We start from the raw sequence: 115,343 nt of genomic DNA on the forward strand, positions 1-115,343 counted from the left end.
CTCTCCGTTATCGTGTAAATGATTAATTCATCTTATATAATAAAAAGCCTGCACTCAGGTCAATTCTTCGCCCGGAAATTTTCCCCTTGTCTCTCTCCCAATCCGTAATAATGTCTGAAATTATATATCAGCGGATGCCATTCCTCCGGATTAATCTTGTTTGGTCCAGATATTAGTCTTGTGTGCGCGTGCACCTTCAACGCTTTCACTTCCACAATCGCCATGAACGGTGTATGTTCGGGAATACGTATGTGTTGTACAGCCGCTTCAATCTGGAGCGGACATTCAACTATTTTATCGGGAGCCACCTGAAACGAGCATTCAGATGTCAGTCCAGCTACAGTGAATTTATCATGACAATATTCATAGCCCATCTGCCTTTTCTCCTCAGGAACCGGGGTGACTCCCGTATAATGTCCTAATGCCTCAACCTGTCTCCACATGGTCGCATCTGGTAAATTAATCACACACTCCGGATGTCGACTCAGATTTTCATAGGCTTTGCCCTGTGTACCTGTACCCAGCACCAGACAGTCCCCCAGCGCCCAAGATGATGACAGTGGAGACAGATTGGTTGACCCATCCTCATTTAATGTACTTAGCAGCACTACAGGCGTACCATAATATAGAATACTCGGGTTAATCGTTTCATGTTGAATCACTGCTGGACTCGCGGACAACTGCTCTGTAGCAAAGTCCTGTTTCGTTATCTTTTTCATCCTGTACCTCTCCTGTTCCAACTCCAATGATTTATAAGCTCAATCTGACCCATATGGGACGATACAACTCGATTGTAATACAGTAATAGTTCAGATATGATCGAAGTATGAATGTATATCCGAATATTACTGTTATTGCGTCGTTAATCGCTGATCCAAGCCGCGCTATTTTTCTGTCATCCTTACTGGATGGCCGTGCGTTGCCCGCAGGTGAGCTCGCTCATATGGCAAGTGTCACTCCCCAGACGGCAAGCAGCCATCTAGCTAAACTCGTAGAGGGAGGATTACTTGAAGTTGAACAACAAGGACGCCATCGATACTACCGTCTTGCAAACAAAGAAATTGCTAATCTTATTGAAAGCATGGCCAGTATTGCCCCGCCTGTACAGATCCGCTACCTCAAACAATCCGATCAGCTTCAACAACTGAGTTATGCACGGACCTGTTATGGTCATCTGGCCGGGAAATTGGGAATCTCGCTCTGTGAAGCCTTAGTACAGAAGGGGTATCTTTCAGAGCCCGAAGAGGCACACAGCAAGGATTATCAAGTTACAGAGAAAGGAACGCAGTGGTTCAACACGTTCGGAATTGAACTTCAAGTGAAACCGGGGTCACGCCGGGCCATCGCTCGCAAATGTCTGGATTGGAGCGAACGCCGCCATCATCTCTCAGGTATGCTTGGGGAACAACTCAGACATCGATTGTCGGAACTGGACTGGATTCGTCAAAAAACAGGAAGTCGCTCTGTCGAAGTAACGGAAGCAGGCAAGAAAGGTTTATACGAGGTGTTGAGCATTTCGCTTTAGACAGAAGCGTATACCAGGGATAACCAAAGATCAGTAAACGCAAAAAATCCCCTTCACACTGACCGTTAACCGGTCTAATGTGAAGAGGATTTTTTGTGCAATCAGAACGGAGAGAGAGGGATACTCTCACTTCGTTCGAGACTGCGGAGTATTGCTAACGAAGCTTATGCTCCGACGAACCTTTAGGGTTCTCATCCCTTTGCAGAGAAGTTTAATTCAGAACGGAGAGAGAGGGATTCGAACCCTCGCACCGCTTACGCAGTCTAACCCCTTAGCAGAGGGTCCCCTTATAGCCACTTGGGTATCTCTCCAAGAAATGGCTCCCCGAACAGGGCTCGAACCTGTGACAACTCGATTAACAGTCGAGTGCTCTACCAACTGAGCTATCAGGGAAAATTAACTTGAATAAGATTAATCTATCATGATTAATAATCCAAGTCAACAGACCTGTCAAGATTTCCTAATTGTATTGCTTTCTGCCTCTCAGAAGGAAGAGGTCATCGCCAGTTGGGTAGTATTTTGGATCATGTCCCTGTCTGCTCGTGGAAGGCAAACACTTACTTTGAATACGTCTCCGTCCACTTGTATTCCCATAGAACCTACATGCAATTCAACAATGCTTCTGGCGATAGACAAGCCTAGACCTGAACCCTCCGTTGAACGGGAACGGTCCCCACGCTTAAAACGTTCAAAAATCTCATCCGATGAGAACTCCATCTCGTATGCGGATACATTTTTGATCGTAAACTCCATTTGATTTCCTTGTTCGATCAGTTCAATATAGACTCTGGATTGGGGCAGACCATATTTCAAAACGTTTCCCAACATATTCTCCATTACGCGCCACATCCGGCTGCCGTCCACCATTGCGTATACAGGCTCAGTCTCCTCTCGAATCCTTATCTGTAACTCTGCCTGCTCGAACGAATCACTATATTCTGCTACAGCCTGTCGAAGTAACTCCCCCATGTCTATCTGTTTTAAATGAAGTTCCACATCTCCGCTCGCCATTTTCGCTGCTTCAAATAAGTCCTCCACCAACAAACACAGACGCTGCGTTTTCCGTTCCAGAACTTGAATGTATCCAGCCTTCTCCTCCTCTGTGCCCTCATCGCGCTTAAGCAGATCGATATAACTAACCAAAGAGGTTACAGGTGTTTTCAGATCATGAGAAACGTTAGCGATCAACTCGGATTTCATACGCTGGCTCGTAACCTGTTCTTTCATTGCATTCTGGAGCCCTTGTCTCATTCCGTTCATCTGTGTCACCAATGATTGCATTATGCCTGTTACATGCTCTGGGAACTGCACATTGAACCTGCCTTCTCCCATTTCCTTAGCCGCTTGCGTAAGTTGCTGCGCCACATGAATCAGTTGAAACATACTATATACCAAGAAAACACTAATCAGAACTGTCAAAAACACAAATGGAGTGACCATTGAAGACTTAATGGACGCGAGAGAAATAACCGCTAATTGCATAAGACATTGCACCATACATAATAAGATTAAACGCTGAATTCTTTTTTTGTCAGCGGCCTCGCCTTGCTCCAAAATCTTTTTCACCAAACTGTACCATTTCCATACCCATATCTCGTTTCGTATTGGCCTATGGCTGGACATATTCCCGATATACCGGACAGCCCCCCTTACATGCACACCAACAAACCACACTCCGAGACCAGCGATGAACATGCCTATAAAATAAACAAAAATATCATTTATCCATCGACGAGTGAAAAAGTAAGGAGTTATCCCATAATCTGAAGTCACCCCGTTTAGTACTTTTAACAGTAGAAAGGACCCTATACATAAGGTAATAAAATGTGCATCCAAGGAAAGTTTTTCACTCCACCAGATTGTCACCTTCCGATATTTGCTATTCTCAGGCAAAGGAATACGATTCGCAGTCACAAGTAACGCCGTACCAATGACTAAGAGCAGGATCAAAGGTATAACACCAGATACATTCCAATCTTTATAAATGAATCGCATCTCATACCTCAATGATGCAAGCTTCATAAACACCAGTGTAAAACAAATCATCGCTGCTATCCGAACTCCGTAAGCCAGCATATTATTCTTCCAGTTTGTAACCAATACCCCACACCACCTTTATATATTTGGGTTCTCTGGGATTAAATTCAATCTTCTCACGGATTCTGCGGATGTGAACAGCGACTGTATTCTCCGGCTGAAAGGCAGGCTCTTTCCATACACGTTCATAAATTTCATCGATAGCAAAGATCCGGCCCTTATTCTCCATAAAAAGCCTAAGAATATGAAATTCGGTAGGCGTCAGCCTAACATCTTCTCCTTCCAAGGTCATTGTTTTCTTCTGTTTGTTATATACTAGGCCACGAACCTGAATCTCGTGTTCTGCGTCTTCGGAACTTTGATTTATCTGCGCACCCAGGCCGGTGAAGCGTCGTAACTGGGACTTTACCCTTGCCATAAGTTCCAATGGGTTGAATGGCTTGGCTATGTAATCATCCGCACCGATGTTCAAACCCACAATTTTATCATAATCCTCTGTTCTGGCAGATAACATAATGATCGGAACATTACAGGTTTCACGAATTTCAAGTGTCGTCTGCAGTCCATCCAATCCAGGTATCATAATATCCATAATAATGAGCTGAACAGAATGGGCTTGGAGCTTTTGCAATGCCTCTTCCCCATCCGACGCCTTGTAAACCCCGATTCCTTCACTACGCAAATATATTTCAATCGCATTGCTGATATCGGGATCATCATCAACAACCAATACACTGTGGGCCTTCAAAGGGGCACTCCTCCTTTTCTTTTAAACTGGATTATGTGGACTGATGAACAGTTTACATCAGATAAATGACAGGAAATCCAACAAAAGATTTACAAATTTCTTAAGATCCATCCGCACTATACTCCAAAACAAAATTACTATATGTCGTGAAGCCCCAGTTTTCCCGCACAACGGCCACAACGATAACGCTTCGGATCTATTTTACGCTTGCGCAAATATTCCGTACCACAGCTCTTGCACACCAGCTTATAACGATAGGGTAGCGGCTTTCTGCCTTTGCCGTCAGGAAGTGATTGGCAGTAACGCGAGCCACCTACCTTCTGCAATAAAGCCTTGAATTCCGGGTCACGATGCTGATAGCCGCGCCCACGAATATGCAGATGATAGTGACACAGCTCATGCTTGATGATTTTCTCAACCTCATCCCGCCCGTAGGCTTCGAGTTGATGCGGATTGATCTCAATCCGGTGACTTTTGAGCATATAACGCCCACCCGTCGTGGTCAGGCGACTGTTAAACAATGCTTCATGGGTGAACGGTACTCCGAAATGATCCAGTGATACCTGTTCAATCCATTGTTGCAATTCCTCATTTTCCATCGGTATCCTCTCCTTGCACCCCCTCGGAGCATTTGTTTTTCCGGTATAATACTTGAATTTTAACCGTTTCGTAGGCTACACTGTCAAGTAGAATGTATGAGGGGAGATTATTACTCGTTATGCCTACAATGCGCTATGTCATCCTGCAGCAGGAACAACAATTGCAGTTCGTGGAAATGCCGGCAGATTACGCCTATCAACTCAGTGCGCTCAACCTGCGCCTGCACAAGGAAATTGATAAACTCACTGCAGCAGATGTGCCTGTCCTGCCTTGGGCGATCGCCGAATGTGACAGCCTCGATCTCCTGAACGAAAATCTTACTATCATCGGTGGCCTTGATTATATCAATGCGCTTGAAGAATCTTTTGCAGCACTACGTGAAAGCCACTATCCTTTGATTTCTCTACTTACTGAAATCCGGGCTCTTCAGGCCCAATTGGAACAATGGTATGAAGAAGAGATGGAAGCTCTCTAATTCACCGCAGGGATCATTTTATAATGATGAGAACGAAAAGCACATCTTCCTGAATTGGGATTTGTGCTTTTTTTGTGTGATTGAGATATTGATTTGCCGGAGGCCTCCACTTATCCCGCACAGTCCAGGCTATTGCCACATATGCTAACGTACAGATGAATTATGCAAGAGGAGGAGATACCCTTGCCTCAATGGCTTTGCAATCAACTGATGCGTGCATTTCACAAAAAGGACAGCCGGCAAATCAAGTTGCTGAACGAATGCTGGTTCTTTTATCGTAACAAACCAGCAAATGGCACACCACGCAGCGCGGAGAACGAACTTTAAGAGGTTGTTCATAAAAGTCTGCTTTGGATTACGAAAGATGGCCTTTTGAACACGCACTTTAAGAAAATGCACATATTGCCCACCGTACTTACTAGAGGAATTAGAACGGACAACGGGACTATTACTGTCGACAACAAACAGCCTTCCTGGTTAGGGAAGGCTGTTCTCCAATCCTACTATTTAAGAAGACTGTTGCGCAGAAGCAGGCTTCTTCATCGTAAGGCCGACACGGCCTTTTTTGGTATCCACACTCATCACCCAGACCGTTACATTATCCCCGACAGACACAACGTCCATCGGATGTTTAACATACCCATTGCTGAGCTGTGAAATATGGACAAGCCCATCACTCTTGATCCCAATATCAACAAAAGCACCGAAATCAATAACGTTCCGAACCGTACCTTGCAGCTCCATGCCTTCCACCAGATCCTCAATTTTCAATACATCTGTACGGAAGATTGGCAACGGCATTTCTTCACGCGGGTCACGCCCCGGACGCTGCAAGCTGTCCAGAATGTCACGCAATGTAGGCACACCTACGTCCAGTTTCACGGCCAATTGTTCTGGCTGTTGCTCTGACAGTAATACCGACAGTTCCTTGCTACCCAGCTTGTCCAGTGCAACCTGAAGCTCCTTGAACAGCTGATCCACTACCTTGTAAGACTCAGGGTGAATCGGTGTACGGTCCAGCGGGTTCTCTCCCTCACCAATACGCATAAATCCTACGCACTGCTCATAGGTTTTGGCACCCAGACGTGGCACCTTCTGAAGCTGACGGCGGTTCGTAAACCGGCCATTTTCTTCACGGTACTTCACAATGTTTTTGGCAATCGTAGCGTTAACTCCGGCAACATATGACAGCAACGAAGGTGATGCTGTATTCACATCCACACCCACATGGTTAACTGCGGATTCCACGACAGCCTTCAGGCTTTCTTCGAGAATCTTCTGGGATACGTCATGCTGATATTGACCCACGCCAATGGCTTTTGGATCAATCTTAACCAACTCCGCCAGCGGGTCTTGTACCCGGCGAGCAATGGAAGCTGCACTACGCTCCGCAACATCCAGATCGGGGAACTCTTCCTGGGCCAGCTTGGATGCAGAATATACACTCGCGCCTGCTTCGTTAACAATCAGATACACAAGACTTTCATCACCATTCTCCTGAATGATCTCGGCAACAAACTGCTCCGTCTCACGTGATCCGGTACCATTACCAATGACGATCAGTCCGATATCATAATGCTTGATCATCCGATGGAATACTTCCGCAGCTTCACGTTTCTTGTTGTGTGGTGGCGTTGGGTAGGTCACAGCCACTTCCAGCAGTTTGCCCGTATCATCTACTACAGCCAGTTTACAACCGGTACGATAGGCCGGATCGACACCCAGCACACGTTTGCCATGAATCGGCGGTTGAAGCAACAGGTTACGTAGATTGGCAGAGAATACCGATATGGCCTGATTTTCACCTTTTTCGGTCAGTTCTCCACGAACTTCACGCTCGATCGAAGGTGCAATCAGCCGCTTGTATGCATCTTCAATCACATCACGCAGGATATCCTGCACGGCAGAAGCACCACGAATGATCTGTCCTTCCATATGGCGATGGGCCGGTTCTGCCTGTACGTCCAGGCCGACTTTCAGAATACTCTCACGTTCACCGCGATTAATTGCGAGAATACGGTGTGGAGGCATCTTTTTGGCTAGTTCGCGGTAATCATAATAATTCTCGTACACGGACTCCACCTGAGCATCCTTCGCTTCTGAAGTCAGCATCCCGTGATCCAAGGTGTACCGACGAATCCAGGCACGAATGGCAGCGTCGTCTGCGATATTCTCCGCGAGAATGTCTTTGGCTCCCTGAAGCGCCGACTCCGCATCTTCTACACCCAGTTCAGCATTGATATATTTCGCAGCTTCCTGGAGTGCATCTCCTTGTTTCAGTTGACCCCAGATCCAACCAGCAAGAGGTTCAAGACCTTTTTCCTTGGCCACACTGGCACGCGTTTTCCGCTTCTGACGGTAAGGTCGATACAGATCTTCCACTTCCTGCAGCTTCACAGCCTGCGTAATGGATTGCTTCAGTTCTCCGGTCAGCTTGCCCTGTTCCTCTATAATACGGATGACTTCCAATTTGCGATCCTCAAGATTGCGCAGATAAACAATGCGTTCTTCAATCGATCGCAGCTGGTTCTCATCCAGCTCTCCAGTCATTTCTTTACGGTAGCGGGCGATAAATGGAATCGTATTGCCTTCGTCCAGAAGCTCCGAAGTCGTGCGGACCTGCTTTAAGGACAGTGACAGTTCCTTGGCTACCTGTTTGATGATTCGTTCATGGCGTTCTGCCTTTATTGTTTCTTCATTGGGTTCCAGAACCGTTTCCTGTTCAGACAAAATAAATCCCTCTTTCCTTCCTGAATCGTTCGTTACAATCATTTCAGGGCAGCTTTGCTACTGTAATTACAGTATAGTTAAACCATTTGATCAATCCACTCTACCCTATATTATCACAAAATCCCGTCCAGATTCCCATCAATCCGCAAGCATACAAGTTCTGACAGAATGATGTCATCCTCCAGCCTTCCCCATTACGTCAAAAAAAGACCGAAAAACGTCAACACGACGCTCCTCGGCCCTTCCTTATTTAAAGCTTTATATGCATTTGCAATCTAGACGCGCTCGAACCGGAACATCTCGCTCAGATAGTCTCCTGATGTGCTGCCTACCGAAATACCGCCATACATGAGGGCATCGCCGGTAAAGGTCTCCGATCCGCCTTTCAGACGATAATCTGCATTCGGGTCTAATCCTTTCAGCTTCAGGCGCTGAAGTGGCGCATTAGGCTCAGAGAGCACGCGGAAGTAGAATACAACAGCTTCGCTTCCGTCCGGTGCAATAAACATCCACGCGGTCTCATTGCCTTCAAACGGACTGAGCAAGCGACGGAATGTTCCATATTGAACCGTTCCACGAATCTCCTTGTACAGTTCAACCTGCGCTTTCACGATGTCGTTCTCTTCCTCCGTGAATTTCGTCAGGTCCAGCTCGTACCCGAAGTTGCCCGACATCGCAACATGTCCCCGAATTTCAAGTGAAGTTATCCGGTTCACCTGATGATTCGGTACCGCTGAGATATGCGATCCCATCGAACTTACCGGGTATACAAGACTCGTACCATATTGAATCCGTAAGCGAGATATGGCATCCGTGTTATCACTTGTCCATGTCTGTGGCATGTAATACAGCATACCTGGATCGAAGCGACCACCACCACCTGAACAGCTCTCGAATAGAATGTTCGGGAACGCCGAAGTGATTCGTTCCATGACGTCATACAACCCCAGCATGTAACGATGCGCGGTCTCACGCTGTCTGTCTGCCGGAAGCAATGCAGAACCCACTTCCGTCATATTCCGGTTCATGTCCCATTTCACATAAGTGATTGGTGCAGAACCAAGTACATCTGTTAACATGCGCACAATCTCATCACGTACATCCTGACGAGAGAAATCGAGTACCAATTGCTGACGTCCTTCTGTCCGGCGACGATCAGGCACATGCAGACACCAGTCCGGATGCGCACGATATAACTCACTGTCTGGCGAGATCATCTCAGGCTCAAACCACAATCCGAACTGCATGTCCAGACCTGTTACGCGGTTAGCCAAATCATCCAGTCCCTGTGGCAATTTGTTTTTATCTACAATCCAGTCACCCAGCGAGGAGTTGTCACTGTCCCGGTGTCCAAACCATCCATCATCCAACACAAACAGCTCAATACCCAACTTCTGTCCAGCGCGAGCGATCTGTTCAATCTTGTCTGCATCGAAACCAAAGTAAGTCGCTTCCCAGTTATTGACCAACACCGGACGCTCTGCATTGCGGAATTTGCCGCGTGCCAGACGCTCCCGATACAATTCGTGGTAGGACTGTGACATGCCGTCCAAACCTGCAGCCGAGTACACCATAACTGTCTCAGGTGTCTGGAACGCTTCCTGTGGCTCCAGCTTCCAGCTGAACTCGAACGGGTTGATCCCGAGCGATACACGGGTGGTGTGGAACTGATCTACTTCAGCCTGTGCGGTGAAGCTGCCACTATAGACGAGACTGAATCCGTAGACTTCACCCTGATCTTCATCCGTGCCTGGAGTCATCAGCGCAATAAATGGATTCTGCTGGTGACTGCTTGAACCACGACGGCTCTCAATCCCTTGCAGGCCTGAAGCAAGCGGTCTGCGAACGATATCACGTTCCCGTGTCCAAGCTCCTGACAACTGCAACAATTCATAATCAGCATGCGGGAAATCAACAGAAGAACTGAGCGCACGCACCACATTCACTGAGGTAGCGCTCTCATTAACGATACGCATGGAGCGTGTAATCGCATTAAATGCCGTAAAGGCAGTATAAGAAAGCTCGATCTTGATACCAGCGACGCGGTCTTCCAACTCAATAACCAGCGTCTCTGCTTCGTCATCGGATTCAACATACGTTGCTGGCAATCCGGTAAGCGCTGCCTTTCCTTTGACCAATCGATGACCTGTATACGTAAACTCCGAAACCGTTGAGCCATTCTGAAGTTCCAATTGGATTGCAGGATTACGGAAATCACTCGTGCCATACACCGGCAATTCCACTGGCAACGTATCGAATGAGATCGTACGATCCTCTGGCACCGGGTTAGGGCTAAAGGACGCTCGTTCTGTCCGTACATGCAACCAGCTCAGATCGGTGTCGCGTAATTTTTTGCCATAATACAAATGCACCAAATATCCTGAAGGCAGTACCTGGAATACGTAACTGGCCTCTCTGGTCTGTAAATGAAATTGAAGTTTCTCCTGATTGATGTAAATGCTCATATGTCTCCTCCACCTCTATATATAGGTCTTTCGGGTAAACGGTTTCTCATGTTTCATTATAGCGAAAAGATCGCCAATGTTCTACGCTTTCATCAAGCTTTAATCAAAAGAGCGCATAACAGCCCGAAGGATGTCATACGCTCTTTTGGTTACAGTCTGAATTCAGTGTGTTCCCTTACAGGAACATCCATTGCCAACGGACGGCAGGGCAGCGTACAAGACGCTGGTTACTGCCTTAAAAATCGATTAAACCAAGGCTGATCTGTAAGGCTTCGTTGACCAATTTCATGGTCTCCTCGTCCAGATGGGTAATCTTGTCAGTCAACCTCTGCTTATCAATCGTCCGTATTTGTTCGAGCAAAATAACCGAGTCCCGGTCAAAGCCGTGTGCCACCGCATCAATTTCAACATGCGTTGGCAGCTTTGCCTTCTGGATCTGGGCGGTGATAGCCGCCACAATACAAGTTGGACTGAACCGGTTGCCGATATCATTCTGGATCACCAGAACCGGCCTGACTCCACCTTGCTCGGAACCGACAACGGGAGAAAGATCCGCAAAAAAAACGTCACCACGTTTTACGATCAATGTCTACACCCCGCTAACTAAGCGGTCCAGAGTGCTGTCCGCATCTTCCTCCGCATGAAAGGCTTCGGATGCCATGGTCAGATTAATTTTTGCCATCTCCATGTACCCTCGCTGCATCGTTTCACGGATGTAACGTTTCTTACGCTCCGTTAAATACAGCTTCATAGCCTGCCTAATCAATTCGCTGCGGTTGGAATTCTCCAGCGCTACGATGCCATCCACTTCCTGCAAAAGATAATCAGGTAAACTGATCATGATCCGCTTGGTGTTCTGCAAGTTGGCCACCTTTCTTCCACCCCCACAAACCTTTCGCCATTGTGAACCAGTATTACGTTTTTCCAGAACTTTTATACAAAGGAATATATATGCCCCGAGTATATCAAGTATGCTGTACTCCATTATAAACACGGGGAACAATATTCGTACAGACCAAACATCTCAATTCAGGAATTAAATCCTTACCGTCATACATAATTCGAGATGCTCCGACAGTTTTCCTTCTGTTCTGAAAAAAAGTTTATTGGTAATGACGTCCAGTTAACCTGTCAGGATGTCAAAAGTGGATTGATTCTGGCGACTACTGCTCCCCCGCGGGTATATACCCGTGGAATGCGGTGCGCCATCATGCAGATCACTTCATAAGCAATCGTACCGAGCTGGATTGCCACCTCGTCTGCGGTTATTACGCCACCAGACTGATGACCGATGAGGACAACCTCTTCGCCGACTTGAATTTCTTCCGCCTCTTCCGCGAAAGATTGTAACGACACCATACACTGATCCATGCAGATCGTACCAACGACAGTGACGCGGCGGCCGCGTACAAGCACTTGTGCTTTACCTGTCAACATTCTTGAGAATCCGTCTGCATATCCGATCGGCAGGGTCGCTATTCGTTCGTACCCTTGCGTAAAATAACGTGTTCCGTAACTGATCCCCCAATGGGGTGGCAGTGTTTTGACTAGAACCGCTTTTGTCTTCAGCGTCAATACTGGGGACAGCTTCACCACCTGATGATTCACCTCAGCCGAAGGATACAGTCCGTACAGGCTTATTCCCACACGTACCATGTCATAGGACAATTCCGGTGTATCAATGGCAGCGGCGCTGTTCGCCGTATGTATAATCGGGATGAAACACCCCTGATCCCTGAGCGCATGAACCACGCTTTGGAACCGTCTATACTGCTCCAGTGTATAGGTTTTGTCTTCTTCATCTGCTCTGGCAAAATGGGTAAACATGCCTTCCAGCATCATCTGATTGAGCGAAGCTACTTCCTGAATGAAAGCCAATGCCTCATCGCCAGGCAACAGACCTAATCGGCCCATGCCGCTGTCGATTTTAATATGAACCTTCAGTTTGTTAGCGAATGTGCTTGCATCCAGATGTCGAATGGCGTCAAGCACTTCCCTGCTGAACAGTGTGACGGTCACATCATATTTCCATGCAACAGCGATCCCTTCAGGCGGCGTATAACCCAATACCAGAATTGGAATCGTAATCCCATGTTCTCGCAGTTCCAGAGCTTCGTCAAGAAAAGCCACACTTAAGTAATCCACACCCACTCGTTCCAGTTCTCTAGCCGTCTCCACCGCTCCGTGTCCATAGGCATTGGCCTTCACACAGGCGAGGAATTTCATGCCCTGAGGCAATGCCTCGCGGAAAGCTTCTACGTTAGTACACAAATGATCCAAATTGATCTCCGCTTGGGTCGGCCGATATTGTCCTTGCACGTTAAGTCACCTTCTCTAATCATCTTAATCCGGCTCACGTCAGACTCCATCGTAATGCTCCAGCATGTGAGTGTCAAATGAACCGATGTTTCGCATTCAAAAACAGATGTAAGGTGCGCCGTTTGAGGAACAAATGCGAACACAGAAGAAGACCGCGATAAGCGAGATTAGCAGGGCAAAATTCCACTTTCCACCCCAGCAAAAATCTGCTTATATCGATTATTTACCCGGTTCCCTCTGCGTAGAAGCGCATTTTGCTTTATTGAGTGTATCGGGTAAGAAAAACAGCGCTAAATCAACACCTTTCTTACATCAAAGCAAAGCACCGGAGAACGGGTCTCCGATGCTTCTTAGCATTCCTTATGTTTATGCTACTATTCGTTCATTTGTTCAAAAATCATTTACCTGACTCTTCCTGCATCGATGTTGCAATGCGTACCATTTCGTTCTGAGGCAGGTCTGCACTGGTGATCCGATATTCTATGCCATCTGTCATCCATGTCAGGGTCTTCAATGCATCACCGCTGATCATCCCCAGTGTGAATCCAAGATCCACTACACTGGATGGAGCAAGCGATACAGCTCGATCCTGTGGTCTGGCTTCAAATATCGTGTAATTATATGTTCCTTCATAACGAAGCATAACCGAATAGTCTCCCGCCTCTTCAAGAATCTGGTCATCCTTGAGCTGCACACCTTCCGGCGCATAGGTCGGCTGAATTACGCCAAAGCTGTCTGAGCCTTCCGGTTCTGCGAGTGTTGGCGCTTCGCCTTCCTGACCTGTTGCAGCGCCTTCTGTACCTTGCTGCTCTGTGTCACCACCCACACCCGTCTGTCCATCAGTGACAGCTCCGTCAGGTTCAGGCGCAGTCTGAGGATTGGCAGGTTCTTTACCGCCCTCATTCCCGGTTTGCTCCGCAGGAGTCACACCGGAGTCCGTTCCTGTTTTGCCACCTTCTTCTGTATTGGCTGTCATGTTACGTTGCATGTCAAAGGCATCTTTTTCAAATGCAGCACCGAATTTGAAGGAGTCAAACTTCACATCCACGACCACATTGGCATTGGAGTCGGATACCTCCACCTGTTTAGGTGCGTAATCACTTTTGTTCAGCCAGATCTTCTGTCTGACGAGTGCATGTGTATTATAATTGGCAGCTACATCAAAAACATAGCTTTCCTTCTCATCCGCAAACTGACGGGTTGTATCTCCCGTAATGCTCCGAATCAATGTTTCATAGAGATATACCTGTCCTTGGTTATCTGGCCAGTTGCTTTGAAAACGGAAGCTTTTGTTCTGGCTCGGCGTCAAAACAAACACGCCTTCATCGTTACGCAGTACAATCTGTGTTACATCCTTTTTGGCATTGGTTAACGCAATACGATAATAGGAAGGCTTCTGATGCCATACCTCGACCTTGTACTGCTGCGGCGTATCTCCGGTATGCAGCGTCATCACGCCTGCCCCCTGGTAACTTTCCATCTCTCCTACGACTTCGTTCAGATCTTTGACCACAGCTGCCGCATCCTTCTTCCCGCAGGCGGCAAGCAAGACCGATAAGACCAATACCATGGCAAGCATCCATGATATTCGGCGCATGACATCATCCCCTTTAGCACATGTTTTCACTTCAGGATTGTGCTTGCAGCAGAACCCCTACTTGATTAGTACATGTTATGAGGGACTTGTTCGATATATGCGGACTAGTTTGACAAGCAATCGGTGAAGTCCGTTAATACGGCATTGCTACGCTTGCATAGTCCTACCACAATGGAATATACACCGGGTAACTCGCATCCTCTTCAGCGGCCCCAGGGCTTCTCTTCACCCACAATCTGCGCAGATCAGGCAGACCATACCCCGCAAGACGATAATCTCGCAACGAATCATGATGGGCGTGTTCTTCCTTGAAGCTGTACGTGGGCAGAAGCAATGCCTCCTGAATCAGTCGATCCTCTAGCCGAATCAATCTACTCAACCGCTCCGCAGGTTCCTGGATCATGACCACTCGTCCACATTCCTGTTCCAGTTCATGTCTCCAGTAATCATTCATCGCAATCAGGAATAACGTGTTCTGGAAGGTGTACATCGTCACGAGACTCAGCACGACATGATCATTGAAGACTTCTCCTGTATAGATCAGATCACAATCCCCAAACCCATCTTGATAGACTGCATGGACCGGATCTCCCGGCATAATGTTGATATGTAAGCCAATCTGTTTACATCTCTCTGCAAACCAGACCATATCCGTCTCCATCTTCTCTCCTTCTTCCACCCACAGGCTTAAACTCTGCCCTTGATAAGAGCTATGACGCAATAATGCTGAGGCCCGCGCCAGTGAGGTCTCCACGGAAAGGTCAGGTACAGGTGTGACCGAACATTCTATTTGTTCCGATTGCTGTTTCCATGGCTCCCCTTGATCTGAACCCACCTTTAAAGGTTGCTGTACTCGTCCTCGAATCAGACTATAAGCAGCCTGCGTGTTCGTGCTTCCGAGCGCTTGCGACAACTCTTGCGCATTCAATAGCTGTTGAACAGCCCGGCGAAAATTCACATCATGCTGCGGCCCTTCCTTTTGCATATTAAACGTCATATACACTCCGCCCTGCATCTCATGCTGTACAGCACGAGGTTGTGCATCCGGAAATAAATCATGCTTGATGATGGACTCCGCTTTTGCCAAGTGGGGGAGCTGCCACACTTCAACGCGATCCACATAAACCCGCCCTCTGAAATAGGCAAGAAAAACCTCAAGCACAAGCTGCTTCGAATCATGACGCGTCAACCGATAAGGTCCTGTTCCAATCGGATGGAGCGGATTCATCTCCACATCTCTCGGCAAGATCGATGCAGACATACTGCTCATCAGATCCGGGAACATGAAGTTAGGCTTGTTTAACACAAAACGTACAGTCAACTGGTCATACACCTCTATGCTCTCAATGGACCCAAACAGAGGCCTGCACGGGTTACTCTTGTCAGAGATAATGCGATCAAAGGTAAACTTGACGTCCTCTGCCTCCAGTATCCTTCCATGATGAAAAGGTATGCCTTTGTGCAGATAAAAGGTCCATTCCCTTCCGTCCACATGACTCTCCCATGCTATAGCCAGACTCGGCTCGCAGACTTGGCGTTCAGCATTATAACGAACCAAACGATCAAAGACTTCTGCAATGATGAAAACTTCTCCCCACATCCCCGTCTGCGTTGGGTCGAGAGTCTTAAAAGGTGTATTCTGCGGAATCCGCAATGTATCCACTCGTCCTCTGTCCCCTCCATTCGAACGCAGACCGAATTGATGCTGCATTTGCTGCATCAGATGTTCTCTCATCGTAATTGGCAAGGTGGTGGCCAGTTCATAGGCATCCTCCATCCTGTTCCCATCCAGGAGATGGTCAAACCGTTCACGCGCCACTTCAAGCAACGGGACACAAAATACCAGCATCGATTTTTTGCCTCTTCCGCGTTGCGGGTTCCACCTGACCCATCCGTTCTCCTTGAATTTGTTCATAATGAGGTTCATATTGCGCATGGTACAACATAAAAGATCGGCAAGTTCACCTACCGTTGTATGTACTTCTTGTTCATCATGTACATGTGGAAAGTTTAATCGCAGTTGAATGTAATGTTCTGATACGTCCATATATACCCTACCTTCTGCTAAAATACGAAATCCATCCGGATGTTTCTACAGTTTTTCTTCAGGTTTTCCTCCATTATACTCAGTAACATCAACATGACCAGTGGGAAGGAAGAACAACGATTTATGAAATACGCCGATCTGCACCCGAACATCAGGATACGTATCATTACTGATTTTTTCACCGATCTGACCCAAAAGTCCATCATTCCATTCATGGCGATCTATCTGAGTATTCAGATTGGCGCAGGTTTGGCGGGGTTATTGCTGACGGTCAATATTGTGGCTTCCATGATTGTGGGATTGTGGGCAGGATATTGGTCTGATCGAATTGGACGGAAGAAGTTAATGGTGATTGCACAAACTTTACAGGTGGTGGCTCTACTTTGTTTGGCCATCGCCAATTCGCCGTGGATGGATTCAATCATCGTCACTTGCCTCATGTTTCTGCTCAGCAGTCTCAGTTCAGGGATCACCGTGCCGATTGCTAATGCCATGATTGTTGATGTAAGCAGTGAACATGAACGTCATTATGTATATGGATTGCAATATTGGACAACAAACGTTGCTGTAACTTTTGGTGCACTGATGGGCGGGCTATTTTTCGAATCATTTCGTTTCCTATTGTTCAGTCTGGTATGCCTTGAAAGCCTAGCTACCCTGTTTATTTTGATCTTTATGATTCGTGAAACAATGGATAGACGTGTATTTGGTTATGGCGATGCTCCCATCCAGAGGAACATACTGAAAACGTACTGGGCGGTCTTTCAGGACAAACGTTTCATGATATTTTTCACGGCTACTGTACTTGCTGTCTCCCTGGAATTTCAGTTGGATAAATACATTGCTGTTCGTCTAAAAAATGAATTCACCGCCCAACTGTTCGGCTCAGATATCTCAGGTCTGCATATGTTCAGCCTGATCATGGTCATCAACACCGTAATGGTCGCCTTGGTTGCCATTCCATTCTCCAGATGGATAGGTCGCTTCCAGTCCCGATCTATCATGACTGTTGGTATGCTCCTCTATACCGCAGGTTTCACCGTACTTGCTTTCAGCAACTGGGCCTGGTTACTCATCTCATCCGCTATATTGCTAACCATTGGAGAATTGATGTACGCCCCTGTTCGTCAGGTCATGCTCGCGGGCATGATTCCAGATTCGGACCGTGCTGCTTATATGGCTGCTGACGGGATGAGTTACAACGCCGCTGCCCTCCTCGGCAGTCTCGGGTTAACCATTGGAGCCTTTCTGCCCTCCTATGCGATGGCTGGTCTGTATGTCCTGATGGGGCTTGGAGCGCTCATCTTTTTCCGAATGTTACTTCGGAAAGCAGAGGAACAGAATCAACATCTGCCGTGTGCAGATGCATCTTGATTTCACTTTTCTGGCAACTTTTCCGACAACAAAATAATCATCCAAGGGAGCCCAGCAGGCTCTCTTTTTCATGTCCATTATCAACGTTTTGAAGTAAATGATCTTTAATATTTTGTATATTATAGTTTACATTTAGTAAAATATCATGTACATTAGGTTCATGGAGGTGAGCAAGTGGAAGAATTACACAATCACGTTCGGGAGTTACGAGCCAGAGACCGGCTATCCCAAGCAGAACTGGCCAAACTCATTGGCGCATCTCGTCAAACCATTGCCCTGATTGAGCGTGGAGATTACTCTCCGTCGGTCGTTCTGGCACTAAAAATAGCACACGTATTTCGTGAACCTGTCGAAAAAATCTTTGAACTGAAAGGTGGAGATTAAAATGAAAAATTCATCATCCTCGTCCATTAAAAAGCGGTTGCGTCTTCCCTTGTATGCAGCAGGTGGCGCTGTAGTTGGTTTTCTCGGAGCTAGCGGAGTCAGTAAACTCCCTTCTGACTTGAACTGGACGCTGTCCGTGTACTATGACTATGATCTTTTATTCGCAATCCTGGCGGCTCTTGTGGTGGTTATGACACTGTGGAACATCTTCAGTCTCTCCCGCACGCCATCTGTCCCTCCCATGGAAGATGATGCTTATGGAGATTCCGATTCACTCATCTCTCCCGCAGAGCGCTCCCTCGGAAAAGCAATGATCCTCAGCGGATTCAGCGTTATTCTTACGTTTACCTGGGCAGCACTTGCCTTGTCCTTGTATGCATCCAACCGAACCATGCCGAATTCTCCAGAACTGTTCAACCTCTTGAATTTTGTTGCTTCGTGTGTCTCTATTATCATCGTTGTGGTCGTGCAAACTCTGACTGTGAAGCGATACAACCGTTATTTCCCTGATCGTGCGCTGGATTTGAACTCGCGCAATATGAAAAAAGATCATTTTGAGAAGCTGGATGAAGGTGAAAAATGGATCGTGTATCGCGCAGCCTATCGTTCTTTTCAGATGATGAATGTACTTCTTGGTGTTGGAATGGCCTCTATGGTTCTATATTCGATGCTTTTTACCTTTGCTCCATTCCCAATTGTGATGCTCTCTGTGATCTGGATTGCCAACATTGGAATCTATTATCGTGAAACCTATCGTGCGAGTAATCAGTAATACATGGTTAGGTAACTATTTTGTAAATATTTTCATAAAGGAGTGTTTGCATGCATTTATCCAAACGAAAGACCCGTTTCAGGTTCACCTCCCTAACAGGAGCTTTTATGGCTGTGGTTCTGTCTCTCAGTCTGTGGGTACCCGCAGTTAAGGCGGAGACCTCGACTCCAGTAGCTGCCGAACAAGCAAAGACGAAAGCGCTGACAACCGAATCTGCTACAGCATTTCTCGATTCATTCTTCGATTCCCCTGAGACAAAAGCTCACTATGTTGGAGCCTCCGTTGTTGTGGTGAAGGATGGCAAAGTACTGGCGGAAAAAGGATATGGCTATGCTGATCAGGAGAACAAAACGCCTATCGATCCAAAAAATACCGCTTTCCGTGTAGCCTCTGTATCCAAAACGTTCACGTCAGCTGCTGTAATGCAGCTGGTAGAGCAAGGCAAGGTTGATCTGCAAGCTGACTTTCAGACCTATGTGAAAGGGCTCGAATTTGATAATCCTTTTGACAAACCTGTAACTGTGGAGAACCTGCTCACACACACGACCGGATTCGAGATTCGTGATCCGCAGCAGGAAGACATCCATACTGATTTTGACAAGTACATAGCGATGGAGGATTATGCACAGCAACACATGCCTCCTGTCGTTCGAGAGCCTGGTAGCGCCTACATGTACGATAATTTTTCGTTTTTGCTGCTTGGCATGATTGTTGAGAATGTAAGCGGCGAGCCCTTTGAATCCTACATGCAACAACATATCTTCAAACCGCTAGAAATGGATAACAGTAGTTTCATGCTGGACAAAAAGTTCCAAAAGCAGCTGGCTACTGGCTATGATGCGGCACACAATCCGCTTGATCTGTACACCATCGCTCCAACACCAATGCCTCAAGGTGGTATGTTGTCTACCGCTGAGGACATCGGGAAGTTCATGATTGCGTTCCTGAATGATGGCGTGAAGGACAACAAGCGAATTTTCAAGGAATCCACAGTGAAAAGCATGGAACAGTACCGTTCTTCCATTCATCCACTGTTACCAAACACCACGTATGGATTCGAAGCTGCATTTCAGCTTCCCGGAGCAGGAAGTAGTCCAAAAATTATTACGAAAGCAGGCGACCTGACCGGATTCAGCTCTTATCTCTTCCTTATTCCCGAGCAAAATACAGGCGTTTTCCTGACGTATAATCAAAATGGAGCACTTCGTAATCTGTTCTACCCTGCATTCATTCAGAACTTCTTCCCGCAATATGCAGAGCCTGTACAGTTCAAGGAATACACGCCGCAATCCGCAGCTGAGCTGCAACGCTTCACCGGATTGTACGCGGATCTACGAATTAGCACGATCGTCAGCTCCCTGAAAAATGACGGTACAGAGCCTGGACAACTGAGCATTTCGGACGTTTTTCTGGGTCAACGCAACCTGATTCAAGTGGAAGATAATCTCTTCAAAGATGAATTGACCGGTCAATTCACAGCATTCAAGAAAAATGCTGATGGAACCATCTATATGAAAGAACCTTACCTCAACCCTATGGGTTATGAGAAAAAAGGACAAAAGCCTATGGGCTTCCGGGATGTTCGTGAGAACAGTCCTTATGCTGAAGCCATCTATGCCATACAATCTCTTGGATATTATGAGAATGATGTTAACAAGTCTTTCCAACCGAAATCAGCTGTGACACGAGCTGAATTTATTGAGAACACGCTTAAACTGAGTGGATTGAAGCCCAGCAAAACAACACCTCCTGCAGGCACCGACTGGGCAGACCATGCAGCAGCCGGATATATTCAACTTGGATATGAAATGGGTATGATTACTGGCAAGGACGAACAGCAGTTTAAGCCGGATCAAGTAATTATCCGCCAGGAAGCCATGGTCATGATGTGGAGAATTCTGCAACTGCAATATCCTAGTGAACTGTTCACGGATGTCAAACTTGCGGGACACACGGACCCATGGGCTGTACCAGCCGTTCAGATGATGGCGAAGCTTGGTATCCATGGACCTGAGGTGAAGGTATTGGAGGATGGTTCTGTTGATTTCCTTTCCCGCAAACCTCTGATTCGTCAGGAAGAGGCTGCGATCATGTATGCGCTGCTTACCCAACCAACAGATCAAATCGTCGCTGAACTGATGGCTGCTCAGCAGCCGCAAGCAGAACCTGCTGAAGAAGCCGAAGCTACAGCGGAGACATCTGAAACTGCACCGGTTCCAGTACCAGCGCCGGTCCCTTCTGCGTCTTCAGCACAATAAAAATAAAACATCTTCATACCGTTTAGATTTATCATGCTTATGAGGCAAGAAAAAACAGGCTTGTTCAGAAGGGTACGATCCTTCTCGAACAAGCCTGTTTCGTTACTTTTCATAAATTATTATAGCGATCGGTTACTGAGTTATATCCGTCTCTATTCGATCAACGAAGATACATGGTGGTTCCCGTTGCGCTGATCAAACTTGGCTGCAGCGGTCTGAGCATGCTCCGCAAAGTAATCGGCCAGCTTGAGCAGGTCGCCTGGATCACCTTCATACGGGAAGGATGCTGGCAGACGCAATCGGTATTCTGGAGATTCTTCCACCCAGCGGCGAAGCAACGATGCTGCTCTGGCATAAAACAACATTTTAGCGTAAGGATCTTCATGATCAGCAGCGAACACCAGTGTTTCCTCCAGCACATCAATGCCTTTTGCCGGATTCGTACGTGTGAGATAATCCATCTGCTCCGCAAAACTCTGCACAAAATCGTTCTGGCCTTTAATCAGGCGATATCCCTTGGTCTGATGTTTATCTGCTTCCGCAGTCCGTCCCAACCGATATAGCGGCATCAAAATTTCAGACAAAGTCAGATGCGGAATCTCTGCACAGCTCATACGCCCTTTCAGGATAGGCTGTGCCACCTCCAACACCTTCTCATCGTCTCCTTTTAACAAGAAATATCGCATAATCTCATCCTGCTCACATGCTTCGCAGTCACTCATAAAGTCACGATCCATCGTTCTGAATCGATCATAACTGCGTCCCACTTCCTCCAGCTCCCCAAAATCCATAAAGATCCGGAACCGATAATACCAGTAGGAGCGTTCGCTGTAACCGTAGGACTTGAAACGCCGTCCGAAATCCTCCAACAGCTCCAGGATCTTCTCGCGTGATATTTCTGGGAAGTCGGGCATCTTGCCCAATATCCATTTGTACGACCACATTAACGTTTCTTCATCATATTCTTCGGGCTGTTGGTCGAACTTGCCCAGCTGCCAGGAAAAAGCAATCAGTGCTTTCATCGGATAACCGCAGAATGTTGCTGTCTCCACAATCTCCGATCTTGCTTCGTATGCCTCTTCCTCCATGCCGTTCACATCGGCAACTCTTGCCGCTTCCTCCAGCATACCGAGCTTCGCCGGACCATTGGGCAAGCCATAGGCCTCGTCCATCAGTTCTTCAAAATCCATCTCTGTCTTCATCAGGCATCCCCCTTACGATCTGTATTTGCACGCAAACCCCAATCTATAAAACGAACAATGCCCTGATTTAACACTTCAAGCTCCTGCTTGCTCATGGCATAATGCCCCATCATAAGTGCATTGACGTATAACATTTCGATGGCAATCGGCGTCATCTGGTCATCCGGTGATGTCAGTACCCGCTGAATAATCGGATTACTCACGTTCAAATACAAGGTTGAGTACCCTGTTGAACTCATGTTAGAAGATAATGAACCCAGAACAGACGAGAACAATTCCGTGCTCTCCTCACTTGCTTTTTCAAGCGCACGAAGTGTTGAGGATTCCTGAGACAGCGTGAACAACACCGGCAGATCCGATGGCTTAAAACCTTTCACCTCAGCCCGACAACGGAAGCGCTGTAAGGCAGAATCGGCCAGTCGCAAGGCATCATAATATTGATTGCGTTCAGCGGGTGGCACATCGGTGAAACTCATCGAGACCTGATCCGGCTGTAGCCGCTCCGTGTGTACGTTGTGCACGGTCATCGGCAGTGTCGCCATCAACTCGCTGTCATAGATGTAACCACCATTAATCACCAGCATCGATTGTGCGGATGCCACATGATGAATCTGACGGTACTCATCAACAGAGGACGTGAAATACAATGTCTCTCCTTCATCGATTAGCTCCCCCAGTTCACGGTGACCCCTCGTGCTCTCAAAAGGCAACCAGCGATGAATCATCGCGTAGAATGCTTGATCCTGCACAGCTAGTGCCTTCATGGACAGAGCATGCAGGCGAATCAGCTTCTGAAGCCGTTCCGTCTGGCTCTCAGCCATGTCGGCCAGTCCCTTGCGAAGTGCGTCTCCGAGTTCGGAGCGAACTTCCTCCAGCTTTTCATTTTCATAAAAATGTTCTCGTGATGCCGTCGGTTGAAGCTCATCTGTCCAGATCAGACATTTCACAAAGAACGTCCACTCTGGCAAAATGTTCTCAGCCTTCTCCGAAATCAGCATTCGCTTCAAGTAAACCCGGTGAGAACGCTTGGCATTCAGATTAACCGCGTGTGGCAGCACAAAAGCAATACCTCCGGTACGGCCTGAAGCTGTCGTCAACGGAATGAAGTCCTGGAACTGCTCGCCAAGCAGACGTTCACCAAAAGCCAGTACCTCCGCTCTGCGTGAACGTGCGAGTGCAGGGTCCATCAGCCAGATCGGTGTCTCGCTATTCACCACATGTTGCTCGCCGTCATGATGCAGCGTGACCGGATACGGCAATAACGCTCCGTAATAGAACAGAGCTTCTTTCACATAATCCGGTTCAAAGTAGTGCGCCGCGTCCGGTGTGCAACGCAGATATACTTTGGTCCCCGGAGACAGTTGTGTGTCCAGCTGTCGAATCGTATAGGTGCCATCCGGCTTGCCCCGCCACTCCATCGAAGGGCCGCCCTTCGCGGATTGCGTCAGCATGACAATTTCGTGACTCACCATGAAACAGGATAACAACCCGATCCCGAAACGTCCGATAAACGAAGTCTCTCCATTCAGCAGCGCTTGCTGCCCCCTCTTCGAGGATTGTCCAATCATGGCCAGGAATTCATGGATGTCAGCTTCAGTCAAACCGATGCCGTTGTCCTCCACCATCATGGTCAGTTGCTCACCTGTTCCCGTCAGTTCAACACGCACTTGACCCTGATACCCTGGCTCCGCCTCCGTTCTTGCGGTAATCGCATCAGTCGCATTCTGCATCAGTTCACGCAAGAACACCTTAGGACTGCTATATAGATGGTTGGATAAAATCTGGATCATCCCGCTCAGGTTCACTTGAAAACGATATTCATTGGATGCTGTCATGTTTCACTCACCTTCCTTATAAGTCCAAACACAATATGTACCCATACGATGTATTCATATGGATGTGTTAGACGAATTCATTATGTAATCGTTAAAAACATCACGTCAAGCCGGCCCTGGATTACCAAGACCGGCGTTAGATGAATATTTCAGGCATTCATGAGACGTATGGCTCTATCTTTCATTACCACGTTATGAATAGCAATGAAACGGATGTTCTACCCTAAAATAAGGATACATGTTACAAGGCAGAGTGAAAACACACCTGAGACCCGATTTGAAGTGAAATTCAGGTTAAGTGCGCACCCTGCATCCGGGACTATTGACGGAGAAATACATCTTTTTTCGTCATGCATTTGAAGTTTAGTTCTTCTTCGTTTCGTCACCCTATGGAATAGTCGGGCTGTGCAGATTGAGAAATAAATATACGCAGGTTATGATGTGGAGATATATGCTATGGGATGATTTATAGAGAGGAATGGAACAACTGTATGGAATCCAAACTACTTCAAAAATTAAAATATGCTTCACAATTAACCGCACAGGAGAAGCATATTGTGGACTATATCCTGAACAATCCCGAAGTTGTATTTGATTCTACAGCCCATGAACTGGCTCAGCAGACCTATACAAGCTCATCCACAATTGTTCGCTTATGCAAAAAGCTGGGTACCAAGGGGTACCCAGACTTTCAGTTAAAGCTTGCTCTTGAATATCAACAGATACCTTCCGCGATGCAAACGCAGGATCATGCAATTGCAGAACAAGGCAACGTGCTGGCTGCCATCGACTCGGTTCCTTACCTGTACCAGCAGGCGCTGGAGGATACCCGTCGGATGTTAAACGCTCCTGTTTTGCTACGAATCGCTAGCTGGGTCAAAGAATCCGTACGCATTGATATCTATGGCAGTGATATGAATTATTATCTGGCTCAACAGGCTTGTGCCAAGTGGAATGAACTCGGCATATCTGCGATTGCTCACAATAGTCCGAACATGCATTATTTGAACACGATGAATCCCAATAGCCTGACGCTGTCTTTTGTTATATCGCACACAGGTGAGAACCAATCGATGATTGAAGCCGCCAAAGTGCTGAGCAACAAACAGATGAAAGTCATCGCGGTCACGGGCAACAACCATTCAACCCTGTCCAAACACTGTGATGAAACGTTACTGGCTCACGGATACAATGAACAATTAAGGCTATCCAAAATGTCTTCGATGGTCTCGGTACTCTACATTTTCGACATGTTGTACATGGGGAGCATTAGCGATACGTATTAACGATTAACACTGGTCCGCTGCAAATACAATCCCGGCATTCTTGCGCGCACTCATGAGAACACTCATCACAGACTGGCTGTGTTCAAGCAGTTCGTAACACCGTTTGTGATCCCCATTTGCGTGGATGTCCCTGAACGCTTCCCACTCATAGTACAGCCAATTGGATTGGCTCTGTGCATTATACGCCTCAGCAGGCTCATTCCCGATCTGAAGCTTGATCTCCCGGCAACCGTTTGCTCCTCCCACTACCTGAAGATAACCTTTCTCTCCCTGAATGAGCACAAAGTTCATGCTGCTCGTGTCTTTGGCACCTACACATTCCGCAATAAACTCCGGATATTGGAGAACCACAACTCCTGACGTATCAATACCGTTTGCATGCTGATTCGCAGTATACGATACGGCATTCGGACTGCCGAACAGATTCATGACCAGATGAAGATTATAAATATTGATATCCATCAGCGCTCCGCCGGAGAATTGTGGATTAAAGACATTCGGTGTTTCCCCTGCAAGAAGGTCATTGTATTTGCGCGAGTATTGACTATAGTTACACTGGATAAGTTTGATCGGACCAAGCTTCGGTAGTTGCTCCTGTATGACTTTAATATTGGGCAGATGAATGTTGGAGATGGCTTCAAACAGCAACAGATTCTTTTCTTTAGCAAGTGCAATCAGCGTTTCAGCTTCCTGAGGCGTGGACGTGAACGGTTTTTCGCAGACGACATGTTTGCCATGTTGAAGTGCCTGATAGGCCTGTTCGTAGTGCATGCTGTTCGGTGAAGCAATATATACGAGATCTACATTTGTATCTGAAAATAGGGATTCCAGGTCCGTATAGATTGTACTTACCCCATATTTACCCGCAAGCTCCTGTGCTGTCTCTCTCTTCCGGGAGTACATCGCTGTACACGTAACATCTTCCAGTTCATTGATCGCAGATAAAATGGCATCCACAATGGACCCTGTACCCATCGTTGCTATATTCATCATATCGTTTCGCTCCTATCGTTGGTTGTTTGTCAGTTGGCTCTCTTCGCTGCTCTGGTTGAGTGTAATGTTATCACGATCAAGTCAGGCGGAGAATGCTTTCGCACTGGATTGGCAGCATCATGCGCAATTCGATTTCAGGTTGGATTGTGTATGAAATTCAATTTCATTCTCTTCTTTTTTTCATGTTTGAGATCTAACATATCTTCCATAGTTTACCGATATAACATAAGGAATTAACGACATACATATAGAAGAACGAAGGGGACGATGAACGAATGAAAACAGGGTATACATACGTACAACGCACCATCTGTACATTGCTGTTATTTGCACTCATTGCAGCAGTGACATTGGGAGGTGGAACCGCAGCCCAGGCAGCCTCACTTAGCCAATCCACAGTGTATTATGAGTCCGACGGAGTTTTGTACAAAGTATCCGCGGATGGCAGCAATACAACAGAAGTATTAATTGATTTCCAAGGTGTGGACTTGCTTGCGGCAGGCTCTTATCTCTACTATACGCAGACTGCTTCTTCCACAACATTGCTTCGGGTTCCAAATGACGGGTCCAGCGATGCGGCAGAGACATTTGCTACAGATGTACTCAGCTATTATACGGATAACGGATTCATCTATTATCTGGATGCTACAGGTACCATTTATCGCGCGAATGGCAATAGTGATGCTTCAGCTGTCACCAAGATTGCTGACAAGGCTGATATCGACTTCCCATTCCTCCTGGTAACCAAAGGGCGTGCCTACTATAATGCATTGGTTAATGGAAACACATGGGTCGTGTCCAAAACGTCCAACGGTTCTGGAGCTGTGCAGCGGATTGCCGCAGGCGCAGTGGAAGGACGTTATTTTACGAATCAAGCCAAAAACGAACTGCAACTGATGGTCAATACAGACCCATACGAGGAGTTTTATTCCACCAATGCTGTTGTCATGTATAAGGTGAATTACAACACTGGCAAAGCAACTGCGGTTAATCCCAAAGCCAAACTGGATGTGAATGCTGTATATTCCGGTGGTTGGGGAAACAATCTTTACGTGTATAACAAAGGAATCGTTCTCGACAGCAATAAGGATTACAATTATGCCAAAGGCAAAGCGTTTGCGTTAACAACTTCAGCCAAAACACTTCAGCTTCATAACAAAAGTGTTCGTGAAGTAAGTGCCTTAGGTACAGACAAGGTTGTCCTTATTGATGCAGACAAAAAGGCTTATGCCAAAACGGTCTCGGGCAACAAAGTAACCAAGTCTGCCAACCTGAACCTGAACAATGTAACGTATGTTGCGAATCAATTGACCAATGGTACATCTACGGCTGCATACATCTCGGGCAACAACGGACTCTATTCGGTCAATACAGCTCTCAAGGTAACTAAACTTACCGGGGACGAATGGGATGCATTCCATATCAGAGATGATGTTGCGGGCCTCTTCTACATCAATGCCAAAGATCAATATCGCTTGTATCACGTGCAAACAGGTGGAACAGGAAAAAAAGTAATGAGTGACGTTTTCCTCGACAATATTCTATTGGTGACACCGTACTAAAATATAATGTTGATTCAGGCGTGTAGCCTATTCAACGGACTTGTCCATAACAAAAAGGATTACCTTGTAGCCATAACGGCTCTTGGTAGTCCTTTTTTGGTTGTCGAAAACTATTTTTCAAAAACATCTTCCATATGAGAATGATAATTGTTATCATTAAGAAAATAAGACAAAAGGATGGTCCGTATGACTGAACAGTTTCCCTTCATTGCTGAAACCACATCTCTACCGCTCCTCTCCTCCATGTGCCGTGTGCGTCGTGGGGAGAAATTCCGTGTGCAAGGCAAGACGGTGTCACGGCCCATGCTCTGTCTTATTTTGCAAGGAGACGGTGTTCTGGTCCTGAATGATACAGCCTATACGGCTCAAGCGGGCAGCTTGTTCGTACTGAAGCCAGGAACAACCATCGAGGCCGCCGCACGCTCGAATGTGACCGAATGTATATTGCTAAGTATGGATACGGTTCGTTTGCAGCAAGTCCGTGGTGAATGGAAAATGACCTCCACTCCTGGCTTCCCGCTGGATTGGCAGACAGGCATGTTGCTGGTTCGTCACGAGCAGCAGGCTGTATTACGTTTGGAACAACTGTATGAAACCTATCGCGGTCTTCAACCGGATCACTTTATCAGCATACATAGCCAGTTGCATGAGCTGCTGCAGTTTCTCTCGGAGAACCGGCTGGAAGCCAATCATGAGAAAGTGGACCCTGCCTTGGAACGCAGCATTATGTATATGCGACGTTACATGAGTGAAGGAATCAGCATGGATCAGCTTGCCAAGATTGCTGGACTCACCCCCAGCTCTTATTCACGCAGTTTCAAGAAGGCCAAAGGCATGTCACCGACCGATTACCTGAATCGTTTACGTATAAACGAAGCCAAAAAACAGCTGACAGAGGAATCCTGTGTCCTCAAAGACGTCGCGATATCTGTCGGGTATGGTAATGAGTATTATTTTAGCCGCAAATTCAAACAAACCTTGGGGATTGCTCCCAGTGTATATATGAAAAGAGATCAACTTCGCGTAGCTACGGCATCCATTATGGGATTTCATGAGAACTTGGCCTCGCTTGGACTGCGCCCGGTAGCTGTGCTGGAAGGTGAAGGTGTGTTTGACCGAGAATCGGATGAATATGAACAAGAACGCCGATTAACCAGACAATTCGATCAAATTCGGCAGGCGAAGCCAGACTTGATCATCGGTGACTTTTACCACAAGCCTTATTACGATCGCCTGAAAAGTATTGCACCCACCATCATCTTGGAGTCTACTGATGACTGGAAAGAGAACCATATTCGCATAGCCGAACTGGTCGGACGTGAGAAACAAGCGTTGCTGAATTTCAAAGAACTTGAGTTTCGCAAGCTTGAAGCAAGCCTGAACCTGCAACCCTATTTCGGACAAAAACGGTTGGCTCTGATGGAGGTTACGAACCAGTCCATTCGCTTACAAGGGACTGGCGAGCATCCATTAAATCACTTGTTGTATGCTGAATTGGGACTTCAGCCTGCTCAGCTTGTATCTCCCGAAAGTTCCAGAAATGAGTATGTTGCAGATAGTATCCCCGTGCTGGACACGGATTACCTGTTGATCCATCGTGCTTCGCTTCAGCCTGTCAGTGAAAAGGTGTTCCGACGTATGAAACAAACGGCATCGTGGAATCGATCCCCTGCTGTATTGTATGGTAACGTTCACGATATCTCGAACTGGCAACGGTTATGCTGGACCCCGGCTGGCCGGTTGCAGATTCTGAACGAACTGGAACAGATTGCTCAGCAGCCTGTAGTCTTTCCTCAGGCAAGTCTGATCGGACATTAGATGTGAACATAGGTCGATACGATGGGCAAGATTATCTTTTACATCGTGTTTCTTCATTATAATTCAGTAAGATATTGCACAGGCCAAAGGGCCCTCTCCTATAAACGGAAAGGGCCCTTTGCATGTAATTATGAATGTTCCTTAATCTCTTCCTTCGGAACCAGCTTGTATATCTCTTCATCTTCCATGGTATCAATCAACCGATCCAACCATTTGTAATATGCTTCCGCTTGCAAAACTTTGTGTTTGTCTTCCATCAGGATGTGGATAAGTTCAGCATCCGCCTCTTCATCCAAACCTTCGACTAATCGATTCAGTTCTTCAATCGATTTGCGTAGAACCTGAAGGTTACTCTCCACGGCTTTTCTCCACTTAATCGCAAAATAATCCGTAAACGTCTGATGCCAGTCATATTCCACTTCATATAGGTCTTTTCTGGAGCCCTTGCTCCACACTTTATTTACCATTTTCAAATCCAGCAGTGTTCGTACACCTGTACTCATACTCGTTTTGCTCATTTCCATTTCCCGTCCCATATCGTCAAGGGTCATTGGTTTGTCTGCAAAAAATAGCAATCCATATAAGTGTCCCGTAGACAGCGTAACGCCGTAAAGATCCATATTACGTCCAATAGCTTCAATGACGCGTTTACGTATCTTCAGCACGGTTGCCTGCTGTTCCTCTTGTAAATGGTCCAAGCCCATGCTTGCAACCTCCATTCTGAACATTCCACAGTCTTTGGCGAAATCATTGCAACACTTTAAAAGTCCTGCTTACATGGGAAAGCACTCGGCCGGACATCATATATGCCAGAGGGCTTTCATTCACCCAATGTATGAAAATGGGAACTTTACCAGGCTACAATTGCCTATGACTATCTTTTAACCAAATAATTCAGCTTCAATTCAGCTCATTTTCTATTGTAGGAAAAGCGATATCAAATGTAAAGGAACCTTATTAGGCAGAATAAGGAGAATGATGGAGCATATGCGAGGAAAACTTTGTACAGTTTTTACTGTACAAACATTATGTACTGTTTATTCGGTTGATATACTGGTTAAGTATTGTTAGTATTAAAAACGTTACCCAGAAAGACGGGAAGCGAAGCAACAACTACCGGATTTCGTGGCTGGGCGCATAAGTGTATGGGCTTATGGATGCTGAAAGCCGTTCGAAGTGCACAACACATCAGAAGGGGTGAGAACATGACCATACTTGAAGTGAAAAACGTAAGTAAATTGTTTGGCCCCCAAACCGAGCAAGGTCTGCAATTACTGGAGCAAGGTTGGGGTAAAGAAAAGTTGGCCAAAGAAAAACAGATAACGGTTGGTGTCAACCGGGTCAACATGGAGATTAAGGAAGGCGAAATTTTCGTTATTATGGGACTGTCCGGTAGTGGTAAATCCACACTGGTTCGGATGTTCAATCGTCTGATTGAACCAACATCCGGAGAAATACTGGTCCATGGTAAGGATCTACGCAAGATGAACAAAGAACAATTGCGCGAAGTGCGCCGGAAAACGATCAGTATGGTATTCCAGAAGTTTGCGTTATTCCCGCACCGTACCGTTCTTGATAATGTGGAGTATGGACTCGAAGTACAGAAAGTAGACAAGGAAGTACGCCGTGAGAAAGCAAAAACTTCACTTGAGCTGGTTGGCCTTAAAGGCTGGGAAGATAAAATGCCAGATGAACTCAGTGGCGGTATGCAGCAACGTGTCGGCTTGGCCCGTGCGCTTGCCAATGACCCGGAAGTACTATTAATGGATGAAGCCTTCAGTGCACTCGATCCATTGATTCGTCGTGATATGCAAGATGAGTTGATCGAGCTTCAGGATAAAATGAAAAAGACCATTATTTTCATTACCCATGACTTGGACGAAGCGCTGCGCATCGGCGATCGTATTGCCCTCATGAAAGACGGCGCAGTTGTGCAGATCGGTACACCGGAAGAAATCATGATTCAACCGGCCAACTCATATGTGGCCCGCTTCGTCGAAGACGTGGATCTGTCCAAGGTCCTTACAGCATCTCACGTAATGCGTCGCCCTGAAACAATTACGCTTGATCGTGGTCCTCGTGTAGCCCTCGAATTAATGCGCGAACGTGGTATTTCCAACCTGTTTGTCATTGACCGTTCGATCAAACTGCTTGGTGTAATTACAGCTGAAGATGCAACCCGTGCTATGCGCGAAAACAAATTATTAAATGACATTCTGATCACGGACGGGCCGACGGTGTCGCCTGAGACCCTGATTCATGAATTGTTCGAGATTGTAAGTTCTGCCCATGTGCCGCTCGCTGTTGTTGGTGAGAATGGCCGTCTGCAAGGTGTTATCGTCCGCGGTGCCCTGCTGGGTGCACTTAGCGGTGAAGTTGCAGTAAAGGAGGAACTTGCGAATGATTCCCAAAATACCACTAGCATCATGGATTGAATCCATCGTTGACTGGATGAGCTCCTCGCTCTCCGGATTGTTTAATGTAATCTCTATTGTTATTCAGGCAGTAGTTGGATTCTTCTCCGGGCTGTTCATGCTGCCCCATCCACTCCTGTTCATTGCCATATTGGGTGTTCTTGCGTTCCTCGTAGGTCGACTCCCACTGACACTATTTACGGTTATCGGGTTCTTGCTCGTAGATAACTTGGGATACTGGTCCCAATCGATGGACACACTCGGTCTGGTTATCACTTCAGGATTGGTTTCGATCCTGCTTGGTGTACCTGTCGGAATCTGGCTCGCATACAGTAAAACTGCGGCGCGTATTATTACACCGCTCCTTGACTTCATGCAGACGATGCCTGCATTTGTCTACTTGCTGCCTGCGGTCACATTCTTTAGTCTAGGTGTCGTTCCAGGTGTTATCGCGTCCGTTATATTTGCGATTCCGCCAACGATTCGTCTGACTCACTTGGGTATCAGACAGGTATCTGGCGAATTGGTTGAAGCAGCTGATGCATTCGGCTCAACTTCCATGCAAAAGTTGTTCAAAGTACAACTTCCACTCGCTTTGCCTACCGTGATGTCCGGTATTAACCAGACCATCATGCTGTCACTGTCCATGGTTGTTATTGCATCCATGATCGGTGCACAAGGTATTGGTGCGGAAGTCTATCGTGCTGTAACACAGCTTCAAATCGGTAAAGGTTTCGAAGCCGGTCTGGCCGTTGTTGTACTCGCGATTGTACTGGACCGTTTTACACAAAATGTATTTATGCCAGGTCGCAAAAAGACCTCACGCATTACAGCCAAGCAAAAAGCATGGATCACTGCTGCGGCAACATTCCTTGTACTTGTAACTGGTTTCTCACAATACTTCGTTGGTGGCACAACTTCCGCTGGTGGCAAGAATTCAGCAGCCAATGCTGTAGGTCAAGAAGTGAACTATCAGATTATTGGTATCGATCCAGGGGCTGGTATCATGAAGTCCGCTGCAAAAGCGATCGAAGACTATAAATTAACTGACTGGACTCTGATTGAAGGCTCTGGTGCAGCGATGACGGCCACCCTGGACAAAGCGATCAAAAATGAAGATCCAATCATTATTACAGGTTGGACTCCGCACTGGATGTTCAACAAATATGATCTGAAATATCTGGAAGATCCAGAAAAATCTTTCGGTGATGCTGAAGAAATTCATACCATCGCCCGTAAAGGTCTGAAAGAAGATCACCCTGTTGCGTTTGAATTCCTGTCCCGTTTCCAATGGACATCGGATGAAATGGGTGAAATGATGACTGCTATCCAGGATGGCACATCCGCAGAAGAAGCAGCTAAATCTTATGCTGAAAAACATGCCGATCAGATTGCTGAGTGGACCAAAGGTCTGACTCCAGTGAACGGTGATGCATTCAAACTGAGCTATGTGGCTTGGGATTCCGAAATCGCAAGTACCAACTTGCTGAAATACGTGATGGAAAACAAATTGGGTTATAAAGTTAACGCTCTGCAAGTCGAAGCCGGACCGATGTGGACGGGTGTTGCCTCAGGCGACGTAGATGCCTCTCCAGCAGCTTGGCTGCCATTGACACACGCTGACTACTGGGAACGTTACAAAGACCAGGTGGACGATCTGGGGGCCAATATGACAGGTGTACGTACAGGCCTCGTGGTTCCTAGTTACATGACTGAAGTCAATTCGATTGCAGATCTGGAGACAGGTGCCGCTTCTTCCACTCCATCGGCAAGTGCTAATGTGGGCGAAGAGGTTAATCACCAAATCGTTGGTATTGATCCAGGTGCAGGTCTGATGAAGGCCACAGCAAACGCCATTCAGCATTATGATTTGTCTAACTGGAATCTGATTGAAGGTTCTGGAGCAGCAATGACTGCATCATTGGACAAAGCTTATAAAAATGAAGAACCAATCATCGTTACGGGTTGGACTCCGCATTGGATGTTCAATCAGTATGATCTGAAGTATTTGGATGATCCCGACTTAATTTTCGGCGATGCAGAGGAAGTTCACACGGTTGGACGTAAGGGAATCAAAGAAGATCATCCCGTTGCCTATGAGTTCTTCTCTCGTTTTAATTGGACTGCGGATCAAATGAGTGAAATCATGGTAGACATTCAAAAGGGCGTTTCGCCTGAAGAAGCTGCCAAGACTTATGCAGAAAAACATCCGGACCAAATTGAAGAATGGACCAAGGGGTTAACCCCGGTTAAAGGTGACAATTTACGTCTCGGTTATGTTGCATGGGACTCTGAAATTGCGAGTACCAACCTGATGAAGTATGTGCTTGAGACGGATCTGGGTTACACAGTCAAAGCACTGCAAGTCGAAGCTGGTCCAATGTGGGCAGGCTTGGCAGCAGGTGATATCGATGCTTCTCCAGCCGTTTGGCTCCCGCTTACACATGGGGACTACTGGGAGACGTATGGTGACCAGATTGAAGATATCGCTGTCAGTATGACAGGAGTTAAACAAGGTCTGGTTGTTCCAACGTACATGGATATCAACTCTGTTGAAGACTTAAAAGATAATTAAACCAGATTGAGATGAATAAACCTGAATTTGGTAAAAAGACCACCGGAAAATTTCGGTGGTCTTTTTGAGTGTAACTTTTACTTGGGAATGTCTTCAAACCTAATGAAAGCCTGAATGTACCTGAAGTGCCGTTAAAGTGGATTTTCTCCCTTTCAATGAAAAGCTTCGCTCTGGATGGGATCAGGAGTCAGCTACTCACTCACGGTTGGAGCAGAGCAAGTACAAGCGCTAACGAATCGGAGACGTCTTATTCAAGGATATAAAGTGATTCCAGAAATCTAAAGAACCTGAGACACGCTATATCAGAATAAAACAGTTGTTTACAGTGTTTTTGTCAGGGATTCCAGTAAATAACGTGTCTGATGTTCCTTACTTTGTAAAAAGAAGAGCTGAAGGCGAAATAAGGCGTCCTGAGTTCCTTAGAAAATGGTCTCCCTTTCCCCAGGGTATAAAGCCTTGGGCTTCAAGACATTTTAAAATGCTAATCTCCACACCCGAACTAACCTCGAAAATCTCAAGCATAAAGCTAAACGTACTAATCGTTACCTTCTACATTAAAGGCTGTGAAACTGAATTATGTACTCGGGCTCTGCAAATTTTTTTCTTTTCTTTTCCTATACTTTACCAATCAGCAACAATAGTACGCCAATGGCAATCATGACAACACCGAGAATACCATATACCACTCTTGCGCCCTGCCGTCCAATGGTCTTCACAAAAATTCCTGCTCTAAAACTCTTCATAAACCAATCCCAATTGTTGATACCTCCGAGCAAACTAAAAATTCCTGCCGCTATGGCAAATAGTGCGATTAAAACGGGTTGATCTTGCATTACGTCAACACTCCTTCTATATAATCCTGTCTACTATACCTTCACTTGGTGAAAATTAACAGGCATTAATTAGTAAAAAAAACAGCTTGCAGATGGAAGTCTACAAGCCGTTTTCATTAGAGTAAAGGAGTTTAGCGTTTCAGGTTAAAACTGGTTTTGGCTTCCTTTTCATAGGAAGATTGAATAGTCTTTATTACTTCGCCTGAAATTCATTTGCCGCCAATAACAAGGTTACCACTTCAGCACGTGTTGCCTCAGCGAGGGGGTTAAACATATTTTTGCCTGTTCCCTTCACCAGTCCTGCATCATACGCAGCAGCGATATATGGAACAGCCCACGCCGGTACTTTATCTGCATCCGCGAAACTCAGTGCCGGATTGGACTCCACTGGAAGGCCGAGTGCTCTGACGAGCATAACCGTCATCTCTACCCGCGATACTTTCCCCGATGAACGGAACGTATCGTCCGTGTACCCACTAATGATGCCTTGATCCACTGCTTGAGCAATAAAGGATTGCGCCCATGCAGGTATCCCGGCAGCATCCTTAAACGTCAATGCCTTGTTGCTGGCTGGAAGTTCAAATGCTCTGCCCAACATAACAATGAATTCGGCGCGTGTGGCTGGTGCATTCGGACGGAAGTTACCATCCTGATACCCGTTCACAATTCCCCGGGAAATGGCCTGCTCAATAGCAGCTGCTGCCCAGTGATTCCCAATGTCCTTCAGGTCTACCACTGGTGTGGTTGGAGTTACAGGTGTAGTAGGTGTTGTAGAACCTCCACCACTGTTACCACTACCCGGATTACTTCCATTATTCCCGCCACCATTACCAGGATTGCTTCCATTTCCGTTATCTATAAAGGTTAATTGTGCAAGCAACGGATCATGATCGCTCACTCGACCATCTGCTGTTTCAAAGTCAGCATTCACATGCACCACTTCAATGGCTGCGTTATCCGTCAGGTTTTTACTCACCAAAATGTGATCCAATGTCTGAGAGTTTCCGTCATAAATATAGGAATAACGCTTGTTCTCAGGCAGTTTGTTTACCAGATTGTCCAATTCATTACCTTCGACAATGCTCAATGTTTTCGAGAACTGGAAGTCATTAAAGTCCCCGAGGACAGCAACATTTACATCCGAGTCTTTATTGATTAATTCATTGACAAATTTATTGACAACCGTTGCTTGCTGCGCACGCTGTACTTCACTAATGCGAGTTACAGGCTGAATATTTCCAAATGGGGCTAAATCTCCACCCTTAGAATTGAAATGGTTAGCGATAACGACCACACGTTCACCATTAAATTCAAACTCTGCTGCGAGCGGTTTGCGGGAACTGGCAAATGCGTCGTCACCTGGTGCAATACGCCCCGGATTAACCGAGAGACTACCGTCTGCTTTGACTGCGATTGCTGTCGTGGCATTACCTTTGCTAACACCAGTAGCTAACGATACACGGTCCGGCTGATACAGGAATCCTACACGAATGTTGGCACCTGGTGCCCCGCCATCCTTATTATTTTCCGGAGCAATCTCACTGTATTGATATGTGGGTCCTTTATTCGCTTTGATTGCATCAATTAGTGTCTGAAAACTCTCATCGGCCGCTGTTGTACCCGTGTCGGCATCACCATCGTTATCCTGAACTTCCATTATTCCTAATATGTCTGGCGTTTTCAGATTATCCACGATAATTTTACCGATTTTATTGGCTCGTGTTGCATCTTTTTTGCTGAAGTTCTCGACATTAAACGTGGCAACAGTCAGCTTTTCTTGTTGTGGCTCAATTGATGTTGTTACTTGTTTCAAACCATCGGACGTAATCGGAGGCAAATCGCCTTCCAAGTTAACCTTATAATTACCACCCGAATAAGAAAGCACACCTTTAATGGATCCTCTAAATTTATCACCCGTTGTCACAGCTTGAGGAGTTTTTTTATTAATGAACAAACGTTGAGGATTTAGAGAACTCTCAAACTTTCCTGCTCCGTCTCCACGTAAGATTAATCCTCCTGCCGGAGTCTGCAATGAATCATTTGGTTCGTTGTCTACCGTTACTGCTAATCCAAGATTGTAAGAATAAGGTCCGAGAATAGTAGCATCATCTAATTGAATACGCATGCCTTCCAAACTTTCATAAAAGTCTATAGCATCCACGTCAGGGTTAAACTGGCCCAATCCATCCGAATCAATGACTTTCGGTATTACGCGGCCACCTTTTCCAATGATTACGGATTGTGGCAATCCAACATCGGGTTGTTCCAACGTAATCTCAGAAGCTACAATTTCAGTGGTTGGCAAGTCTGTTGCACTTGCTGCATACTCTTTCACCTTGCCGGCAACCTTTACCTGGTCCTTGACTTTCATTCCATGATCTTTCTTATAGATTAAAATCCCCTCAGAAGTTGCCGGATCTCCATCTTCCTGACCAGGAATGGATTGCATATAGAATGAATCTGCGTTAATTAGAGATGTAACAATTCCATCTACATTCTGTACATTCAATCCATCATAGATGGAATAATGGCCTGCCCCCTGAATTTCGTGAATACGTACACCATCCACCCGATCCACCGCAGTATATTCAAAAGAAAAAATGGTGCTTACTCTGCTATCAGCAGTGGCAACAGCTTTAATGATTTGATTTTGAGTAATCGTAATAGGCTGTGTGTATTTCATGGAATTCACAGTTGGTTCAGAACCGTCCAGTGTATAGAAAATTTGGGCACCTACATAAGGGGAAGACAACGTAACTTCCGTTCCTTTTACAATACCACCGGAAGGTGTGCTCGCTGTTACAGAGAGCAAATCCTCCAGAATATCCGACGCCGTTCGAGGAATCAACTCCAGACCGTAAGTGGAATGGTAAGTCAAGACTCCTGTCACTTTATGATACGATTTGCCAACGGAGAGAGCTGACGGGCTGTTTTTGGCATAAATCAGCATTTGCCCGCCATGTTCATCTGTCGCTGTGTAAGTGGGCGTGTTGCTTTTTGTCACTGTAATATTGTTTACTTCGACAAGCATCCCTTCATACTGCCCTCCAGTACCCTTGCTCCCTCCCGCACTCGGAGCAAAATGAGATGAGTTGAGCGGTACAGGTACAGGTAGATCCTGTGACTTTTCAACATTTCGAATAAAGCCACCCTGAAATCCAGATTTGCTTGCTTCAACCTGAACAAGGCCATTGTAAATCGTAATTGGCCCATAGGCTTCAATCCGGTCTCCAGCTTCTATACCAGAAGCATTACCGCGCACAACGATCCCGGCATCGTTATCCTGAATATACAGATTCGATACACTTCCGGACAATTCGCTATAGGTTACAATGCCTTGAACGCTAACGGTCGTATTCTCAGTTGCTTTTCTTGCATCTGAGATTGAAATAGGAGTTGTGTCGACAAGGGTATAATCAAAACTGGTAACATCACTATTGTCGATCCCCTCTTTGGCTGCGTAGGTTTCAATGTGAATCGCATCATTTATTGTAATGGGCACGGTATAGGGAAGATAATCAGCGTCCGTATTTTGCTTATAGTAAACGGTTGCACCGACTGTGGGTGTTTCCAATGTAACCTGCGTTCCTTCTGGAACAGCACCAGAAGATGGATTAGCTCTGACGCTTGCCACTTTAGTTTCAGGTGTCTCATCGATTAGTTGGAAGGTTGTTGAAGAGGAGTCAATGTATTTGATGCCAGGTAGTGAGAGATAAGAAGTTAGCGTCCCATTGGTTACCCTAACTTTCTTTCCAAGAAGTTCAGGGTTGCTATTCAATCCAAACGTATTTCGTACTGAAGTAATATTAGGGATTTGAACAGAAAAGATCTTATTTAAATCTGTTTCACCTGGATTGTCCGCAAGTCCAAAATTACTACCTCCACTGAATGGAGCTATAGTTTGCAGTTTATTTTTTGAACCATCAAAATACCCAATAACATATCCTTCCACCGTCCCCGGTAATCCATCATTGTTGCGAGCGATCGCTTGAGCAATAGTTAAAGGCTCATCCGCAGCGGCTGCCTTACTGCTGAACAATCCAGCCGGAATTGCACCTGTGATGAGCAGGACCATGGCCAGGAACAACCTGAGCAACCTCTTCATTCGCAGAACATGCATTTTTTACTTACCTCCATGTTTTTAAATTATAATCATTTGTTCAGCCATCTTGTACATTAGTTCAAATATAAGATAACTGAAGAACAGGCTCGTGTAAACAAAATTTCTTTGTTATGAAAGAAAACAGAACACTAATATCACAATATCTAAAATAATCTCTATAAAAATGAATAAATAGTACTACTTTTTCGAAAAAACACGTTATCAAGCCTATTAAAGTTATATAAGTGTTAGATATAAGGTTATTTAACGTCAATTAAATTAACATTTATAATGAATATTAATACGAATTCGACATTTAGTGACAGTCCTCATTTCTTTAAACCCACTAAAACCTGAGTCTTGAGACATGCATTTTCACATGATAAAACGATATGTACGGATCACTTTAGATCACCCCATTACCTGAGTATAAGAGAGAACTATTAAGTACAAAATCAGTATGAGTTAATAGAATGTTAATTATTTCTTGATAATCTACAAAGACATATAACCACATCAAAAAAACCACAAGAATATCTCCAATTACTCTCAGAGACTTTCTTGTGGGATATTATAAAATATTATATTTTGAAATTAATACTAATTTTACTTTTTCGAGATGATATAGACTGACTATTAGTACACTTCTGTGTCTGGTGTCAATGTAATATTACTTCCATATGGTTCAATTAATCCTTGTTGCTCCAAGTACTGGTCAACGTATCGATCTGCATTCAGTGAAGTTGACCCGATCCAGTCTGAATATGTTTTTCCAAACATTTTATACAGTATATCACTAGTATATTCATTACTTAATTCCCCAAAAACAGTATATAACTGTTTTACCGTATTCGTGTGTTTTTTCCCCTCTAAATCGGTCCAGGTTACTTTTTTATTCAGATCTACCTTCCTTATATCCTTAGTATATATTTGTACAGTTGACCCATTGACTTTGAAGTACACACGGATGCTTTTTTCGTAAGGATGACCCTTGAGAATGCTCCACCCTTTCATATCTCCAGTAGCTGGCACAGCATAAAGTTTTCCTTTTGTTGGGGTTACTGCTGTTACACTGTTTTGTTTTTTAGGTTGTTCAATATTAATAGTCATTTTTCCTTTACCAATGGATATTTGCATCTGCTTAGCTTTGGAGTTATAAGCCAATACACCATCCAAAGCATCTGAGAGAACAGAAGCAGGAAACAAAGTTACGCCATTTTGAACAAGTAGTGGTGACTTGAGAGTTAATGGCTCTCCATTTAAAGTTGCCTTTGTTCCATTTTTCGGGAGAGTTAGTCTGGTAGAACCAACTTTAATGTCGAAGGTGCCTTGTTGAGCAATATAATTAACACTCCCCCCCAGTGCCTTGAATACCTCTTTCATCGGAACAAGAGTCACACCATTTTTTATGTATCCCCCATCAATCGCTTCATCCAAACTACCTGAGATGGTAACTGATCTTTCAACATTTTCGACTTTAACAGTAATTGTTGAAGAACCTACACCTGTTACCTTTACCATCCCAGTGCTCAGCACTTGAAGTATATGAGGTTCACTGATCGTATAATCTGTTTTCGAAAGACCCGTATTTCTTCTGTAGTATGGATCGTTATCGCTATGTATTGAGAATTCGTCATCATAAACAACAACTATATTAAGATTAATCTTAGAACCGACCGAAACTGTAGTATTAGGGATGAGTTCAATATTTTTAACTTTAAGTTCCTCCCCATAAACACTTGAGACAAACAACAACATAAATACCATCATTAGAACCGTTACTCTTTTCATTCACTTGTACTCCTTCTTATTTTTATTATGTCTATTTCTCTTCATGAATCTATTTATTGGGATACCCCTTTCAGCTTCCTATTTTATTTTCGGAATCATTAACAAAAAATGTTAGTCTTTCTCTTTAGTAAAACAAAAAAAATTGAATGCAGTTTAATCACTGCATTCAACATTGATATGAATTAAATTATTTCTTCACCGTACTATTATATTGCGCAATCTTGTCTGTAATTTGTTTAGCTGCTGCATCCAATGCTTCCTGTGGTGTACCTTGTCCATTCAGGACCGTTTCAATCGCTCCTTCGACAAGTTGTCTGGCTTCTGGGAATACACCCATTAATGCCCCGGATGTTGCTGTCGAATCCGCGGAAGCGTGCAATTGATCGACTGCTGTCTGGAATTGCGGGTACTTCGCCATATTATCCTTTAATACTTGCTCATTGTAGGCTGCTGTCGTAATAGGGAAGTATCCTGTCGCAACACTCCAGTTCGCTTGTACCTCTGGTGTAGCCAAGTACTTGATGAATTCCCATGCTGCTTGCTGTTGAGCTTCTGATTTGTTGTTCATGATGTACAAGCTCGCTCCACCCACTACAACGCCGCCTTCTTTGGCATCCGCTGGACGAGGCAGGAAACCTGTTCCCAGTTCAAACTTGCCACCTGAACCTTCTACGATTTTGCGTAGGCCAGCCGTGGAATCGAGGGTCATACCGATTTGCTGAGCGGTAAATGCTGTTGTTGTATCGTCTGTGCTACGTCCCAGATTAGAGAGAGTCTTCTCATCAATCATCTTTTTCCACCACGTTAATGTCTTCACTCCAGCTTCGGAGTTCAACAGGGACTCTGTAGCCGCCTCGGTTCTTCCGTTTCCATTGTTTACATAATCTGCATTCTGGTTCGCGAAGAACTGTTCCATAAACCAGCCGTAGATCGCCATGGATGCACCTGGCTTACCGTCTTTCGCCAGTGCTTTTGCTGCTTGCTCAAACTCTTCGTATGTTTTCGGCGGGTTCTCCGGGTCCAGACCTGCTGCTTTGAACATATCCTTGTTGTAGTACAGGATCGGGTTGGATGTGTTAAACGGCATCGCGTTCAATTTGCCATCGATGGTATAGTATCGGATGATGTTTGGCTCCAGTTGGGACAGGTCGAACTGATCCTTGTCGATGAACTGTTGTACTGGTGTAATCATGCCCGAATCATTCATGAACTTGCTACCGATCTCGTAGACCTGGATAATGTCTGGACCGCTGTCTGAGCCCATGGATGCTTTGAGTTTGTTCAGACTTTCATCGTACTTCCCTTGATAGATGGGCTTCACCTGAATGTCGGGATGGCTAGCATTAAAGTCGGAAGCGAGTTGGTTAATGGCTTTCTCTCCAGCGCCAGACATGGAATGCCACCACGTCAATTGTGTTGTTTCAGCTGCAGCAGCTTCTGCTTGAGCTCCACTTGCCGGGCTGCTCGTTTCTGCTTTTGTTCCGCAAGCGGAGATGACCAACATGAGTGCAGCCAGCATTAATGCGAATGTTCCTCTTTTTTTCAAACGAAATCGCTCTCCTTTTATATGGCTCGCTTCAACATAAGTGCTTTGGGTGCTGCAAGGTGGCCGTTCCGGATATGAATCGTTCTTTTGATCGCTGTTACCCCCGGATTTTTTTCATTCTCCCCTTAAAAGGGGAAAATCCGGGGATAAAGGCGAACGCTTCGCTTCTTCAGAATCGATTTCGTCCCCTCCACTACTACCGTCGTTCATTTCAGCATCTTATTTCAAGTACGAGCCTCATTTTATTCGCTCCTGGTATCTAAAACCGTAGACCTTGTACGAAGATACAAGGTTTAATTCAAAACCTCTAAATCAAAATCTTTGATCAAAACCTTCAGAACTTCCACTTCAATTAAATAGTATTAAAATTTACTCTACTTACCCCCTCTTACCCCTTCAGCGCGCCTGCGGCCATTCCGCGGACAAGCTGTTTCAACCCGAAAATCAATAACAGTAAGGATGGTAGAATGACCATGGCTGTTCCGGCAAATACCAGATTCCATGCTGTGGATTCCTGAAACTCCAGCATCGAGATTCCGATCTGTGCGGTTCTCATTTCCGGTGTATTTGTCACCAGCAGCGGCCAGAGATACGAATTGTACATGCTTAAGAATGAATAGATTGCCAGTGTACCCAGTGCCGGACGGGACAAAGGCAAGACGTGCGATATGAAATAGCGAATATGACCACAACCGTCGATCCTCGCCGCCTCGAACAATTCCTTGGGTAGTTGCATGAAGAACTGTCTTAGCAGGAATGTACCAAACGCCGTTGCCAGAAACGGCACGGTAAGCCCCTGGTAACTATCCAGCCAGCCCCAGCTGCGAACTGTCAGGTAATTTGGGATCATCGTCACTTCCCATGGAATCATCATCGTTGCGACAAACATGCTGAAGATGACGTTTTTGCCTTTGAACTGCATTTTCGCAAAAGCATAGGCTGCCATACTCGCTGTAATCAGTTGACCAAGCGTTGTCAGTCCTGCGACAAGAAAGGTATTGCCGATAAATCGACCGATCGGAACAATATCAAATACTTCGCTAAAGTTGGACAGATCGATTGAATTTGGAATGATATGCGGCGGATAAGCACTCGCATCTTCCGGCGTCATGACGGCCATGAAAAAGGTGTACATCACCGGATACAATACAAGCGCTGCACAGATCGTCAGTAATCCATACAACAGCGTTTTGGTCCATGTCGTACTCATTGGTAATGCACTTTCCTTTCTACCCATTTGAACTGGATCAGGGTCAGCAGCATAATCACCACGAACAGGATCAGTGCCTGTGCACTACCTGTACCAAACCGGAAATTAACAAAGGCTTCCTGATAGATGGAATAGACAAAAACATTTGTACTGTCCATTGGGCCACCCCGGGTTAGAATGTTGATCTGACCAAACGATTGAAAAGCGCCAATGATCGATACGACCGTAACAAAGAATAACGTTGGTGACAGGAGCGGCATCGAGATTTTGCGAAAAGTAAGTACCGGTCCTGCGCCGTCAATTTTGGCACTCTCGTAGATCTCATCTGGGATGCCCGCCAAACCACTGGATAGAATAATGTAGTTGAATCCAAGATTCATCCAGATCGTCATGATGGAGATCGAGATCAATGCCCAATCCGGGCTGGTAAGCCAAGGGATTGGATCGATACCTACTTTGCCAAGCAGATAATTCAACATGCCCAGGGTCGGATGGAATAGAAACTTCCAGATGACCGCTGACGAACCGACGGATAATACCACGGGCAGAGAGAACACAAATTGGAATACACGCATTCCCTTGAACCGGTTGTGGGTCAGTGCAGCCAGAATCAGAGCAGCCAGCATACCCGTGGGCACTGTAAACAGGACAAATAATAATGTCACTCTCATCCCTTGCATAAACAGTCCTGATTGGAACACCACCTTGAAGTTATCCAGTCCTACATAAGCCGCAATCTGTCCCGTCGGATCTGTGGAATGAAGACTCAGATACACGGACTTAAACATCGGGTAAAACAGAAACACTGCAAACAAAAGCAGCGATGGTGCCAGGAAACCATAGGCCAGCATATTCTCCCGCATTCGCTGCACACGCAGCGAGACTGTCCGGCGCTCACTCGCACCGGATACGCGCCGTTTAGCGGCGGGCAAGCTGATCCGGTTATCAAGCTCACTCATCGGATTTTCTTCCCCCTTGATTCACGCATTCAGTGTGTGTGAAATGTTACATCAACTTCAGCACCACGTTATCTAGTGTAAGAGTCGAATGTCACAGCAAAATTCATTCTGAATCAACGTAACGTTAATCATGGACAAGGGACTTTACGCAAATGTGTATCCATTCGAAAGCGGTATCCAAACCGGATTTCATCACAAAAAACCGCAAGAACTCCCCTGTTTGGAGATATCCCTGCGGTTTGATGTGTAAATGGAATATGAACGTATGCCTATTTATTAAAAGCGACTCATTTTACAATAATCTGTAAATCTTCCAAACGAGGTAAAGCGATTAACCATTCGAGTTAACGATTAAGATGATATGGCACCGTGGTGACAATCACGTCTTTGTAATTGATCAGATAGGCCCGGATCATGAAGCTGGTCTGGTTGTGCAGTACATTTTGCCACCAGTGCTTGGTGATGAATTGCGGGATTAATATAGTGATGTGATCGGTCTCGGCCGTTTTCCACTCTACCGTATCAATGAATTTCTTGAGCGGCCCCATAATGCTACGGTATCTCGATTTGATCACGACCAGACGAACACCTGGATTCCATTCTTCCCACTTCTGCTCCATCTTGCGTATCGCCTCATCATCGAAGCCAATGTACAGCGCGACCACGTGATCCGACATCGTCTGGGCGTAACTGATTGTATTCATAACGACCCGGGTAATGCCCGCAACAGGAATGACTATGGTATTGCCTTTTTTGGCTGGCTTATCGACCTGAATATCAATCCGCAGCTCATCGGCAATGTTGCAATAGTGACGGTGAATACGCATGAACACATACACAACGAACGGCAAAAAGATAAAGATGACCCATGTCTGCGTGAACTTGGTGAAAATAAAGATCAGGGTAATCGATAGTGTAGTCAGCATACCGACGGTATTGACCAGCAACTTCATCTGCCAGCCAGACGGCTTGACTTTGATCCAGCGAATCATCATACCAAGCTGTGACAGCGTAAATGGAATGAACACCCCTACCGCATAGAGCGGAATCAGGCTTTCCGTATTTCCTTTGAACCCGACCACTAACAGCGCTGACATCACACTGAGAAAAATGATCCCGTTTGAGAAACCAAGGCGGTCTCCTCTGACCATAAATGCATGCGGCATGTATTTATCCTTTGCCATCATGAAGGATAACAGCGGAAAAGCGGAATATGCTGTGTTGGCTGCCAAGAACAGGATCAGTGCCGTTACACCCTGGATGATAAAATACATCGTGCCCCTGCCAAACGTCGCTTCAGCAATCTGGGAAATGACCGTTGCTTTGGGGTCAGGCTTCACCCCATAACCGAAAGCCAGCAACGTGATGCCAATGAACATGGCTCCTAATATACAACCCATGAGCAATAACGTTCCCGCGGCATTTTTCTCGGCAGGCTGCTTGAAATTCGGGATTGCGTTACTTACCGCTTCCACGCCAGTCAAGGCCGAACAACCGGAACTGAATGCTTTCAATAACAGAAACATACTCACATGGGATAGACTTGTTCCGAATTCAGGTGCAGCTGCTTCCATTCCCCCGGCAAGAAATTTGATTCCGCCCGAGATAATCAGAACCGCAATCGAAAAGATAAACAGATAGATGGGGATCGCCAGCACAGACGCTGACTCCGTCACTCCCCGCAAATTCATAATCGTTAGAAAAACAATCATAATCAGAGCAATCACAACACTGTAGTCATGCAGCATAGGAAAAGCCGACGTAATGGCATCCGCCCCTGCCGACGAACTTACCGCAACGGTCAAAATATAATCAACCAGCAGAGATCCTCCGGCAATCAGACTGGATGTTGTACCCAGGTTATCCTTGGCTACGATATAAGCGCCGCCCCCTGTTGGATAAGCAAATATCGTCTGGCGATAGGAAAAAATTAATATGACGAGTAATCCCAGTACGGCGATGGAAATCGGAACAGAGTACCACAGGGCGGCGAATCCGGCCGCAACGAGCACCAGCAAAATCTGTTCCGTACCGTAGGCAACGGACGATAGGGCATCCGAGGACAGGATGGCGAGCGCCTTCCATTTCCCCAATTTTTCTCCATCCAGTTCAGCCGATTTCATTGGCTTGCCTATTAAGATTCTCTTCATTTTGCCAAGCATGATCATAACTTCCTTCCGTCTAACATCTGTGAAGCATTGTTATTATGCAAAATCGCAGAGCCATTGACAATACGTCATTTCACCCGAAATTCGCCAGCGCGTGATAATGCATTCTACGATTCAATAATCGATAACAAAGCCATTCTTGTTCAGCAATTTGAACTATTTTGAACCAAAACGACGTTTATTAGTCAAAAAACAGGAAATGACCTTCCGTTCATTGAACCGAAGACCACTACCTGTTTTTTCTGTCAAATGATTGATTTCCTACTTAGACAACTGCGCAATCAGAACAAACCTTACCTTGTTATTCTCCCTGGATTAATTTGTTACAAATTCATGCCCAGAATGCCGGGACGAGGGGTAACACCGAACGCTTGCGCCAGTGTGATCAGCTGCTCTTCCGTAATTCTCTGCCGGATCTCGTGACCAGCAACCAGCATATACACTTGGGCTGCCTTCTCAATCGTTTCAATCAGACCAAAAGCCTCGTCAACCGTTGTACCTGTTCCGAATATGCCATGTTGCGGCCAGATGACCGCGTGGTATTCTTTCATTTTCTCAGCCGTTTCGCGGCCAATCTCGTTCGATCCAGGAATCATCCAAGGAATAATACCAATTCCATCCGGGAATACAACCACACACTCCGTGCACATCTGCCAGAGGGTCTTGGTGAATTTTGCCTCATCCAATTCGTGGATAAACGTCATAGCCAATACATGAGTGGCATGGTTGTGCATGACAACCCGGTGGTTCGGGTCCAATTTCAAACGTTCGATATGGCTCATAAAATGCGTAGGCAACTCACTCGTTGGATTCGCCCCCGACTTCAATCCCCAGAGCACTTCCAGCTCCTGTCCATCTTGCGATACACGTAGCAACCCCAGATTACTCTCCGGATCAGCGAGTACATTTTTGAAATATTTCCCCGATGCGGTCACGATAAAATACTTGCCTGCCAGCTCTTGCACCGAAAATGCCGGTTTGATCTTGCGAATCACATGATGGATATCGATATATTTGGTTACTTCCTCTTCCTCCAGCAGATAGCTGACATTACCACCATTTCGCTCATCCCAGCCATTTTTCCACATATGTTGTGTAATTTCGGCCATCTCACGGACAAATGGGATATGGAAACCTGCAGCCTGCGTTGTCTCATTGGTAAGGGTCACGTTCATGATCAATCTCTCCTTATATTGAAAATCAAATGGCTTGCCACGCACATAGTAAGTTCCTTATTTCACATTCATTATACCTTTGTTTATCTTTGATAGTCAATAACAAACACAGAAATATACTTTTATTTACTTTTGTTTAGTTTTGTTTATTTGAAAATCAAACAAAAAAATACCCCACCGGCGCCCGGCGGGGTCAGTCACACATCTATTTAACACGAGAAGGGGTTTACAAGACTTATCTTACCTCCGCTACCTTAATAGAAGCTGAAAGCGAAATAAAAAAAGCATGAAAACATATATCCCCTTTGGACAGAAGATTCAGTCACTCCTTTTCATTCAGTACATATATCTCTCTGTCCAAACGCTTTCGTCAATTCTAACATATGCTATTCTAGCTTTTCTCAGGAAAAGACATTCATAAAAAAAGGAGATGGACCTATGGCAGTCCTTTCTACAGGCCCGATCGAGAACAACCTCTCCGGTGGCAGCAGACCTACACAACAGGTCACCATCAAAATGGTCAACACCGATTCCATCAATACGTCCAATGTACTCATTGAAGGTTATTTCCTGAATGGAACGAGGACCTTATATGTGCTGCAATCCGTTAATCTGACCCCCGGGCAAGTCTTCTCTCAAACCTACTATGCCAACCTGGATGGATACGAATATGTATTCACAACGGGTGGAGGCGCAGCTGCATCAACTGAAATTTCAGTGTGGGGAAAAGACAGCACCGGGCAAATCGTCACCGCACATCGTATTGTTTCGAATGAACTAGCTCTATAAAAAAGAGGAAACCAGATGCCCTCAATCTCATCTGCGCCCATTGAGAACAACATGGTATTCGGATCAAGACTCACCCAATCCCTGTCCTTCATTGGTCGGGGGTTTCTTATTTTCGCAGCACATACGATGGATGCATCTTTCCTGTCGGTTCATAACGTTCATCACCTGTATACTCAAATCCCAGCTTGATCAAGATGTGACGTGACACTTCATTATCCGGATGATGCCCGGCAAACAGTGCCTTCACGTTCATTTTGTCAAAGGCATAACCAATTACCGCCCGCGCCGCTTCCTGCGCATACCCTTTGCCCCAGTGATCCCGGGTTAGATGAAATCCCAATTCATAGATCTCCTCTTCTGGAGAATACGGACGCAGGCCACAGCAACCGACAAACACCTCCGACTCTTTCTCAAAAAGGGGCCAATATTGCACCCCTGCTTCCTTCTGCCTTTGAATTTCCTGTGTTAATCGCGCCTCTACTTCATCCTCGCTCAGTGACCCATTGCTGCTAATCCATTTGGCAACCTCATGATCGCCCCACAATGCAAACGCCAGCGCACGGTCCCCTTCGTTCCACGTCGCACATTCCAACCGTTCGGTTTCAAATAAGATTGTTCTGTTCATCATCCACTAACCTCCCGTTTTTCCAACACATCTCAGTGTGCTGCCTATACCTGTCTATACTATAGATTAATCGCATGAGGTTGCCAGTAAACAATATGTATAAATATTATAGTACAAAAGCCTGCTCTCCATATTACACTTCTATCAAAGAGACCCCGCCGACAATGTCGGACAGAGGTCTCTACAAGCTACAACGATCAGGATTACGACAAAATAACTTCAATCGTTCCTATAGCATCTCCGCCCTGGTTCGCGAGCAAAGCGAAAACCAGAACGCCGCTTGCTGTGATGATAAGGCCGCTGTTCACTGGAATGACATACGTTACGACTGGTGCGTCGACTCGAGTGATAACGAGCGATACCGCAGCGGGTCCGAAATTGTTTACCGCAACGGTCGCATTGGCGCCTCCAGACAGATTTTCATAGAAGGACTTGCCCACTCCAGCTGGAAGGTTGTGAGAAATGATGGCCATTTCAAATCACCTCCTTTTGCTTTGATAAGGTATTCTATGCTTGAAATCTATTAAAGCAACGGTGAATTACCAGCGTCATAATGTCCAATTTTAATAGACTTCATAGATTGATAGACGACTGTACGCAAAAAAAGCTCCACCGGACCATCCGGTGGAGCCAACTAAGCTTACTTTAATATTACAGGTTTAATTACGCATACAACATGAAAAAGTTCAGTTCATGGCCCTGCTGCTTGAGATAGTTATACAGCTGCGAACGGTGATGGAATACATGCGTTACCGTTTCAATCTGCCATTGAACCTGCAAGTGACCATGTTCCATATAAAAAGCTTTCGTTGAACGATTCAAAAAGTCATCTTCACTCAATCCCGTGATATAGGCTTTGTAGGATTCCAAATTGCTCCATAACGTTGCTTCAAGCTTCTCGATATCCTGGGTCCCCGACAGGCTATTCTCCACCAGCCCAACCTCAGCTTCACCTTTTTCCTGCATAATGGCAAGATCCGATGCCGTGATCTGGATAAAGTGATGTACTAGCTCCACCAATGAACGCATATTCTCCTGTGGACGATACGACCAATCCTCCGAACGGATCAAGCGAATTAACGAAGCCCCCGTCCGTACGCCTGTTTCCAATTCATTTAACAAGTGATCCCGAATCTGCAATGTTCCATTCATATATGATGTCTCCCTTATCTTTTATTCTCACGACTTCAGTATAACCGAAGGTGCTACAGATCTATTGTACAAATCGGACAACGTCCTGTTATGCTCCCTGGCTGCCGTCAACGGAGTCTCTCCATAAAACCTGCGAAATTGCCGAATCAGATGGGCTTGGTCAAAAAAACCATGATTCTGGGCTAGCATTGCCCAGTCTGCCGTGTTCCCCTGATGAATATCGCTCAGTACACGATGAAAACGAACCACCTCACTGAATCGTTTGGGGCTGATTCCGACCCATTCCGAGAACTTGCGATGCAACTGCCGCTCACTAATCACTTCACGCATCGCCAGCTCTTGGACAGTCATACGTCCCCCATCTATAAAGATGCGGTGCAGCACGTTTTTCATCAGATCATTCTCAGATGTGCTTGTCTGCACGGGCAACGGACTCAAGTACGCATTCATAACCTCTACTCGCTCTGCAAAATGATTCGTTTCGGCCATCCGTTCCTGAAGCTCGTTCAGCTTCTCCGGCCAACATTCCTGAAGGGCAATTCGCTTATCCGTAAACCACTCCAGAGGCATGCCATGGAAGACATGCGCTCCACCCGGGAAGAACCGGACACCAAAGGTGTAGTCTCCAGCAGGGGAACCATCATCGGATGGCTCAGGTACAGCGAACGGCTGTGTATAATTGCCACAGTAAGCATAGGAGTGCTCTGAACAGACTGGGTCGTATGTAATCAGCATGTCCGTGCAACCATCCGGCAATACCCGGGCAGGTACCGTCGTCATCGATCGCTCCGGACCTTCTCTCTTAGTAACATCCGCATGTGTGTTCGGAAGAGATCCTGATTCCCAATAACAGGCCACATAAGCCATCAGACCGGCAGCAGGTATTTTCTCAACATAATAACTGTTAGGATACGTTCCATTCATCTGAATAGGTTTAAACAACGGGTGCAAGCTGTGATCCACAATTCCATCCTCCGGTCACTAGAGTTGGTTACACATTATGTATTCATCTATCATACCATCAACCGTAGAAATGAAGAAAAAAAAGTGCCCTACCGGAGGACAATCCGATAGGGCCAGTCACACATCTATTTAACACGAGAAGGGGTTTACAAGACTTATCTTACCTTCCCAACCTTAATGGAAACTGAAATTGGGATGAATAACAGATCAAAATTCAAAATGAATAACAGCATTCAGACTTTCAATTCAGTCCGTGCAGTTTGCGAAAACGCTCCGGACTCATGCCTGTATGCCTTTTGAACATCGCACAGAAATAACTGGCGTTCTCGTAACCCACCCGATCAGCTACTTCATATATTCGAAGCTCTCTCTCACTGAACATAAGTTGTTTGCTTCGATTGATCCGTTCCTGGTTCACGTAAAATACAGGTCTGGTATGGAGTGCCCTCTGAAACAGCCTGCACAAATATTGGGGAGATACCACAGCCACATCGGCCAGTTCTTTCAGCGAAAGTGAACGATCCAGATGCTCTGCGATATAACGCAGCACAGGCTTCAAGCGCTCCAGTTCATCATTATAATTGGCGGATGCGATGAGCAGTGGCTTCAGATCCAACAGCAGGGCATATAATTGTTTGGAGCATTCAACATCGTAATCAGCATAATCCGTATCACCGCCATTCTCTCCTCTAACCAGAAGTTGCTCCAGGCCACGCAGCAGCGTTGCTGTCCTGAGTCTGCATACGCGTGAACCGGTTATCCCCGCATAAGATAATAACTGGCTAGCCTCTCTCCCCTGAAACGAGACCCACGCCAGCTCCCAGCGGTCACTGATGGGCATATATCGATGCGGAACATCGGGATACAGAAAGAAAACGTTACCCGGTCCGACGATATACTCGTCTTCTTGTAGAATCAGTCTCCCCTGACCATGAATAATCTGGTGGATCTGATAATCCGGGAATCCCTCTGGACGCTCGGTTTCATATTGGTGTTCCCAGTAACCAACCGTGGTCATATAGATCGGCAGACGAGCAGCTTCTTCTGTTTTACCAAAAAAAATCCGGGTATCCATCCAGTACACCACTTTCTCCATCGTTAGTTTCATATTGTGATATATATGGGCAATATTCTTTATTCTCTAAGTCATCATTCAATTCTATAATGACAATATTATAACATTTCAGAAGGAGTTGCTGTTATGCGAAAGAAACTGGTACACACCCCTCCGGCCAATGGATACCCGGAATGGAACAATAATCCCGAGACTTTTCAAGTAAACCGTCTACCCGCACATGCGTCTATGGTAGCGTTTCCATCTATAACAGAAGCATTGTCCAATGATTCCAGCGCATCGCCATGGTACGAATCACTGAATGGTCAATGGAAGTTTGCCTTTGCGGAGACACCGGAGCAACGGATTACATCCTTTTATGAGAACAACTATGATGCCAGTGACTGGGACGAAATCGCCGTTCCTTCCAACTGGCAGCTGCAAGGTTACGATTATCCCCACTATACAAATATGACGTATCCGTGGGTCGAGCGTGAGCCTGAATTAAAGCCACCATTTGCACCAACAACTTATAATCCGGTGGGTTCGTACATCCGCACGTTTACTGTTCCTGCTGACTGGAAAGACCGTCCTGTCCTGCTGCACTTCGAGGGTGTTGAATCCGCCTTTTATGTATGGGTCAACGGGGAACTCGTCGGTTATAGTGAAGACACGTTCACGCCCGCAGAATTCGATATCACTTCGTATCTAACGGAAGGTGAGAACAAGCTCGCTGTGGAGGTATATCGTTGGTGCGATGCGAGCTGGCTGGAGAATCAGGATTTCTGGCGGTTAAGCGGAATCTTCCGTGGTGTATACCTGCATTCACCTTCACCGGTTCAGGTCGCCGATTTCTTTGTTCGTACTGAACTGGATGACGCGTACCAGGATGCGGAGCTACTGCTGGACCTGAAGTTATTTAATCATAATGCCGCGCAGAACACTGCCGGATTGTCCGTTCAGGCGCAGCTCTATGATGCACAACAGCAGACTGTACTGAAGCAACCACTTACTGCGGCCGTTACTTTCCAGGGCGAGGATGAACTTTCATTCCAGTTGTCAGCAGAGGTTATGAAGCCGCTTCTATGGAGCGCTGAGTCCCCTAATCTGTATACACTTGTGCTGTCCATTCAAGATGAATCAGGCGAAACGCTCGAGGCTGTCCGCAGCCGGATCGGATTCCGCAAGTTTGAACTGAAGGACGGCCTGATGCAAATCAATGGCAAACGCATTGTGTTCAAAGGCGTGAATCGTCATGAATTTTCCCCGGATAAGGGTCGAGCCATTGGGCGGGAAGACATGATCCGTGACATCGAGCTGATGAAGTCCTATAACGTTAACGCGGTGCGCACATCCCATTATCCGAATCAGTCACTCTGGTACGAACTGTGTGATGAATATGGCCTTTATGTCATTGACGAAACGAATCTGGAAACTCACGGTACCTGGGAATATGGGCAAAAGGAAATGAACGAGAACAATATTCCCGCGAGCAAGCCGGAATGGCGTAATAACGTCATAGATCGCTGTAACTCGATGTTCCAGCGGGACAAAAACCATGCGTCCGTGATTATCTGGTCTCTGGGTAATGAATCCTTCGGCGGTGATAACTTCATCGCCATGTACGATTATCTGAAACAAGTCGATCCAACCCGTCTCGTTCATTATGAAGGCACCTTCCATTATCGCCCTTCTGATTCGGCAAGTGATATTGAATCGACAATGTATATCAGCCCACAAGATGTGGAGCAATACGCGCGCATGAAGGGACCTAAGAAGCCTTATATTATCTGCGAATACAGCCATGCCATGGGTAACTCCTGTGGAGGTCTGCATCTGTATTGGGAGTTGTTCGATAAATATGATGTGTTGCAGGGTGCATTCATCTGGGACTGGGTCGATCAGTCCATTCGTACCACTACGGCAGACGGTGTAGAATATTTTGCTTATGGCGGCGATTTCGGTGAATCCCCTCATGATGGCAATTTCTGCGGGAACGGATTGATTCTTGCCGATAAGACGGTCACACCGAAGCTGGAAGAAGTGAAGAAATGTTATCAGAACGTTCGTATGGAAGCCGTTGATGTCAAAGACGGCCTGCTGCGCATCAAAAACCAGTTCCTGTTCACGGATCTGAGCGAATATTCGCTCGTATGGACAGTAACACACGATGGTGTATCCGTAGAGAACGGCACGTTAGATATCGCGGTACCTCCTGGCGAATCGGTTGAAGTCCGAATCCCGTACACGCTATCATCCGATTTGTTCCAGGAAGCGGTGCTGACTGTATCTCTGGTCACCAAAGTGGCAACCAAATGGGCAGGAGTAGGTCATGAGATTGCCTGGGATCAATTCGTGGTATCTCCGCGATTGCGTCCAATCCAAGCGGTACACCAAGGACAAGGCAATGCGCCGCAGGTACAGGATCTGCAAGATGAATTGAAAGTGACTACAGGCCAAGTCAACTTGAGCTTCAATCCAGCTACTGGCGCGTTAACGTCCTATCAAATTAACAATCAGGAACAATTGCTCGCACCCGTCCGACCGAATTTCTGGCGAGCCATGACAGACAACGATATGGGGAACCGCCTGAATGAGCGTTCTGCGTTCTGGAGAGATGCTCACGCTACCAGCAGATTAATTCGCTTCGAGCACCATGCAGACGAACAAGGTATTCTCGTGAAGACCGATTATACGTGGGATTCACATCCGGGATGTACGCTGTCCATCACATACCGAATTGATTCGGATGGCGTATTGGAAATCAGTCAAACCCTTATTCCAGGTGTGGGCCTACCCGATCTACCGGAATTCGGTATGCTGCTGCAACTGAATAACAGTTTGGATACCATTTCCTGGTACGGCAGAGGACCGCATGACAACTATGCAGACCGTCTAACCAGCGCACGTCTCGGCTATTACACAGGTGCAGTTCGAGATCAATTCGTACCTTATCTGAAACCACAAGAGTGTGGTAACAAAACGGATGTACGCTTTGCTGAAATTACGTCAGCGGATGGTCAGCTTGGCCTTCATGTTGAAGCCACCATACCATTTGAAATCAATGCGTTGCCGTGGACACCGGAGGAACTGGAAGCAAACGACCATGTGTACAAATTGCCTCAGAGCACACAGACTGTCGCTCGCATTAATTACAAACAAATGGGTGTTGGCGGAGATGACAGCTGGGGCGCACGTACCCACGCTGAGTACACCTTGCCAGCCAACCGCGCGTATCACTTCACCTTTACGGTAAGACCTGTATAACATCAAGCAAGCACTGCTGGCAGTATGCCGGCAGTGTTTTTTTTGTGGAGTGGCGCGTAGTATGAGTTTGAAGTTTTCCATGGGAACATTATAATGAATGAGGTGCAAGAAAGATTTTTACCAGCTATTACTCTATTACGAGGTGAGACTTTGCAATATCTGTTTACCGCTCTCTTCATTCTTGGCTTTATTGCTTTCTTGGTATTTGTTGTTCTGATGATCTTATCTATTCGCAAAGGTAATAGGTTGCCGATCAGATATATTTTTCTAACGACGGCCTGTTTTGCGATTGCTTCAATAGGTTTGTATGGGATGCTAACTTTATCTTCAAACTCTACACAGTCTGAAATAGATCAGACCCCTTCATCCCAGATTGAACTCTCTGGCTTCCACATGACTACAGAAGAGTTTAAAAACAAGTTTAATGGCGCCGTGGGCAAATACCGACTGAATGGTTTGAGTATTACCCCCTTGAATATGAAAGACTCTTCCGCGCAGGGCACTGGCACTTTCGAGTATGTATTCAATGACGAATTGCGCTTGGTTGGTGCAGTGAATGCAGATGAGAGCATTCAGGAAGTCAGGTTATACGCAACTGGTGATACGAGCGAACCAACAGGTGGAGTTTTTTTGACTGCTATCGCTACACTCATTCTCACAACTAATAGTGAGTACTCGTATAACGATGCACAAGATGTCATCCAGGATATCGGTCTATTGGATCGTGATGTGGATCAGTCTGATTTTGATGGAGCGACTATTCGCAACGGATTAGAATATCGCTTCAGCGTACAGGATTCTGAGCACTCTACTTTTGAAATAACTGTTGCGAAATAAGATGCGATTGTGCAAAAAGGCCGCTCCATGAAGGAACGGCCTAACGAGTGATATGTACTATAGAAGTGATTCAGTAATTGCCACCAAACCAACGATGAACACCTCCCGAATGCGAGAGTTACTCAAACGTTACAATCTCGCTTTGATTGTTCCAACTCATTTTAAAGGTAATCGGGTCTTTCGTTTTCTCCGCATCAGTAATCGTTCCCGACATACTGAATGGTACCTCTTGTTCTTCCAGCGCTTTCCCTTGCTGGTCTATATTATTGCCCGTAAGGTCAAACACAAAATCCTTTATACGCTTTTCATCACCTATATAAGTAATACTATAGTTCCCTGTTGATCTCTGTAGAGAAACATCCCAGTTATCGCTCTTTCCGTGTATTATATCATCCGCACCACAAGCTGAGACAATAGATAAAAGTACTATAACACAAAGAATAATTGGCAGTTTAAATAATTTCATAAAATCCCTCCTTTTAAGAATATACCCAAAAATGTGAGTTATGATATTTTCTACTCATCCCGAGCATCTGCCTAGTATAATGTGTCTTACCTTTGAATCACATGATTAACGATTTTCTGAGCATCGTATTTAACCCATCCCAACAGTGCTGAACCCCGTGATGTTTGCCAAGGTAGCCCTACAAAGTACAGTCCAGCAACCGGTGATACGCCTCTCTCGTGTATAATTCCACCTTTGGCATCAAAAGCAGTATTGATATCGATCCAACTATCGTTTCGCTTAAACCCAGTCGCCCAGATAATATTGTCTATTCGTGTCTCACTACCATCCTCATATAGGATGCGATCATCTATTGCATTAATAGCACGTGGGCGCATGTTAACTTTTCCCTGGGTCATCAATTCTTTTAACTCATAGCCATATACGTACTCAGGCTGATTTCGCAACCATTTTCCAACCATACGATCTGCACTTGCACGTAATACTCCGAGCTTTTCAAAATACCAGAATATACTTCGTTTCATAATATGCAAAGGCCTAAATGTTATATTTCGAGCTATGGATATGTATACGGTTTGTTGTTCATCTGATGCTAACTCTACAGCAATTTGGGCGCCTGAATTCCCTCCGCCTACAACTACTGTTGTTCCAAGGATCAATTGAGAGATATTTTTATATTCTGATGAATGAAGCTGAATCACATGCTCGGATAATGATTTCGCAAAATGAGGAACATTCTTGGTCTGGAAAGGTCCCGTCGCGACGATAATATTGCGCGCTTCAATCATTCCATCATTGGTTTCAGCACAGTACACCTCATCTTGCTTCGATAGACGAGAGATTAAACAGTTTAACTTTATTGGAAGCTCCATTTGTTTAGCATAGTTTTCAAAATAATCTGCAATTTCATCTTTGCTTGGCAAGCTATTTTCATTTCCACTAAGAGGCATTCCGGGTAACCCGTCATACATTCGTGGGGTAAAAAGATGCAAGGAGTCGTACCGTTTACGCCAAGATTCCCCGACAGTTGAGGCAGCGTCAACGATTAAAAAGGTTAACCCCGACTGTTGAAGATAGTAACCTGCTGCCAAGCCTGCTTGCCCAGATCCTATAACCAGTACATCGTACATATGTATCATCTTCAATATTGTTTTATGCATTAATATATGAGCACTTGTTCATATGTTTATTTTACTTAACAACTGTCTGTTTAGCAATAGAAGAAAACATCCCTACTTCCTTTTACAAGATCAGCCATTAAAAAGACTCCCTCACGGGAGCCTTTTAATCATTTCAGTGCAAGTTTCTTATAACTTCTCATGTATGCTACGTGCTAAGTATGATAGGTTGGTTGAATTCTACCTGGTGTATCTATCGATGTCATCGTTCGCAGATTGATGCTCTCTTCTATGGTAATCTTCATGCTGACGAACATCGTTCTTTAATTTCGCTAAGAAACCCCACCCCATAAAGGCAAGTATAAGCACAGTAATCAGTGCATAAGCAAAGCTATATAGATTCATAAAAAAGTTGATAAATATTGCAGCGAGCATCAAGCCCAGAATCCATAATGTCCACTTTGTACCCTTTCTCAAATCATTTCCTCCTCAAGTCGTTACTGATAAGCTCTCTATGTATCACAGTACATACGAAATCATAGAAACAAGGTTTCAGTCTCAGGGCTAACATGTTCAGATGATCCTACCTATATTTCTTCTATTATCAAAACAATACTAATTAATAGTTAAAAATACCTATTAATAAAGTCTCATGGAAATTAATACTGGAATATGGTAAATTAATAAACATGTTAAAGATTAACATAATATAAATAAGTGAGGAGAAACATACAAATGATGAAAAGGAAAATTTTAAAGACCCTATTAACTGCAGGAGCAATTACAATAATGTTACCTATGGCAGCAAATGCTCAAAGCATTACTTCAGTTGCTGTAAGTGACATTGGAAGTAATTATGATTCAGGAGAAATACTGTCTCAGGAGGAAGCTAACTCTGTTAAAGAAAATGCTGTGCCAATTACAAAAATTCAAACTTTATCAAGTGAACTCACTACGGATGAAATTAGTGCAAAAATAACTGAAATAGCAGACAAATATGAAATCGGTGAGATTTTTTCTGATGAAGATGCAAATTTCATTAAGCTACATGCTGCACCAGTTAATCAAACCCCAACTATTCAACCTTCTAACGTTGTAATAGGTGATGCTAAAAAATATTTTGTAGGGAACTTTAACAAAGTCGAACTGACAGGGCACGGAGAATCCAAAATTGGATTTATAAATAATTCTGTAAGTGGAAATTTTATAATTCGTGATATAAACCAGGCTTATCATAAGAGCATAGGAAGTGTAGTAGAATTTAGAGCTTTTGGGGCATTTGGAGAAGGCGGTACAAAAGTTGGATTAGTTTATTCGAAAGACTATACGAATTCTGCTAAAAATGCTAATTATAATAAAAATGTGTTTGAAGATTCATATGTTGCAAGTGTTGCATATGCGAATTATAGCGTTCGTGGATTAGTAGATGGATACTCCTTTATGACCTCAATACCCGGTGAGTAAATACAAAAATAAGACATTGAATAGTATTAGACCCGTAAGGTGAGACAAATTAGAACATCTTCATGAATGAAACCTTGTCCTAGTTAAAGTGTACCCTTTGTAAAGGACATTTTGAAAAAGAACTAGGCAACTTGTTGAAGCTGCTGTCTGTATTTTACAGGCGGCAGCTTTTTCAAATTCCATTGCCCTCGATAATGATTGTAGTACGTCATATAACTCTTAATTTCTCGTTTTACTTCTTCTAATGTTTCGCATTCTTTGATATTCGTTTCATCCTTAAAATGCCCAAAGAATGATTCTTGGGGGGCGTTATCCCAACAATTGCCTCGACGTGACATGGATTGTCTTAATCCCATTTTCTTCACTACGGATTGGAATTGTGGATTCGTATAATGAAAGCCTTGATCGGAATGGATTAAGGCATCTTTGGCTAAATGGCGATGCTTCTGTAATTTACGAAGCGTGTTTAGCGCAATTCCTATACTTAACGAAGAAGAAACTTCATACGCTAAAATTTCATTCGTCTGTGCGTCTTTAATCGTCGATAAATACGCACGTTTATTGCCTTTGTACGTTAAATAGGTGATGTCGGTTAATAACACCTTTCCCGCCTCGCCTGGCTTAAAATTGCGCTTTAATTCGTTTGGACATGTGCGATGTTCTTTCGTTGCTTTTGCCATTCTACGGGCCGGATTAGCCTTTCGAATGGGACAGATGATTTCAAATTTCTTCATAATACGGCGGATACGCTTTAAGTTGTACGTCATCTTGTATTGATTTTCTAATGTCATTTTGATTTGGCGTGCTCCTTTTTTTCGTCCACGAAAATGATACGCCTTTAAAATCATTTCCTTTATAATCTCATCTGTTTTGGCTTTAGCTACGCGCTTTTGCACTGATTTTCCAGAGAAGTAATTGTAATATCCGGAACGTGATACTTCCATAACATCGCATAGATATCTGACCAACCGCTTCAATTTATACGTTCTGATCGTCCGATAAATGAGTTCAAACTTCAGCTCTACAGCCACTTTTATTTCTTTTTCAACATCTGCCTTTCGAGTAGATCGAGCTTTTTTAGCAGTTCATTCTCCGCTTGCAACAATTGATTTTTTGCTTCTAAGCGTTTAATCTTTTCCTCTAATGTCAATTCACGTTTTAATGGGCGCCCTGAAAGGGTTTTGCGTGTATCCTGTAAGCCTTCTACACCTGCCTCACGATACGAGGCACGCCAACGTTTCCCAGAAGAACGGATACGCTCCAAACCAATACATTCGGCATCGAAGCCAGCTTCTTCAAAAATTTCACGAGGAAGTTTTCCTTGTTCATTTTGTGCAATGAAATGGCGCTTAAATTCATCGGTATACGTAATCGCCTTATCACTAACAGCGATCACATTTGGATTTCGTTTTAGTTGTTCTTGTTCTTTCTTCGTCAGTAATCTTTTCGTCATAACATTTCCGCTCCAACATCGTTTTTTTTTCATTATAAACAAAATACCCTATAAGATGGACTTTTTTCAAAGTGTCCATCTTATAGGGTACATTTTAATAGATATTAAGAAGTGGTCTTTGTTTTATTTATCAATTGTAACAGTGACTGCTTCACAAATTCTTGTCACATCGTAACGAGAATTCACTCTGCCAGGCAAATGATGTAATAAAGGTTTTTACACCTTTATTACATCATGCCGCCCATTCCACCCATACCGCCCATGTCAGGCATTCCGCCACCAGCACCTGCTGGTTCTGGTTTGTCAGCGATAACCGCTTCAGTAGTCAGGAACATTGCAGCTACGGAAGCAGCGTTTTGCAATGCATAACGAGTTACTTTCGCAGGGTCAACGATACCTGCTTCGATCATGTTAACCCACTCGCCAGTTGCAGCGTTGAAGCCTACGCCAGTTTGTTCTTTTTTCAGACGTTCAACGATTACGGAACCTTCTTCGCCAGCGTTAGCTGCGATTGTGCGGATTGGTGCTTCCAGAGCACGCAGGACGATGTTTACGCCTGTTTGCTCGTCACCGGACAGAGCTACAGCCGCAACTGCGCTATATACGTTCATGAGCGCTGTACCACCACCGGATACGATACCTTCTTCAACCGCAGCGCGAGTTGCGTTCAGGGCATCTTCGATGCGAAGTTTGCGTTCTTTCAATTCTGTTTCAGTAGCCGCACCAACTTTGATTACTGCTACACCGCCGGACAATTTAGCCAGACGCTCTTGCAGTTTCTCTTTGTCGAACTCGGAAGTTGTTTCTTCCAATTGTGTACGGATTTGGCTAACACGTGCATCGATATCGGATTTGTTACCAGCACCGTCAACGATGATTGTGTTTTCTTTTGTTACGCGGATTTGACGAGCTGTACCCAGTTGTTCCACAACAGCAGATTTCAGGTCCAGACCCAGTTCTTCCGTGATCAATTGGCCACCAGTGAGGGCAGCGATGTCTTGCAGCATTGCTTTACGACGGTCACCGAATCCTGGAGCTTTAACAGCTACAGCATTGAATGTACCACGCAATTTGTTCACAACCAGCATAGCCAGTGCTTCGCCTTCGATATCTTCAGCGATCAATACCAGCGGTTTGCCTTGTTGAACGATTTTCTCAAGCAATGGCAAGATATCTTGTGTGCTGGAGATTTTTTTGTCTGTGATCAAGATGTACGGATTGTCCAAAACAGCTTCCATTTTGTCCGTATCAGTGATCATGTAAGGAGAGATGTATCCACGGTCGAATTGCATACCTTCAACCACTTCAAGTTCTGTAGCGAATCCTTTGGATTCTTCTACTGTGATCACGCCATCTTTACCTACTTTTTCCATAGCTTCAGCGATCAGTTCGCCTACTTCTTCGTCAGCTGCAGAGATTGCTGCAACTTGTGCGATGGATTGTTTGGAATCAATTGGTTTGGAGATGGATTGCAATTCAGCAACCGCAGCTTTAACCGCTTTGTCGATCCCTTTACGGATACCGATTGGGCTAGCGCCTGCAGTTACGTTTTTCAGACCTTCTGTAATCAGCGCTTGCGCCAATACAGTTGCTGTTGTAGTACCGTCACCGGCAACATCGTTGGTTTTTGTTGCTACTTCTTTAACCAGTTGTGCACCCATGTTCTCGAATGCATCTTCCAGTTCGATTTCTTTAGCAATGGTTACACCATCGTTAGTGATGAGCGGGCTTCCGAATTTTTTCTCCAGAACCACGTTGCGGCCTTTAGGACCGAGTGTTACTTTTACTGCATTAGCCAATGCGTCCACACCACGAAGCATGGAGCGACGAGCGTCTTCACTGAATTTAATGTCTTTAGCCATGTTAAGAAAACCTCCCTAGTTTTTGTTGGAAAATGGTAGTGCTATATGGTTCGGTTATCCGATTAAATTTGAATTAGTCGAGAATCGCGTGAATATCGCTCTCTTTCATAATCAAATATTCTTTACCTTCGAATTTGATTTCTGTACCGGCATATTTGGAGAAAATAACGCGATCTCCTTCTTTCACTTCCAGAGCTACACGTACGCCGTCTTTCAATACTCCAGCACCAACTGCAATGATTCTACCCTCTTGCGGTTTTTCTTTGGCGGAGTCCGGGAGTACGATCCCGAAAGAAGTTGTTTGTTCTTGCTCCAGTGGTTCTACCAATACGCGTTCACCTAAAGGTCTGATCATGAAAAATAGCCTCCTTTTGAAATTATATAACGTTACATTGTAGGTTGTAGCCATATGTATTAGCACTCGACAGTGTTCAGTGCTAACAACCAACTTTATGATACTCAACTTGAAGCATGATTTCAAGTCCTTTTGACGAATTCCTGCGAGAATTTACGTTGAATTTACACAAACATAGCCAAATTACACCCGCTGTGCCTGGTTCTATGTTGCAATTCACTAATCTTATTCTACGAAATTGTTTAACCCTTCTGCAACGTTAACAGACAGTCCCTTCCCCATTGTATCCATTGTTGAACATAATATGCCTGCTTGTCCTGTCGTGGTGGTCGGCAGTCTACAGAAATAGCCCGGATAAGAACAGAACGTCTTTTCCGGGCAGAGTGAAGCTGTCTTCGTTCAGCCCGCATGTTTCTTATCCTCGGCACGAACGTAGCGGGATTCGATCTCTTCATCGGCTGCAAGCTGCTTGCGATATACAATTGCGGATAATAACACACTGATCTCATATAACAGGAGCAAGGGAATCATCACCAGCAGATCGGAAATGAAGTCTGGTGGTGTAATAACCACTGCAATGAAGATCAGAACAAAATAAGAGACTCTGCGCATCTTGCGAAGACGAATTGGATTCAGAATCCGCAGTCCTGTCAGAAACATAATAAGTAAAGGAAGTTCAAATAACAGGGACACAGGCAACACAATGCCAAACAGGAAGCTGAAATACTGCTTCATCCCGTAGGTCTCCACAAGCCCCATCTTCTCCGTAATTGCTGTGGTGAAGGCAAGTGCCATCGGAAAAATAACATAATACGAGAAAGCCATACCTGTCAGAAATAACAGAAATACATAGGGCACATACTTCAGCGTTGCTTTTCGCTCGCGCGGTTTTAGCCCTGGACTAACAAACTTCCAGATCTGATACACCGTAAACGGCAGCGTAATAATAAGTGAAAACAAACCGGCAATCTTCATGTAGATGCCAATCCCGTCCCAGAACGAGAAGGCATGCAATACAAAACCTTTTGCCGACTCTGCCTTCGTCAGATATTGGTATACCGGGTCCGCCACAAAAAATCCTGCAATCAGTCCCAGCACAAAAATGCTTAGTACATAGATCAGCCGCTTGCGCAGCTCGCTCAGATGTTCCGTAATTGACATTTCTTCCATTTGCTGCGTCATGCCTGCCCCCCCATTATTGCCAGCTTAAAATACAAAACCCTTCCGGCAGGAAGGGATTTCTCTTTCATTGCCGTCAAGATTATTCCGGCAGGCGTTTATCAGCAGGCTTGTCTGCAGGTGTGCTCTCAGCCGCCAGCGGTTTCGCCTTCTCCTGCTCTTTGCGATTGGACGAGTCATCCTCAGAGATAATCTCGCGAGCGCCCTCTTTGAATTCACGGAAGGTACGCCCAACTGCACGTCCCAGTTCCGGAAGTTTGTTGGGTCCAAACAATAATAACGCAACTATGACCAGCAATATAATTCCTGTTGGCCCAATTCCAAAACCTCCCACAGCTATCTCTCCTTTGTTTCAAATTGGAAGATGCAAACCTCTGTTCACTTGCTCAAACGATGCCAAGCTTTTTTCAGATTTATTGCAATCATATCACAATTGTAACCACTTACATAACCCGCAAAATTCACAAATAAGAGATGTCACTATAACAATCTAACACCGGTTCATGGCTAATCGGATATCTTGCCCCAGAGTCCATGCTCGATTATTGCTTGAACTGACCCGTAACCATCAGCAGCGCTTCCGGAAGCTGATCCATAATGGCAGCCAGATGTTCATGCACACCCTTCGGTGTGCCTGGCAGATTAACAATCAGCGTACGTCCACGAATGCCACATACCCCGCGGAACAGCATTGCAGAACGGTTTTTGCTCATTACACTGTACCGCATGGCCTCTGCCATCCCGGGAACTTCCCGTTCAATCACGCGCCGGGTCGCTTCCGGAGTAATATCACGAATGGCCAGCTCCGTGCCACCGGTAGTCAGCACCAGATCGGCGTGAAAATAATCCGTCATCTCAATCAAAGCCGCAATAATCTCATCGGGTTCATCCGGAACGATACGGTACTCCACGATTTGACCACCCAGCTCTTCTTCCACCAGCTCCCGAATGACTTGTGCACTCGTATCCTCACGTTCCCCGCGGGCTCCTTTGTCACTGGCTGTCAGGATTGCTGTTCTCCACACCATAAAGATCACCCTTCTCCTCTATGAAAATAAATATTGCCTATCGGCTGTAATCACCGTTTTTGCCACCACTCTTGGAATTCAGCATGGTTGGACCGATAATCATATCTTTTTGCATGACCTTGCACATGTCATAGACCGTCAGTGCTGCAGCTGAGGCAGCCGTGAGTGCCTCCATCTCAACACCCGTTTTGCCTTCGGTTTTGACAGTAACTTCAATGTGTAATTCATCCACTCCGTTATCATGAAAACGAATATCCACACCTGTCAGTGCCAGCGGATGGCACATCGGAATCCAGTCCGACGTTTTCTTCGCGCCTTGAATCCCGGCAATCTGAGCCACAGCCAGAACATCACCTTTGCCGATTCGGCCCTCCCGAATCGCTTCCAGTGTATCTGGATTCATCGTCACCTTGGTTACGGCTACAGCCGTACGTACGGTAATTTCCTTACCTGAAATATCAACCATCCGGGCCCGCCCCTGTTCATTAAAATGGGTCAGTTTGCCACCCGAAGCCTGGCCGTTGTTCACTTCTGAACTCAATCACATCACAACCCTTTATTCGATATGTAATATACCTTCGGTTGTTATCAACAGATCAATCCGCAGATCGAGCAGGTCCATCGGAATCTCCTCCTGTAGCTGACCCGGCAACACCATCGCAGCCATCAACGGTTTCTTGCCCGTCATCGCACATGTGGCTGCAAGCGTCTCGGCAAAACGATCATAATAACCGCCACCATAACCAATGCGCCCGCCATGTAGATCATAACCAAGCCCAGGTACCAGAACGAGATCGATATCCGGCCAATCTTCAGGTGAAAGAACTTCACAGGAATCCTTGGGTTCCGGTATCCCCCATATGCCTGGCTCCAGATCTTGTTCTCCGGTCACCCGCCATAGCTCCATTCGAGGTGGATTCGCCAACACCTTTGGTGCAAACATCACATCTCCATGATTCCAGCCCTCTTGAAACCAAAAAGCTGTGGATGCTTCGCTTCCATAGGACAAATAACTGAATATAACGAGTGGTCTGTTCACGACCTTGCTCTTGGCCTGTCTAAGGCGCTCCAGCTCCCGCTTCACTCCAGCGTTAATCTTAGTCATCGCCTGCTGACGCATGCTCGCATCCATCAGATCACGGCTCTGTCTTAGTCTGGATCGAAGCTGACTTTTCAGTTCCGCATGATCCTGCATATCCTTGAATAACCTCCTGTTGATAGGGAAGGTAGAAAAAAGCTCTCATTAAAAACAATTTATATGTTATGACCAGTTGTCATCTTGTTGAAATGGTTAAAATGATTCATTTTCTGCAAAATCCTCATGTAATAACATGCCTTCTTTCAGTTTATCATTGATTGATCAAAAAGACTACATGCCCCATGCGTTCCCAATCGGTGCAATTGCTCTGTATTTCATGTAAACTGAGATATAGTTGTCATATCAAGAACTGGACCTATGGAGGAACTTAATTTTATGCTGCTGCAAGTATCCGGAATTATCAAACGTTTTGGTGTCGATCCAATCCTGGACGGCGTGAACTTACAAATATTAGAACGCGAGCGCATCGGCCTCGTTGGTGTAAACGGTGCAGGGAAATCCACTTTGCTCAAAATTGTAGCCGGTGAAATGTCCTATGACGGAGGACAGATTTTCAAATCCAAAGAAACGACGCTCGGTTACCTGGCTCAGAACAGCGGGCTACAATCCGACCGTAACATCTGGGAAGAAATGATGAACGTCTTCGCTCACCTGACACAGGCTGAAGCCGATTTGCGTCAGATGGAACGCGATATTGCCGACCCTGCCCAGATGGAAGATGAGAAAAAGTATGCTGACCTGCTGGAACGTTATGCGAAACGCTCCGACTGGTTCAAGGACCATGGCGGTTATGAAATGGAAACCCGCATTCGCAGCGTACTGCACGGGATGGGATTCGGCGAATTTTCGCCAGACACCCCCATTGCTACTCTGAGCGGCGGGCAGAAGACACGCCTTGCGCTTGCTCGTATTTTGCTTCAGGCACCTGATCTGCTCATGCTGGACGAGCCTACCAACTATCTTGATATCGCCACCCTTACTTGGTTGGAAGATTATCTGAGAGGTTATTCAGGCGCACTGCTCGTGGTATCCCATGACCGGTACTTCCTTGATCGACTCGTAACAACCATCGTTGAGATCGAACGTCACCGCTCCAAAAAATATACGGGCAATTACAGCCGTTATATGGAGCTCAAGGCTGCCGAGTATGAAACTCAGATGAAGCAATATGAGAAACAGCAAGGCGAAATCTCCAAGATGGAAGATTTTGTTCAGAAAAACATCGTACGTGCTTCGACGACCAAACGGGCGCAAAGCCGGCGCAAAGCCCTCGACAAAATGGAGCGGCTTGATAAACCGATGGGAGATTTGAAAAAAGCCCATTTTTCCTTCGAAACCGCCGTTATGTCAGGCAAGGAAGTACTTCGTGTGGATCAACTTTCTGTCGCTTATGACGAGGCTTCTCCATTGTTCCGCAATGTATCCTTCGATCTACGGCGCGGGGAAACGGTTGCTCTGATTGGACCAAACGGTATTGGTAAATCCACCATGCTGAAGTGTCTTACGGGAAGTTTACGTCCGGTAACCGGGGAGATCCAATGGGGAACAAAAGTGCAGATCGGCTATTATGATCAGGAACAGACTGGGCTCAATCCGTCCAACACGGTTCTGGAAGAACTGTGGAGTGCCTATCCCGGGATGGAAGAAGCACGCATTCGGACCGTACTGGGGAACTTTTTGTTCAGCGGTGACGATGTGCTCAAGAAAATCTCCTCCCTCAGCGGCGGTGAGAAAGCACGTGTGTCTCTCTCCAAGCTGATGCTGAAGGAAGCCAACATGCTCATTCTGGATGAGCCTACGAACCATCTCGACCTGTTTGCCAAAGAAGTGCTGGAAGCGGCATTAATGGATTATGAAGGCACCCTGCTGTTCATCTCCCATGACCGGTACTTCCTCAACAAAATGGCTGAACGCATTGTTGAGCTTCATCCAGGCGGCACAGAACAATATCTCGGTAATTACGATGATTATGTGGAGAAAAAACAGGAGCTTGAGGACATCGCACGTGAAGCTGCTGAGGCACGTCAGGCTTCAGCCAAGAACTCGTCCAAATCCGATCTGAACACAGCCACAACCGAAAAATCCGGAGCGGCTTCATTCGAAGCGGAAAAACAGGCGAAGCGTGAAGAGCGTAACCGGCAACGCAAGCAAGAAGCTTTGGAACAACAGATTGCAGAGCTGGAAACGAAGATTACAGAGCTTGAGGCACAGATGGCTCTGCCTGAAATCTATCAGGATTATATGAAGCTGCAAGAACTCCAGCAACAATCGGAGGAACACAAAGCAGAACTCACCAAGGCATACGAGGACTGGGAAGAACTAGCTATGGAATAGTACGAATAGTACAGACTCAGACCATGGCTTGATCGCGTCCATACAAGTATAGTTGTACCACCGGCTGATTCCTTATTGGGATCGGCTTTTTGTTTGTTTAGGAGGAGTATGTTGAGGAGGAGTATATTGAAGCTATGCTTATTTCGCTCCTTATGTTTGTTATATTCCTTGAGATTGAACTCTAACATATGGAGGTCGTGGGACATATTTTGGCTTTTGTCAAATTCACTCGAAAGAAGAGAAATATTTTTGTATGATTCCCCCTCACACTTATCCACAAGAAATCAAGATAGCAAGCATATTAATAAGCTTAATTATACAGCGGTAGAATAGCCTTTTACACACAAAAACCATATTTATCCACTAAGTTATCCACATTATCCACAACTTTGTTGATAGTAAGGAGTCATTCTATCCCCTAAACTCTTTTTGTTTCGAAAACTATACTGGTTTGGCTTTGGGGTAGTTACCCACAATTTTCACTGGATATGTGGATAACTATAGTCACACCTTGACAAATGCATCTTTCCACTCCTCAATGCTCCTCCATAATAAGACAAAAGCAGACCTTTGTCGTTCAAGGCCTGCCCGTCATTTATTTACTATATGCCATGCATATTTACATCGAATTGCAATTGCTACTATTGCCGCTGTAGATACGATCTGGAAAAAGATGTTTTACGCATGTGCTTCTTGTTCATGATGTTCGGAAGACTCGGCCTTCAGCCCAGCAGCATTACAAGCTGCTACATAAGCAAGACCGGCAGCCATGACGATATCATTATGTGTTGCCGTTCCCCGGAACTCACGTCCTGCACGCTCCACGGTAACTACAGCTTCTGCGCTTGCACCCTCTCCACCACTCAAGGCATGCATCTCCATATCAACAAATGCAATATCATCGGAAATGCTCTGACCAATCGCACGGATGGTTGCATCCACGGGTCCACCGCCAACAGCGGAGTAAGAATGTTCTCCAGCGCTTGTGCGAATACGTACGGCGGCCATCCGATCCGTCATGCTGCCCGCCGTCACCTGCAATTCAACCAGCTCATAATCCTGTGCAGGAATATTCATGGTCTGGCTAACCATCTGCAATAACTGGTCGTCACTGACCACTTTTTGCTGGTCTGCGGTTTCTTTGAATACCTCATACAATTGCTCCATCTGTTGCTCATCCGGTTCAAAACCGTATTTGCGAACCCGATCCTTCAGGGCGTGACGACCGGAGTGTTTGCCCAGAATAATCATGCTGCGTGGAATACCCAGCGCTTCCGGGTCCATAATCTCATAGGTGTTCCGATTCTTCAGCAGACCATCCTGATGGATGCCTGATTCATGCTGGAATGCATTACGTCCCACCACCGGTTTATTGTACGCAATCGGGAAGTGCATCGCACGGCTAATCTGACGTGAAGTCTCATACAGCTGATTCAGCTTAATGTTCGTCGTTGCACCAATTGCGTCACCCCGAGTCTCCAGCGCCATAATCAGCTCTTCCAGTGCACAGTTCCCCGTCCGTTCTCCGATACCATTGATGGTCACTTCAATCTGGGTAGCTCCATTGGCAATTGCAGCCAAGCTATTGGCTACAGCCAAACCCAGATCATTATGACAGTGGGCACTATAGCGAACCTGATCGCCACCTCTTGCACCCTCACGCACCCGGCGGAACATCTCACCATACTCATGTGGCAGGGCATATCCGACCGTATCCGGCAGATTGATAATGCTGGCCCCGGCTTCAATGGCGACTTCAACCATTTCAATCAGATCGTCCATTTTGGTACGGGCAGCGTCCATAGCTGTGAACTCTACGATGTCCGTGAACTGACGTGCATAAGATACCATCTCACGAGCGGTAGCCACCACTTCACTGCGCGGACGGCGCAGTTGATGCTCAATGTGAATATCCGAAGAAGAGATAAACAGGTGAATTCGGCGCCGTGCTGCATCCGCTGTTGCTTGAACTGCTGCATCGATATCACCTTTGACCGCACGCGCGAATCCACAGATCTCCACGTTCTGCAACTGTCTCGAAATCGCCTGAACCGCCGCGAACTCACCTGGACTGGAGATCGGGAATCCAGGCTCAATGACGTCGATACCCAGAGAAGCCAGTTGATGTGCCAGTTCAATCTTTTGCTCGGGTTGCAGACTTGCTCCTGGTGCCTGTTCTCCATCACGCAGCGTTGTATCAAAAATCTCAATCATGCGTTTGTTATTAGTTGTTGTCATATCCATCAACCTCCATCAAATTTTTATAATCGTTTCGTTGTGACCCACGAGCCACAGAACACCCGCTGATCGCCGTCACTGTTGTTATATACTTTGTTTGTAAACGCGTATGTTGTTTGTAGCTTAGTCCTTGGTGATCACTAATACCTGTGAATGTTTAGTGCCTATACTTGTTGTTCAATGTTCATTACTCGTTCGTTTTATATCCTGCTTACCCTCATGACAGAGTGTACGTCGACTTACACCCTGACCTTCTGATTCTTCAATCTCCATATGGTTCTTCCCATGCCCACCCTGCTGCCGGCAGCAAACACAAATAACCCGCCATCTCATATAAGAGACGGCGGGTTATTATCCCCTCCGCGGTACCACTCTCGCTTGATGGGCCAGGCTTGCGCCGGACTCCATCCACCTCGTCGTCTCCGATCCGCTGGATATACGTACACGCACGACACCACTGGAATTCGGAGAAACACCCTATAACGGGGGTTAACCGTTGCTGTGTAACACATGTTGTTGTCCATCAGGACAACTGGGCGATTGATATCGTCCCCACGCTTCCACAGCTCCGTTCCCGGGCGAGATTCGAAGGATTCCAGCCACTGCGTCGCACCACCCCGCAGTTCTCTGAGCGCTTTATCGTTCTACTGCTCCCGTTCATCACATTTATAATATGACCTAACTTCATTCATCCTTATTTTGAAAATCAAAAAAAGCCTGCCACCTCATGCAATAATGCAAGAGACGACAGGCTGTTCACCTTCGCGGTACCACTCTTGTTGACTTCCTTCCTGTTCATTCAAGACAACTCCTGAATGCTTTCGCATATCCGAATCACTTGAAGCAGCCTGAAAGCCCCCTCAGTTATCGTCAGTCGATCCTTGTAATAACGGTTCTACCGACAACGGCCCATTCACGGAGGCAACCCGTAACCATGTACTTTGGGCCATGATCGGCCTTCGGATTCTCCCGGGGAGTCACCGTGTTCCATCGTTCCGCTTCCAGGTGAGTTTCAGGTTTCCTTCGACTGCGTTGCACCATACCGCAGCTCTCTAAGACCGGGAATGACCTTACTATTCCTGTTCATCGCGTTTATCAGCTCAGGAAGATAAATTCCTGTTTAAATTTGTAACTAAATATACATTCTTTACATCCCTGCTGTCAACTCTTAATCTCAAACTGCCTGCCTATACGGACTGAACGGACCATTCCTCCAAGGAAAGTCCTGGATCTGCCTTGGCATCAAATTCAGCAATTTCTCCCCGCTGCCATTTCAGATACGCAGCCGCTCCAATCATGGCCGCGTTATCCGTACAATATTCCATTGGCGGGATTAACAGTTCAAGCCCTTCCTTCGTGCATCGCTCCTGTAATGCCGAGCGTAACCCCCGGTTAGCTGCAACACCACCGCATAATAACAGTTGACGTGAACCATACTCACGAACAGCTCTAACCGCTTTCTCCACCAGTACTTCAACAACAGCTTCCTGGAAACCACGTGCTACCGCAGACGGCTCCAAGGTTTCTCCGCGCATTTTGGCCTGGTTGAGCACATTCAGTACAGCAGACTTCAGACCACTGAGACTGAAATCGTACGAACCTGCTTCCAGCCATACCCGTGGTAATGGCACTACATCCTCCGCTTCAGACGCCATCCGGTCCACATGCGGGCCTCCCGGATAAGGACAACCCAGTGCACGTGCTACTTTGTCATACGCTTCGCCTACGGCATCATCACGTGTACGACCAATCAGTTTGAACTTACCCTCGGATTCCATATGCACGAGTTCTGTATGTCCACCGGATACGACCAGTGCCATCGCTGGATATTGCAGTTCATGAGTAAGTCGGTTGGCATAGATATGCCCCGCAATATGATGTGTACCAATGAGCGGTTTGCCCAGTGCCATCGCCATCGTTTTGGCCGCAACGATACCCACCAGCAGTGCTCCGACCAGTCCAGGCCCCTGTGTTACGGCAATTGCACTTAGATCACGTGGACGAATGCCGGACTGTTCGATCGCTTGTTCCAGCATCAACGTAATGACTTCAACGTGTTTGCGTGAAGCCACTTCAGGTACTACACCACCGAATGCCTTATGCGTCTCGATCTGACTTGAGATCAGATTGGATAACACTTCTCTCCCATCCTTAACTACAGCTACCGATGTTTCATCACAGCTTGTCTCCACCGCCAAAATATAGGATGGTGCAGAATTTATTTTTTCATTGAGTTCGTTCATGAATCCAGTACGCTTCCTTCCTCTTCGCCGCTCCGGCCTGCAGACGGCAAGTTCGCCCACATAATCATCGCATCTTCCCCATTATCGGAGTAATACCCTTTACGAAGACCCGCCGATTCAAACCCTTTTTTCTGATATAAACGCTGTGCAATGCTGTTCGAGACTCTGACCTCCAGCGTCATTCGTTCCATCCCGAGATAAGCCGCTGTACTCATTAATTCATCCAGTAACTTTTCACCAAGCTTGCGTCCACGATACGCGCCTCTGACTGCAATATTGGTAATATGAGCTTCATCCATGATCGTCCACATACCTGCATAGCCAATGGCCTTGCCTTCCAATTCCATCACCATATATTTAGCAAACTGATTGTGTGTCAATTCATTTTGAAATGCTTCTTCCGTCCAGGGCAGGGTAAAGGCCTCATGTTCAATCTCCATCACATCGGGAATATCCGCGAGTGTCATGAACCTGAACTGAAGCGCTGCTTCCTGCTTATTATTCGCCACGTTGTCCATCTGCTTCCCCTCCCCCTTCAGCCTTTGCGCAGCAGATTGGCTTCCGCTTCAGACAGCTGGGTGTAGTTTGGCACCAGCGCATGCACGTCATCACGCTGACCTGCAAGCAGCGCGGCGGCGCCAAGGCGCCCAACCCAGCGGCCTTCCAGCTCATAAGGTACGAGCTGGAGCGCCGTTCCTGCGGGGCAGCGAAGCTCCGCCGCTGCCGCAGCATGAGGGCCCGTCTCGCCGACGATCCAGACGGCTGCGGGCCGCTCTTCCGGCGCCGCCTCCGCCATGCGGGCGGCGAGGGCTTCCAGCCATCCGTCCATCTTGCGGATGGCATCAGGCGCCAGACGCCGGGGCGCATCGCTCCCGGCGGAGGCAAACAGCGCGGTGCACGCTTGACCGCGCCGTGCATCCACAAGCGGAACGATCCAGTGGACAGGGGCAGCACCTGTGCTGCCCTGGTCCGCGGATGGCGTTCCGCCAGCCCCTGCTGCGGCATCCTCTGCCGCAGCTTCTGCCTTGGCGGCAAGGCCGCTGTGCCAGCCGCCCCAGGCGATGGCCTGAAGGCTGGACACCCCGGCTACGGGGATGTCCCACGCCCAGGCCAGTGTCTTCGCCGCGGTCACCGCAATGCGGATGCCCGTGTACGAGCCTGGGCCAACGCCGACGGCAATGCCGTCCAGTTGCCCAGGCTGTGTGCTGCTGGCGGCCAGCAACTGCTCCATCACCGGTACGACGTGTACCGAATGGTTGCGCTCAGCCCGTTCATTGCGTTCTTCCAGAAGCGCATGATCTTCCATCATCGCAGCTGCCATCACTGCGGTGGATGTATCCAACGCCAAAAACCGCTGACGCGGCTCTTTTTGTAAATCTTCCATCATCATTTGACTCCATTCTGTCTGAACTGTCGGCACATGGCTGCATAAGTCTCGCCGTACCCGTCCAGTGTAATCGTTCGATCCTCCAGGCCCGTTGTTTCAATCTGCACATGCAAGTGCTCTTGCGGCAGCAATTCGGGAATGATACTCGACCACTCCACCAGACTGACTCCGGCTCCATAGAAATATTCATCAAGTCCAAGCTCATCCGCTTCTTCCAGCGATATGCGATATACATCCATGTGATATAAAGGCAGACGCCCTTCGTACTCCTTGATTAGCGTGAATGTGGGACTGCTTACCACATCACGTACACCCAAATGCCAGGCAAATTTCTGTGAAAATGCCGTTTTTCCCGCGCCCAGATCACCATCCAAAGCAATCACCATGCCGGCATTTGCCTGTCTGGCGAGTGCGGAAGCGAGTGCTTCTGTATCTGCAATGCCATGGGATTGGTACACCCACTGCTCGTGCGTCTGATTCAATATTCGCCCCACCTTTGGCGGTCCAGCCGCCTGAGTTCACTTTGAACCTTATTATATCGGTCCCTTTCTTCCCCCGCAACATCCAAGGAGGCAAGCGGAAATATAACATGCATTATTAGACGTGTCTCAAAACTCGCTTCCTTTGAAGTTTCAGACACCTACTAGGAAAAACCAAAAAACCGGCACCTCTCGGTACCGGCCGTGTTATGCATATATTTCAGCTTTTATTCATTCTCGAATCCCTCAATAACTATATGCTACTTGTATCTACTCCTCCAAACGATCCACACGAACCGTCTGGGTATTTCCCGGCCTGCTGCCAACCTGCACGGTCGCCATGCCATTAGCTTCATCCACATTCTCGATCCAGACTGGATCTCCCTCCAATGTAACGGCAATGGTATCCTTCGAATCATAGATCGCTTTGGCGCGCTTCGCATCCATCATCTTATTCATACTCCCCTTCCGGATCATCATGTGATTCCCGAACCATGCTATCTGTTGTACTTTCACCAATATAACCGTTATCTTCCGTAACCTGTCCCCCGCCTAACCCTTCATTCACCATCCGGTCAATATCGAGCATGAACGACTCCCGATCAAGGGGCAATTCTTCCGAAGTGACCGCTTCCCAGTTTATAGCTGTAGCAGGTGTATAGAATTCTTCAGCACTTTCGGCTTTGGCAAGAGGATACGGAGAAAATGTATGCTTGTGTGCTTCTTCCTCATCACGTCTGTTCTTCAATATTGCACCTCCCGGCATATGTGCTGCGAGAATAACTACCTATCCCATGCTCGTCATCCTGTCGGAATCCAAGCATGTTTCTGTTATCATCCCCGAGTCTCGCCGAACCATACGAATTCGTTCGTCCATAACACGATTATCCCTTGCTCCAGATGCCCATACTATTGAATATAAATCCGTGTTCAAAAAGTCCGGTTTTCAGTACCGAGAAGGCGGAATTTTTGAACAACCTTTTGAAAGGAGCCGATCTATGCATACCGTCTGGAAAGGGGCAATCAGTTTTGGCCTTGTGCATGTCCCTGTCAAAATGTTCTCGGCTACCGAAGACAAAGACATCTCCATGCGCTATATCCATAAAGTCTGCGGCAGCCCGCTCGCTTATGTCCGTCAATGTCCCTCCTGTGAAGTGGACGTGAAGTGGGAAGAGATCACCAAAGGCTATGAATATGAAAAAGGAAAGTTTGTTCTCTTCGAGAAAGATGAATTGGAAGCGTTGAATGATTCCACCAGCAAAACCATTACCATTCTGGATTTTGTGGACTTGACTGAGATTGACCCGATTTATTTTCAAAAAACATATTACCTATCGCCCGATCAGGCGGGTGGAAATGCCTACCAGTTGTTAATGAACGCGATGCGGGATACCGGCAAAATTGGCATCGCCAAAATCTCCATTCGCTCGAAGAGCAGTCTCGCTGCCATACGTGTACTGGAAGATTGCCTCTCCATGGAGACGATTTTCTATCCGGACGAGATTCGTCCTGTCTCCCAGGTGCCCAACTTGCCGGAAGTGCAGAACGTGAATGAGAAGGAACTCACGATGGCAAAGCTGCTGATTGATCAATTGTCCACGCCTTTTGAACCCGGTAAATATACCGATGACTATCGCAGCAAACTGCTGGATCTTATCCAACACAAAGTGGCGGGCGAAGAAATCAAGATTGCTCCTGCCAAACCTGAAGCTAATGTAATGGATTTGATGGCTGCCTTGCAGGCAAGCATCGAGGCAGTGAAGCCCATTCCAGCTGACCCAGGTACAACAACCGCCAAACCTAAGAAACGTGCACCGCGAAAAACGCCCGCTCAAGCGGTTGCCGGAGGAGAATCCGATACACCTGCTGCACCAGCCAAAAGAAAAAAGGCGACACCCAAACCAAAAGTTTGACTGTCGCCCGGGCAAGAACGATTCCGTTATATAACTCATGTAATGATGTTTACTCCGATCCGGCTTCACAGTCGGATTTTTTGTTTTACAGAACTATTGAAGCAGTTCTAGTCAATAAAACTCCAGCTATAATCGTAAAATACGATTGACGAAAGCTGATTTATATTTTATATTAACTTATGAAAAGTAACTTATTTATGATTATACAGTCACCCTGTAATTCTGCTTCAACAGGATGCAATTAAATAATCCGTTTTCAACGCATATACACAATCAAACGAGAACCCATATTATCTATTATCAGGAGGAAACCATTATGAATACGACGTATCAAATTCCTGCCACAACCCATCTGGGTGAAGTGAGTCTGCGAATTATGAACCTAGACCGTTCAATTAAGTTCTATACCGATGTGGTTGGATTGAAATTACTGGAGCGGAGTGGCAAAGTGGCTACGTTGACAGCCGACGGAAAACAATCCCTGCTGCGTTTGGAAGAACTCACGGATGGAATTACCCTGCCGGAACGCTCACACGCTGGCTTGTATCATTTCGCCATCCTGCTGCCTGACCGTAAGTCCCTGGGTCTTGCTCTTCGTAATCTGGCCGCATCCGGTATCGATATCGGCCAAGGCGATCACTTGGTCAGCGAAGCCTTCTATATCTCCGATCCCGATCTGAACGGGATTGAAATCTATGCTGACCGTGCACGTGACACCTGGAAACGGGATAGCGACAATAATTACGTGATGGCAAGTGATCCTGTTGATGTGGAAAGCCTGTTTGCCATATCGGAGAATGAACCTTGGCAGGGTCTGCCTGCTGGCACCGTTATTGGTCACGTACATTTCCACGTCCGCAGCCTGGAAGAAGCCCGCAACTATTACACCGGCATACTCGGTTTTGATATCGTGGGTAACTTCGCCAACATGTCAGCACTATTTGTATCCGCAGGCGGCTATCATCATCATCTGGGACTTAATATCTGGGCGGGAGTGAATGCACCTGTCAATCCAGATAACGCTACAGGAATTGACTACTTCACCATTGTGTACGCCACACAGGAACAATTGGATCAGGCACTTGAACAATTGCGTCAATCCGGTGCAGTCGTTACACAAGTGGAGGGTACCTGGTTTACGGTAGACCCACAAAATATTCGTATACGTCTGACAACTGCGAACTGATTTTATTTAGGCATTACAATATGTTTGCTTAACCTCATTTTATTAAGCCCGGGTAACTGATTTCTCTACATCACAGAGAGATCGGCTGCACGGGCTTTTTGAGTTGGCTTTTATAAAACTGTCACAATTGGTGCATTCTAACCAATACATAGACAAGATATGTTAAGGAGATACCTCATGATCGAAAAGGGACGTTTGACTGTTAGACAGCTCGCTTCACTCCTGTTCCTGTGCACAATTGGGGAGCAAATTCTGGTCTTCCCTTCCATGATCACATCCTACGCTCATCAGGATGCCTGGTTATCAGCCTTGTTGGGTGTCGCAGGGGGCCTTGGCATACTCTTCATTATGCTTGTTGCCTACAAACTGCATCCCCGGTTAAATCTGATTCAAAATGCCCTTCGAACACTGGGACCCTGGATCGGGACCTTGTTTGGCTCTTTTTATCTCTTTTATTTCCTGATCAGTACCTCAACGTTCATTAGGGAGATTGGCGATTTTATGTCTACCCAGATCTTGCCGGAATCTCCATTACTGATTCTGCATTTGGTTTTTATGTGTTCGCTTGTCTGGGGGCTTCTGTCGGGTCTGGAGAGCATTGGTAAGACTGCTGAGGTCTTTCTTCCTCTGATCGTGTTGTTTCTGCTTTTTCTGACGGTGTTTCTAATCCCCCATATACATTTAGCTAACATCCAACCTGTGCTAGCACAAGGGTTTCTTGATCCATTCAAAGGTTTTGTTGCTGTACTCACATATCCCTACTGTGAACTGTGCATCTTCATGATGCTTTTTCCCTACACAAAAAATGAGCCCCATCTGGAGAAGGACATCCTGTTAGCAGGGATGATTGGCGGATTGTTACTCACCCTGACGCTAAGTATGTGTCTGCTCGTCATGGGACCATGGATGACCCAGCATCACTGGTTCGCTTCATTCATTCTTTCACAGAAGATCAATATCGGAAACTTTATGCAACGCATCGAAGCTTTCATAGCATCGGTCTGGATTATCGCTGTTTTCTTCAAAGCCGCTCTGTTCTTCTACGGTTTTGTCCTGGGCGTCGCTCACCTGTTTCGCTTGTCCAGTCACCGTTCTCTGATCCTGCCGGGTGCCATGCTTATTCTCGCCATGTCTATTCTAATCTCTCCGAACGAGAACTTTTATCTCAAGGTCGTTATTCCCTATTGGATTGATTGGGATCTGACCTGTGGTATAGCACTTCCGTTACTGCTCATTCTGGTACATCATATGAAGTCCCGCTTCAAAAAATATAGTGAAATTCCGAATTAACCTGCGCTAATTGGTGTACGAGGAAGGAGTTCCCCATGTTCAAACCGTTGATTCCGTTCGAACCCATCTCCAGAGATACTTTGCCCACAGGGACGCAATGGATTGCCCAGGTCAAGTGGGATGGAGTCCGCATGCTTGCCTATGAGGACGGGCATGAGCTGCGCCTCGTGAATCGCAGATTACATGATCGAACCGCACAATATCCCGAGCTGGTAACACCACGCAATTTATGTTCAGGATCCTCCTATATCTTGGATGGAGAAGTTATTGCGCTGGACCCGGACACCGGAAAACCTTCGTTTTATCACGTTCTTCGGCGGGATCGGATGAGCAGACCCGAAGGTATCGCGCAAGCCATACATCAGATTCCGGTCACATATATGGTATTTGATATCCTGTTCTATGAGGGGAAATGGGTGACGGATCAGCCTTTGGCAGATCGACAGCGCCTGTTGCACGAGGTCCTTAACACCGCTCCCCATGTTCAGGAGGTCACCAATACGCTTGATGCCTCTTCCCTGCTTACGGTCATGAGACAACATCAGATGGAAGGCATCGTCTGCAAGGATCTCACCAGCAGTTATGGCATACAGGGCAAGGACCAGCGCTGGCAGAAGGTCAAAATCATGCATGACGTATATGCCATGATCGGGGGAGTCACGTACCGGAGCGGTATTGTGAATGCCGTCGCGGTCGGTGTATATAATGGGCCTAACTTTGTCTATATTGGTCATGTCGGGACTGGCAAATTGAACTCCAATACGTGGCGGGAACTCACACATCAAGTCGAGCCTCTGATCAGGCAGGACAGCCCGTTCCATAATGTACCCGAGCGCAGTGCAGAGACCACCTGGGTGGAACCGCGAATAGGAGTCAAAGTGCAATATATGGAGTTGACTCATCATCACACTCTACGCCATCCCAGTATTCAGACCTTCGCGGATGTAACCCGTGAGGATTGTCTGGCGAACCAGCTTCTTCAATGAGTCAGTCCAGAATTGATTACACGTATAGGAGGTATTCTGCTATGGCCCCCAAGATCCAAGGAACCATCATAATAGACGGCACTGAGCTGACCGTAACAAACCCGGACAAGCTGTTATGGCCGGATGCGGGTGTCACCAAAGCCATCTATCTGCAAAAGCTGGCCGCTCTCGCTCCTTATCTGCTCACGTATACGAGCAATCGACTTCTCACCACGATAAGATATCCCCACGGCGCTGGAGGAACATTTTTCTATCAAAAGAATGCCCCTGAGCCTGTACCAGATTATGTGCGCACTGAAGTTCACGACGGCATCCGCTATGTGGTCATGAACGGACTTCCCGAATTGTTATGGCTTGGCAATCTGGCCGCACTTGAATTTCATCCTTCTCTGCATACTGTGGGAAGCCATCTGCCCAGTGAATGGATGATTGATCTGGACCCCTCTCAGGAACATGAACCCCGGATCATGCAAGCTGCACTCATCGTTGGCGAAACCCTGACTTCCCTTGGTCTGAGGTCCATTCCCAAAACTTCGGGCGCAACAGGAGTTCAGATCATCGTTCCGATTATTCAAGGTATAACCTTTGATGAATTACGGGATATCGGTTATTTTGTGGGCAAATATGTCACTCAGAAGCACCCGGATCTGTTCACACTGGAACGACTCAAAAAGGATCGTGGAGACCGCATTTATTTTGACTATCTCCAGCATTATGGAGGCAAGACCCTTGCCGCTCCCTATACACCACGTGCCAAATCCGGCGCCACTGTCTCTACACCCCTTACCTGGGATGAGGTTAGAAGCAACGTCTCCATCCAGGATTACCATCTAATGAACATTATTGAACGCTTGAACCAAACCGGTGATTTAATCGCAGCTGTTGAACCCCAACCGGTAGAGCTCATTCTCAAACATTTGAAGAAAAAATAGCCGACTCCCTCATCACAAGGGTGTCGGCTATTATCATTCATGTATATATCAATCGCTAATGGATACCTTTTTTCTTAAATCGTCCGCCCTTCACATCATGAATGTTACCGATCGCCACAAAGGCTTGCGGGTCCCAATCTTCAACGATGGACTTCAACTTCGCTTCTTCCAAACGAGTGATCACGACGAAAATGATCTTTTTCTCATCTCCGCTGAATCCACCCTCTCCATCCAGATAAGTAACTCCACGACCGAGACGGTCCGTCAAGGCCGAACCAATATCACGATACTTCTCACTAATGATCCATACCGATTTGGATTGATCCAATCCTTCATTCACAATATCAATCATCTTCATCGCAATGTAATAGGCAATCATGGAATACAGGGCATTCGGCCAGCCGAACACAAATCCTGCACCTGCGAAAATAAAGACGTTAATGAATAGTACAATCTGTCCTACAGACAGTGGTGATTTTTCACTCAGCAGAATGGCAACGATCTCTGTACCATCCAGTGAACCGCCAGATCGAATAACCAAACCAACCCCAACCCCCAAGATCAATCCGCCAAACACAGCTCCGAGCAGCGGTTCACCCGGTGTTAATGCAGGAACCTTGTGTAACAATGTTGTTCCAATGGACATCACAACGATCCCAAGCAGTGTAGATAACGCAAATGTTTTACCAATTTGTTTGTAACCCAGAATCAGGAAAGGCAAGTTGAGCAAGGTCAGGAATAATCCGAGTGGCAGATGTGTAAGTTCTGACACCATAATTGAAATCCCCGTAATCCCACCATCAATAACGCCATTGGGCACGAGAAATACTTCGAGTGACACAGCCATAAGTGCAGCACCGACCAGAATCATCACAATACGTTGCAGAAGCTTCAGCGTAAACACCGAGCTCTTTACATTCCGGTCCGCCTTGGATGTTAATTCTTTTAATTCTTTAACCGTAACATTGGACATGGTATCCCCCCCGTTGGATCAGTATGTGAATCCATTTCATAAATCATTTAAATACTCCACGGGGGAACCTACATATAGAAGAACAAAAAGATTGATTCTATACGTACCCTGTCAGTACGAGCTCAAGCATCTAAAGGCTATATGAAATGGATTCAAGATTGTCTTAATTCCGGTTACACTTTCAACAGAGAGCAAAAGAGAGCCTGTTTCCCGCAGACTCCCCTCCTTCGCCAAGACATGATTTATATATCTATTATATCATAAAAGATCAAATTTGCGCAAAATACTTAGCAAAAAGAAGATAAATTCACAAAAAGTGAACTTATCTTCAGAAATCTGCCCTAAATCGGCTAAAGAAGCGGAGAAAGCATCCGAGAAAGCATTTCTGCGCCTTTTTGCCATCGTGAACGCTTCTGAAATACCTTCCCATCGATCTGACTGCATTCCCCGAGATCACGTTCAAAGTCAGTGATCAAACGATGAATCGCAGAGGACTCAAACAGGACAGCCGTCAACTCGAAATTGCAGAAAAAACTGCGCATATCCATGTTGGCTGTTCCGACTGTAGCGAGCAACTCATCTACAATCATCACTTTGGCATGTACAAAACCTTTACGATATTGGAAGAACTGCACACCTGCTCGCAACAGTTCCTCCACATATGAAAGTGAGGCCAGATGCACAAGCCTTGAATCGGATTGATACGGAATGATAATTCTCACATCGACACCACTGACAGCAGCTGTTTTGAGTGCCTCATACAGTGCAGGATCAGGTATAAAATAAGGCGTGGTAATGTAGATCCGGTCACAGGCTACAGAAATGGCACCAAAACACATTTCCTGAATGGCATCCCAGTCCTGATCCGGTCCACTAGCCAGTATCTGAATTCGTTCTTCCCCGCTACATATATGGGGAGGAAATAATCCTGCAAGCTGGGGCTCAGTAATTCGCTCACCAGCAGCCAATTTCCAGTCGTTAAGAAACGTACTTTGCAGAAAATATACGGCATCTCCCTCAATCTGCACATGTGTATCCCGCCAGAAACCCACCTCTGGATATTGTCCAAGATAATCATCACCTACGTTAATGCCACCCACAAAACCGACCTGTCCATCCACAACAACTATTTTGCGGTGATTCCGGTAGTTTACTCTGCGGTCAATCGTAGCGATCAGCGGTGGGAGAAAATAATGGAATTCCACACCTGCATCCTGAAGTTTACGGATAAAGCTCCCTTTCATCTTGTGACTGCCGAGACCGTCGCAGATAAACCGAACCTTCACGCCCTCCTGTGCCTTGCGAATCATGACATCCTGAAACTTCGTACTGATGACATCATCACGGAAAATGTAAAATTCCACATGCAGATGGTGCTTGGCTTTTTCCATTTCCCTTAGCATTGCTGCAAATGCCTCTTCACCATTTGTGAGTACCGTACTGTGGTTACAACCCGTAATCGGACTCTCCGACAGATGGGATAACAGGTTAAACAATCGATGCTGGTGACTGAAACGATCGCCAGGCATATGTTTGACATCTCCAATGATGTGGGCTTGTTCCCAGATCGTTTCCTTCATTTCACGGAAGATGCGCGATCCACCCTTGCGAAGTTTTTTTCGTTTGTTATAATCCTGCGCCACAAAATAGTACACTACAAAACCGATCAAAGGCACGCAGAACAAAATAAACAGCCAAGCCACAGCCTTAGCCGGATTACGAAATTCCAGCAAAAGAATCGTGGCAGCCTGGAAAATAAATACGATTAATATAATGACCAGCCAGAACATTCGGCTTCCTCCTCAGGTGGCAAGCTTCATGACCTTGCCTTTCTCTCACCTACACAGCTTTGACGATTATGTATACAGCTAATCATAGATACCCAATGTACCCCCTATTCGTAACGTTTGCTTAGATAAAACTTTACATAAGCACGTGGAATACTTGATTCTGGTAATCCGAATTTCTGCTCATAGGTTGTATATTATGACTGTGTTACCATCTACATATCAGATTTATCATGGAGCAGATCCGCATTGTGACGCCAATCTGCTCATTCCCCCTTCCAGACTCTTCCTCTTTTCTTCATGAGAAGGTGGTCTTCTTACGTAAAATTAGATATAATACTCGTTAAAAACTTATTACCTAAAGGAGAAGAGCAGTGAATGGAAAGTGAGAGGTATGCGTTAAATTTAGTATTGGTTGCTTTTTTGATAGGACTTTCGGCGTTTTTTGTTGCAGTGGAGTTCGCTCTGGTACGGGTTCGTCCGAGTCGGATCGACCAAATGATTGCAGAAGGAAACAAGCGTGCGCTGGCTGTGAAACAAGCCGTTGCCAATCTGGATGGCTATTTGTCCGCCTGCCAGCTTGGAATCACGATTACATCTCTGGGCTTGGGTTGGCTGGGTGAACCGACGGTAGAGAAGATTCTCCACCCTGTGTTTGAAAGCTTGCAAATTCCTGAGGCGGTTTCTTCATTCTTATCATTTGTTATCGCGTTTGCTTCCATCACGTATCTGCATGTTGTGGTCGGTGAACTCGCTCCAAAAACGATTGCAATCCGGAAAGCCGAGACTGTTGCACTGCTGACATCTACACCTATCATCTGGTTTAACCGAATTATGTATCCTTTTATCTGGCTATTAAACGGCTCAGCGAACCAACTGGTGAAACTGTTCGGAATCAAACCTGCTTCTGAACATGAAGATGCACACTCCGAAGAAGAGTTGCAGATCATTATTAATGAAAGCTTTGAAAGTGGTAAAATCAACCAAGCCGAGTTCGGTTATGTAAGCCGGATCTTTGCTTTTGATGAGATGTTAGCCAAAGAAATCATGGTACCCCGGACCGATATGGTCTGCCTTTATGTGAATAGAACGAACGAGGAAAACCTGGAGATCATTCGCGAAGAACAATATACCCGTTTTCCAGTAGTGAATGAGAGTAAAGACGATATCATCGGTATCATTAATACGAAACAATTCTTCCTGGAACTTTACGGAAATGAGGAACCTGTTGATCTGTCTTCTCTGATTCAGCCTGTATCCGCTGTTCACGAAACAACTCCTGTGAAGGATTTACTCAAGAAAATGCAGAAGGATGGCGTACATATCGCCGTACTTGTCGACGAATATGGCGGAACTTCCGGAATTGTAACCATCGAGGATGTACTTGAGCAGATTGTTGGTGAGATCCGCGACGAGTTCGACGCAGACGAAGTGGAAGATATCCAAGTCATCAATGAGAACTATGTCATTATGGATGGCAAGGTTTCCTTATCGAAGGTGAACGACATGTTTATGTCCAGCCTGGATGCAGATGAGTGGGACACCATTGGTGGCTGGCTCTACAGCCATCGTCCCGAGATGAACGAACAGGAAGAATATGAGTTCGAGAATCTAATCTTTGTTTTGCTGGAAAAAGACAAGAATCGGTTCTACAAAGTGGCCGTTGTTCCCAAGGAACCACTGACCATGTCTGATTATACAGATGAAGACGAGAAAGAGTCCAATTGGTCTAAATAAAGCAAATTTATAAATAAGAAGAGGAGCACTTGCCTATTTTGGTAAGTGCTCCTCTTCTTATATCTCGCCCCATCCGTCACTTCTCCATGTTATCTTAATACCCACTTCGCAATATCATCGATAATGGCTTTGGAGACATTAGATGGCTCAGCGTACTCTTGACCGATTGAAAGTCCATCATAGCTGGATAAAAGATGATTTACCTTTGGATAGCTATTGTACGTTACATTGGAATGACCTTGAAGAGACGATTTCCAGGTTTGGAATTGATGCATAGACACTTGCACATCGTTTTCGCCTTGTATAACAAGCATAGGGATATTTTGTGTTTTAGCCAGTTCCGCAGGCACATAATCTCTCTGCTCAAACCACCAATAAGCAGGATGAAGTGGAAACGCCTCAGGAAGATGATCTACAGAATATTTTGGATCTTTAACCATCGCAGCCACATTTTTATAAAAATCAGCTTGTCCTTGAATGACATCCGTGTCTAAACCTAGCTTCTTCATCCGTTCTACCAATTCGTCCTGCTGCTCGGTAAGCACATCCACAAAGCTACTACTTGGTGCAGCAAGTAAAATACTTCCTGCAATATCATGTTGTTTATCCTCAACAATGATTAACGGCATTGCAAACCCGCCTTGACTATGTCCAGCTACAAAAATCGCTGTAGAATCAATATGTGCATTCTTTTTAAGGAATTCTACTGCATCGTTTACCTGATCTACACTCTCTTGTTTTAATGTGAATTTAGGCTGTGAAGCCACCTTATAGGTATGCTCATACGTGACCTTATCGTATCTTAATACAGCAACTCCTTGTGAAGCTAAACCTACCGCAAGATCGCGAAACGGCTTTGCACCACCAATGGCAGCATCTTGATTGCTAGGCCCAGATCCGTGTACCAGAATGACAGCCGGGAAAGGTCCCTCTCCCTTGGGCAACGTTAATGCCCCTGGTAAAGCTAAATCACCCTGACCAACCGTAATGTCTTGTTCTGTATAGGTAGATGGGTCGTCGTAGCTTGGTTTTTGATACACATCTGGCGTAGCGGCGGCAATATGCAAATCATCCACAAGTCCGTTATGATTCATTCTGACCGTAATATTTAAACGAGTCAGCTCTGTTTTGAACGTATAGGTAACATTGCGATGCACTGTATTATTTTCTACATGCTTAGCTATGGCTTCACTTGTAATTTTGCCATTTTGTCCTTCTAAAGCTCCCCACAGCTGACTCAACATCGTGGGTGACAACACTCCACTTACAGAGGTATGAACATACTTGGCAGCCTCTTTGCCGTTACCCTCACTTATAAGTGAAATGAATATGTCCTCAGGTGCTGCCTTCAGCGTCTCGGCAAGAAATTCACCAGCCATAAAGGCAACTCCTTTCGTTAACTGAACAGGATTGTCTAAGGGTACGACTTGCCCATTCACTATCGCCTGTTTCTCTCCTACCTTAACTACAATAGTAAGCTCACTTCTACTTATTGTGATTTGTCCTGTTTTTTGTTGCCAAGATACCTCTGCTCCATTCTTTTCTGCAATCTCACGAATAGGAACTAAATTTTCACTACCAGCGGATTTTTCAGCAGCTTCTGAGATGGATGTCACCGGAAGGATGAGACCTACGAAAGTAAGAGAAAGTAATAGCTTTTTCCAATTGTTCATTGTAATAACTCCTCCTAATAATTTCATCTATTATATGCATAGATCTATGAGCATTTATTGGCTCAGAACTCTGCTTATAACAACAATAGCAATGATGAATAACAACAGGACCCAAGATAGTGGACGAGCGAAGTTAATTGTCCAGCCTATTCCATACCGTTTTTCTACGGTAAAAGAAGGGTCATTGGCATTGAAGTAAATAAAACCAAGCTTCCAATGTTCATCGTCATTCACAGGCTGCTCCTTGGATCGTTCACGATCCTCTTGATGATTCCGAATTTTCCCACCGCCTTGTCTGCCTGTGAGAGATAGCCCTACCGCGCCTAACAAGATCAGCACAGGGGTAATGAAGATAATACCTTTTAACAAGACGAGATTCGGGACGAACATATTTATCTGAATGAAGGCAAATAAAATAGTAAGAAGCAACCCCGTTATGATCGTAAATAGGGACCACTTACGGCGAAATCGGATATGATCAGCCGCAAATTGAGCAGGATTAGATGGAGTAAGCTGCTGTTTGCTTGTTTTAATACTCCAGTTCACCAACATCATAAGTGCAATGATGCCTAGCTGCACAAGATTAATAGCCAGTACCGAGAGGTAGGTTTTAGGCGCACTGGAAATGACATTGCCCTGAAGATCATATTTCATTGGAATGACGTTAGGGAGTGCCTTATAATTCAGGATTGAAATGATCGCAATGGCTACGATAATAGCAATGTGAATGAGAAACCAATAGTTGGAATAGGTGAGTTTATTTTGGCGGAAGGTGGTATCGATCTTAACCCGTTGAGGTGCTTCTACAGTTGTAAGTGTTCCCTTTATTTTTTTCATCTTGAAATGAAATAAGATGTGTAGTGCTGACCAGTACACAATGAATATTACTGTGCTCACACCCGTGATCATTGCCGTAGACTTTTCATTAGCAGATGGGAGTAAATACAGACAGACAAGTATAATCATCCCGTTTCCGATCAGACTTACGGTAGCAAACGTACTCCGCAGCTTACGCAAGATGGGTGTGTAGTAATTATACTCGCTTACCGTAACCCCAAAGCTGATGGTTTTCCTTGTCACATATGGTGCAAAGGATAGAAGTATGGCTAATGGAGCAAAGATTAAAATAATAGGTAATATACTAAATAGTTGCATACAAAACACACTCCCTTGATTCTTTATTCTTTGTTGTGACCCATCTTCACATCATCATACATTTGGTCTAACACCGCAGATAGTTCCTCTTTGGTCATTCCGCGACAGATCGCTTCGGCAATAATCGGTCTAAATTCTCTTTGCTGCTTTTTCAAAAAATCATCCGTTAAACCAGGCATTCCATCAGGGTTCACTACGACTCCCTTTTGTCTATGAACCAGAATGTATCCATCTTGCTTGAGTAATGTATAAGCCTTGTTGACGGTGTGGAGGTTAACACCGATATCTGCGGCCAAATTCCGAACCGAAGGTAACGCCTCACCTAGCTGTAACTCACCACTAGCAATGCCTTCAATAATTTGATAAACAAGTTGCGAATAGATGGGAAGTTCGGATTGCATATCCAGTTGAATAATCAAGGGTTCACCTTCTTTTTGTTATCTGTTATATATCAAGTATAACAGATATAACATGAGTGAGCAATATGTATGAAAAAAAGCCGCATATCCATGGCGAGGGCAAACTTACCTGACCCTTCACCATTGATATGCGGCTTATCCTGTTGAGCTTATCGATGTGATTCAATAACAAACATTAGTAGTGGCACATGACAGCGTTGTATTTCAAATTCCATTTAAGTTTCAGTCTTATCTTCAACAATCCGATAATGGATCTTGCGAACTATAATTTTTATAATCATATACAGGGGAATAACGATGATCATACCCAAGATATTTCCCAGATCAGCACCCACGAGCAAAAGGATAACGGTAGTCAGTGGGTGAATATCGAGTTGCTTGCCATAGACGTAAGGTGAGATCAGGTTATCCTGGATTTGCTGTGCGATCACAATGATGACCAGTGACCAGATCGCCATCGAAGGTGATTCGATAAACGCGACAATGACAACCGGAATAGCTGCCAGCAAAGCACCCACATAAGGGATGAAGTTCAGAATAATGGATACAACGGTCAGCAGCAATGCGTAAGGCAAACCTAAAATGAGAAAACCGATGTACATCAGAATCCCCAGGGCTACATTAACAATAACCCGGCCAACAATATAGCTGCTTAGTGCTTCATCAATCTCATGGACGGTTTCTTCCCCGTCCTTCCGATAATGTCTTGGCAACAATAAGGTCAGATTCGTTCCAAACTTGCTGCCTTCCTTGAGCATGTAATACAACATGATCGGGAACGTTGCCAGAATAATAACCAGATTGGATACCACGGAGAATAACCCGGAGACATAATTGGTTACCTGAGTGATCCCTTGGCTCAGAACATCGGATAATCGTGAGAATAGATTGGAATCATCAGGCAGGTATCTGGATACAACATTGCTCTTTTCAAGTGCATTCAACTGATCGCTGAGTGAAGTAACCAACGCTGGAGCATTCTCCACAAAATTCATCAATTGTTCACGCAGGGAAGGCCATACAAGCACACTAAAACCTGCAAGTATTAATGCAATTACGACATAAATAATCAGAACTGACAATGCACGCTTGATCTTATGCCTTTCCATATAATCGACGAGCGGGCGCAGCAGATAATAGAAGAAACCAGCAATCAGCAGCGGAATGATGATGATGTGAATCAGTGAGGTCAGGGGGCTGAAAATAAAGTTCACTTTTTCCCCCAGATACACGATGAGCAGTAGCAGAATAATCGCTGTGCATATGCGGTAGAACTTGTTATTTATCAAGAAACGTGATCCCTCCATGCGCTGCTCTGCCAAAGTGACTGCGGCGTTCATATGTATATCTAGTCATTTACTTATGATACTAAGTACCCTTAAATGACAGTCATGCCACAGGCAATGCTGAATATACCCTTTTTTTCTTTCCAAAACAGCATTGGAACAAAAAAAAGAAGCAGGCGTTAGCCTGCCACATCTCTTTTGCTGAATACAACCCAGGAAATCACCATGAAAATAACGTAATATACCGCTAGGACTGCAATGGAGAAACCCAGTGTCATTCCTGCACTTGGACCACCCATTAGCGCAAAATCCGCCCCGGAGGTCATGTACTTGCTAAGATCCATGTTGTTGAATAGAACATACTTGGCCCATTCATAACGGACCGGATTAAATATGAGTGAAAAGATGCTCTGTGAGAACATAATGAACAGGGATAATCCAATCGCAAGTGCACCTGAACGAAATACGGAAGACACCATAAAGGCAATCGCAAGCGTAATGAACAGATCAACGTACAAATATCCCCATAATGCTAGTGAATTCGTTGCTGAGCTGCTGCTTCCTGGCTGAGCGTCCAGCGTGTCATGCGAGAAAAGCATATAGGACATTCCGGTTGCCATTACAATGACAAGCAGTGTACTCAGAATACTGAAGATGATCACAGTCAGATATTTGGAAGCCAGAATCTTGCTTCGTGACCATGGCCGAATCAGCAACAGCTTAATGGTTCCCCAGGTAAACTCTCCAGCTACCGCTTCCGCTGCAATCACGACACAGAAGATCGTATTCAGAAAGAACACAATTTGTATCGTTGTTACCGCCGCTTGCCAGAACGAAACACCATCGGTTCCCATGCCTTCCCGCAATAACACTGGCATTAACAGTGAGATCAAAGCCAGAATGGCTAACATGATCCAGGTACGGGGACGACGGAAAATTTTCATATTCTCATTCAATATCAGATTACCAAAACTACCCAATGCCTCCACCCCCAGTGACTTGCAAGAATTGTTCTTCCAGGGTGTGAGTCACGTTACGAATACCGTATACCTGAAACCCTTCGCTAACCAGCTTGGCATTGATATCCGGAATCTGCTCACGAGACACACGCATCACCAGGACATTGCCCTGAACGGTAGCACCCTGAATCAGATCCGCAGCGCGGTCAGCATCATTCAGCTCAAAAGCAACTTCGATTAATGCATCCGCCCCAGCTTCAGCCCGAAGATTTCTTACATCAATCAACTTGCCGTTCTGAATAATGGCCACCGTATCACACATCAGTTCCATCTCCGACAATAAATGACTGGATACAAAGACCGTAATACCTTCCTCTCGGGTGAGCTCACGCAAATAGTCTCTCAGTTCCCGTATGCCCTGTGGGTCCAGTCCATTGGTCGGCTCATCCAGTACAAGCAACTTCGGTTTATGTAATATTGCTTGCGCGACACCCAGACGCTGGCGCATGCCCAGTGAGTAGGTTTTGACTTTATCGTGGATACGGGCCGTAAGCCCAACACGCTCAATCGTTTCCGCAATACGTTCCTTCGTAACTCCCGGCGACATGCGGGCAAAGTGAACGAGATTCTGGTATCCGGTCAGAAACTTGTACATTTCCGGATTTTCTACAATAGCTCCTACCTGGGCTACCGCCTTCTCAAATTCATTCTTCACACTGTGTCCCGAGATCAAAATGTCACCTTTACTGATGGACATCAGTCCAACCATCATCCGAATCGTTGTTGTTTTCCCCGCGCCATTAGGTCCTAAAAAACCAAAAACCTGCCCCGGAGAAATATCCAGAGTCAGGTCGCTGACCAATGATCGGGAGGATATGATCTTGCTGACGCCCTGAATCCGGACGACCGGCTCCTGCTGCATTCAATCCCCTCCTTCATGGACGAGCACATCATTCATGCCCGTTTCTCATATGAACATAGTGTATCATAATCTTTAGTATATTGTCCCGCAAACTGGGATTTCCCCTGACGTTTCGCTTCAACTACACACGCTTCACAGCATCCAAGCGGCATTTCACTCCGGTAGAATCCGGTGCGAAATACGTGATTGCCTCCATTGCACTCTTCCTTCATTTCGACAGAGCTTCTAGTGACCGACACAATCATCCCACAACTGACACAGTAAAAGCGGTCCATTTCGATCAATGATATTCCTTCCCCTCACAAGGAGCATTGAAGTCCCTGTTATTTGTCGTTAGAAGCTGAAAAATGATACATTTTGTATCTATCTCGTAATTTACTTGACACCGGGACTAATGTCAAGGCTTTACAGCCATAAAAACAAGAAAAACAAAAAAAAAGCTCCAAAAATGCGACAAAAGTCTCGCATTTTTGGAGCCTCATGTTAGGTAAATGATACAATTCGGTTCAATGTATGGGTTAATATTATTTCCTGATCAGTCACTTTTGTCGACCTGCGAGGTATCCTCATTTTTCTGATTTGGATAATACCAGAGTAAGGTCCACTCATCGCCATCCTCTACCAGATAACAGGTCTGCACAATATCGAATTGGCCAAAGGTACCTGAGTACTTCTGGGTGACCCGGATTCTGTAGGCTTCAGAAAATGGCTTAACGCCATCGATCACGGTTACATCGAACTCGCGCTCTGGCTTCTCCATCTCCAGCTCAAACGTTTCCACGCCAAAATGCTGCATAAATATATGTGCTCTGTTCTGTACGTAAGCACTCTTGGGAAACCGCTCTTTCATCAGGGGATGAAACAGTTCCCATGAACTGCCGAAGTCACCCGTCTGCTCATACTTGTAGAACTCTTCGGCAACAGCAGCAGCTTCATCCGATGTATCTGCCTGAAACAGATACGGAATGGTTCTGGCAATCAACCACAGCAATAATACAATGATCGTGATGAACCCGATCTTTTTGAGCAAAGCATTCCGGTTCCTTCTTCGCAGCATGTCCAGTCCTCCTTGTCCTACTCCATACTTATGATGGATGGCAGACAAGTAGAAGCAGGGTCTGCACACAGCATTTCCTGGGAAATCACGTTCTTTAGTGATGAGAGCGTCTAAATGATCTTAATTTCCGATAGATCGCTACGCCCGCTATCCACAACATAACACCACAGAGAGCACCAATCAGATCAACTCCAACATCTCGAATGGAAGCTGTCCGATTGGGGCTGAATTGCTGGATATATTCATCAATTGATGCGATCACAATCACGGTAGCCAGTGCAATTCCTATACAGGTTTTCATACCGCTTCTTCGATAACGCATGCCACAATAGACAAGTACAGCTAGCACAGCATAAACAAATACATGCGCACTTTTACGAAATATGAACTCGGCAAAGTCATAGGGGCGTGCATTCAGTGAATAATGATGCTCACCATAAGTGAACTGGATATCAGGCAAGCTTAATACCCATTGGATCTGCTCAGACCATTGATGAAGCCAAGGCTGAATCGTTTGTTGCTGATAGGATTGTGCGGACATGGACCAGATGAACAAAATCCACGATATAATCAGAAGCACGGAGATCAGGTATCCATATCTTCTTCGCTTATGATTACGTCGCCTACGCCGGGAGCCCTCCCCTATTAGGATTGTAATCACCACTTTCATATCTCTTTCTATACTTCTTACAGAGCCAAGTACAGTTTATTGAGCAAAATAGCCTGTAAATAATCCACGGCCATTGGTACCTACATAGACCTTTCCATACGTCTGGCGGTCAGCTTCCATCACTTGGGGCTCATTACCGATACCAATCTCCGTTTCTGGTGTGATATTTTCCCAGGTGAGTCCCATATTGTAAGAACGGAAAAATCCTTTGACCTGATTGACCGTGCCATAGATAAAGACAGCAGGAGTAACTCCGCCCGATTTCCCTTTTCCAAAAGCAAATAATTCGGACGATTGTACATTTTGTATTTTGGTGAACGCAGCACCGGAACTATTAGAAGCATACAAGCCTGCTCCCCCAAGACTCACCCAAACTACATTTTCCATTTCTGGCGCAGCCTCCACCTTGATTTTCTCACTTTGCGGCAATGCAACTATGTTTGCCTTCATCCAGTTAGCTCCGCCGTTAATTGTCCGATACAAATGTCCAGCGTAATACGCATAAAACTTATTTCCATTGGTTCGATCAGCTGCCAGCGTCTGATTATATGTGAATATGGACTCTCCTCCAGTATTGTTTGACGGAAGTCCATTCATACTTTGCCAGGTTACACCCTTATTTGTGCTCCTCACTGCCTTTCCTTTCTGCGGAAAATAAATAATTAAATCCGGATTGGAAGCCGAATAAGCTATACGCCCCAATTGAGAACCCGCTGGAACATTCACAGAGGTCGTTGTCAGTCCATTGTCGGTTGACACAAATAACTTGGTGATGGTTCCATACCAATCGTTGCTCCCCAAATAAATGATCTGATTGGGATCTGCCTCGTGATAATCGATGCTAACCACTTCCTGCATTCCTGCAAGTGGTAGATCTTGGATAGGTGTATTGAATATATCCGAATGCCTGAATCCAACCTGATCGGCCACACCACTAAAAAAAGCGGCTCCTTGAGGTGGTGTCGCAGCTGACAAGGCAACAACTTCCTCATGTCCATCTGTAATCGCATCCCATTGGGTCATCGGTTGTGTGATGTCATCTGTCTTAAATACACCTGACCAATCGGAGGCATATACTCTACCAGGATGATGTGGATCAAATACTATACTTGATGTCGCCGAAAAAAACATGTTAGATGTCCACCATGGGGGTCTGTCGTTCAACGTTTTGTTCACGCTGGTCCAGGTTTGACCACTATTGGTGGAGCGATATAAGGGTAAGTTACTGCCACCCGTTCGAACAGCAGCCAGAATGTGATTATCATTGGAGGGATCAATACTAATGCCATAGTAGGATGAATATTCCGAACTCGGGGTAATATTAGTCCATTGCTTACCATTATATTTCAGGATTCCACGGTTATCTGTTGTCACATACAAAATCCCGCTTTTTGAAACCGTCATCCGCGCTGTACTCTCCGGGCTGTTTCTAATCAATTCCCACGTCATCTGGCCATTACTTCGTTTCATTTTGGCAAAGATTCCAATGCCTCTTACCCCAACATACACAACTTGCTCATGCTTAGCTGCCGGGTTAACTCCATATACAACACTTCGAATCCCCTGCCCTGAGAGACCATAGGGAACTTCACGTACTTGGCTCCATGTATCTCCGCCATTACTGGATGTATATAATCCATCGTATCTTGTACCTACATGCAAATAGTTCGAGTTTGACGGGTTGACAGCGATACTCTCTCCCATGGCCCTATGAATATTTCCATTGGAAACATTACGAAGATTTAATCCCGTTCGGGTCCACGTTTCGCCCCGATCTGTCGACTTCAAAATGTCACTGGGACTCCCATTCGCATACTTTCCGGCAGCAATATAGATGATATCCGGATTCTGATGATCCAGTGCAATCCCATCGATGCCGTATAGATTACTTTCGTCCGCCTCAATATGATCCAATAAAGGAATCCACCTGTTATTTATGGGATCGAGCCGATAGACACCGCCAATATCCGTACGAGCATAGACCAAATCAGGTTCCGTTGGATGAACAACAACCGCTGTAACATAACCTCCACCGCCAATGGGTATCTGATCCCATCGATAACTTTCAGCAGACTGAACAACATTACTGGATGTCGGAATCATAAGTGTATACATTAAAATGACGATCAACACCAATTTTAGCAGTCTGAACATACGCATGTGGTTCACCCCTTATCCATTTAACCGGAGTGTTCTTTGATCAGCTGATGTATCCGATTTTTCTCAGACTCTTCCACCATATAGTAATATACTCCGTCGATTTTCTTACCTGAGCCTTTAATTTCAACCGATTCCACATGCTCCAGGACGTTACGATAATTACTAAGCATTTGCTTCATCTCATCAAACGAAACGTCTGTTTTGACATGTTCACTCACTTCTCCGAGCAACGACTCCAACTGAAATACAGTCGATATCTGAACGGTGTTTTTCAGTACTTGTTTTATAATTTCACGTTGCCGATCATTTCGCCCCAGATCGCCCTTGGGATCATCGTAACGCATACGTGAAAAACCCAATGCACTTGCACCATCCAAGTGAAGGGTTCCTTTCTCAAATCGATGACCCTCATATTCAAAGGCAAAAGGATTGTGGACATCTACCCCACCAACCAAATCGATGACCTTGGCGAATCCTTCCATGTCCACTTTCAAATAATAATCTATGGGTATTCCGAGGAATTGTTCAACCGTTTGCACAGACATGTTCACACCACCAAAGGCATAGGCATGGTTGATTTTATCCTCTGTTCCATGCCCCACGATGCTCGTGCGCGTATCGCGGGGGATATTCAACATGAGCACTGATTTTTGAGCCGGATTCACACTGAGAACGATCATGGTGTCGGAACGTCCACGATCATTGGCTCGCTCATCCACACCCAGAATCAGGGCATTGAAAGGTTCCTGATTCTCCATGTCAATCGGGAACCTGCCTCCCCTGTTGTCCACAATGGATACCTGCTTGATCGGTTCCCGGGGCTCATAGATGTTGTCTGCAGCCGATTTCACATGGAGGTACAGATAGATTGCGTAACCAATGACAATAGCAATCATAAGAATGAGAACGGTTAACGAAATTTTGATCCCCAGTTTGAGTTTCATGTTCATGCCTCCGGCTACAGAACTGCCGTTTTTCTTCCATCAATATTCGTTAATCCCGGACGACCTACAGAGTAATATTGAAACGCTGTATCCTTGATCTGGTCTTCTTCATAAATATTTCTTCCATCGATTAGAATCGGTTGCTTCATATGCACTGCCAGTTCGGTCAGATTGACCTCCATAAATTCCTTCCATTCCGTTAGAACACAGAGCGCATCAGCACCCTTGGCGGCCTCCATTGCACTGGAGGTCCATGTAATTGCCGGTGAATCGACCTCCTTCCGGAAGTTTTCAGTAGCAATGGGATCGTAGGCTTTAACTGTTGCTCCCTGATCAAGCAGACGTTGAATTATTTCAACCGCCGGTGCATCTCGTACATCATCCGTGTCCGGTTTGAAAGCAAGACCCCAGACCGCAATTTGTTTGCCATCTAGTACGTCTAATGCCTCTTCCAGTTTACGAATCACGTTGAAACGTTGATCCTTGTTCACTTCCACCACGGATTTCAGCAGTTTGAAGTCATAATCTACATTACCTGCAATTTGAATCAGAGCTTGTGTATCCTTAGGGAAACATGAACCTCCATAACCTATGCCTGCCTTGAGAAAAGATGCACCGATTCGTCTGTCATAGCCCATGCCTTCAGCAACGCGACTAACATCCGCTCCTACCTTTTCGCAGATGTTAGAGATTTCGTTGATAAAGGAGATCTTCGTCGCCAGGAAAGCGTTGGATGCATATTTAATCATTTCGGCCGAGCGAATATCCGTAACAATAATCTGATCGGTTAATGGCTGATGCAGCTCTTTTAACGTGGCAACTGCCCGATCGCTATGTGTCCCAATGACTATCCGGTCAGGATATAGTGTATCCTTCACAGCGGTGCCTTCACGCAGGAACTCCGGTACCGATGCCATGTCGAACGGATGACTCGTCAAACTGCTAATCCATTCCTGAATGCGATCGTTGGTTCCGACAGGAACCGTGCTTTTAGTCATTATTATTTTATAATTATCCATATAAGAACCAATTTCTCGCGCAACAAGCTCAATATAACTCAGATTCGCTTCGCCATTCGGCAATGATGGTGTTCCTACTGCAATAATAATGATATCTGAACGATGGATGGCATCCTGAATGTTGGTGGTGAAGGTCAGTCGGCCCGCATCCATATTGGAAGTCATGACTTCCTGGAGTCCCGGTTCATAGATTGGAACATGACCACCTGTCAGCAGAGTCACTTTTTCAACATTATTGTCGACACAGATCACGTTATTTCCCAGTTCCGAAAAACATACGCCAGATACCAAACCTACATAACCTGTGCCAATCACCGTAATATTCATCCATAATCTCCCCCATGTCATAAAATTCTTGCTTAAACGTGCTTCATATAAGTCTGAACGATATCCTGCCATTCCATGGATATTCTAACGATGTCTTCCTCAATTAATTGACTGCCGATTTGCACTTCAATGATCTCCAGTTCAGTAACTGCTCTGACCGAATGAAGCATGCTCCGATCAATAATTACCGTATCTCCCTGGCTGATCGTTCGACGCTGACCATCCAGTATCAATTCCCCTGTTCCTGATACAACCGTCCATACTTCATTGCGGAGTAGATGGTATTGATAGCTCAGGTTCTTTCCGGCACTAATGCAGATTCGTTTGGTGAGAACCTCGCCGCCGGCTTCATTTCTCGTATAATCCAGCACCCGGTAGCACCCCCATCGGCGCTCCTCATACATGGGACGTTGATCCTCGTTCTTCACGATCTCCTTGATCCGTGGACTGGCTTCTTTATCACTGACCAGAATGCCATCCGGACTCACAGCGACCACCACACCGGACAACCCCAATACGGCAACCGGAATGTTCAATTCATTGATCAGGTGAGTATCATGAGAATCATCCGTAATCCAGCCTTTTCCTACAACAGAAGTTCCCATCTCTTCCGTGAGGGTGTTCCAGGTTCCAAGATCTTTCCAGAATCCGTTGTAAGGAATGGCAATAATCTGATTGGCCTTCTCGACAACCTGGTAATCAAAACTGATTTTCTGCAATCGTCCATATTGTTTCAGCATCTCGTCATACTGTATGGGCAGCTCCATCTCAATCAGCAGATTGATCAAATAACCCAGCTTAAAAGCAAAAACCCCGCAATTCCATAATGCGTCCTGCTCAATCATGAGGGCCGCATCGGATTCGCAGGGTTTCTCCTGGAACTTCGCTACATTAACGTATTCGTTGTTACTTTTGCCGGAAGATATGGATTGCGGAATGATATATCCGTACTTCTCTGAAGGATAGGTCGGTACCACTCCCATTAAAGCCAGATCAGCACCTGACTTATCGAGCATCTCAGGCAAGGTCGCCAGAACCTCGAAGAATTCCTTTTCGACAAATGGATCTACCGGAAGTACAGCAACCGTTTCACTCAGGCTGACACTCTCCACTGAATACAGGTAAGAAGCGGCGAGTGCAATGGCAGGAAACGTATCTCTGCGCTCTGGCTCCACAACCAGCTTCACATCGTCCCCAAGTTGTGAAGTCAGAATTTCCACCTGAGGCAGACTGGTTGCAATCAACGCCTGTGATGCAAGTCCGGCATGGTTCAGTTGTCGCCATACCCGTTGCACCATCGATTCCGAGTTGTCCTCGGGTCCATGGAGCACTTTAAGAAATTGCTTGGATCTTGAATCGTTGGATAAAGGCCAGAGACGCTTGCCAGAACCACCGGATAACAAGATACTTCTCATAGGGCTGCACCATCCGAGAGCACAACCGCCCCAGATCCTTTACCTGCCTTGGCTGGTTGGTTATATGTGCTGGTCTGACCGGCTTCCAGTCTGCCTACCGGATTATTCCGTGTCCAGGCTGCATAATAATTCGAGTTCTTGCCATACGAATTGTCCAGCAGGATGTTCGGTTGATCCAGGAGACAAGCCAGAATATGTCCATGCAGGCGAGATGTCGTGACGGTCTTGTATTTGTTGAATTCCTTTATGGCCGTATGTACCATCCGATCAGAGTATTTGTACCACAACCAACGGGCGAAAGAGTTTCCTTTCCCTGATTTCAAACGGGATGAGATCATGCGAATGATCTTCCGGTCTACCCGGTTGTACAATGTCTCCCAGTCTTTAAACGTGGCCTTTGGCCCACTGGCGGATTCATAATGTACTTGATTCTGGGTCTTTTCAATGTCTTTACGAAAGAAATACAACATCTCCGCATTAGGTTGGCTTTTGGACTTGAGAGGCCACAGCTGATGAGCCATATCCGGGGAAAGGTACACTTTCGTTTGTTGAAACTCTTTACTGGCAATCTCATAAGATAATGTATCCCTCACAAAAAAGTGCAGATCCTTATGACGATTGAATACCTGAGCTGTCTTTTTCAATTCAATGTCACTCTTGTAGAACATCGTCTGTGGCAGAATCACGATCCGGTGATTCGGATGCTGGGCAATCATTCGTTCTCTCAACTTCTGATGAGCCGGGTACAGATCACCAAAGTTACCACCCCCGTGCAGCACAATCGTGATACCTTCCGGTACCTTGAGTGACAAAGGGCAATCCAGAATGCTGTATCTGGCAAGTACATTCATATGGTTGTCTCGGAAGAAAGCTTCCGTACCTTTCATAATCAACAAGTCTCCACCATTGCTGTGAACCGGGTAATCCAGATAATAGATATCGGTACGTGGCGGAATGACCTTCAGAATCTGAAGTAAATGTCCCTTCAACTCTTCCATGGGATGAATATTGTTAGTGCCCAGCATCTCCATCTCCTCCTTGGGTGACTCTTCTTTTTTTATTCAACCGTTCATACAGGAAAGCAATATCCTTTTTGTCAAAAAACATGCCACTGAACTTGACTTTAAACGCGATCTTCATCGCTGCTACAGTAACCAGCATACGTACGATCGAGCCGATAAGCAGGGCAATGGCAATACCATTCAGTCCCCATAGTGGAGTCATGACAAAAAACAGACCAATCGTGACAGACAAAGCAATGAGTTGTCTGATCATAACCAGTCCCGGTCTTCCCAAAGCATTGAATGCAGAGGCGAGAATCCAGGAACCGCCGCCAATAATACATTCAAAAGCCAAAATATAAAATGCCTGACTCGCTTCCAAAAACTCTGCACCAAACAAAACACCCATCAGCCAATTCCCTACAAACATGGTCGGTAAGACGATAATCGTCATGATAATTAAAGAAAGTCGGAATGCTCGCCCAACGGTACGAATGACCTGATCCTGTGGTAATCCGGTAACCTTGGGGAACACAACACTGCTTATTGCATTTTGCACGGCATTATAGATGCGAGATAACGCAAAGACGACGGAATAGAGTCCAAAATCTCTAGGGGTGAGCAGAGCCAATATAATAATTTTGTCGAACTGGGTGTAGAGGGTGCCGAGGAGTTCCACACCAAATACCCGACTGCCGTAACCAAACAAGTTTTTGGCTGCCTTTCGATCAATCGCCTTGGTAAACCACTTAAAATTCAGGCTATCTCTGAGCGTATATGCTGCCCATGCGACAACAATCACTGAACTTGCTATGGACACAAAAGATGCCATGCCAATGCTCATCGCACCCAGCAACCATAAGGAAACCATGACAATCACTTTCAGCACCGGATTGTATAACCGTATCCCGTTATACACCTGGAACCTGTCACGACTCTGCGAGAGGGCAGACAACAGATTGATCAGGATCAGCACCGGAATACTGGTGACGGTAAACCAGCGGGCAATCGTAATGACCTCTGGGGGATAATCCGCCATCCAGGAAGGCATGTAGATCCAGGCAATCGCTCCAAGAATAAAGCTGATCGGAATTTGGACCATGAAGCTAAGTCGCAAATATTCAGCGCTTTTCTCCGCAGCTTCCCGTTTCAGGTTATAAATAATCGAGGTTGGGAGTCCCCAGCTAACGAGACCAATGAGAAATGTCGGCCAGAACAAGATCGCCGAAAAAGCGCCTTTACCTTCAACACCAAACATACGGGAAGTAATGATCGACGTAATCGTGGTAAAGACCATAATAATGACGTTGGTTCCACTGGTATGCACAATGGTCTGTAACAGACTATTGCCTTTGAAAAGTTTTGGGAGCGCGAGTTGTGACATGAACTATTCCTCATTCCTTACTGTTATATCTGAGTATCCCGATGATTAGACCGTTACGGTAGCAGATTTGAGCGAGTTGCCGGGTGAAACGCTTCGGACTGTATATGCATAATAGTGCTCGAATAACCCCTTGCCCCAAACGGATAGCGTGTTTTATCGTTCGAACCACGCCCTTGTCTTTTTTACGAACAGCATCACTGACACCTTGCCAGAAGACACGGCGCAAAAACCAGTTCTTGGTCGTTCGTTCTTTGGATACCTTGTGCTGAACCGAGCCGAAGGGCGTGTAAAACACTTTATGTTGAACCCTGATCCGCGCGATCAGTTCACTCTCTTCATTGGATAACAAGTTCTTCCCCACTCTTCCCAGGTCCTCACGAAAAGGTGCAATGTCCTGAAAGAGCCTTGTACGAAACGCTACATTCGCACCGAACGGTATCGATGGATTAGGCATCTCAACCACATGGTCTGCATAATCCAAAATGGTATACAGTGACAAGTTCTCGCTAGGAATCCACTCTGGCTTCTGGCTCTCCCAGAGAGGCTCAATCTTGCCGCCTACACATCCGATGGAAGAGTCGCTTTCGAAGACACCAACGATATGTTGAATCCATAGCGGAGATGCGATTGCATCATCATCCAGGAAAAGAATGTACTCGCCGCGTGCTTCACGGATGGCTCGATTCCTTGCCGCCGATAAACCCGGCTTTTTCTCCAGGATATACTTGACGTTATTTACGCCTTCGCTGGCCTGAATCTCCTGAACAAGCTGAGCTGTATGATCCGTCGAATTGTTATCAATCACGATAATTTCAACCTCATATTCAACATGTTGCCTGATGGCACTATGAATGGATTCACTCAGATCATAGGCTCTGTTATACGTACAAATGGCTACAGTGGCTTTCATTCGATCGTCCCCGCATCCTCATTGATTTAGATCGTATAGAGCGAAATCGTTCGCTTGGCGATCCCTGACCATTCCAACTTATCAAGCATAGATTGGAATCCATTGCCTTCCCTGAACTCGTCATCCTTGGCACGGATCTTCTTCATAGCTTCTTCCAGTCCCTTCTGATCCGAAGGGTCATACAATACTGCACAGCTCTCGGGCAAGTACTCTTCCATGAGCCCCATTCTTGGGGCAACGACAGGTTTACCAAAAGACAGTGCCAGAATTGCACTGCCTGACGTCGCAATATTTTTATACGGAAGAATCATCGAATCAATGGCTTCAAAATAATCCGAGTACTCCCCATCCTGAATAAAATTGAAATACGTGTGAATGCGATCCGAATGGCGTATCGAATCCTCCAGATCATAGTCAGCTGCTTTCTTGCCAGCAATGAGCAGATGAGCATCCTTCCAATCCAGATGGTTGAACGCCTTGATTAGATCATCCACCCCTTTGTACGGCGAAACCTGACCAAAAAAAGCAAAGACATAGTCATTTGCCGGGATGTTAAAGAGGTCTCTGATGTTCTGCCCTGTTCGTCCATATACCCCCTGATAATGCCCGTGAGGGATGACTTCAATCTTGTTCTCAGGCACATGAAACGTCTCACTGACGCTGCGAATGAGCGGTTTGCCCATCACAATCAGTTTGGTACAGTTCCGCACCAGAAAAGTCCTCATCCAGTAATCATGCCACGTTCTGCCGCTGTTATGCGGCCATATGTTATGAACCGTCCAGAACAACTTCGCACCCTTTAGTCGCACATACATAATCATGAGAATGAAAAACATGGACTTGATGAATGTCGAGAACGCGTTGTTTCCTTTGTAATAAAAACTCGGCCAGTGAAAATGAAGTACATCATTCTTACGGACATGTTTTAAGTCTTTTTTGGAAAAATGCTTCACATCCCATCCCTGATCTTCGATGGATTGGGATAATAATTCATTGAATTTGTTCGTCTTGATCATTTTGGGCAACATGTAAACTACAGGTTCACGCATGACTACACCTCTGCTTTAGGCTGTTCCTTTATACTCTTCTTTGCTCAACGTTTCGCTTCGGAACTGTTTTCTCAAGCGATACCCGACCAACATGGTTCTGATATTACGCTTGAACAAGGTGAAGTTTTTCCACCATGGATAAAGAGCCAACGTATTTTTGAGAAAAAGAACATTTCGTTTCGGATTCTTGGACCATTCCATCATGCGATAATGATGAAGTTGACGCCTCTTTTGTTCCTCGCTCATATCCTTGTAATACTTAATCAGTACTTTGCGTTGTCCCTGGAACTTTTTCTTGGATGAGGTAGAGATTCGTGGTCCTTGATGGATATAAATATGCACAAGGGGCTCCTTGATATTGATTGCATGATGCCCTCTTTGCAGAATACGAAGATAGAAATCATAGTCCTGTGCAGAGGTTAATTGTTCATCAAACATGACCGAACGTGCCAACTGGGTCTGCACCATGATTTTGGAGGTTTCTCCGATCCAGTTATAGGTCAGCAGATCCGCATAGAAGACGAGATCACGGGATTCAACCGACACCTTTCTGCGAGTCACCTTGTGATCCTGATCCACATAGACAAGGACTTTACTGCAAAAGCAAAAGAGTTCTTTATTTTGCTCCAGCGTCCGAGTCTGGGATTGAATTTTATCAGGTAGCCACTGATCATCATCGTCCAGGAACGCAATATATTTCCCGTTGGCACGTTGTATCCCTAAATTGCGGGCATGATTGGCACCTTGAGCATATGGGACCTGGATATATTGTATTCTGTGATCTTCCTTGGTCCATGCTCTGCATACCTCTGCGGTATGATCCTGTGAGCCATCATCCACAATAATAATTTCCAGAAAGGGATAGGTCTGCGCCAGCACACTTGCCATGGCCTTTTTTAACAATTCAGCGCGATTATGCGTTGTTATAATACAGCTTACCAATGCTTCCATAGAACCACCTTTCCCTTGAAACTAGGACACTTTCACGTGCACCTTGTCATAGATGGACGATAAATTTTCAATCAGACTGTTCATGTTGAACTTGGATGTGACCAGTTCCTTATTGTTCAATCCCATGTGCATTCTTAATTCTTTATCCAGAATAAGTCTCTCCAGCACATGAGCCAGAGCTGCTACATCCCCTGGTTCAACGAGAAAACCATTTAGCTCATCTGTAATCACTTCCGGTATGCCACCCACCCGAGTAGAAACAATCGGCAAACCTTCATTCATCGCCTCCAGAATCGCCATTGGAAGCCCTTCGTGATAGGAAGGTAGAACTAGCAGATCGGCATGGTGAAGCAAGCGTTCCTTCTCCTCGCCTCTAATCCACCCTGGCACTTCCACATATTCTGTGATGCCGTAACGCTCAACCAGTGCCCGAACTTCATTAACTTCCCCATCGCCAGCAAGTGTGAAGACCGCTTCGACCCCGCGATGCTTCAATAGTTGAATAGCTAGCAGGAGATCATACACGCCTTTTCTCTTACCAAGCCGGCCCATGAACAAGCAACGTGGAACCTGACGCTCTTCCCTAATCGGAGGTTCTTTAATGAATACGCCATTGTAGAGCACTTCGATTTTGGATTCGGGGACGATTTGGGAAAAAAAGCTCTTCCATGTATACGATAGTACAATTAATTTATCCACTTGATTCAAGACGTACTTGCATAGCTTCTGTTGCAAGGGATGCCGATGATAGAACACATCGAAACTGGAAGCATGGATATGCACAATCACTGGCACTCTGAATATTTTGCGGCCAACGAGAATGAACAACGCTTTACGGTAAAAGCTCCCGTTGTAAGACATATGAATATGAATCATATCGGGTTTGAATGTCACGAGCTTCACGAGAAATTGAAGAAACCCTTTGATGAAGATGAATAGTCGTGCGAGCACACTACCCGTAATGTAGGTTTCAATCCGCTGTAAATGGTACTGCTCGGCGATCAATGAATTTTCGATATTCACAATGACACTCACAATTCCGCCCATGTCCTTCGTAGAAGAACCGATGACCAACACCTTAGGTTTCATTATTCCACTCCTTTTGAATCGTAAAGAACCCATCTCATCAAAGAGAATCAATGTAACCCTTAATGGAGGAGATCAACTGCGAGTTACTTTTCACATAGGGTTTGAAATCGAGTTTATCCATATTGGATATTAATGCGTAGAGTTCATCCTCGTTCTGAGCCACCGAAATATACCCTTTATCTTGAAACACCTTCGCGATCTCCAGTTGATGATTATCCACATGCTCCCCCTGATCCTTCCGTCTGGGCATCACGATTACCTTTTTGTTCATCTGTAGTGCACTGGTAATCACGCCTACTCCCGCATGGGACAGGACAAAGTCACTGTTCGCAATATGGTCATTCATCTCTTCCTGATTAAAAAAAGGCTTTTGTTGATAATGAAGCGGCTTATATTCACTGTAACCGGATTGCACAAGCACCTCCGAAGGCATCTGCCCTTCCTGGATGAGATGATCGACGGCTTTCAAAAGTCGGTTAAACTGGAATCGCTGTGTTCCAAGCACGACAAAAATCAAAATAATGCCCCCCTATACTTCGCCTTCGGATAAGCCTCTTGAAGTGTCTCCCATTGGATATAAAATTCATCGGCAAACTTGTAAATCATTCTCCCCGTCAGGGTCGGAGAATATATTTTGGCGTAACTCTCCACATAAACAAGCTTGGCTCCCATCAATTTTCCAAGTAAGCACAAGGGATATACCGCTCCCGCTCCAGTGGTGATCAGAACTTTCGGGCGTTCTTTCAGCAGAATGAACATCGAAGCTATGACATTGCGCAGCACAATAAACAGGAACAGGATATTCTTTCGCTCTTGCTGAGACAGGAAATAGGTTCGAGTGGACAGATTCAGTTTGCTGCTCGCTTCGCTTTTTTCCGTTACCAAAAAGTAATCATGCTCTTCCACCGCAGGAATCAGGTTTAATAATTGATTCAGATGGCCTCCTGTGGAACTCACTAGACAGACTTTCATTGCACGATCTCCTTTCGAGGGAGAAACTCCTGAGTTTTTTCAGGGACAACGTGTTTCTCATCACTGATCTGATATAACGCATTAAGATACACACAAAAAGGAGCAATTAAATGAATGGTGGATAATGTATTGTCGACAAAAGAGTAAATGGAGAATCCAACAATCATGCCAACAAAATAAGGTTTCACGAGACGATTTAACTTGCTATACACCTTTTTGTATACGAATAATAAGGCTCCAAAAATCAGCAAGGCCCCCACTAGTCCCCCATCATAATAAAAGCGGATGTATTCATTATGGGGAACGGTAAAGCCTGAAAAGATACTGCCATCATTGGCAACCAACGAAGAACCCAGTCCCTGACCAAAAATGGGGTAGTCATTCGCTTTTTTGATAAAGAAGGCCCACGCGGAGTCTCTACCTGATAATCCCTTGCTCTCCTGCCTCAATTCATAATTATCCCACTGTAAAAAAACCATCACGGAGACGGCTGCCATAAACAATACAACAGGAAGAAGAGCACTCGTTCTGCCCTTCACAAATTTCCTTACATGGTCAAATAAATACATGCACACGATGGGAATCAGCGCAAGTAAGGGCCCGCGAGTCCCCGTCTGAATCAAAATAATAAAATGGGTTAGTGTAAGTGCATAATTCAAAATCACCTGATTTTTGTATCGAATCTCCATCAGACAGACACAGATCGAAATAAAACAAAGCATCCCCAAATGCGCTGCAATATTAGCTCCCTGTAAGCGACTGACGCCTGTACCCTCCAGATTGGTGATGGACAACATGCCCATTTGCTGCAGGATGAGACCGCCAATCAAACTAAACACCGGAAGCCAGGCGAGGACTCTGATGATCCCTTTGCTAACTTCCTTCGGAAAATTCACCATAAGTAACAGGAAGGGAACCACTAATCCCAAAAAAGCTTTAAAGGGATCGAGTGGGCTCATCTTGCTTGGCATGACAGATAAAAAGTAACTCTGAACAAAGAGATAACCTACCGCCAAAGCTGGATAAATAAATTGTTTCTTCAATCCATACCTCAAAAAAATAGGAAGTATGAAAAACAGGATCAGCAACTTGTAAAAGGAAGAAGCGTCAAAACCCATCATTTGCATTCTGAAGATTTTGTCCATCGATAGCGAGAACGTACCGATCACAATCATATAGACCCAACTTGGATGTTTCATGTAAACCCCAAACAGAATCAGTAGTACCAATGCCATGATCGAAATGACGGGTAAGTATACTGCCATGCCAATAATGATCAATGAGGAAAGAATGATGTATAACGTATTCCCTCTAGAAGAAGCAAAATAGTCTGTTTTTTGCATATCTGCTATGCCACCTCAAAGCCAGAATCGTGTTTCAAAACGCATCCTTCGAACCTACCAGCACCTTGAACGTTCTGAAGATAATTTTGATATCCACCATCATGCTGCGCTCACGGGCATACGTCAGATCCAACTCTACCATTTCTTCAAAACCAACACTGTTTCGACCGCTGACTTGCCATAATCCCGTACATCCCGGGATCATCTGAAGACGTTGTCTGTCATAGGAAGTGTAGTTCTTCACTTCTCTGGGCAGAGCAGGTCTGGGTCCAACGAGACTCATCTCTCCTCTGAACACGTTCCACAACTGTGGCAGCTCATCCAGACTGGTTTTCCGAATGAACTTGCCAATCCGGGTAATGCGGGGATCATTTTTCATTTTGAACATATTCCCGTTCACTTCATTCTGATTAATCAGCTGTTCCAGCAGATCTTCAGCATTCGCAACCATGGACCTGAATTTGTACATATGAAACTCTTTCCCATCCTGTCCTACCCGTACCTGACGAAAAAAAACAGACCCCTGCGGGGCCTCGATTTTGATCAGTATTCCGATGACCGCAAACAAAGGGCACAAAATGATCAAACCTATGAAAGAACCCAGCAAATCGAGCATTCTTTTCATAAATAGATACACTTTATCCGCATTTTGTCCTGACATCGTTGATGCGTTGTACCCCAGACTTGGGTCCATAACAATCTCCGCTTCCTTCGTTCGGGGAGATGGACTCATTCAAACTCCCCCCCGGCTGCATGTTCTACCGACTCTTTATCCAGAATCCGTTGCAGAGCTTGCAGCATTGGAATTCTAAGTTCCTGTTTTTGCAGAGCGAAGTCGATGGTCGTCAAAATGAATCCCAGTTTCTCGCCCACGTCATAACGTACTCCCTCGAAATCGTAAGCATACACTCCTTGTGTCTCATTTAAACGCTGAATCGCATCTGTTAATTGAATCTCTCCCCCTTGACCAATCTCTTGTTGCTCCAGATGTTCGAAAATCTCTGGACTCAGTACGTATCTCCCCATAATCGCCAGGTTGGAAGGCGCTGTGCCTTGGGCAGGTTTCTCTACGAACCTGAGAACCTCTGTCAAACGGCCATCCGATTGAAGCGGGTCCACAATGCCGTATCTGTCTGTTTGTTCAGCAAGTACGGTTTGTACGCCAACAATGGAATGTTGAACCTGATCATATTGATCAATCAATTGTTTGGTGCATGGCACTTCCGATACGACGATGTCATCTCCGAGCAACACGGCAAATGGTTCGTCACCGATAAAGTTACGTGCACACCAGACAGCATGACCAAGTCCTTTGGCCTCTTTTTGTCTTATGTAGTGGATATCCACATTAGAGGATTTGCGAACCTCTTCAAGCAGGCCCAGCTTCCCTTTTTCCAGCAAGTTATGTTCTAATTCAAAAGCGTTGTCGAAATGATCTTCAATTGCCCGCTTCCCTTTACCAGTTACGATGATGATGTCTTCGATTCCAGAGGCAATGGCTTCCTCAACGATATACTGTATAGTTGGTTTGTCCACAATAGGGAGCATTTCTTTGGGCATCGCTTTTGTGGCTGGCAAAAATCGTGTACCTAGTCCAGCTGCAGGAATGATTGCTTTTCTTACTTTTTTCATAAATACCACCCTATCCTCTTTTTTTTTTAGTTTGATAAAAGTTGAACCAGGGCATCTAACCCGTCCTCACGTCATACCTTCGACGATTAACGTCTAAGGTTCATTGAACCCACAGCATGACCGAGTGCCTACAGTGATAAAGGTGCAGTAGACATTACCTGTTTATTTGGGAGCATTGGATGGAAGGTTTACTTCTCTCCGTAGCCCACCGGAACTGCAACGTTTTTGATATTGTTCAGGATTGCGCCCAGGATTCGTGCATTCACATGCTCCAGAGCAGCCTTGGTCTTCTTCACCAGTTCCTTCTTGACCTTGCCCGAGTTCACAACCAGCAGCACACCATCACACAGCGAACTCACAATGAGTGCATCCGTTACTGCGAGCACCGGCGGTGTATCAAACATGATGACATCATATTGATCCTCTAACTTCTCAATCAGCCTTTTCATCCGGTTGGAACCGATCATCTCGGAAGGGTTCGGCGGAATTGGGCCAGAAGTGAACAATTGGAGGTTGTCGATATAACTCTCTCTAAGCACTTCTTCCACACTGTACTGATTAGACAGCACACTACTAAGACCGATATGATTGGGTACGGAAAACACCTGGTGCAAGGAAGGGTTACGCAGATCCGCATCAATCAGCAGAACTTTTTTGCCTTCCTGGGCATAGGTTACCGCCAGATTGCTAATGGTTGTGGTCTTGCCTTCGCCGGATTCAGCGGAAGCCACCATGATTTTTTTGATATGACTGTCGATTGAGGAGAACTGGATGTTCGTCCGTAATTTACGGTATCCCTCCGAGATTTGAGATTTGGAGTTAAAATAGGTCACCAGACTGTTATTTTCATTGGTTTGCCGCGACATATTTGCCATCCCCCACTTTCTGTTGAGATACGTAATTTTTCGTATTTTTCAGATCATCTTTTTTCATTTTGGATATCACTGTAAGCACAGGCAGGCCAAGCTCTTTTTCAAGTTCAGTTTCGGATTTGAATGTGTCGTCCAGATAATCCAGCAGGAATACGAGTGCAATCGCGAGCACAAGACCTGCGAACAGACTGACAATGATGCTTAATGTGGTTTTCATATTGATTGGAGATGCGTTACTATCCACTTTCGCTTCACTGAGGATAGCCACATTATCTATTTTCATGATTAGGGGGATTTGAGATTGGAACACGTTGGAGATGGCATTGACCGTTTTTGCGGCTTTTTCGTAGGTAGTCCCTTGTACAGTTATGCTCATCACTTGGGATTCGCTGGCTGTAGAGACGGAGGTGCTATTCATGAGCTGTGCAGAGGTTAAGCCTAGGTCCGGATACGTGGTAGCGACTTTATCCATAATGGCAGAAGATTTAATAATTTCTCTGTATGAGTTAATGAGTTTGATATTGGTTTGGATCATGCTGAAGTCCATCATCGCCTGGCCTTGAACGTTAGAGGTCTGGTTCACGATCAGTTTGGAACTTGCCTCATAGATGGGCTGGGTGAAGAAAATGCTTTTGACCCCTGCACCCACACCGGCTATCAAAGCAATTGCAACAATCAACCACAGTTTCTTTTGTAAGAGTCGAAAATATCCTTTCAGTTCCACTTTCATTCCTCCTATACGTTGTGATCTATCCTATGTAACTACCAGATGGACAGTAGCCATTTGCGAGGTTTCCAGCGTTCTGTGACCAGACATGAATTCGATAGAATGTGCGACGCATTCTCTGCCAGCCTCTTAACGGCTTCAGCTCCAAATCGACGCTCGATGGCCCGCTCTCCTTCACTTATGGCAAATGTCCTTTTGCACGTATCATGTGCATCTGATGAAATGAAATGAAACCCGTTTTCTTTGCAAAAATGAAAACACCACTGCCGAACTTTCCGTCCGAAAAGCCCAGTGAAAGATTGAGCAGTGAGCTGACATAGTCCGCCTTGACTCAAGTAATCAGCCAACAACTTTGGCTTCTTCAAAATGACACGATTGCGTTCCGGATGAGCAATAATAGGGGTAATTCCCGCTATTCGTAATTCATGCAGTATCCTGGGGAACTGTGAGGGAATATGACCAAAGGGCAGTTCCAGCAACATGTAACGACTTCCGGCGAGTGTGCAGCACTTTCCTGCATATAAGTCTCCAATCAGGTTGTCATGTACCCTGATCTCCTGTCCGGGACGGATCTCCAGGCGAATGTTGCGTTTGCGAAGTTCTGCATGAAGCAGGTTCACGGCCTGATTGACCACCATCGGTTCATTGTTGTATTGCCCGTTCAGGTGATGCGGAGTAGCAATAATGGAGGTAATTCCTGAGGCTACCGCCTTCTCAGCCATTGCAACGGACTGCTCCATTCGAACAGGACCATCATCCAGGCCGGATAATATGTGGCAGTGCATTTCAACCAGATTCAAACTTCCTGAAATAGTATGAGCCCCCTTGCCCCTTTATTCATTGCGCAAATGCTTTTGGTGTTAAAGAACTAATGCATAACGCTATGAAATATAGTAAAATGGCGTTAAGTACATGTTTTGTTCAGAAAATGTTAAGAATCGACTTGGAAGAATTATATGGTGAAATCAATGTAATGATAGGGTTCCTGCAGAGCCTTTTGTTCTGTTGCCTTTTCATACTGAAAACGGGAAACTGCGGGAAACTGAACTTCAGTAAGCATTGTGTTTAACTGTCCAGTTATATATAGTTTCTGTTCGTGCTGAATATGCAAGTTTGAATGATACATTGTGAGCTCTCCGAAGGGCTGTTTCCATTGCAACCTTGCGTGAAGTCGTACACATACATGTTGATCTTCAACATCCAAACCAATGAGCATTTCTGATGATACCGGCAAGTTCAGGTCGCTCAGGAAGGTGATTGCTTGAGTGTCCATTCCAAGTAACAGAACAGGGCGTCTTTTGCGGTCTACCATTTTCCCACGAAACTCCTGAATGTACATATGGACATTTAATTTCATATCAGCCCATTCCTGAATTATTGAATACATGGTTTCATTCCTTTAGAATGGATTAGCCTACATGGACTGCCTCTACTTCCTTCTCACAGGTATATGGTCCAGGCAACCAGGAGATACTTAAAATATCCCAAATGATACATTTTGTAACTCCATACGTCCAATTTACGATACAATACGTATCATGTCAAGCGGTATTTGGACATGGTTCTTTTGATTTACGACAATTTGAGATGTCCTTAGACAGACCTATTTACAAATGAAAATGGGTTAAAGGAAACACATGAGGATTCACTCTTTTGCAGGAAAGCTGCCCTGATCAAACACTTGGCTCAGGATTGTTTCAATATATATTTGATGTCGTTCAGGGGGAAATAGCTTATGAGCTACGGAAATCGCATTGCTGAATTACGGGAACAGCGGGGACTTACTCAAGAAGAACTTGCGAGCTCCATTCATATTACCAGAGCTGCTCTCTCCCACTACGAGAAGAACCGTCGTAAACCGGATTTCGAAGTGTTAACGAGACTTGCTGACATCTTTGAGGTGTCTATTGATTATCTTATAGGACGTACGAAGCAAAGCGATGTCGTGATGGATGAAGACGTACGTGAATTCGTTGATACCTTGGAGTTGTCGGATAAGGAAGTGTTGGAACGCTTCGATCTGATGATTGATGGGAAGTCTTTAACAGAAGAAGAGGCACGTCGTTTTATTGCGTTTGTCCGAATGGAACGCAGCATGGACTAAACCCGAAAAGAGGACCCAGTTCCCGAGAGATAACATCTCTGGCTTCTGGGCTTTTTTTGTGTCCTGATTCCCTTCCATACCATGGTTGTCTTTTGTGTCAAGGACGCTTGTTGTTGACGGAGGATACGAAATGGTTCCAACGCTCCGGGTCGATTCCGCATTGCAGTAAAACCTTCATGATGTCCATCTGGGTTGCTTCGACTTGTTTACCTGTCGGCCTACGATCGTCCCTGTTTGGATGCTTCATATTCATTCCGCTAACCTCTCTTATCTTTATACTTTCCCTGCCCTCCAAAACTAGCCTTAT

101 protein-coding genes, 2 tRNA genes and 2 other annotated features are annotated in these 115,343 nt (G+C 45.7%); of the genes, 24 read left to right on the plus strand and 79 right to left on the minus strand.

All coding sequences use genetic code 11. The features are described from left to right. Positions 1-59: 59 nt before the first annotated feature. The gene (locus D829_RS0116540; RefSeq protein WP_017690027.1) at positions 60-719 is read right to left on the minus strand and encodes a flavin reductase family protein; all 660 of its coding nucleotides are present in this window, start codon (positions 717-719) and stop codon (positions 60-62) included. Positions 720-826: 107 nt separating this feature from the next. On the opposite strand from D829_RS0116540, the gene D829_RS0116545 reads away from it, so the two are divergent. Next, positions 827-1,525, plus strand: coding sequence for a winged helix-turn-helix domain-containing protein (locus D829_RS0116545; protein ID WP_026081221.1), 699 nt, complete (start codon positions 827-829; stop codon positions 1,523-1,525). Positions 1,526-1,747: 222 nt separating this feature from the next. On the opposite strand, the gene D829_RS0116550 is transcribed toward D829_RS0116545, so the two are convergent. The 5 genes from D829_RS0116550 to D829_RS0116570 form a co-directional block, all read right to left on the minus strand. Beyond that, positions 1,748-1,836 (minus strand) — tRNA-Ser (locus D829_RS0116550). A 6-nt stretch (positions 1,837-1,842) separates the two neighbouring features. Beyond that, positions 1,843-1,918 (minus strand) — tRNA-Asn (locus D829_RS0116555). 90 nt (positions 1,919-2,008) lie between these two features. Further along, entirely contained in the window at positions 2,009-3,625 is a 1,617-nt protein-coding gene (locus tag D829_RS32490; protein ID WP_017690029.1) for a HAMP domain-containing sensor histidine kinase, read from the minus strand. Further along, positions 3,603-4,310 (minus strand): response regulator transcription factor, encoded by a 708-nt coding sequence (locus D829_RS0116565; protein ID WP_017690030.1) that lies wholly within the window; start codon positions 4,308-4,310, stop codon positions 3,603-3,605. The genes D829_RS32490 and D829_RS0116565 overlap by 23 nt, the downstream gene beginning before the upstream one ends. 137 nt (positions 4,311-4,447) lie before the next feature. Further along, complete coding sequence (locus D829_RS0116570; RefSeq protein ID WP_017690031.1) at positions 4,448-4,909, minus strand: SprT family protein; 462 nt, start codon at positions 4,907-4,909, stop codon at positions 4,448-4,450. Positions 4,910-5,028: 119 nt separating this feature from the next. On the opposite strand from D829_RS0116570, the gene D829_RS0116575 reads away from it, so the two are divergent. Together D829_RS0116575 and cmpA are read left to right on the plus strand one after the other, a co-directional pair. Beyond that, entirely contained in the window at positions 5,029-5,385 is a 357-nt protein-coding gene (locus D829_RS0116575) for a hypothetical protein (protein ID WP_017690032.1), read from the plus strand. A gap of 183 nt (positions 5,386-5,568) precedes the next feature. Next, positions 5,569-5,712: a cortex morphogenetic protein CmpA gene (gene cmpA, locus D829_RS33230; RefSeq protein WP_017690033.1), complete on the plus strand. Its 144-nt coding sequence runs from the start codon at positions 5,569-5,571 to the stop codon at positions 5,710-5,712. A gap of 180 nt (positions 5,713-5,892) precedes the next feature. On the opposite strand, the gene D829_RS0116585 is transcribed toward cmpA, so the two are convergent. The 7 genes from D829_RS0116585 to D829_RS0116615 all read right to left on the minus strand — a co-directional run bounded on the left by D829_RS0116585 (position 5,893) and on the right by D829_RS0116615 (position 16,543). After that, the gene (locus D829_RS0116585) at positions 5,893-8,115 is read right to left on the minus strand and encodes a Tex family protein (RefSeq protein ID WP_017690034.1); all 2,223 of its coding nucleotides are present in this window, start codon (positions 8,113-8,115) and stop codon (positions 5,893-5,895) included. A gap of 275 nt (positions 8,116-8,390) precedes the next feature. After that, the gene (locus D829_RS0116590) at positions 8,391-10,580 is read right to left on the minus strand and encodes an alpha-galactosidase (RefSeq protein WP_017690035.1); all 2,190 of its coding nucleotides are present in this window, start codon (positions 10,578-10,580) and stop codon (positions 8,391-8,393) included. A gap of 235 nt (positions 10,581-10,815) precedes the next feature. After that, positions 10,816-11,166, minus strand: coding sequence for a type II toxin-antitoxin system PemK/MazF family toxin (locus tag D829_RS0116595; protein WP_017690036.1), 351 nt, complete (start codon positions 11,164-11,166; stop codon positions 10,816-10,818). A 3-nt stretch (positions 11,167-11,169) separates the two neighbouring features. Next, a complete protein-coding gene (locus tag D829_RS0116600) occupies positions 11,170-11,451 on the minus strand; it encodes a ribbon-helix-helix protein, CopG family (protein ID WP_017690037.1) in 282 nt (93 codons plus the stop codon). 260 nt (positions 11,452-11,711) lie between these two features. Further along, positions 11,712-12,899 carry an alanine racemase gene (gene alr, locus D829_RS0116605; RefSeq protein WP_017690038.1) on the minus strand — a complete coding sequence of 396 codons (1,188 nt, stop codon included), beginning with the start codon at positions 12,897-12,899 and terminating at the stop codon, positions 11,712-11,714. 397 nt (positions 12,900-13,296) lie between these two features. Continuing rightward, positions 13,297-14,496, minus strand: coding sequence for an outer membrane lipoprotein-sorting protein (locus tag D829_RS0116610; protein WP_017690039.1), 1,200 nt, complete (start codon positions 14,494-14,496; stop codon positions 13,297-13,299). 163 nt (positions 14,497-14,659) lie between these two features. Next, on the minus strand, positions 14,660-16,543 hold the full coding sequence (locus D829_RS0116615; protein WP_017690040.1) for an ABC transporter substrate-binding protein: 1,884 nt from the start codon (positions 16,541-16,543) through the stop codon (positions 14,660-14,662). Between the two features lie 123 nt (positions 16,544-16,666). Here D829_RS0116615 and D829_RS0116620 point away from each other — a divergent pair, with 123 nt between their 5' ends. The 4 genes from D829_RS0116620 (at position 16,667) to D829_RS0116635 (ending at position 21,331) form a co-directional block, all read left to right on the plus strand. After that, positions 16,667-17,917 (plus strand): MFS transporter, encoded by a 1,251-nt coding sequence (locus D829_RS0116620; RefSeq protein WP_017690041.1) that lies wholly within the window; start codon positions 16,667-16,669, stop codon positions 17,915-17,917. A gap of 174 nt (positions 17,918-18,091) precedes the next feature. Beyond that, on the plus strand, positions 18,092-18,301 hold the full coding sequence (locus tag D829_RS0116625; protein ID WP_017690042.1) for a helix-turn-helix transcriptional regulator: 210 nt from the start codon (positions 18,092-18,094) through the stop codon (positions 18,299-18,301). A gap of 1 nt (position 18,302) precedes the next feature. Next, positions 18,303-19,073 (plus strand): DUF3169 family protein, encoded by a 771-nt coding sequence (locus D829_RS0116630; protein ID WP_017690043.1) that lies wholly within the window; start codon positions 18,303-18,305, stop codon positions 19,071-19,073. A 50-nt stretch (positions 19,074-19,123) separates the two neighbouring features. Further along, a complete protein-coding gene (locus D829_RS0116635) occupies positions 19,124-21,331 on the plus strand; it encodes a serine hydrolase (protein WP_017690044.1) in 2,208 nt (735 codons plus the stop codon). Positions 21,332-21,483: 152 nt separating this feature from the next. Here D829_RS0116635 and D829_RS0116640 read toward each other — a convergent pair whose 3' ends face one another. Further along, a complete protein-coding gene (locus D829_RS0116640; protein ID WP_017690045.1) occupies positions 21,484-22,533 on the minus strand; it encodes a hypothetical protein in 1,050 nt (349 codons plus the stop codon). After that, positions 22,533-24,368 carry an HSP90 family protein gene (locus D829_RS0116645; RefSeq protein WP_017690046.1) on the minus strand — a complete coding sequence of 612 codons (1,836 nt, stop codon included), beginning with the start codon at positions 24,366-24,368 and terminating at the stop codon, positions 22,533-22,535. Before D829_RS0116645 ends, D829_RS0116640 begins: the two co-directional genes overlap by 1 nt. A gap of 491 nt (positions 24,369-24,859) precedes the next feature. Between D829_RS0116645 and D829_RS0116650 the strand changes: the two genes are divergently transcribed. Next, positions 24,860-25,654 carry a MurR/RpiR family transcriptional regulator gene (locus tag D829_RS0116650; RefSeq protein WP_152417057.1) on the plus strand — a complete coding sequence of 265 codons (795 nt, stop codon included), beginning with the start codon at positions 24,860-24,862 and terminating at the stop codon, positions 25,652-25,654. A 3-nt stretch (positions 25,655-25,657) separates the two neighbouring features. Here the strand turns inward: D829_RS0116650 and D829_RS0116655 are convergent, their stop codons facing one another. Further along, a complete protein-coding gene (locus D829_RS0116655) occupies positions 25,658-26,644 on the minus strand; it encodes a Gfo/Idh/MocA family oxidoreductase (RefSeq protein ID WP_026081222.1) in 987 nt (328 codons plus the stop codon). Between the two features lie 278 nt (positions 26,645-26,922). On the opposite strand from D829_RS0116655, the gene D829_RS0116660 reads away from it, so the two are divergent. Both D829_RS0116660 and D829_RS0116665 read left to right on the plus strand, forming a co-directional pair. Further along, positions 26,923-28,209 (plus strand): hypothetical protein, encoded by a 1,287-nt coding sequence (locus D829_RS0116660; protein ID WP_017690049.1) that lies wholly within the window; start codon positions 26,923-26,925, stop codon positions 28,207-28,209. 186 nt (positions 28,210-28,395) lie between these two features. Beyond that, entirely contained in the window at positions 28,396-30,027 is a 1,632-nt protein-coding gene (locus D829_RS0116665; protein ID WP_017690050.1) for a helix-turn-helix domain-containing protein, read from the plus strand. Between the two features lie 128 nt (positions 30,028-30,155). Here the strand turns inward: D829_RS0116665 and D829_RS0116670 are convergent, their stop codons facing one another. Next, positions 30,156-30,731 carry a transcriptional regulator gene (locus D829_RS0116670; protein WP_017690051.1) on the minus strand — a complete coding sequence of 192 codons (576 nt, stop codon included), beginning with the start codon at positions 30,729-30,731 and terminating at the stop codon, positions 30,156-30,158. Positions 30,732-31,232: 501 nt separating this feature from the next. On the opposite strand from D829_RS0116670, the gene D829_RS0116675 reads away from it, so the two are divergent. Together D829_RS0116675 and D829_RS0116680 are read left to right on the plus strand one after the other, a co-directional pair. Next, positions 31,233-32,462 (plus strand): glycine betaine/L-proline ABC transporter ATP-binding protein, encoded by a 1,230-nt coding sequence (locus D829_RS0116675; protein WP_017690052.1) that lies wholly within the window; start codon positions 31,233-31,235, stop codon positions 32,460-32,462. Next, a complete protein-coding gene (locus D829_RS0116680) occupies positions 32,428-35,016 on the plus strand; it encodes a glycine betaine ABC transporter substrate-binding protein (RefSeq protein WP_017690053.1) in 2,589 nt (862 codons plus the stop codon). The genes D829_RS0116675 and D829_RS0116680 overlap by 35 nt, the downstream gene beginning before the upstream one ends. A gap of 614 nt (positions 35,017-35,630) precedes the next feature. On the opposite strand, the gene D829_RS0116685 is transcribed toward D829_RS0116680, so the two are convergent. The 8 genes from D829_RS0116685 to rhaD all read right to left on the minus strand — a co-directional run bounded on the left by D829_RS0116685 (position 35,631) and on the right by rhaD (position 48,800). Next, entirely contained in the window at positions 35,631-35,849 is a 219-nt protein-coding gene (locus D829_RS0116685) for an immunity 17 family protein (RefSeq protein ID WP_017690054.1), read from the minus strand. Between the two features lie 193 nt (positions 35,850-36,042). Then, positions 36,043-39,969 carry an S-layer homology domain-containing protein gene (locus D829_RS31260; RefSeq protein ID WP_017690055.1) on the minus strand — a complete coding sequence of 1,309 codons (3,927 nt, stop codon included), beginning with the start codon at positions 39,967-39,969 and terminating at the stop codon, positions 36,043-36,045. A gap of 618 nt (positions 39,970-40,587) precedes the next feature. Beyond that, entirely contained in the window at positions 40,588-41,742 is a 1,155-nt protein-coding gene (locus D829_RS31265) for a copper amine oxidase N-terminal domain-containing protein (protein WP_017690056.1), read from the minus strand. 187 nt (positions 41,743-41,929) lie between these two features. After that, complete coding sequence (locus D829_RS0116700) at positions 41,930-43,261, minus strand: ABC transporter substrate-binding protein (RefSeq protein ID WP_051153991.1); 1,332 nt, start codon at positions 43,259-43,261, stop codon at positions 41,930-41,932. Between the two features lie 415 nt (positions 43,262-43,676). Continuing rightward, entirely contained in the window at positions 43,677-44,498 is an 822-nt protein-coding gene (locus tag D829_RS0116705; protein WP_017690058.1) for a carbohydrate ABC transporter permease, read from the minus strand. Continuing rightward, the gene (locus tag D829_RS0116710; protein WP_017690059.1) at positions 44,495-45,457 is read right to left on the minus strand and encodes a sugar ABC transporter permease; all 963 of its coding nucleotides are present in this window, start codon (positions 45,455-45,457) and stop codon (positions 44,495-44,497) included. Before D829_RS0116710 ends, D829_RS0116705 begins: the two co-directional genes overlap by 4 nt. A 344-nt stretch (positions 45,458-45,801) precedes the next feature. After that, positions 45,802-47,619 (minus strand): APC family permease, encoded by a 1,818-nt coding sequence (locus tag D829_RS0116715; RefSeq protein ID WP_017690060.1) that lies wholly within the window; start codon positions 47,617-47,619, stop codon positions 45,802-45,804. A 329-nt stretch (positions 47,620-47,948) separates the two neighbouring features. Further along, positions 47,949-48,800 carry a rhamnulose-1-phosphate aldolase gene (gene rhaD, locus D829_RS0116720; protein WP_017690061.1) on the minus strand — a complete coding sequence of 284 codons (852 nt, stop codon included), beginning with the start codon at positions 48,798-48,800 and terminating at the stop codon, positions 47,949-47,951. 438 nt (positions 48,801-49,238) lie between these two features. Here rhaD and D829_RS0116725 point away from each other — a divergent pair, with 438 nt between their 5' ends. Further along, a complete protein-coding gene (locus D829_RS0116725) occupies positions 49,239-49,589 on the plus strand; it encodes a hypothetical protein (protein ID WP_017690062.1) in 351 nt (116 codons plus the stop codon). A gap of 106 nt (positions 49,590-49,695) precedes the next feature. Here D829_RS0116725 and D829_RS0116730 read toward each other — a convergent pair whose 3' ends face one another. The 5 genes from D829_RS0116730 to D829_RS0116750 form a co-directional block, all read right to left on the minus strand. Beyond that, a complete protein-coding gene (locus D829_RS0116730) occupies positions 49,696-50,217 on the minus strand; it encodes a GNAT family N-acetyltransferase (RefSeq protein ID WP_017690063.1) in 522 nt (173 codons plus the stop codon). A 200-nt stretch (positions 50,218-50,417) separates the two neighbouring features. Further along, positions 50,418-50,687, minus strand: a complete 270-nt coding sequence (locus D829_RS0116735; RefSeq protein WP_017690064.1) for a hypothetical protein — start codon at positions 50,685-50,687, stop codon at positions 50,418-50,420. 190 nt (positions 50,688-50,877) lie between these two features. Next, complete coding sequence (locus tag D829_RS0116740; RefSeq protein WP_017690065.1) at positions 50,878-51,366, minus strand: DinB family protein; 489 nt, start codon at positions 51,364-51,366, stop codon at positions 50,878-50,880. 27 nt (positions 51,367-51,393) lie between these two features. Then, positions 51,394-52,329 carry a helix-turn-helix domain-containing protein gene (locus tag D829_RS0116745; RefSeq protein ID WP_017690066.1) on the minus strand — a complete coding sequence of 312 codons (936 nt, stop codon included), beginning with the start codon at positions 52,327-52,329 and terminating at the stop codon, positions 51,394-51,396. 241 nt (positions 52,330-52,570) lie between these two features. Beyond that, on the minus strand, positions 52,571-53,425 hold the full coding sequence (locus D829_RS0116750) for an AraC family transcriptional regulator (RefSeq protein ID WP_241230787.1): 855 nt from the start codon (positions 53,423-53,425) through the stop codon (positions 52,571-52,573). A gap of 105 nt (positions 53,426-53,530) precedes the next feature. Between D829_RS0116750 and D829_RS0116755 the strand changes: the two genes are divergently transcribed. After that, positions 53,531-56,650, plus strand: a complete 3,120-nt coding sequence (locus tag D829_RS0116755; protein WP_017690068.1) for a glycoside hydrolase family 2 TIM barrel-domain containing protein — start codon at positions 53,531-53,533, stop codon at positions 56,648-56,650. A gap of 93 nt (positions 56,651-56,743) precedes the next feature. Further along, positions 56,744-57,487, plus strand: coding sequence for a hypothetical protein (locus D829_RS0116760; protein WP_017690069.1), 744 nt, complete (start codon positions 56,744-56,746; stop codon positions 57,485-57,487). A gap of 118 nt (positions 57,488-57,605) precedes the next feature. Here D829_RS0116760 and D829_RS0116765 read toward each other — a convergent pair whose 3' ends face one another. The 3 genes from D829_RS0116765 to D829_RS0116775 form a co-directional block, all read right to left on the minus strand. After that, positions 57,606-57,953: a hypothetical protein gene (locus D829_RS0116765; RefSeq protein WP_017690070.1), complete on the minus strand. Its 348-nt coding sequence runs from the start codon at positions 57,951-57,953 to the stop codon at positions 57,606-57,608. Between the two features lie 86 nt (positions 57,954-58,039). Then, positions 58,040-59,092 carry an NAD(P)/FAD-dependent oxidoreductase gene (locus D829_RS0116770; protein WP_026081224.1) on the minus strand — a complete coding sequence of 351 codons (1,053 nt, stop codon included), beginning with the start codon at positions 59,090-59,092 and terminating at the stop codon, positions 58,040-58,042. A 219-nt stretch (positions 59,093-59,311) separates the two neighbouring features. After that, the gene (locus D829_RS0116775; RefSeq protein WP_017690072.1) at positions 59,312-59,548 is read right to left on the minus strand and encodes a hypothetical protein; all 237 of its coding nucleotides are present in this window, start codon (positions 59,546-59,548) and stop codon (positions 59,312-59,314) included. A gap of 258 nt (positions 59,549-59,806) precedes the next feature. Here D829_RS0116775 and D829_RS0116780 point away from each other — a divergent pair, with 258 nt between their 5' ends. Then, positions 59,807-60,535 (plus strand): hypothetical protein, encoded by a 729-nt coding sequence (locus D829_RS0116780; RefSeq protein WP_017690073.1) that lies wholly within the window; start codon positions 59,807-59,809, stop codon positions 60,533-60,535. Positions 60,536-60,657: 122 nt separating this feature from the next. Here the strand turns inward: D829_RS0116780 and D829_RS32985 are convergent. The 8 genes from D829_RS32985 to D829_RS0116825 form a co-directional block, all read right to left on the minus strand. Continuing rightward, positions 60,658-61,988, minus strand: a protein-coding gene (locus tag D829_RS32985; RefSeq protein ID WP_241230788.1) for an IS3 family transposase whose coding sequence is annotated in 2 segments (ribosomal slippage) — positions 60,658-61,607 and positions 61,607-61,988 — 1,332 coding nt in all. Because the reading frame shifts where the segments join, the coding sequence is not laid out codon by codon here. 227 nt (positions 61,989-62,215) lie between these two features. Then, complete coding sequence (gene groL / locus D829_RS0116795; RefSeq protein WP_017690076.1) at positions 62,216-63,850, minus strand: chaperonin GroEL; 1,635 nt, start codon at positions 63,848-63,850, stop codon at positions 62,216-62,218. Between the two features lie 73 nt (positions 63,851-63,923). Further along, complete coding sequence (gene groES, locus D829_RS0116800; RefSeq protein WP_017690077.1) at positions 63,924-64,205, minus strand: co-chaperone GroES; 282 nt, start codon at positions 64,203-64,205, stop codon at positions 63,924-63,926. 399 nt (positions 64,206-64,604) lie between these two features. Beyond that, positions 64,605-65,387: a twin-arginine translocase subunit TatC gene (gene tatC, locus D829_RS0116805; protein WP_017690078.1), complete on the minus strand. Its 783-nt coding sequence runs from the start codon at positions 65,385-65,387 to the stop codon at positions 64,605-64,607. 79 nt (positions 65,388-65,466) lie between these two features. Then, on the minus strand, positions 65,467-65,718 hold the full coding sequence (gene tatA / locus D829_RS0116810; protein WP_017690079.1) for a twin-arginine translocase TatA/TatE family subunit: 252 nt from the start codon (positions 65,716-65,718) through the stop codon (positions 65,467-65,469). A 208-nt stretch (positions 65,719-65,926) separates the two neighbouring features. Next, a complete protein-coding gene (locus D829_RS0116815; RefSeq protein WP_017690080.1) occupies positions 65,927-66,412 on the minus strand; it encodes a MogA/MoaB family molybdenum cofactor biosynthesis protein in 486 nt (161 codons plus the stop codon). 37 nt (positions 66,413-66,449) lie between these two features. Continuing rightward, positions 66,450-66,953, minus strand: coding sequence for a cyclic pyranopterin monophosphate synthase MoaC (moaC, locus tag D829_RS0116820; protein WP_017690081.1), 504 nt, complete (start codon positions 66,951-66,953; stop codon positions 66,450-66,452). A 15-nt stretch (positions 66,954-66,968) separates the two neighbouring features. Further along, complete coding sequence (locus D829_RS0116825; protein ID WP_017690082.1) at positions 66,969-67,607, minus strand: 5-formyltetrahydrofolate cyclo-ligase; 639 nt, start codon at positions 67,605-67,607, stop codon at positions 66,969-66,971. 279 nt (positions 67,608-67,886) lie between these two features. On the opposite strand from D829_RS0116825, the gene D829_RS0116830 reads away from it, so the two are divergent. Further along, positions 67,887-69,845, plus strand: a complete 1,959-nt coding sequence (locus D829_RS0116830; RefSeq protein WP_017690083.1) for an ABC-F family ATP-binding cassette domain-containing protein — start codon at positions 67,887-67,889, stop codon at positions 69,843-69,845. A gap of 678 nt (positions 69,846-70,523) precedes the next feature. Here the strand turns inward: D829_RS0116830 and D829_RS0116835 are convergent. From D829_RS0116835 to D829_RS33735, 7 genes are all read right to left on the minus strand, one after another. Then, positions 70,524-72,083, minus strand: coding sequence for a 2-isopropylmalate synthase (locus D829_RS0116835; protein ID WP_017690084.1), 1,560 nt, complete (start codon positions 72,081-72,083; stop codon positions 70,524-70,526). 333 nt (positions 72,084-72,416) lie between these two features. After that, positions 72,417-72,753, minus strand: a binding site (T-box leader). A gap of 67 nt (positions 72,754-72,820) precedes the next feature. After that, positions 72,821-73,179, minus strand: a binding site (T-box leader). A 91-nt stretch (positions 73,180-73,270) separates the two neighbouring features. Continuing rightward, positions 73,271-74,326, minus strand: coding sequence for a tRNA (adenosine(37)-N6)-threonylcarbamoyltransferase complex transferase subunit TsaD (gene tsaD, locus D829_RS0116850; protein WP_017690086.1), 1,056 nt, complete (start codon positions 74,324-74,326; stop codon positions 73,271-73,273). After that, positions 74,323-74,844: a ribosomal protein S18-alanine N-acetyltransferase gene (gene rimI, locus D829_RS0116855; protein ID WP_017690087.1), complete on the minus strand. Its 522-nt coding sequence runs from the start codon at positions 74,842-74,844 to the stop codon at positions 74,323-74,325. Before rimI ends, tsaD begins: the two co-directional genes overlap by 4 nt. Before the next feature lie 17 nt (positions 74,845-74,861). Continuing rightward, positions 74,862-75,710 carry a tRNA (adenosine(37)-N6)-threonylcarbamoyltransferase complex dimerization subunit type 1 TsaB gene (gene tsaB / locus D829_RS0116860; protein WP_026081227.1) on the minus strand — a complete coding sequence of 283 codons (849 nt, stop codon included), beginning with the start codon at positions 75,708-75,710 and terminating at the stop codon, positions 74,862-74,864. Positions 75,711-75,712: 2 nt separating this feature from the next. Then, positions 75,713-76,195: a tRNA (adenosine(37)-N6)-threonylcarbamoyltransferase complex ATPase subunit type 1 TsaE gene (gene tsaE / locus D829_RS0116865; RefSeq protein WP_017690089.1), complete on the minus strand. Its 483-nt coding sequence runs from the start codon at positions 76,193-76,195 to the stop codon at positions 75,713-75,715. 267 nt (positions 76,196-76,462) lie between these two features. Then, entirely contained in the window at positions 76,463-76,639 is a 177-nt protein-coding gene (locus tag D829_RS0116870; RefSeq protein WP_026081228.1) for an H-type small acid-soluble spore protein, read from the minus strand. Between the two features lie 4 nt (positions 76,640-76,643). Further along, positions 76,644-76,940, minus strand: coding sequence for a hypothetical protein (locus D829_RS33735; protein ID WP_017690091.1), 297 nt, complete (start codon positions 76,938-76,940; stop codon positions 76,644-76,646). Between the two features lie 250 nt (positions 76,941-77,190). Here D829_RS33735 and D829_RS0116880 point away from each other — a divergent pair, with 250 nt between their 5' ends. The 5 genes from D829_RS0116880 (at position 77,191) to ligD (ending at position 82,499) form a co-directional block, all read left to right on the plus strand. Beyond that, positions 77,191-78,105, plus strand: a complete 915-nt coding sequence (locus D829_RS0116880) for a Ku protein (RefSeq protein WP_017690092.1) — start codon at positions 77,191-77,193, stop codon at positions 78,103-78,105. A 316-nt stretch (positions 78,106-78,421) separates the two neighbouring features. Next, positions 78,422-79,291: a VOC family protein gene (locus D829_RS0116885; RefSeq protein ID WP_017690093.1), complete on the plus strand. Its 870-nt coding sequence runs from the start codon at positions 78,422-78,424 to the stop codon at positions 79,289-79,291. 177 nt (positions 79,292-79,468) lie between these two features. Beyond that, the gene (locus D829_RS0116890) at positions 79,469-80,581 is read left to right on the plus strand and encodes an endospore germination permease (protein ID WP_017690094.1); all 1,113 of its coding nucleotides are present in this window, start codon (positions 79,469-79,471) and stop codon (positions 80,579-80,581) included. 35 nt (positions 80,582-80,616) lie between these two features. Beyond that, positions 80,617-81,567 (plus strand): RNA ligase family protein, encoded by a 951-nt coding sequence (locus tag D829_RS0116895; protein ID WP_017690095.1) that lies wholly within the window; start codon positions 80,617-80,619, stop codon positions 81,565-81,567. 41 nt (positions 81,568-81,608) lie between these two features. Further along, a complete protein-coding gene (gene ligD / locus D829_RS0116900) occupies positions 81,609-82,499 on the plus strand; it encodes a non-homologous end-joining DNA ligase (protein ID WP_017690096.1) in 891 nt (296 codons plus the stop codon). Positions 82,500-82,554: 55 nt separating this feature from the next. On the opposite strand, the gene D829_RS0116905 is transcribed toward ligD, so the two are convergent. Both D829_RS0116905 and cls read right to left on the minus strand, forming a co-directional pair. Continuing rightward, positions 82,555-83,472, minus strand: coding sequence for a YitT family protein (locus D829_RS0116905; RefSeq protein ID WP_017690097.1), 918 nt, complete (start codon positions 83,470-83,472; stop codon positions 82,555-82,557). A 350-nt stretch (positions 83,473-83,822) separates the two neighbouring features. Continuing rightward, the gene (gene cls / locus D829_RS0116910; RefSeq protein WP_017690098.1) at positions 83,823-85,262 is read right to left on the minus strand and encodes a cardiolipin synthase; all 1,440 of its coding nucleotides are present in this window, start codon (positions 85,260-85,262) and stop codon (positions 83,823-83,825) included. A 375-nt stretch (positions 85,263-85,637) separates the two neighbouring features. Here cls and D829_RS0116915 point away from each other — a divergent pair, with 375 nt between their 5' ends. Further along, complete coding sequence (locus tag D829_RS0116915; RefSeq protein WP_017690099.1) at positions 85,638-86,996, plus strand: hemolysin family protein; 1,359 nt, start codon at positions 85,638-85,640, stop codon at positions 86,994-86,996. A gap of 89 nt (positions 86,997-87,085) precedes the next feature. On the opposite strand, the gene D829_RS31275 is transcribed toward D829_RS0116915, so the two are convergent. The 28 genes from D829_RS31275 to D829_RS0117055 form a co-directional block, all read right to left on the minus strand. After that, positions 87,086-88,669, minus strand: a complete 1,584-nt coding sequence (locus tag D829_RS31275) for a stalk domain-containing protein (protein WP_017690100.1) — start codon at positions 88,667-88,669, stop codon at positions 87,086-87,088. Between the two features lie 54 nt (positions 88,670-88,723). Continuing rightward, positions 88,724-89,824: a DUF5808 domain-containing protein gene (locus D829_RS0116925; RefSeq protein WP_017690101.1), complete on the minus strand. Its 1,101-nt coding sequence runs from the start codon at positions 89,822-89,824 to the stop codon at positions 88,724-88,726. Positions 89,825-89,847: 23 nt separating this feature from the next. Then, positions 89,848-90,243 carry a GntR family transcriptional regulator gene (locus D829_RS0116930; protein WP_017690102.1) on the minus strand — a complete coding sequence of 132 codons (396 nt, stop codon included), beginning with the start codon at positions 90,241-90,243 and terminating at the stop codon, positions 89,848-89,850. Between the two features lie 215 nt (positions 90,244-90,458). Beyond that, entirely contained in the window at positions 90,459-91,550 is a 1,092-nt protein-coding gene (locus D829_RS0116935) for an AI-2E family transporter (protein WP_036661373.1), read from the minus strand. Positions 91,551-91,708: 158 nt separating this feature from the next. Next, positions 91,709-92,509: an ABC transporter permease gene (locus D829_RS0116940; RefSeq protein ID WP_017690104.1), complete on the minus strand. Its 801-nt coding sequence runs from the start codon at positions 92,507-92,509 to the stop codon at positions 91,709-91,711. Further along, complete coding sequence (locus D829_RS0116945; RefSeq protein WP_017690105.1) at positions 92,502-93,410, minus strand: ABC transporter ATP-binding protein; 909 nt, start codon at positions 93,408-93,410, stop codon at positions 92,502-92,504. Before D829_RS0116945 ends, D829_RS0116940 begins: the two co-directional genes overlap by 8 nt. Positions 93,411-93,442: 32 nt before the next feature. After that, the gene (locus D829_RS33445; protein WP_152417059.1) at positions 93,443-93,694 is read right to left on the minus strand and encodes a hypothetical protein; all 252 of its coding nucleotides are present in this window, start codon (positions 93,692-93,694) and stop codon (positions 93,443-93,445) included. A 251-nt stretch (positions 93,695-93,945) separates the two neighbouring features. After that, a complete protein-coding gene (locus D829_RS0116955) occupies positions 93,946-94,467 on the minus strand; it encodes a hypothetical protein (protein WP_017690106.1) in 522 nt (173 codons plus the stop codon). Positions 94,468-94,561: 94 nt separating this feature from the next. Next, positions 94,562-95,047, minus strand: coding sequence for a VanZ family protein (locus D829_RS0116960; RefSeq protein WP_017690107.1), 486 nt, complete (start codon positions 95,045-95,047; stop codon positions 94,562-94,564). A 126-nt stretch (positions 95,048-95,173) separates the two neighbouring features. Then, the gene (locus D829_RS0116965) at positions 95,174-97,297 is read right to left on the minus strand and encodes a YCF48-related protein (RefSeq protein WP_017690108.1); all 2,124 of its coding nucleotides are present in this window, start codon (positions 97,295-97,297) and stop codon (positions 95,174-95,176) included. A gap of 20 nt (positions 97,298-97,317) precedes the next feature. Further along, positions 97,318-98,241, minus strand: a complete 924-nt coding sequence (locus D829_RS0116970; protein ID WP_017690109.1) for an LCP family protein — start codon at positions 98,239-98,241, stop codon at positions 97,318-97,320. Positions 98,242-98,255: 14 nt separating this feature from the next. Then, entirely contained in the window at positions 98,256-99,587 is a 1,332-nt protein-coding gene (locus D829_RS0116975; RefSeq protein ID WP_017690110.1) for a UDP-glucose/GDP-mannose dehydrogenase family protein, read from the minus strand. Between the two features lie 32 nt (positions 99,588-99,619). Then, positions 99,620-101,002, minus strand: coding sequence for a sugar phosphate nucleotidyltransferase (locus D829_RS0116980; RefSeq protein WP_017690111.1), 1,383 nt, complete (start codon positions 101,000-101,002; stop codon positions 99,620-99,622). Continuing rightward, positions 100,999-102,027, minus strand: coding sequence for a polysaccharide pyruvyl transferase family protein (locus tag D829_RS0116985; protein WP_017690112.1), 1,029 nt, complete (start codon positions 102,025-102,027; stop codon positions 100,999-101,001). Before D829_RS0116985 ends, D829_RS0116980 begins: the two co-directional genes overlap by 4 nt. Beyond that, positions 102,014-103,387 (minus strand): oligosaccharide flippase family protein, encoded by a 1,374-nt coding sequence (locus tag D829_RS0116990; RefSeq protein WP_017690113.1) that lies wholly within the window; start codon positions 103,385-103,387, stop codon positions 102,014-102,016. The genes D829_RS0116985 and D829_RS0116990 overlap by 14 nt, the downstream gene beginning before the upstream one ends. Before the next feature lie 10 nt (positions 103,388-103,397). Beyond that, entirely contained in the window at positions 103,398-104,297 is a 900-nt protein-coding gene (locus tag D829_RS0116995) for a glycosyltransferase (protein WP_017690114.1), read from the minus strand. A gap of 26 nt (positions 104,298-104,323) precedes the next feature. Then, the gene (locus D829_RS0117000) at positions 104,324-105,346 is read right to left on the minus strand and encodes a glycosyltransferase (protein WP_017690115.1); all 1,023 of its coding nucleotides are present in this window, start codon (positions 105,344-105,346) and stop codon (positions 104,324-104,326) included. Positions 105,347-105,361: 15 nt separating this feature from the next. Beyond that, positions 105,362-106,297, minus strand: a complete 936-nt coding sequence (locus D829_RS0117005; protein ID WP_017690116.1) for a glycosyltransferase family 2 protein — start codon at positions 106,295-106,297, stop codon at positions 105,362-105,364. Between the two features lie 21 nt (positions 106,298-106,318). Next, positions 106,319-107,386 carry a glycosyltransferase family 4 protein gene (locus tag D829_RS0117010; protein WP_017690117.1) on the minus strand — a complete coding sequence of 356 codons (1,068 nt, stop codon included), beginning with the start codon at positions 107,384-107,386 and terminating at the stop codon, positions 106,319-106,321. 37 nt (positions 107,387-107,423) lie between these two features. Continuing rightward, complete coding sequence (gene pssE / locus D829_RS0117015) at positions 107,424-107,903, minus strand: PssE/Cps14G family polysaccharide biosynthesis glycosyltransferase (protein ID WP_017690118.1); 480 nt, start codon at positions 107,901-107,903, stop codon at positions 107,424-107,426. After that, complete coding sequence (gene pssD / locus D829_RS0117020; RefSeq protein WP_017690119.1) at positions 107,900-108,358, minus strand: PssD/Cps14F family polysaccharide biosynthesis glycosyltransferase; 459 nt, start codon at positions 108,356-108,358, stop codon at positions 107,900-107,902. Before pssD ends, pssE begins: the two co-directional genes overlap by 4 nt. Next, positions 108,355-109,701: an O-antigen ligase family protein gene (locus D829_RS31280; protein ID WP_017690120.1), complete on the minus strand. Its 1,347-nt coding sequence runs from the start codon at positions 109,699-109,701 to the stop codon at positions 108,355-108,357. The genes pssD and D829_RS31280 overlap by 4 nt, the downstream gene beginning before the upstream one ends. A 34-nt stretch (positions 109,702-109,735) precedes the next feature. After that, the gene (locus tag D829_RS0117030; RefSeq protein WP_051153998.1) at positions 109,736-110,395 is read right to left on the minus strand and encodes a sugar transferase; all 660 of its coding nucleotides are present in this window, start codon (positions 110,393-110,395) and stop codon (positions 109,736-109,738) included. A gap of 35 nt (positions 110,396-110,430) precedes the next feature. Next, entirely contained in the window at positions 110,431-111,333 is a 903-nt protein-coding gene (gene galU / locus D829_RS0117035; RefSeq protein ID WP_036661381.1) for a UTP--glucose-1-phosphate uridylyltransferase GalU, read from the minus strand. 188 nt (positions 111,334-111,521) lie between these two features. Then, complete coding sequence (locus D829_RS0117040) at positions 111,522-112,199, minus strand: CpsD/CapB family tyrosine-protein kinase (RefSeq protein ID WP_017690123.1); 678 nt, start codon at positions 112,197-112,199, stop codon at positions 111,522-111,524. Then, positions 112,180-112,929 carry a Wzz/FepE/Etk N-terminal domain-containing protein gene (locus D829_RS0117045; protein WP_017690124.1) on the minus strand — a complete coding sequence of 250 codons (750 nt, stop codon included), beginning with the start codon at positions 112,927-112,929 and terminating at the stop codon, positions 112,180-112,182. Before D829_RS0117045 ends, D829_RS0117040 begins: the two co-directional genes overlap by 20 nt. Positions 112,930-112,967: 38 nt before the next feature. After that, on the minus strand, positions 112,968-113,732 hold the full coding sequence (locus D829_RS0117050; protein WP_017690125.1) for a CpsB/CapC family capsule biosynthesis tyrosine phosphatase: 765 nt from the start codon (positions 113,730-113,732) through the stop codon (positions 112,968-112,970). Positions 113,733-113,884: 152 nt separating this feature from the next. Further along, positions 113,885-114,289, minus strand: coding sequence for a hypothetical protein (locus D829_RS0117055; RefSeq protein ID WP_152417062.1), 405 nt, complete (start codon positions 114,287-114,289; stop codon positions 113,885-113,887). 378 nt (positions 114,290-114,667) lie between these two features. On the opposite strand from D829_RS0117055, the gene D829_RS0117060 reads away from it, so the two are divergent. Further along, on the plus strand, positions 114,668-115,036 hold the full coding sequence (locus tag D829_RS0117060) for a helix-turn-helix transcriptional regulator (RefSeq protein ID WP_017690127.1): 369 nt from the start codon (positions 114,668-114,670) through the stop codon (positions 115,034-115,036). A gap of 97 nt (positions 115,037-115,133) precedes the next feature. Here the strand turns inward: D829_RS0117060 and D829_RS33740 are convergent, their stop codons facing one another. After that, positions 115,134-115,289, minus strand: a complete 156-nt coding sequence (locus tag D829_RS33740) for a hypothetical protein (RefSeq protein ID WP_017690128.1) — start codon at positions 115,287-115,289, stop codon at positions 115,134-115,136. Positions 115,290-115,343: the final 54 nt, after the last annotated feature.

The organism is Paenibacillus sp. PAMC 26794, assembly GCF_000316035.1.
Lineage (GTDB): Bacteria > Bacillota > Bacilli > Paenibacillales > Paenibacillaceae > Paenibacillus.

What these genes read in the sequence shown, in the direction of transcription:
- D829_RS0116540 (WP_017690027.1), bottom strand. Translation starts at nt 719, where the DNA reads ATGAAAAAGATAACGAAACAGGACTTTGCTACAGAGCAGTTGTCCGCG.
- D829_RS0116545 (WP_026081221.1), top strand. Translation starts at nt 827, where the DNA reads ATGAATGTATATCCGAATATTACTGTTATTGCGTCGTTAATCGCTGAT.
- D829_RS0116570 (WP_017690031.1), bottom strand. Translation starts at nt 4,909, where the DNA reads ATGGAAAATGAGGAATTGCAACAATGGATTGAACAGGTATCACTGGAT.
- D829_RS0116575 (WP_017690032.1), top strand. Translation starts at nt 5,029, where the DNA reads ATGCCTACAATGCGCTATGTCATCCTGCAGCAGGAACAACAATTGCAG.
- D829_RS0116590 (WP_017690035.1), bottom strand. Translation starts at nt 10,580, where the DNA reads ATGAGCATTTACATCAATCAGGAGAAACTTCAATTTCATTTACAGACC.
- D829_RS0116610 (WP_017690039.1), bottom strand. Translation starts at nt 14,496, where the DNA reads ATGCGCCGAATATCATGGATGCTTGCCATGGTATTGGTCTTATCGGTC.
- D829_RS0116615 (WP_017690040.1), bottom strand. Translation starts at nt 16,543, where the DNA reads ATGGACGTATCAGAACATTACATTCAACTGCGATTAAACTTTCCACAT.
- D829_RS0116620 (WP_017690041.1), top strand. Translation starts at nt 16,667, where the DNA reads ATGAAATACGCCGATCTGCACCCGAACATCAGGATACGTATCATTACT.
- D829_RS0116630 (WP_017690043.1), top strand. Translation starts at nt 18,303, where the DNA reads ATGAAAAATTCATCATCCTCGTCCATTAAAAAGCGGTTGCGTCTTCCC.
- D829_RS0116635 (WP_017690044.1), top strand. Translation starts at nt 19,124, where the DNA reads ATGCATTTATCCAAACGAAAGACCCGTTTCAGGTTCACCTCCCTAACA.
- D829_RS0116640 (WP_017690045.1), bottom strand. Translation starts at nt 22,533, where the DNA reads ATGAAGACAGAGATGGATTTTGAAGAACTGATGGACGAGGCCTATGGC.
- D829_RS0116645 (WP_017690046.1), bottom strand. Translation starts at nt 24,368, where the DNA reads ATGACAGCATCCAATGAATATCGTTTTCAAGTGAACCTGAGCGGGATG.
- D829_RS0116650 (WP_152417057.1), top strand. Translation starts at nt 24,860, where the DNA reads ATGGAATCCAAACTACTTCAAAAATTAAAATATGCTTCACAATTAACC.
- D829_RS0116655 (WP_026081222.1), bottom strand. Translation starts at nt 26,644, where the DNA reads ATGAATATAGCAACGATGGGTACAGGGTCCATTGTGGATGCCATTTTA.
- D829_RS0116660 (WP_017690049.1), top strand. Translation starts at nt 26,923, where the DNA reads ATGAAAACAGGGTATACATACGTACAACGCACCATCTGTACATTGCTG.
- D829_RS0116665 (WP_017690050.1), top strand. Translation starts at nt 28,396, where the DNA reads ATGACTGAACAGTTTCCCTTCATTGCTGAAACCACATCTCTACCGCTC.
- D829_RS0116670 (WP_017690051.1), bottom strand. Translation starts at nt 30,731, where the DNA reads ATGGGCTTGGACCATTTACAAGAGGAACAGCAGGCAACCGTGCTGAAG.
- D829_RS0116675 (WP_017690052.1), top strand. Translation starts at nt 31,233, where the DNA reads ATGACCATACTTGAAGTGAAAAACGTAAGTAAATTGTTTGGCCCCCAA.
- D829_RS0116680 (WP_017690053.1), top strand. Translation starts at nt 32,428, where the DNA reads ATGATTCCCAAAATACCACTAGCATCATGGATTGAATCCATCGTTGAC.
- D829_RS0116685 (WP_017690054.1), bottom strand. Translation starts at nt 35,849, where the DNA reads ATGCAAGATCAACCCGTTTTAATCGCACTATTTGCCATAGCGGCAGGA.
- D829_RS31260 (WP_017690055.1), bottom strand. Translation starts at nt 39,969, where the DNA reads ATGCATGTTCTGCGAATGAAGAGGTTGCTCAGGTTGTTCCTGGCCATG.
- D829_RS31265 (WP_017690056.1), bottom strand. Translation starts at nt 41,742, where the DNA reads ATGAAAAGAGTAACGGTTCTAATGATGGTATTTATGTTGTTGTTTGTC.
- D829_RS0116700 (WP_051153991.1), bottom strand. Translation starts at nt 43,261, where the DNA reads ATGCTGGCTGCACTCATGTTGGTCATCTCCGCTTGCGGAACAAAAGCA.
- D829_RS0116705 (WP_017690058.1), bottom strand. Translation starts at nt 44,498, where the DNA reads ATGAGTACGACATGGACCAAAACGCTGTTGTATGGATTACTGACGATC.
- D829_RS0116710 (WP_017690059.1), bottom strand. Translation starts at nt 45,457, where the DNA reads ATGAGTGAGCTTGATAACCGGATCAGCTTGCCCGCCGCTAAACGGCGC.
- D829_RS0116715 (WP_017690060.1), bottom strand. Translation starts at nt 47,619, where the DNA reads ATGCTTGGCAAAATGAAGAGAATCTTAATAGGCAAGCCAATGAAATCG.
- rhaD (WP_017690061.1), bottom strand. Translation starts at nt 48,800, where the DNA reads ATGAACGTGACCCTTACCAATGAGACAACGCAGGCTGCAGGTTTCCAT.
- D829_RS0116725 (WP_017690062.1), top strand. Translation starts at nt 49,239, where the DNA reads ATGGCAGTCCTTTCTACAGGCCCGATCGAGAACAACCTCTCCGGTGGC.
- D829_RS0116730 (WP_017690063.1), bottom strand. Translation starts at nt 50,217, where the DNA reads ATGATGAACAGAACAATCTTATTTGAAACCGAACGGTTGGAATGTGCG.
- D829_RS0116735 (WP_017690064.1), bottom strand. Translation starts at nt 50,687, where the DNA reads ATGGCCATCATTTCTCACAACCTTCCAGCTGGAGTGGGCAAGTCCTTC.
- D829_RS0116740 (WP_017690065.1), bottom strand. Translation starts at nt 51,366, where the DNA reads ATGAATGGAACATTGCAGATTCGGGATCACTTGTTAAATGAATTGGAA.
- D829_RS0116750 (WP_241230787.1), bottom strand. Translation starts at nt 53,425, where the DNA reads ATGGAGAAAGTGGTGTACTGGATGGATACCCGGATTTTTTTTGGTAAA.
- D829_RS0116755 (WP_017690068.1), top strand. Translation starts at nt 53,531, where the DNA reads ATGCGAAAGAAACTGGTACACACCCCTCCGGCCAATGGATACCCGGAA.
- D829_RS0116760 (WP_017690069.1), top strand. Translation starts at nt 56,744, where the DNA reads ATGAATGAGGTGCAAGAAAGATTTTTACCAGCTATTACTCTATTACGA.
- D829_RS0116765 (WP_017690070.1), bottom strand. Translation starts at nt 57,953, where the DNA reads ATGAAATTATTTAAACTGCCAATTATTCTTTGTGTTATAGTACTTTTA.
- D829_RS0116770 (WP_026081224.1), bottom strand. Translation starts at nt 59,092, where the DNA reads ATGATACATATGTACGATGTACTGGTTATAGGATCTGGGCAAGCAGGC.
- D829_RS0116780 (WP_017690073.1), top strand. Translation starts at nt 59,807, where the DNA reads ATGATGAAAAGGAAAATTTTAAAGACCCTATTAACTGCAGGAGCAATT.
- groL (WP_017690076.1), bottom strand. Translation starts at nt 63,850, where the DNA reads ATGGCTAAAGACATTAAATTCAGTGAAGACGCTCGTCGCTCCATGCTT.
- groES (WP_017690077.1), bottom strand. Translation starts at nt 64,205, where the DNA reads ATGATCAGACCTTTAGGTGAACGCGTATTGGTAGAACCACTGGAGCAA.
- tatC (WP_017690078.1), bottom strand. Translation starts at nt 65,387, where the DNA reads ATGACGCAGCAAATGGAAGAAATGTCAATTACGGAACATCTGAGCGAG.
- D829_RS0116815 (WP_017690080.1), bottom strand. Translation starts at nt 66,412, where the DNA reads ATGGTGTGGAGAACAGCAATCCTGACAGCCAGTGACAAAGGAGCCCGC.
- D829_RS0116825 (WP_017690082.1), bottom strand. Translation starts at nt 67,607, where the DNA reads ATGCAGGATCATGCGGAACTGAAAAGTCAGCTTCGATCCAGACTAAGA.
- D829_RS0116830 (WP_017690083.1), top strand. Translation starts at nt 67,887, where the DNA reads ATGCTGCTGCAAGTATCCGGAATTATCAAACGTTTTGGTGTCGATCCA.
- D829_RS0116835 (WP_017690084.1), bottom strand. Translation starts at nt 72,083, where the DNA reads ATGACAACAACTAATAACAAACGCATGATTGAGATTTTTGATACAACG.
- tsaD (WP_017690086.1), bottom strand. Translation starts at nt 74,326, where the DNA reads ATGAACGAACTCAATGAAAAAATAAATTCTGCACCATCCTATATTTTG.
- rimI (WP_017690087.1), bottom strand. Translation starts at nt 74,844, where the DNA reads ATGGACAACGTGGCGAATAATAAGCAGGAAGCAGCGCTTCAGTTCAGG.
- tsaB (WP_026081227.1), bottom strand. Translation starts at nt 75,710, where the DNA reads ATGGAAGATTTACAAAAAGAGCCGCGTCAGCGGTTTTTGGCGTTGGAT.
- D829_RS0116870 (WP_026081228.1), bottom strand. Translation starts at nt 76,639, where the DNA reads ATGGATGCGAAGCGCGCCAAAGCGATCTATGATTCGAAGGATACCATT.
- D829_RS0116880 (WP_017690092.1), top strand. Translation starts at nt 77,191, where the DNA reads ATGCATACCGTCTGGAAAGGGGCAATCAGTTTTGGCCTTGTGCATGTC.
- D829_RS0116885 (WP_017690093.1), top strand. Translation starts at nt 78,422, where the DNA reads ATGAATACGACGTATCAAATTCCTGCCACAACCCATCTGGGTGAAGTG.
- D829_RS0116890 (WP_017690094.1), top strand. Translation starts at nt 79,469, where the DNA reads ATGATCGAAAAGGGACGTTTGACTGTTAGACAGCTCGCTTCACTCCTG.
- D829_RS0116895 (WP_017690095.1), top strand. Translation starts at nt 80,617, where the DNA reads ATGTTCAAACCGTTGATTCCGTTCGAACCCATCTCCAGAGATACTTTG.
- ligD (WP_017690096.1), top strand. Translation starts at nt 81,609, where the DNA reads ATGGCCCCCAAGATCCAAGGAACCATCATAATAGACGGCACTGAGCTG.
- D829_RS0116905 (WP_017690097.1), bottom strand. Translation starts at nt 83,472, where the DNA reads ATGTCCAATGTTACGGTTAAAGAATTAAAAGAATTAACATCCAAGGCG.
- cls (WP_017690098.1), bottom strand. Translation starts at nt 85,262, where the DNA reads ATGTTCTGGCTGGTCATTATATTAATCGTATTTATTTTCCAGGCTGCC.
- D829_RS0116915 (WP_017690099.1), top strand. Translation starts at nt 85,638, where the DNA reads ATGGAAAGTGAGAGGTATGCGTTAAATTTAGTATTGGTTGCTTTTTTG.
- D829_RS31275 (WP_017690100.1), bottom strand. Translation starts at nt 88,669, where the DNA reads ATGAACAATTGGAAAAAGCTATTACTTTCTCTTACTTTCGTAGGTCTC.
- D829_RS0116925 (WP_017690101.1), bottom strand. Translation starts at nt 89,824, where the DNA reads ATGCAACTATTTAGTATATTACCTATTATTTTAATCTTTGCTCCATTA.
- D829_RS0116935 (WP_036661373.1), bottom strand. Translation starts at nt 91,550, where the DNA reads ATGGAGGGATCACGTTTCTTGATAAATAACAAGTTCTACCGCATATGC.
- D829_RS0116945 (WP_017690105.1), bottom strand. Translation starts at nt 93,410, where the DNA reads ATGCAGCAGGAGCCGGTCGTCCGGATTCAGGGCGTCAGCAAGATCATA.
- D829_RS0116955 (WP_017690106.1), bottom strand. Translation starts at nt 94,467, where the DNA reads ATGCTGCGAAGAAGGAACCGGAATGCTTTGCTCAAAAAGATCGGGTTC.
- D829_RS0116965 (WP_017690108.1), bottom strand. Translation starts at nt 97,297, where the DNA reads ATGCGTATGTTCAGACTGCTAAAATTGGTGTTGATCGTCATTTTAATG.
- D829_RS0116970 (WP_017690109.1), bottom strand. Translation starts at nt 98,241, where the DNA reads ATGAAACTCAAACTGGGGATCAAAATTTCGTTAACCGTTCTCATTCTT.
- D829_RS0116975 (WP_017690110.1), bottom strand. Translation starts at nt 99,587, where the DNA reads ATGAATATTACGGTGATTGGCACAGGTTATGTAGGTTTGGTATCTGGC.
- D829_RS0116980 (WP_017690111.1), bottom strand. Translation starts at nt 101,002, where the DNA reads ATGAGAAGTATCTTGTTATCCGGTGGTTCTGGCAAGCGTCTCTGGCCT.
- D829_RS0116985 (WP_017690112.1), bottom strand. Translation starts at nt 102,027, where the DNA reads ATGCTGGGCACTAACAATATTCATCCCATGGAAGAGTTGAAGGGACAT.
- D829_RS0116990 (WP_017690113.1), bottom strand. Translation starts at nt 103,387, where the DNA reads ATGTCACAACTCGCGCTCCCAAAACTTTTCAAAGGCAATAGTCTGTTA.
- D829_RS0116995 (WP_017690114.1), bottom strand. Translation starts at nt 104,297, where the DNA reads ATGAAAGCCACTGTAGCCATTTGTACGTATAACAGAGCCTATGATCTG.
- D829_RS0117000 (WP_017690115.1), bottom strand. Translation starts at nt 105,346, where the DNA reads ATGCGTGAACCTGTAGTTTACATGTTGCCCAAAATGATCAAGACGAAC.
- D829_RS0117005 (WP_017690116.1), bottom strand. Translation starts at nt 106,297, where the DNA reads ATGGAAGCATTGGTAAGCTGTATTATAACAACGCATAATCGCGCTGAA.
- D829_RS0117010 (WP_017690117.1), bottom strand. Translation starts at nt 107,386, where the DNA reads ATGAAACCTAAGGTGTTGGTCATCGGTTCTTCTACGAAGGACATGGGC.
- pssD (WP_017690119.1), bottom strand. Translation starts at nt 108,358, where the DNA reads ATGAAAGTCTGTCTAGTGAGTTCCACAGGAGGCCATCTGAATCAATTA.
- D829_RS31280 (WP_017690120.1), bottom strand. Translation starts at nt 109,701, where the DNA reads ATGCAAAAAACAGACTATTTTGCTTCTTCTAGAGGGAATACGTTATAC.
- D829_RS0117030 (WP_051153998.1), bottom strand. Translation starts at nt 110,395, where the DNA reads ATGGACCCAAGTCTGGGGTACAACGCATCAACGATGTCAGGACAAAAT.
- galU (WP_036661381.1), bottom strand. Translation starts at nt 111,333, where the DNA reads ATGAAAAAAGTAAGAAAAGCAATCATTCCTGCAGCTGGACTAGGTACA.
- D829_RS0117040 (WP_017690123.1), bottom strand. Translation starts at nt 112,199, where the DNA reads ATGTCGCGGCAAACCAATGAAAATAACAGTCTGGTGACCTATTTTAAC.
- D829_RS0117055 (WP_152417062.1), bottom strand. Translation starts at nt 114,289, where the DNA reads ATGAAATTAAATGTCCATATGTACATTCAGGAGTTTCGTGGGAAAATG.
- D829_RS0117060 (WP_017690127.1), top strand. Translation starts at nt 114,668, where the DNA reads ATGAGCTACGGAAATCGCATTGCTGAATTACGGGAACAGCGGGGACTT.
- D829_RS33740 (WP_017690128.1), bottom strand. Translation starts at nt 115,289, where the DNA reads ATGAATATGAAGCATCCAAACAGGGACGATCGTAGGCCGACAGGTAAA.